This is a genomic window from Pseudoalteromonas sp. 1CM17D, from assembly GCF_023161805.1.
GTDB lineage: Bacteria > Pseudomonadota > Gammaproteobacteria > Enterobacterales > Alteromonadaceae > Pseudoalteromonas > Pseudoalteromonas atlantica.
In genome coordinates this window covers 1-115,343 of the sequence record NZ_JALNTP010000006.1, presented here as the reverse complement: position 1 = coordinate 115,343, position 115,343 = coordinate 1, and the positions used below count along the sequence as shown (strand labels likewise).

General features: G+C 39.8%; 107 protein-coding genes and 2 pseudogenes (1 of these 109 running past the window's edge). 34 read left to right on the top strand and 75 right to left on the bottom strand.

The features are described 5' to 3' along the window. The 5 genes from ppnN to MSC25_RS12115 form a co-directional block, all read left to right on the top strand. Window positions 1-858, top strand: partial view of a nucleotide 5'-monophosphate nucleosidase PpnN gene (gene ppnN, locus MSC25_RS12135; RefSeq protein ID WP_004586396.1) — the 3' portion only. The gene continues 486 nt to the left of window position 1, outside the view; 858 of the gene's 1,344 nt are visible here — the last part of the coding sequence; its start codon lies off the left edge, out of view; it ends in the stop codon at window positions 856-858. A 10-nt stretch (window positions 859-868) separates the two neighbouring features. Continuing rightward, a complete protein-coding gene (xni, locus tag MSC25_RS12130; protein WP_138577205.1) occupies window positions 869-1,642 on the top strand; it encodes a flap endonuclease Xni in 774 nt (257 codons plus the stop codon). A gap of 69 nt (window positions 1,643-1,711) precedes the next feature. Then, window positions 1,712-2,098 carry a DUF3192 domain-containing protein gene (locus MSC25_RS12125; RefSeq protein ID WP_004586398.1) on the top strand — a complete coding sequence of 129 codons (387 nt, stop codon included), beginning with the start codon at window positions 1,712-1,714 and terminating at the stop codon, window positions 2,096-2,098. 6 nt (window positions 2,099-2,104) lie between these two features. Further along, the gene (locus tag MSC25_RS12120; protein WP_248443555.1) at window positions 2,105-3,793 is read left to right on the top strand and encodes a hypothetical protein; all 1,689 of its coding nucleotides are present in this window, start codon (window positions 2,105-2,107) and stop codon (window positions 3,791-3,793) included. Between the two features lie 189 nt (window positions 3,794-3,982). Continuing rightward, complete coding sequence (locus MSC25_RS12115; RefSeq protein ID WP_004586400.1) at window positions 3,983-4,990, top strand: isocitrate dehydrogenase; 1,008 nt, start codon at window positions 3,983-3,985, stop codon at window positions 4,988-4,990. 203 nt (window positions 4,991-5,193) lie between these two features. On the opposite strand, the gene MSC25_RS20345 is transcribed toward MSC25_RS12115, so the two are convergent. From MSC25_RS20345 to MSC25_RS20335, 3 genes and pseudogenes are all read right to left on the bottom strand, one after another. Beyond that, on the bottom strand, window positions 5,194-6,465 hold the full coding sequence (locus tag MSC25_RS20345) for a PKD domain-containing protein (RefSeq protein ID WP_348983539.1): 1,272 nt from the start codon (window positions 6,463-6,465) through the stop codon (window positions 5,194-5,196). Window positions 6,466-6,474: 9 nt separating this feature from the next. Continuing rightward, window positions 6,475-7,005 (bottom strand): annotated as a pseudogene (locus MSC25_RS20340) (phage tail protein); the annotation flags it as partial. Window positions 7,006-7,035: 30 nt separating this feature from the next. Then, entirely contained in the window at window positions 7,036-8,193 is a 1,158-nt protein-coding gene (locus tag MSC25_RS20335; RefSeq protein WP_348983538.1) for an immune inhibitor A domain-containing protein, read from the bottom strand. A gap of 444 nt (window positions 8,194-8,637) precedes the next feature. Between MSC25_RS20335 and MSC25_RS12100 the strand changes: the two genes are divergently transcribed. Both MSC25_RS12100 and ilvN read left to right on the top strand, forming a co-directional pair. Next, window positions 8,638-10,362 (top strand): acetolactate synthase 3 large subunit, encoded by a 1,725-nt coding sequence (locus MSC25_RS12100; RefSeq protein ID WP_248443554.1) that lies wholly within the window; start codon window positions 8,638-8,640, stop codon window positions 10,360-10,362. After that, window positions 10,362-10,859 (top strand): acetolactate synthase small subunit, encoded by a 498-nt coding sequence (gene ilvN, locus MSC25_RS12095; RefSeq protein WP_004586403.1) that lies wholly within the window; start codon window positions 10,362-10,364, stop codon window positions 10,857-10,859. The genes MSC25_RS12100 and ilvN overlap by 1 nt, the downstream gene beginning before the upstream one ends. Before the next feature lie 206 nt (window positions 10,860-11,065). Here ilvN and MSC25_RS12090 read toward each other — a convergent pair whose 3' ends face one another. From MSC25_RS12090 to MSC25_RS12015, 16 genes are all read right to left on the bottom strand, one after another. Continuing rightward, the gene (locus MSC25_RS12090) at window positions 11,066-11,341 is read right to left on the bottom strand and encodes an HU family DNA-binding protein (protein WP_004586404.1); all 276 of its coding nucleotides are present in this window, start codon (window positions 11,339-11,341) and stop codon (window positions 11,066-11,068) included. 206 nt (window positions 11,342-11,547) lie between these two features. Beyond that, a complete protein-coding gene (locus tag MSC25_RS12085) occupies window positions 11,548-12,087 on the bottom strand; it encodes a DUF3833 domain-containing protein (RefSeq protein WP_248443553.1) in 540 nt (179 codons plus the stop codon). Window position 12,088: 1 nt separating this feature from the next. After that, window positions 12,089-12,562 (bottom strand): chalcone isomerase family protein, encoded by a 474-nt coding sequence (locus MSC25_RS12080; protein WP_248443649.1) that lies wholly within the window; start codon window positions 12,560-12,562, stop codon window positions 12,089-12,091. Between the two features lie 50 nt (window positions 12,563-12,612). Further along, window positions 12,613-13,125: a DUF2878 domain-containing protein gene (locus MSC25_RS12075; protein WP_029774497.1), complete on the bottom strand. Its 513-nt coding sequence runs from the start codon at window positions 13,123-13,125 to the stop codon at window positions 12,613-12,615. After that, window positions 13,100-14,362, bottom strand: coding sequence for a cyclopropane-fatty-acyl-phospholipid synthase family protein (locus MSC25_RS12070; protein WP_248443552.1), 1,263 nt, complete (start codon window positions 14,360-14,362; stop codon window positions 13,100-13,102). The genes MSC25_RS12075 and MSC25_RS12070 overlap by 26 nt, the downstream gene beginning before the upstream one ends. Before the next feature lie 53 nt (window positions 14,363-14,415). Beyond that, window positions 14,416-15,153 carry a DUF1365 domain-containing protein gene (locus MSC25_RS12065; protein ID WP_248443550.1) on the bottom strand — a complete coding sequence of 246 codons (738 nt, stop codon included), beginning with the start codon at window positions 15,151-15,153 and terminating at the stop codon, window positions 14,416-14,418. Beyond that, on the bottom strand, window positions 15,146-16,402 hold the full coding sequence (locus tag MSC25_RS12060; protein ID WP_248443548.1) for an FAD-dependent oxidoreductase: 1,257 nt from the start codon (window positions 16,400-16,402) through the stop codon (window positions 15,146-15,148). Before MSC25_RS12060 ends, MSC25_RS12065 begins: the two co-directional genes overlap by 8 nt. Continuing rightward, the gene (locus MSC25_RS12055) at window positions 16,399-17,109 is read right to left on the bottom strand and encodes an SDR family NAD(P)-dependent oxidoreductase (protein ID WP_004586411.1); all 711 of its coding nucleotides are present in this window, start codon (window positions 17,107-17,109) and stop codon (window positions 16,399-16,401) included. Before MSC25_RS12055 ends, MSC25_RS12060 begins: the two co-directional genes overlap by 4 nt. 2 nt (window positions 17,110-17,111) lie before the next feature. Further along, window positions 17,112-17,540, bottom strand: a complete 429-nt coding sequence (locus MSC25_RS12050; protein ID WP_121638505.1) for a nuclear transport factor 2 family protein — start codon at window positions 17,538-17,540, stop codon at window positions 17,112-17,114. 1 nt (window position 17,541) lies between these two features. Further along, window positions 17,542-18,933, bottom strand: coding sequence for a deoxyribodipyrimidine photo-lyase (phrB, locus tag MSC25_RS12045; protein WP_248443547.1), 1,392 nt, complete (start codon window positions 18,931-18,933; stop codon window positions 17,542-17,544). Beyond that, window positions 18,933-19,886 carry a DUF523 and DUF1722 domain-containing protein gene (locus MSC25_RS12040; RefSeq protein WP_248443546.1) on the bottom strand — a complete coding sequence of 318 codons (954 nt, stop codon included), beginning with the start codon at window positions 19,884-19,886 and terminating at the stop codon, window positions 18,933-18,935. Before MSC25_RS12040 ends, phrB begins: the two co-directional genes overlap by 1 nt. Window positions 19,887-19,894: 8 nt before the next feature. Continuing rightward, entirely contained in the window at window positions 19,895-20,575 is a 681-nt protein-coding gene (locus MSC25_RS12035) for a ChrR family anti-sigma-E factor (RefSeq protein WP_248443544.1), read from the bottom strand. Next, entirely contained in the window at window positions 20,568-21,191 is a 624-nt protein-coding gene (locus MSC25_RS12030) for a sigma-70 family RNA polymerase sigma factor (RefSeq protein WP_004586416.1), read from the bottom strand. Before MSC25_RS12030 ends, MSC25_RS12035 begins: the two co-directional genes overlap by 8 nt. Before the next feature lie 69 nt (window positions 21,192-21,260). Then, the gene (locus MSC25_RS12025) at window positions 21,261-21,842 is read right to left on the bottom strand and encodes an LON peptidase substrate-binding domain-containing protein (protein ID WP_248443543.1); all 582 of its coding nucleotides are present in this window, start codon (window positions 21,840-21,842) and stop codon (window positions 21,261-21,263) included. A gap of 223 nt (window positions 21,843-22,065) precedes the next feature. Then, window positions 22,066-22,344 carry a hypothetical protein gene (locus tag MSC25_RS12020; protein WP_024031759.1) on the bottom strand — a complete coding sequence of 93 codons (279 nt, stop codon included), beginning with the start codon at window positions 22,342-22,344 and terminating at the stop codon, window positions 22,066-22,068. Window positions 22,345-22,569: 225 nt separating this feature from the next. Then, complete coding sequence (locus MSC25_RS12015) at window positions 22,570-22,929, bottom strand: hypothetical protein (protein WP_024031760.1); 360 nt, start codon at window positions 22,927-22,929, stop codon at window positions 22,570-22,572. A 167-nt stretch (window positions 22,930-23,096) separates the two neighbouring features. Here MSC25_RS12015 and MSC25_RS12010 point away from each other — a divergent pair, with 167 nt between their 5' ends. Both MSC25_RS12010 and MSC25_RS12005 read left to right on the top strand, forming a co-directional pair. After that, on the top strand, window positions 23,097-23,726 hold the full coding sequence (locus MSC25_RS12010; protein WP_004586420.1) for a hemolysin III family protein: 630 nt from the start codon (window positions 23,097-23,099) through the stop codon (window positions 23,724-23,726). 609 nt (window positions 23,727-24,335) lie between these two features. Continuing rightward, on the top strand, window positions 24,336-25,235 hold the full coding sequence (locus MSC25_RS12005; RefSeq protein WP_248443541.1) for an SDR family oxidoreductase: 900 nt from the start codon (window positions 24,336-24,338) through the stop codon (window positions 25,233-25,235). A 285-nt stretch (window positions 25,236-25,520) separates the two neighbouring features. Here the strand turns inward: MSC25_RS12005 and MSC25_RS12000 are convergent, their stop codons facing one another. From MSC25_RS12000 to MSC25_RS11990, 3 genes are all read right to left on the bottom strand, one after another. Continuing rightward, complete coding sequence (locus MSC25_RS12000) at window positions 25,521-26,072, bottom strand: diguanylate cyclase (RefSeq protein WP_248443540.1); 552 nt, start codon at window positions 26,070-26,072, stop codon at window positions 25,521-25,523. 554 nt (window positions 26,073-26,626) lie between these two features. After that, window positions 26,627-26,938 (bottom strand): MGMT family protein, encoded by a 312-nt coding sequence (locus MSC25_RS11995; protein ID WP_248443539.1) that lies wholly within the window; start codon window positions 26,936-26,938, stop codon window positions 26,627-26,629. After that, a complete protein-coding gene (locus MSC25_RS11990; RefSeq protein WP_248443538.1) occupies window positions 26,928-27,824 on the bottom strand; it encodes a LysR family transcriptional regulator in 897 nt (298 codons plus the stop codon). Before MSC25_RS11990 ends, MSC25_RS11995 begins: the two co-directional genes overlap by 11 nt. A 123-nt stretch (window positions 27,825-27,947) precedes the next feature. On the opposite strand from MSC25_RS11990, the gene MSC25_RS11985 reads away from it, so the two are divergent. The 4 genes from MSC25_RS11985 to MSC25_RS11970 all read left to right on the top strand — a co-directional run bounded on the left by MSC25_RS11985 (window position 27,948) and on the right by MSC25_RS11970 (window position 33,295). Continuing rightward, on the top strand, window positions 27,948-29,030 hold the full coding sequence (locus tag MSC25_RS11985; RefSeq protein ID WP_024031767.1) for an efflux RND transporter periplasmic adaptor subunit: 1,083 nt from the start codon (window positions 27,948-27,950) through the stop codon (window positions 29,028-29,030). A 2-nt stretch (window positions 29,031-29,032) separates the two neighbouring features. Further along, a complete protein-coding gene (locus MSC25_RS11980; RefSeq protein ID WP_055019066.1) occupies window positions 29,033-32,113 on the top strand; it encodes an efflux RND transporter permease subunit in 3,081 nt (1,026 codons plus the stop codon). Window positions 32,114-32,446: 333 nt separating this feature from the next. Then, the gene (locus MSC25_RS11975) at window positions 32,447-32,758 is read left to right on the top strand and encodes a hypothetical protein (protein ID WP_174694622.1); all 312 of its coding nucleotides are present in this window, start codon (window positions 32,447-32,449) and stop codon (window positions 32,756-32,758) included. 228 nt (window positions 32,759-32,986) lie between these two features. After that, a complete protein-coding gene (locus MSC25_RS11970) occupies window positions 32,987-33,295 on the top strand; it encodes a hypothetical protein (protein WP_174694625.1) in 309 nt (102 codons plus the stop codon). A 9-nt stretch (window positions 33,296-33,304) separates the two neighbouring features. Here MSC25_RS11970 and rluF read toward each other — a convergent pair whose 3' ends face one another. From rluF to MSC25_RS11920, 10 genes are all read right to left on the bottom strand, one after another. Further along, window positions 33,305-34,291 (bottom strand): 23S rRNA pseudouridine(2604) synthase RluF, encoded by a 987-nt coding sequence (gene rluF, locus MSC25_RS11965; protein WP_248443536.1) that lies wholly within the window; start codon window positions 34,289-34,291, stop codon window positions 33,305-33,307. Window positions 34,292-34,367: 76 nt separating this feature from the next. After that, the gene (locus tag MSC25_RS11960; protein ID WP_248443647.1) at window positions 34,368-35,447 is read right to left on the bottom strand and encodes a DUF418 domain-containing protein; all 1,080 of its coding nucleotides are present in this window, start codon (window positions 35,445-35,447) and stop codon (window positions 34,368-34,370) included. 34 nt (window positions 35,448-35,481) lie between these two features. After that, window positions 35,482-36,696 (bottom strand): HDOD domain-containing protein, encoded by a 1,215-nt coding sequence (locus tag MSC25_RS11955; protein WP_248443535.1) that lies wholly within the window; start codon window positions 36,694-36,696, stop codon window positions 35,482-35,484. A gap of 91 nt (window positions 36,697-36,787) precedes the next feature. Beyond that, window positions 36,788-38,323, bottom strand: a complete 1,536-nt coding sequence (locus MSC25_RS11950) for a glycogen/starch synthase (RefSeq protein WP_248443533.1) — start codon at window positions 38,321-38,323, stop codon at window positions 36,788-36,790. Window positions 38,324-38,364: 41 nt separating this feature from the next. Then, window positions 38,365-39,666, bottom strand: a complete 1,302-nt coding sequence (glgC, locus tag MSC25_RS11945) for a glucose-1-phosphate adenylyltransferase (protein WP_004586432.1) — start codon at window positions 39,664-39,666, stop codon at window positions 38,365-38,367. A gap of 14 nt (window positions 39,667-39,680) precedes the next feature. Then, window positions 39,681-42,218: a glycogen/starch/alpha-glucan phosphorylase gene (locus MSC25_RS11940; RefSeq protein ID WP_004586433.1), complete on the bottom strand. Its 2,538-nt coding sequence runs from the start codon at window positions 42,216-42,218 to the stop codon at window positions 39,681-39,683. Further along, entirely contained in the window at window positions 42,211-44,274 is a 2,064-nt protein-coding gene (gene glgX / locus MSC25_RS11935; RefSeq protein WP_138577249.1) for a glycogen debranching protein GlgX, read from the bottom strand. The genes MSC25_RS11940 and glgX overlap by 8 nt, the downstream gene beginning before the upstream one ends. Beyond that, a complete protein-coding gene (glgB, locus tag MSC25_RS11930; protein WP_248443532.1) occupies window positions 44,267-46,486 on the bottom strand; it encodes a 1,4-alpha-glucan branching protein GlgB in 2,220 nt (739 codons plus the stop codon). Before glgB ends, glgX begins: the two co-directional genes overlap by 8 nt. Further along, window positions 46,479-48,476, bottom strand: a complete 1,998-nt coding sequence (malQ, locus tag MSC25_RS11925; RefSeq protein ID WP_248443531.1) for a 4-alpha-glucanotransferase — start codon at window positions 48,474-48,476, stop codon at window positions 46,479-46,481. Before malQ ends, glgB begins: the two co-directional genes overlap by 8 nt. A 9-nt stretch (window positions 48,477-48,485) precedes the next feature. Then, a complete protein-coding gene (locus tag MSC25_RS11920) occupies window positions 48,486-48,788 on the bottom strand; it encodes an isoamylase early set domain-containing protein (RefSeq protein WP_004586437.1) in 303 nt (100 codons plus the stop codon). A 373-nt stretch (window positions 48,789-49,161) separates the two neighbouring features. Between MSC25_RS11920 and MSC25_RS11915 the strand changes: the two genes are divergently transcribed. Then, entirely contained in the window at window positions 49,162-50,094 is a 933-nt protein-coding gene (locus MSC25_RS11915) for a hypothetical protein (RefSeq protein WP_248443530.1), read from the top strand. Window positions 50,095-50,158: 64 nt separating this feature from the next. Here the strand turns inward: MSC25_RS11915 and MSC25_RS11910 are convergent, their stop codons facing one another. Together MSC25_RS11910 and MSC25_RS11905 are read right to left on the bottom strand one after the other, a co-directional pair. Beyond that, window positions 50,159-51,331 carry a cellulose-binding family II protein gene (locus MSC25_RS11910; RefSeq protein WP_248443529.1) on the bottom strand — a complete coding sequence of 391 codons (1,173 nt, stop codon included), beginning with the start codon at window positions 51,329-51,331 and terminating at the stop codon, window positions 50,159-50,161. A gap of 128 nt (window positions 51,332-51,459) precedes the next feature. Then, complete coding sequence (locus MSC25_RS11905) at window positions 51,460-51,888, bottom strand: Lrp/AsnC family transcriptional regulator (protein WP_004586440.1); 429 nt, start codon at window positions 51,886-51,888, stop codon at window positions 51,460-51,462. Window positions 51,889-52,070: 182 nt separating this feature from the next. Between MSC25_RS11905 and MSC25_RS11900 the strand changes: the two genes are divergently transcribed. The 6 genes from MSC25_RS11900 (at window position 52,071) to MSC25_RS11875 (ending at window position 59,089) form a co-directional block, all read left to right on the top strand. Further along, window positions 52,071-53,276, top strand: a complete 1,206-nt coding sequence (locus MSC25_RS11900; protein ID WP_029774471.1) for an aspartate aminotransferase family protein — start codon at window positions 52,071-52,073, stop codon at window positions 53,274-53,276. Between the two features lie 45 nt (window positions 53,277-53,321). Beyond that, entirely contained in the window at window positions 53,322-54,356 is a 1,035-nt protein-coding gene (gene astA, locus MSC25_RS11895; RefSeq protein ID WP_248443527.1) for an arginine N-succinyltransferase, read from the top strand. 7 nt (window positions 54,357-54,363) lie between these two features. After that, window positions 54,364-55,830 carry a succinylglutamate-semialdehyde dehydrogenase gene (gene astD, locus MSC25_RS11890; RefSeq protein WP_248443525.1) on the top strand — a complete coding sequence of 489 codons (1,467 nt, stop codon included), beginning with the start codon at window positions 54,364-54,366 and terminating at the stop codon, window positions 55,828-55,830. 27 nt (window positions 55,831-55,857) lie between these two features. Continuing rightward, window positions 55,858-56,661 carry a DUF1338 domain-containing protein gene (locus tag MSC25_RS11885; protein ID WP_248443524.1) on the top strand — a complete coding sequence of 268 codons (804 nt, stop codon included), beginning with the start codon at window positions 55,858-55,860 and terminating at the stop codon, window positions 56,659-56,661. A 56-nt stretch (window positions 56,662-56,717) separates the two neighbouring features. Next, on the top strand, window positions 56,718-57,572 hold the full coding sequence (locus MSC25_RS11880; RefSeq protein ID WP_085065560.1) for a transporter substrate-binding domain-containing protein: 855 nt from the start codon (window positions 56,718-56,720) through the stop codon (window positions 57,570-57,572). A 293-nt stretch (window positions 57,573-57,865) separates the two neighbouring features. Continuing rightward, window positions 57,866-59,089, top strand: a complete 1,224-nt coding sequence (locus tag MSC25_RS11875) for a type III PLP-dependent enzyme (RefSeq protein WP_248443523.1) — start codon at window positions 57,866-57,868, stop codon at window positions 59,087-59,089. 159 nt (window positions 59,090-59,248) lie between these two features. Here the strand turns inward: MSC25_RS11875 and MSC25_RS11870 are convergent, their stop codons facing one another. Next, window positions 59,249-60,529 carry a flavohemoglobin expression-modulating QEGLA motif protein gene (locus MSC25_RS11870; RefSeq protein WP_248443522.1) on the bottom strand — a complete coding sequence of 427 codons (1,281 nt, stop codon included), beginning with the start codon at window positions 60,527-60,529 and terminating at the stop codon, window positions 59,249-59,251. A gap of 146 nt (window positions 60,530-60,675) precedes the next feature. Between MSC25_RS11870 and MSC25_RS11865 the strand changes: the two genes are divergently transcribed. The 7 genes from MSC25_RS11865 to MSC25_RS11835 all read left to right on the top strand — a co-directional run bounded on the left by MSC25_RS11865 (window position 60,676) and on the right by MSC25_RS11835 (window position 67,445). Further along, complete coding sequence (locus MSC25_RS11865; RefSeq protein ID WP_024031788.1) at window positions 60,676-60,933, top strand: DUF3081 domain-containing protein; 258 nt, start codon at window positions 60,676-60,678, stop codon at window positions 60,931-60,933. Further along, window positions 60,933-61,238, top strand: coding sequence for a hypothetical protein (locus MSC25_RS11860; protein ID WP_154944719.1), 306 nt, complete (start codon window positions 60,933-60,935; stop codon window positions 61,236-61,238). Before MSC25_RS11865 ends, MSC25_RS11860 begins: the two co-directional genes overlap by 1 nt. Window positions 61,239-61,651: 413 nt before the next feature. Beyond that, on the top strand, window positions 61,652-62,227 hold the full coding sequence (betI, locus tag MSC25_RS11855; RefSeq protein WP_024031790.1) for a transcriptional regulator BetI: 576 nt from the start codon (window positions 61,652-61,654) through the stop codon (window positions 62,225-62,227). Between the two features lies 1 nt (window position 62,228). Then, the gene (gene betB / locus MSC25_RS11850; RefSeq protein WP_248443520.1) at window positions 62,229-63,692 is read left to right on the top strand and encodes a betaine-aldehyde dehydrogenase; all 1,464 of its coding nucleotides are present in this window, start codon (window positions 62,229-62,231) and stop codon (window positions 63,690-63,692) included. A gap of 10 nt (window positions 63,693-63,702) precedes the next feature. Then, window positions 63,703-65,370: a choline dehydrogenase gene (gene betA, locus MSC25_RS11845; protein ID WP_096042949.1), complete on the top strand. Its 1,668-nt coding sequence runs from the start codon at window positions 63,703-63,705 to the stop codon at window positions 65,368-65,370. A gap of 146 nt (window positions 65,371-65,516) precedes the next feature. After that, window positions 65,517-66,734: a BCCT family transporter gene (locus MSC25_RS11840; protein ID WP_004586453.1), complete on the top strand. Its 1,218-nt coding sequence runs from the start codon at window positions 65,517-65,519 to the stop codon at window positions 66,732-66,734. A gap of 9 nt (window positions 66,735-66,743) precedes the next feature. After that, window positions 66,744-67,445 carry a TorF family putative porin gene (locus MSC25_RS11835; RefSeq protein WP_248443519.1) on the top strand — a complete coding sequence of 234 codons (702 nt, stop codon included), beginning with the start codon at window positions 66,744-66,746 and terminating at the stop codon, window positions 67,443-67,445. A 260-nt stretch (window positions 67,446-67,705) separates the two neighbouring features. Here MSC25_RS11835 and MSC25_RS11830 read toward each other — a convergent pair whose 3' ends face one another. From MSC25_RS11830 to fdxA, 3 genes are all read right to left on the bottom strand, one after another. Next, a complete protein-coding gene (locus MSC25_RS11830; RefSeq protein WP_248443518.1) occupies window positions 67,706-69,613 on the bottom strand; it encodes a GGDEF domain-containing phosphodiesterase in 1,908 nt (635 codons plus the stop codon). 223 nt (window positions 69,614-69,836) lie between these two features. Next, window positions 69,837-72,083 carry a DUF5916 domain-containing protein gene (locus tag MSC25_RS11825; protein ID WP_248443517.1) on the bottom strand — a complete coding sequence of 749 codons (2,247 nt, stop codon included), beginning with the start codon at window positions 72,081-72,083 and terminating at the stop codon, window positions 69,837-69,839. A gap of 140 nt (window positions 72,084-72,223) precedes the next feature. Continuing rightward, window positions 72,224-72,547 (bottom strand): ferredoxin FdxA, encoded by a 324-nt coding sequence (gene fdxA, locus MSC25_RS11820; RefSeq protein WP_055254052.1) that lies wholly within the window; start codon window positions 72,545-72,547, stop codon window positions 72,224-72,226. A gap of 192 nt (window positions 72,548-72,739) precedes the next feature. On the opposite strand from fdxA, the gene MSC25_RS11815 reads away from it, so the two are divergent. Then, window positions 72,740-74,347: an NAD(P)/FAD-dependent oxidoreductase gene (locus MSC25_RS11815; protein ID WP_248443516.1), complete on the top strand. Its 1,608-nt coding sequence runs from the start codon at window positions 72,740-72,742 to the stop codon at window positions 74,345-74,347. Between the two features lie 125 nt (window positions 74,348-74,472). Here the strand turns inward: MSC25_RS11815 and MSC25_RS11810 are convergent, their stop codons facing one another. From MSC25_RS11810 to dapA, 23 genes are all read right to left on the bottom strand, one after another. Further along, the gene (locus MSC25_RS11810; RefSeq protein ID WP_248443514.1) at window positions 74,473-75,774 is read right to left on the bottom strand and encodes a DEAD/DEAH box helicase; all 1,302 of its coding nucleotides are present in this window, start codon (window positions 75,772-75,774) and stop codon (window positions 74,473-74,475) included. A 68-nt stretch (window positions 75,775-75,842) separates the two neighbouring features. Continuing rightward, window positions 75,843-76,274 (bottom strand): excinuclease ABC subunit A, encoded by a 432-nt coding sequence (locus tag MSC25_RS11805; RefSeq protein ID WP_096042945.1) that lies wholly within the window; start codon window positions 76,272-76,274, stop codon window positions 75,843-75,845. A 1-nt stretch (window position 76,275) separates the two neighbouring features. Beyond that, window positions 76,276-77,079, bottom strand: a complete 804-nt coding sequence (locus MSC25_RS11800) for a MipA/OmpV family protein (protein ID WP_082430525.1) — start codon at window positions 77,077-77,079, stop codon at window positions 76,276-76,278. A 1-nt stretch (window position 77,080) separates the two neighbouring features. Continuing rightward, window positions 77,081-78,310: a beta-ketoacyl-ACP synthase gene (locus MSC25_RS11795; protein WP_096042944.1), complete on the bottom strand. Its 1,230-nt coding sequence runs from the start codon at window positions 78,308-78,310 to the stop codon at window positions 77,081-77,083. Further along, window positions 78,310-79,035: a 3-oxoacyl-ACP reductase FabG gene (fabG, locus tag MSC25_RS11790; protein WP_029772005.1), complete on the bottom strand. Its 726-nt coding sequence runs from the start codon at window positions 79,033-79,035 to the stop codon at window positions 78,310-78,312. Before fabG ends, MSC25_RS11795 begins: the two co-directional genes overlap by 1 nt. Beyond that, window positions 79,032-79,487 (bottom strand): hotdog family protein, encoded by a 456-nt coding sequence (locus MSC25_RS11785; protein WP_004586464.1) that lies wholly within the window; start codon window positions 79,485-79,487, stop codon window positions 79,032-79,034. Before MSC25_RS11785 ends, fabG begins: the two co-directional genes overlap by 4 nt. Next, window positions 79,480-80,649 (bottom strand): beta-ketoacyl-ACP synthase, encoded by a 1,170-nt coding sequence (locus MSC25_RS11780; RefSeq protein WP_096042942.1) that lies wholly within the window; start codon window positions 80,647-80,649, stop codon window positions 79,480-79,482. Before MSC25_RS11780 ends, MSC25_RS11785 begins: the two co-directional genes overlap by 8 nt. Continuing rightward, window positions 80,649-81,236 carry a DUF3261 domain-containing protein gene (locus MSC25_RS11775; protein WP_064387204.1) on the bottom strand — a complete coding sequence of 196 codons (588 nt, stop codon included), beginning with the start codon at window positions 81,234-81,236 and terminating at the stop codon, window positions 80,649-80,651. The genes MSC25_RS11780 and MSC25_RS11775 overlap by 1 nt, the downstream gene beginning before the upstream one ends. Continuing rightward, on the bottom strand, window positions 81,224-82,462 hold the full coding sequence (locus tag MSC25_RS11770) for an NAD(P)/FAD-dependent oxidoreductase (RefSeq protein WP_248443513.1): 1,239 nt from the start codon (window positions 82,460-82,462) through the stop codon (window positions 81,224-81,226). Before MSC25_RS11770 ends, MSC25_RS11775 begins: the two co-directional genes overlap by 13 nt. Before the next feature lie 4 nt (window positions 82,463-82,466). After that, window positions 82,467-84,713 carry a transporter gene (locus tag MSC25_RS11765; protein WP_248443511.1) on the bottom strand — a complete coding sequence of 749 codons (2,247 nt, stop codon included), beginning with the start codon at window positions 84,711-84,713 and terminating at the stop codon, window positions 82,467-82,469. Between the two features lie 29 nt (window positions 84,714-84,742). Continuing rightward, complete coding sequence (locus MSC25_RS11760; RefSeq protein WP_029771999.1) at window positions 84,743-85,264, bottom strand: outer membrane lipoprotein carrier protein LolA; 522 nt, start codon at window positions 85,262-85,264, stop codon at window positions 84,743-84,745. A 14-nt stretch (window positions 85,265-85,278) separates the two neighbouring features. After that, window positions 85,279-85,707, bottom strand: coding sequence for an acyl-CoA thioesterase (locus MSC25_RS11755; RefSeq protein ID WP_096042938.1), 429 nt, complete (start codon window positions 85,705-85,707; stop codon window positions 85,279-85,281). Continuing rightward, on the bottom strand, window positions 85,700-87,244 hold the full coding sequence (locus MSC25_RS11750) for an aromatic amino acid ammonia-lyase (RefSeq protein ID WP_039037438.1): 1,545 nt from the start codon (window positions 87,242-87,244) through the stop codon (window positions 85,700-85,702). The genes MSC25_RS11755 and MSC25_RS11750 overlap by 8 nt, the downstream gene beginning before the upstream one ends. Window position 87,245: 1 nt before the next feature. After that, on the bottom strand, window positions 87,246-88,205 hold the full coding sequence (locus MSC25_RS11745; protein WP_029771996.1) for an acyltransferase: 960 nt from the start codon (window positions 88,203-88,205) through the stop codon (window positions 87,246-87,248). Then, entirely contained in the window at window positions 88,195-88,944 is a 750-nt protein-coding gene (locus MSC25_RS11740) for a glycosyltransferase family 2 protein (protein ID WP_248443510.1), read from the bottom strand. Before MSC25_RS11740 ends, MSC25_RS11745 begins: the two co-directional genes overlap by 11 nt. Beyond that, window positions 88,937-89,302, bottom strand: coding sequence for a hypothetical protein (locus MSC25_RS11735; RefSeq protein ID WP_029771994.1), 366 nt, complete (start codon window positions 89,300-89,302; stop codon window positions 88,937-88,939). Before MSC25_RS11735 ends, MSC25_RS11740 begins: the two co-directional genes overlap by 8 nt. Then, window positions 89,286-90,656 (bottom strand): AMP-binding protein, encoded by a 1,371-nt coding sequence (locus MSC25_RS11730; protein ID WP_248443509.1) that lies wholly within the window; start codon window positions 90,654-90,656, stop codon window positions 89,286-89,288. The genes MSC25_RS11735 and MSC25_RS11730 overlap by 17 nt, the downstream gene beginning before the upstream one ends. After that, window positions 90,643-91,179, bottom strand: a complete 537-nt coding sequence (locus tag MSC25_RS11725; RefSeq protein WP_248443507.1) for a hypothetical protein — start codon at window positions 91,177-91,179, stop codon at window positions 90,643-90,645. Before MSC25_RS11725 ends, MSC25_RS11730 begins: the two co-directional genes overlap by 14 nt. A 32-nt stretch (window positions 91,180-91,211) precedes the next feature. After that, entirely contained in the window at window positions 91,212-91,457 is a 246-nt protein-coding gene (locus MSC25_RS11720) for an acyl carrier protein (RefSeq protein ID WP_004586477.1), read from the bottom strand. 22 nt (window positions 91,458-91,479) lie between these two features. Continuing rightward, window positions 91,480-91,737, bottom strand: a complete 258-nt coding sequence (locus MSC25_RS11715) for a phosphopantetheine-binding protein (RefSeq protein ID WP_004586478.1) — start codon at window positions 91,735-91,737, stop codon at window positions 91,480-91,482. Then, complete coding sequence (locus tag MSC25_RS11710; RefSeq protein ID WP_248443506.1) at window positions 91,734-92,519, bottom strand: lysophospholipid acyltransferase family protein; 786 nt, start codon at window positions 92,517-92,519, stop codon at window positions 91,734-91,736. Before MSC25_RS11710 ends, MSC25_RS11715 begins: the two co-directional genes overlap by 4 nt. Beyond that, window positions 92,512-93,207: a beta-ketoacyl synthase chain length factor gene (locus tag MSC25_RS11705; RefSeq protein WP_095206597.1), complete on the bottom strand. Its 696-nt coding sequence runs from the start codon at window positions 93,205-93,207 to the stop codon at window positions 92,512-92,514. The genes MSC25_RS11710 and MSC25_RS11705 overlap by 8 nt, the downstream gene beginning before the upstream one ends. 119 nt (window positions 93,208-93,326) lie before the next feature. After that, entirely contained in the window at window positions 93,327-94,244 is a 918-nt protein-coding gene (gene dapA / locus MSC25_RS11700) for a 4-hydroxy-tetrahydrodipicolinate synthase (protein ID WP_029771987.1), read from the bottom strand. Window positions 94,245-94,416: 172 nt separating this feature from the next. On the opposite strand from dapA, the gene MSC25_RS11695 reads away from it, so the two are divergent. Next, window positions 94,417-95,070 carry a DUF6058 family natural product biosynthesis protein gene (locus MSC25_RS11695; RefSeq protein WP_024031799.1) on the top strand — a complete coding sequence of 218 codons (654 nt, stop codon included), beginning with the start codon at window positions 94,417-94,419 and terminating at the stop codon, window positions 95,068-95,070. Window positions 95,071-95,186: 116 nt separating this feature from the next. On the opposite strand, the gene MSC25_RS11690 is transcribed toward MSC25_RS11695, so the two are convergent. The 3 genes from MSC25_RS11690 to MSC25_RS11680 all read right to left on the bottom strand — a co-directional run bounded on the left by MSC25_RS11690 (window position 95,187) and on the right by MSC25_RS11680 (window position 97,683). After that, the gene (locus MSC25_RS11690; protein ID WP_248443503.1) at window positions 95,187-95,474 is read right to left on the bottom strand and encodes a putative quinol monooxygenase; all 288 of its coding nucleotides are present in this window, start codon (window positions 95,472-95,474) and stop codon (window positions 95,187-95,189) included. 65 nt (window positions 95,475-95,539) lie between these two features. Beyond that, window positions 95,540-96,355, bottom strand: coding sequence for a 2,5-didehydrogluconate reductase DkgB (gene dkgB / locus MSC25_RS11685; protein ID WP_004586484.1), 816 nt, complete (start codon window positions 96,353-96,355; stop codon window positions 95,540-95,542). A gap of 155 nt (window positions 96,356-96,510) precedes the next feature. After that, window positions 96,511-97,683, bottom strand: a complete 1,173-nt coding sequence (locus MSC25_RS11680) for an MFS transporter (protein WP_248443501.1) — start codon at window positions 97,681-97,683, stop codon at window positions 96,511-96,513. A 114-nt stretch (window positions 97,684-97,797) separates the two neighbouring features. On the opposite strand from MSC25_RS11680, the gene MSC25_RS11675 reads away from it, so the two are divergent. Beyond that, window positions 97,798-98,685, top strand: a complete 888-nt coding sequence (locus MSC25_RS11675) for a LysR family transcriptional regulator (protein WP_248443500.1) — start codon at window positions 97,798-97,800, stop codon at window positions 98,683-98,685. A gap of 249 nt (window positions 98,686-98,934) precedes the next feature. Then, window positions 98,935-99,978 (top strand): metal-dependent hydrolase, encoded by a 1,044-nt coding sequence (locus MSC25_RS11670; RefSeq protein WP_248443499.1) that lies wholly within the window; start codon window positions 98,935-98,937, stop codon window positions 99,976-99,978. 189 nt (window positions 99,979-100,167) lie between these two features. Here MSC25_RS11670 and MSC25_RS11665 read toward each other — a convergent pair whose 3' ends face one another. Further along, window positions 100,168-100,434 carry a hypothetical protein gene (locus tag MSC25_RS11665; RefSeq protein WP_024031803.1) on the bottom strand — a complete coding sequence of 89 codons (267 nt, stop codon included), beginning with the start codon at window positions 100,432-100,434 and terminating at the stop codon, window positions 100,168-100,170. A 224-nt stretch (window positions 100,435-100,658) separates the two neighbouring features. Between MSC25_RS11665 and MSC25_RS11660 the strand changes: the two genes are divergently transcribed. Continuing rightward, the gene (locus MSC25_RS11660; RefSeq protein WP_004586488.1) at window positions 100,659-100,922 is read left to right on the top strand and encodes a type B 50S ribosomal protein L31; all 264 of its coding nucleotides are present in this window, start codon (window positions 100,659-100,661) and stop codon (window positions 100,920-100,922) included. Further along, window positions 100,922-101,056: a type B 50S ribosomal protein L36 gene (gene ykgO, locus MSC25_RS11655; RefSeq protein ID WP_004586489.1), complete on the top strand. Its 135-nt coding sequence runs from the start codon at window positions 100,922-100,924 to the stop codon at window positions 101,054-101,056. The genes MSC25_RS11660 and ykgO overlap by 1 nt, the downstream gene beginning before the upstream one ends. Before the next feature lie 51 nt (window positions 101,057-101,107). Here ykgO and MSC25_RS11650 read toward each other — a convergent pair whose 3' ends face one another. Together MSC25_RS11650 and MSC25_RS11645 are read right to left on the bottom strand one after the other, a co-directional pair. Beyond that, window positions 101,108-101,494: an OsmC family protein gene (locus MSC25_RS11650; protein WP_004586490.1), complete on the bottom strand. Its 387-nt coding sequence runs from the start codon at window positions 101,492-101,494 to the stop codon at window positions 101,108-101,110. A 200-nt stretch (window positions 101,495-101,694) separates the two neighbouring features. Then, on the bottom strand, window positions 101,695-102,084 hold the full coding sequence (locus tag MSC25_RS11645) for a cytochrome b562 (RefSeq protein WP_024031804.1): 390 nt from the start codon (window positions 102,082-102,084) through the stop codon (window positions 101,695-101,697). A gap of 614 nt (window positions 102,085-102,698) precedes the next feature. On the opposite strand from MSC25_RS11645, the gene MSC25_RS11640 reads away from it, so the two are divergent. Next, window positions 102,699-105,545, top strand: coding sequence for a TonB-dependent receptor (locus tag MSC25_RS11640; protein ID WP_248443498.1), 2,847 nt, complete (start codon window positions 102,699-102,701; stop codon window positions 105,543-105,545). 105 nt (window positions 105,546-105,650) lie between these two features. Here the strand turns inward: MSC25_RS11640 and MSC25_RS11635 are convergent, their stop codons facing one another. From MSC25_RS11635 to MSC25_RS11600, 8 genes and pseudogenes are all read right to left on the bottom strand, one after another. After that, on the bottom strand, window positions 105,651-107,429 hold the full coding sequence (locus MSC25_RS11635) for a sugar phosphorylase (protein WP_248443497.1): 1,779 nt from the start codon (window positions 107,427-107,429) through the stop codon (window positions 105,651-105,653). 24 nt (window positions 107,430-107,453) lie between these two features. Continuing rightward, window positions 107,454-108,677, bottom strand: a complete 1,224-nt coding sequence (locus MSC25_RS11630) for a hypothetical protein (protein ID WP_029771978.1) — start codon at window positions 108,675-108,677, stop codon at window positions 107,454-107,456. After that, complete coding sequence (locus tag MSC25_RS11625) at window positions 108,670-110,415, bottom strand: HAD-IIB family hydrolase (RefSeq protein ID WP_248443496.1); 1,746 nt, start codon at window positions 110,413-110,415, stop codon at window positions 108,670-108,672. The genes MSC25_RS11630 and MSC25_RS11625 overlap by 8 nt, the downstream gene beginning before the upstream one ends. A 136-nt stretch (window positions 110,416-110,551) precedes the next feature. Then, window positions 110,552-111,790 carry a uracil-xanthine permease family protein gene (locus MSC25_RS11620; RefSeq protein WP_054981874.1) on the bottom strand — a complete coding sequence of 413 codons (1,239 nt, stop codon included), beginning with the start codon at window positions 111,788-111,790 and terminating at the stop codon, window positions 110,552-110,554. Window positions 111,791-111,799: 9 nt separating this feature from the next. Then, the gene (upp, locus tag MSC25_RS11615; RefSeq protein ID WP_004586497.1) at window positions 111,800-112,432 is read right to left on the bottom strand and encodes a uracil phosphoribosyltransferase; all 633 of its coding nucleotides are present in this window, start codon (window positions 112,430-112,432) and stop codon (window positions 111,800-111,802) included. 144 nt (window positions 112,433-112,576) lie between these two features. Beyond that, complete coding sequence (locus tag MSC25_RS11610; protein ID WP_248443495.1) at window positions 112,577-113,536, bottom strand: ecdysteroid 22-kinase family protein; 960 nt, start codon at window positions 113,534-113,536, stop codon at window positions 112,577-112,579. Window positions 113,537-113,812: 276 nt separating this feature from the next. Beyond that, on the bottom strand, window positions 113,813-114,787 hold the full coding sequence (locus MSC25_RS11605; RefSeq protein WP_248443494.1) for a transposase: 975 nt from the start codon (window positions 114,785-114,787) through the stop codon (window positions 113,813-113,815). 90 nt (window positions 114,788-114,877) lie between these two features. Beyond that, window positions 114,878-115,042 (bottom strand): annotated as a pseudogene (locus MSC25_RS11600) (transposase); the annotation flags it as partial. Window positions 115,043-115,343 lie beyond the last annotated feature (301 nt).

Genomic DNA, 115,343 nt, shown 5'->3' with positions numbered 1-115,343 from the left:
GTCGGTTACGAGCTTGGCTTACGTGGTTTAAATATATGTACTGGCTGCGGCCCAGGGGCAATGAAAGGCCCGATGAAAGGTGCCACTATTGGCCATGCTAAACAACGTATTAGCGAAAACCGTTATCTTGGTTTAACCGAGCCTAGTATAATTGCCGCAGAGCCGCCAAACCCTATTGTAAATGAGCTGGTGATTTTACCCGACATTGAAAAGCGCCTCGAAGCATTTATTAGAACGGCGCATGCAATTATTATATTCCCAGGTGGTGCAGGTACTGCAGAAGAATTACTTTATTTATTAGGTATTTTGCTGCACCCAGATAACGAAAAACAGTGTTTGCCTGTTATTTTAACCGGCCCTAAAGAAAGCGAAGCGTACTTTAGCGAGTTATGTAAATTTGTAGAGCTGACATTAGGCAAAGAAGCTCTTGATAAGTTTGAAGTAATCATTGATGATCCTGCGCTAGTAGGGCAAAAATTAAAATCAGCTATGGCAAATGTACGTAATTATCGTAAAAGCCAAGGCGATGCCTACTACTTTAACTGGACACTTAAAATCGATAACGATTTTCAGCAACCTTTTGCACCTACGCACGAAAACATGGCAAGTTTAGATTTGCACCTAGAACAGCCCAAGCAGCAATTAGCGGCTAACCTACGTAGAGCGTTTTCGGGGATTGTTGCTGGCAATGTTAAAGATGAAGGCTTACGCGCTATAAAAGCACATGGACCCTATGTGTTAAGTGGTGAGCCTGATTTAATGAAAGATATGGATAAACTATTACAAGCATTTGTAGACCAAGGTCGTATGAAGTTACCCGGTAGTAAGTATATCCCTTGTTATGAAATAAAAGCATGAGTTTGACTATTTGAAACCCCATTTACTTTTAATTGATGCGCTTAATTTAATTAGGCGCATTTACGCAGTTGACGCTAACCAAACACACCATAGTGAAGAGCAGATGCTAAAGGCCAGTTGCGCGCGCGTAGCACATGCTTGCAAAAAGCTTTTACAGTCAACAAATGCCACTCACGCTATAGCTGTTTTTGATGGCGACAAAAGCTGGCGCTACCACTTTTATAAGCAATATAAACACTCTAGGGCCCCCATGCCCGACACGCTTAAAAATGCGCTGCACAACTTTAAAGAAGCTATAGAGCAAACGGGCATCGTTGTATTTGAACCGCTCAACGATGAAGCCGACGATATCATAGCCACCTTAGCCGACAAAGCTGCAAAAAATAAGATAAACAGTACCATTGTTTCTACCGATAAGGGTTTTTTACCTTTTTTGAACGACTATATTTGTGTGTACGATTACTTTAAAAAGACCTACCTAGATTGCGACAGCATTGAGCAGCGTTTTGGTATTGAGCAAAGTAAACTTATTGATTTTTGGGCCTTAGCGGGTGATAAAACTAACGATGTACCCGGCGTTAAAGGCATAGGGACTAAATCGGCTCAGCTTATTGTAAATACCTACGAAAGCATAGATAGCGCCATAGAAGATGATGCCCTATCAAGCAGTATTCAAAAAAAGCTAGTTGAGCAAAAAGACATGTATGTTATTTCTAAACAATTAGTCACTTTGCGAACAGATATACAGCTAGGCTTTAGTTTAAAGCAGTTAAGGTTGCATTAGTCGCATGTTGATAGCACTGTTTAAGCGCACAACATATACTCACTTTATTGTTGCGAGTGTGAGTTAAAAATGATTAAAAAGTTTATAAGATACTTAATATTAGGGTTAGGCTTGTATGCACTCATTGCGACTTTAGTGATCACCTTTTATAAAGATGACCCGCAAGCAATGATTTGGCAAGACCGTGAGGCCTTTAACGAGCGCTACATAAGAAAGCTGTCAATTGATGAGGCGGTTACTTTAAACAGTGTACTCGATTATTTAGGAAGCCCCGATTTAACCTATGCCAAACGTAATAAAGACCAAGTATGGCAGATTGTTTTTTACCGTACTCAGCACCAAACTTCAGATGGCATAACCACGATGGATGAATGCACCGGCTTATTATTTAAAAATGGTGAGTTATTTTTATGGGGCCCCAGCGCCTATACAACTTATCAGGAAAAGATCAGGTGATGGCCAATGGATGAGCCTATTTCAAAACAGTTAGTGCGGTTACTGCATAACACACATCAAATACTAACAATTTATAGTGACAAAACGCAGTGGCAACATCTTTATCCGCTTGTTGTACAAACAGCCCAGCATTATCGCGTTTTGTATCAGCAACACCCACACGCTTTACAAGCGCGTTTAAGCTTGTACACCAGCCACTACGACTTTGCTACAAACCTCGTTATTAACCAATGTGTTATTAGCACCGCACTGTGCGCTAGCCAGCAATTTGATGACGAACTAACCGAGCTTTATATTGGTGTTGCATTGGTAGAGCATTGCTGCGTTGTAGCGCAGCATAATAAAATTGCGCAGCAGCAAATGCTTACACTCAGCGATAAAAAAATATGGCGTTTTCGCCATCAGCTAGCAGCAAAAGTGTTGCTCAGTGCACAGCACCCTACTCAAAATAGCGTGCGTATGTTGGCTAAATTAAATAAGTATAAGCAAGCGTTACTAAGTACTAGCGACATAATGCTATATGACAATGCCATAACCTTGTGTGCATTAAGTAATATTATCGCGATGAACATCACCTATACATCGAAAAAGAACCCATTGAATTTTTACAAAGCTTTGGGTGAATTGTATGTCAAAACAGCTAACCCATTTGCGCAAAGGTTAATCAAGGATTTAATAGCGCATATAGGCCCACACCTGCCAGGCAGTAAAATTGTTTACAGCGACCAAGCAATGGTTTATCTAGCAAGTGATGAGACTAATAAGCATATACTTATTAATGCCAATAATGAGAAAAAACTGGCGTGGTACAAGGTTAAAACCTCACTTAAAGATCAACCACTGCAATGGCTATGTACTGATAAACGGGTATTATTTTTAGCCTGGAACAATGAGCACCTGGTACGTAAAGCCTCTGTGCAGATAAGTTCAAAGGCCGAATTAATAGCGTTAGTAAGTCATATAAAAGTAGCGCATGAATATAGTTTTAAAGGATTAGATAAGTTACTGGCCCCTTTTAGTGAAATAACACAGAAGCTCTGCCAAGCAGTCAGGCCCTATAACAATCAGCACCAAGCCGCCAAAGACTTACGCCATAGCTTGTCGATGGTCGGCTACGATAATGCACCGGCAATTATTCAGCGGGTTATATTTGAGCAATTAGTGGATACATCACATCATCCGCACAAACACATCGTACTGAATAAACTTAATAGCTTTATTAGTATTTTAGCTTTAATGGTAAGTAATAACCCAAAACAGCAATTTGAACATATAGCCTTGCCCATCTATGGTTACGTGCATTATTTATTAACCCATTGCAGTGCACAGCTCTGTGCAAAAGTAACCATAAGTAGCGTGCCTAACCAAACCTATAGTGCCCCATTAGCAGCCTTTTTTGGGGTGGAAACGATTAATAATGAACATTTAAATACAGAATTAACCCAACTACTGAGTGATAATCCATGGACCAAGCCCCTACTCGATGCTGAACAACAACCTAAAAAAGCGCTAAACGAGCAGCACAAATTATGGATTAGTTTAAAGGTCGTGGCGCAAACTATTTTTAAACCCGCTCTGCCTTTAACTTCTTGGCAAAAACAAACTTTAAATGCGCAGCTAAAAGTACAAGGCTTTAAATCTGAGGATGATTTTTTTGCGCAACTGCAAGGCTTATCGCTATATAACAGCATTTAAGTCACTTATGCTGACTATAAACACAGGTTATACCCTGTATTTATAGTATAAACTGGCAAAATGGGCGATAAGTTGGTATAAATGCGCCCTCAAAATATATCCACATACGTCACATAAATGACCTAACAAGCAGTTACTATTATTAGTAATAATTTATGTGCGTTTTTTATTCTTTTAAAGGAAAAGTCAATGGCCAAACAAACCATCACAGTGATCAAAGGCGACGGCATCGGTCCGAGCATTATCGACTCAGCACTTGAAATATTAAAAGCCGCAGGTTGCGATTTTGATTATGAATTTGTTGATGCAGGCCTTGCTGCACTAGAAAAAACTGGCGAGCTACTTCCTCAAGAAACAATTGATACAATCGCTAAAAATAAAATCACTCTTAAAGGTCCTTTAACGACGCCGGTAGGTGAAGGTTTTACGTCTATTAACGTAACATTACGTAAGCAGTTTGGTTTATACGCAAACGTACGCCCTGTTAAATCATTTGTTGGTACTAAAGCACGTTACGATGATATCGATATCATTACTATTCGTGAAAATACCCAAGGTATGTACTCAGGTTTAGGCCAAGTAGTAAGCGAAGACGGTAACGAAGCAGAAGCTAAATCTGTAATTACTCGCGAAGGCGCTGAGAAAATCATCACTTTTGCCTACGAGTTAGCAGTACGTGAAGGCCGTAAAAAAGTAACCGCAGTACACAAAGCAAATATCTTAAAATCTACCTCTGGCTTATTTTTAAAAGTTGCACGTGAAGTTGCTGAGCGTTACCCGCAAATTGAATCAACTGAAATGATTGTTGACGCAACATGTATGAAGCTAGTTATGACACCAGAAGAGTTTGACGTTGTAGTAACAACTAACTTATTTGGCGACATTTTATCTGATCTTTGTGCTGGTTTAGTTGGCGGTTTAGGTATGGCACCAGGTGCAAACATTGGTGAAGATGCTGCTATTTTTGAAGCCGTTCACGGAAGTGCACCAGATATTGCTGGCAAAAACCTAGCAAACCCTACTTCAGTAATTTTAGCGTCTATCCAAATGCTTGAGCACTTAGATATGGGCGACACGGCTGAGCGTATTCGCAGCGCAGTAGCTGATGTAATTAAATCAGGCGATCGCACAACACGTGACTTAGGCGGCAGCCACGGTACAACTGATTTCACTCAATCAGTAATCGACCGTTTATAATTTAACAAGGTTAATCTTGTTTTAAGCCTAAAAGCCAGCATATTGCTGGCTTTTTTGTATTTTAACCTTTGCTGATAACATCACTTGGCATAACTACGCTATTTATTTTAAATAGAGTTTTTAATGCAGCGAGCATCACCTTTTATACCACGGGTGTTAAGTTATTAGACATTTAAGTCGATTGGTATTACTTCACAAAATCATTAAACTTTATTGCTGGTACGCCGATAAAACCCACTTATCACTAATAGCGCAATAAAATAACCTATTGCCCCACCACTTGATGACGATTCACTTTGCGCTTCTTGTACCGAGACTGTTAGCTCACTACTTATAACTTCATTGGTTTGACTGTCTGTGAGCACAAGTTTTACTGAATAACTACCTGCATCTTGGTAATTATGACTTGGGTTTTGCGTTGTACCTAGTGGGCTGCTATCGCCATAATCCCAGCTATACGTATAATTACCAGTTCCCCCTAATGGTGAGCTATTAAATTGTACCGCTAAGTTATTTGCCGTATGGCGTGTACTTAATTGCAGCGGTGCATTAACACTCAAAGCATGTTGTTGGCTAACACTTATTCCTTGCGTATCAGTTACTATTAACGCGAGGGTGTAATCTCCAGAGTAGCTAAATTGGTAATCTAGGTTTTCAGTTTGCGATACGGGTACACCATCTATAAGCCAACTCATGTTGTAAGGTGCTTCACCGCCAGTTACGATTGCTTGAGCAGATAAAGTCGCACCGCTTAACTGATACGTTAAATTTTCAATTTCTAGCGGCTTTGTGATGGTAATTTGTTTAGTTTGTGTTTGCGTAGACGTCTCACCCATTGCCGAAAAGGTAACGCTATAGGTGCCGTAATCGGCATAGGTATGTGTAGGACGTAGCTCAGTACTCGATTGCCCATCACCAAAGTCCCATAAAAATGTATCTGTGGGGGTTAACTTTAAACCGGCTACATTAAAGCTAACGGTTGCCTCGTTTACTGTTGTGGTTATTTGTTGTAGCGCATCATAGCTAAGCAAAAGCTCTGCTGTTTCACTTTCAGGGTGTTGGCTGACTATTTCAAAATTAAACCCTTGGGGAGTAAGCACTACACCTGATTCAGCCTGCTGCGTAAAGCTGTAATCAAAATGATCATTAAACTCACTAATGGCAGCCAAGTCTTGATCGCCTAAACCTGCACTTTGCTGATATAAACTAAATGCAGCATCGCGTACTTGTATAGGTGTATCTGCAAGTGTGGTGCTACTTGTACCGCGATAAATTGGCTTTTCATCCGCATCAACCACTAAATTAAAACCACCCCCTGGGTGATCAGTTGTGTTGTTGTTATCAAATGCACTATTGCTATACCACAATAAAACTCCCGGTGAATATTGCTCTGCTTGTAAGCCGGCATCCACACCTCTGTGCGCACGTAGCTGTATATAGTAGTGGGCTGGTTTAGCATAAATATAACTACTCACGCGGCTAAAACCATTTAACGCTAAGTTAATACTTGGCTGCTCTGCGTTATTTTGCCAAATCACAGTATTGTTGTGTGTTATTTTTAAATCATCGGCTACAAAACCATAATACTGTGTGTTTGTATCGGTAATATACTCAATACTTAATGTAATGGTTTGTCCTGCATATTGTGTTAAATCAAACTCATGCATTAAAAAACCATTAGGTTGCTGCGCATCTGCATGTAAAAACGAATCACCAGTTATATACGGGCCTATATCGCCATAATAAGGATTTGTCTCGATTGTATAATTACCAGCTAAAGGAGTTTGATTTACCTTTACTTGTACAAGGTCATAATCGCGCTCAATACTGTAGTAAGCTAAAAAGCTAAGAGTCAGTGGTGTAGCCGCCTCAGGTAAGGTCACGGTTTGTGAGAGCGTGTGTGTTAGGTTGTTACCTGTACCAGAGTAAAATTGAAAATCACCTTCAACCGGGGTTTTAAATTTTTCTAGCTGCTGCGCAAGTGTCACTTTAATTTGGCTTTGCTGCTGAGAAAGTGAGCTAGTATAAACTAGCGACTGCTGAGGCTAGCTGTTCACTTCCTCCATGGTTAAATTAAGCTGGTTCACCCAATTGCCTTGGTATCTGTTTTGTAAATACTCAAGCGCCTGTGCACTAAACATAACGGGCTGTGAACCTCTAGGGCCACCAGCCCAGCTACCAGTAGACATTATTGACCAAGACGATACAGGCTCACCCACAGTATTTGACTGTAAATCGTACTCATCTGCTAAACCTAAGTCGTGACCAAATTCATGCGCAACGACACCTATGCTGGCATCTATTGGGTTTATCGTATAACCCGATAACTTAACGCTACTACCCGCAATACTGACAGGTTCACTGTTTTCATCAAATACGTAGTAGCGGTGAGACCAAATTGCATCAACGCCTAAATAGCCTCCACCGGATTCTTCACCAATACTGGAATGAAAAACCATAACATGGTCGATAATGCCGTTTGGCTCGTTGATAATGCCATCGCCGTCAATATCATCTAAATCTGTTAAATCATATTGTGTTAAATCAATATCAAATTGTGCAGTGGCTTTTTCGACTGCTTCTTTTATCAGTGCGGGGGCATTTATATCGCGTGTGTTACCTACGCGCTCACCATAGGTTTTTGCATTACTATCTGCCCTAACCCACCCATATACTTGCCCGCTAAAAGTTAAGCTAGCGCCTGATGCGTCGTAATAATAATCGTATACGCTGCTAAGCGTTTCATTATTAGGACCAACAAAGCCACCTTCATTAAAAAGCAATTGTTGGTAATGCTCTTTTGTATAATTTTCGTAATACATGTCGGTATCATCATCAACTAGCTGATTGTCATCGTGCTTTAAATCAGGAAAATCAATTAAAATAGCCAGTACTTTAACCTCATTTAGCGCGTTGCTAGGGCTAGCCGCACTTGCATATTGCAGCTGCTTATTGGCTTGCTTAGCGGTTAAGCGGGCTTTCATGGTAGAAACAGGTTTTAACTGCAGAGGGTTAAGCCGTGCAGTATTCGCTAAGTAGCTTTCAACCGTTGGCTTGTTAGTGGTTTGTTGGGTATCAGCGCGTTTATTTAACCAATACTCTATTCTTTGTTTGTTAATAATACCTGGGTCATGCGCGCTGGTATTTGCTGCGTTAAGATGTAGGCTGCAAAGAAATAAGCCAAGCCATATTATTTTTTTCACTGTATCTTCCCCAGATAAATTATTGCTCTATCATACCTAATATATGCATTAAGCACAGCGCTCAAATCACCTATTTACCCATTATGGATACTCGGTAAAATTAGCATAATTTCTTCATATTTTTTATATAACTACAAATAGCGTGCAACTTTTTAGTATAAAAACAAATTAATTTGAAATTTTAATCCAAAACAGCCCTTTCAAGGTTGACATAAGCACGTAAAACCCTTAAAAATAACCCCATATAGAATTTTTAATCTAAAGCAGCATTTTGCTTTTTATAAAGTGACAATTATGAAAAAACAACTTCACCTTTTAATCTTACTCGTAGTGGTCTTAGTGATAAGCCCAGCGGGGATGTATTAAAAAGTGAAATTGCTTTTTAAAAACCCTCGCACTACGCGGGGGTTTTTTTATGCATAAACAGCGCACAGAGGAATGAGGATGAGCAAACAAGAATATAATGGTTCTGAACTAGTTGTTCAGGCATTAAAAGAGTTGAAGGTTAAGTATATTTTTGGCTACCCAGGTGGGTCGGTTTTAGATTTATACGATGCACTTTTTCAACAAGAAGACATTGAACATATTTTAGTGCGTCACGAACAAGCCGCAACCCATATGGCAGACGGTTATGCCCGTGCTACTGGCGAAGTTGGTGTTGTACTTGCTACCTCAGGCCCTGGCGCAACTAACTGTATTACAGGTATTGCCACCGCTTATATGGACTCAATCCCGATGGTGGTATTATCGGGGCAAGTACCTACTAGCTTAATTGGTGACGATGCATTCCAAGAAACTGACATTGTTGGCTGTTCTCGCCCAGTTGTAAAACATAGTTTTAACTGCAGAAGCGCTGAAGAAATTCCGGCTATTTTGGCAAAAGCGTTTTATATCGCAAGTACTGGCCGCCCTGGGCCCGTTGTTGTTGAGCTACCAAAAGATATGCTTAACCCTGCTATTAAGTTTGAGTACAACTTCCCTAAAACAACAGAGCATAGAACCTACAGCCCAAATACAAAGGGCCACTCTAAACAAATTCGCAAAGCGGTTACCGCAATTTTAGAAGCTAAAAAACTGGTTATATACTCAGGTGGCGGTATTATTTTATCTAACACCTCTGAGCAATTAACCCGCTTAGTTGAATCGCTAAATGCACCCATCACTAATACATTAATGGGCTTAGGCGGTATTTCGGGTATTCACCCAAATTACGTGGGTATGCTGGGTATGCACGGCACGCTTGAAGCCAATAAAGCCATGGCAAATGCCGATGTAATTTTAGCACTGGGAGCGCGTTTTGATGATCGTGTAACCAATAATGTTAAAAAGTTTTGCCCTAATGCAACCATCGTTCACGTTGATGTAGACCCGACCTCTATTTCTAAAACGATTAAAGCACACATTCCGGTTGTGGGCTGTTTAGCCACTGTGATGGAGCAACTGCAAACCGGCATAGATAAAAGTAGCATTCAAATTGATCGCAGTGCACAAGAGGATTGGTGGCGACAAATTATTAGCTGGCGCGAGCAAAAGTGCCTAAGCTACAACACCGATGGCGACAAAATAAAGCCTCAAGCTGTTATAGAAGCAGTGTATAAAGCCACTAATGGTGACGCATATGTAAGCTCTGATGTGGGTCAGCACCAAATGTTTGCAGCGCAATATTATCCATTTAAAAACCCTCGCCAATGGATCAATTCAGGGGGCTTAGGCACCATGGGCTTTGGCTTACCAGCAGCTATGGGTGTTAAGCTTGCCTTTCCTGATAAAGAGTCAGTGTGTGTAACCGGCGATGGCTCTATTCAAATGAATATTCAAGAGCTATCAACATGTTTACAGTACAACTTGGCTGTAAAAGTGGTTTCGCTAAATAACCGCTCATTAGGCATGGTACGCCAATGGCAAGATATGATTTACGGCGGTCGCCATTCATCTTCATATATGGACTCATTACCTGACTTTGTAAAACTTGTTGAAAGCTATGGCCATGTAGGCATAAAGGTAGATACTTTAGATGAACTACAACCTGCTATAGATAAAGCCATGAGCATTAACGACCGTTTAGTATTTTTAGATATTAACGTTGATGAAAAAGAACATGTATACCCAATGCAAATTAAACTAGGTGGCATTGATGAGATGTGGTTACGTAAAGGAGTAAAAGCATAATGCGTCGTATATTATCTATTTTATTAGAAAATGAACCGGGAGCCTTATCTCGCATTGTTGGGCTTTTTTCACAGCGCGCCTACAACATAGATAGCTTAACAGTGGGTACAACTGATGATGAATCACTGTCACGTATCACCATTACCACTATGGGTGATGATAGAATCGTTGAGCAAATTACCAAACAAGTTAATAAATTAGTTGATGTACTTAAAATTATTGATTTAACCGAAATGAGTCACATCGAACGTGAATTATTACTTGTTAAAGTATTTGCCCAAGACGAAACCACCCGTGCAGCGGTTACACGCGTTGTAGATGTGTTCCAAGGTGCTATTTTAGATATGGGACGCCAAAGCTACAGCTTACAACTGGTAAGCAGCACAGACAAAATAGAATCGTTTTTAGACACCCTACGCCATGAAACCGACATTATTGAAGTGGTGCGCTCTGGTGCTGTAGGGATCGGCCGTGGTGACAAAGCGTTAAAAGCGTAATTAATTAAAGCTTAAGCGTTTAATATTAAATCCCTGCTAAGCAATTAGCAGGGATTTTTTATGCTAAGCCTTGCCTTACAACGCTCTGCATTAATACCTAATTAGGCATGTGGAAATAAGCTTAACTTAGGTAAGCTCACTGCTTTAATACAGGCAAAAAAAAAGAGCTAAATAGCTCTTTTTTAAAAAATTCTGTAAAACGCCAATTAAGGGTTTACTTGGTCTTTAAGACCTTTACCTGCTTTAAAGCTTGGGATAGTTGCCGCTGCGATTTGGATCTCAGCACCCGTTTGTGGGTTACGGCCAGTACGTGCTGCACGTTCTTTAACTGAGAAAGTACCAAAACCTACTAATGCAACTGAATTACCTTCTTTTAAAGAAGAAGTTACAGCGCCAGTAAACGCGTCAAGTGCACGTGTAGCAGCAGCTTTAGAGATTTCTGCATCAGTAGCGATTTTTTCAACTAATTGAGCTTTATTCATTGTTAGATTCCTATTCGTTATTATTTTGCCTTCGCAAAACCTATCTTTATGCATTTTTAAGGAGTTAGCAACAGCAAATTGCATTTTTTGCTTAAATACTTCGAAAATGCGTAAAATTTTAATAATTCTCGGTAAAATACAGCGTGTTGGGTTAACTAAAACTTAATTTAAGTACACAAAAGGCACACTTTAAATAACACACTGCTCTATATTTTTTCGATAACTAAGGTCACTTCCCCAACCTCGACACCAAACTTAACAATAGACGTTCGGTTTATCAAGCGCGATTGTGTAACCAGGTACATCCAATCATCAAAATTCACCTCAAGCGTACTACCGTCATAGGGTAAGGCCACATTGTAGTTCCAATGAAACACACTGCCTGCGCTTTTACCGGTTGCAATGCCAAGTACATCATCAGCACGTCCCACTAAGCTATTATCGTCATTAAGGGTGACATACCAAATACGCTTTTGTGTTTCACCATCGTCATACACAAAGTCTTCCTCTATAACGCCCTCGTTACCTTCCCAGCGCGCATTCATAGTGACAACAAGTTTACGTGTGAGTTCGCCTTTATAATCTTGCACAACGCCGTATGCTTTCAAATCGCCACTAAAAAACGCTTTAAAATCAAATTCTGGGTTGCTGCTATTGTAGTGCTCTACTTTTGGCGCGGAGCAGCTTACTAAAAATAATGCGGCCATTAAAATACATAGCTGTTTAAATTTATTTATATTGCACATGTTAAATCCCTAATAATTGTTTTCTAAGTGCTGGCTCTGAGGTGTTTGGGCTTAGCCAAATGGCTAAAAACTGATTGGCAAATTGTGAGTCACTAATTTCACCTAACTTTTTATCATTATGATAAAAAGTAGCCTCACCGCTTGGTGATGTTTGTAGGCTTAACGACTCGCCTTTTTTAATGTCTGGCCAAAGAGTGAGCAATTTATCAGCATACTTAGCAGATAAGTCACTTTTACCTAAATGCTGCCATTGCTCTTTAGTGGCTTTAACAATGTCTTTTGCTGCAAAGTCTCGGAAATAGGTGAGCGTAAATTTAACTGGGTGCGCCCCCTGTTTGTAACTCCCTGAGCGGGTATATAACGTTGCATCGTAAACATCCCAAAATAAATATTCCATGCGCGCCTCGCCCACTTTTTTAAAGTCAGTTTGCTCTTCGCTAAAGCTCAATGGGGTAAAAAAAGTAGCCATAATCATTGCGGCCGTTATTGCACATATTTTTGCGTTGATATTCATACAAGCTCCTGTTATTGCTTGCTAAAATTTATAATCGCTTTAATTTTTTGGTTAATAATAAGAATTAATGTAAAGGCAGCAGCCCAAAGTGCGCCGTACAGAAGCCAAAACATCCACACAGGTGAATAAATACTAAGCACGCCAAATTGAGCGCCTGAATAATAACTAATTGGTGCAAAGGCTAAGCACACTAAATAGGCTTGCCAAAGTTTTAGGTTAGTAATAAACGCCATTGATGTGTTTAAGCAAAGCAATAATGCTGCCCATAGCAAGGCTAACCAAAGCGGAAAAGGGGATACTTTAAATTCCAAAAGGTTTAGCTGCACAGCAAGGTATTCACATAACAGCGCAATTGGTAAAGCTTTTACTAAAAGCAACGCGTCGAGCTTATGCTGCTTTGATAAAACAAACATAAGCACAACAATACCAGAGGTGTATAAAACAGATTGAGCTTCTAAAAACAGTGATAAAAACCACACTGTTTGAAAAAGCACAAAATTAATAATTAAGGGCAATTTCGTCATTTTGACTGGTAAAACGTGGTTTACGCGCCGTTAAATGAACGGTACTGGTTGCTCGCGTTCTAAAAGCGCCTTCGCAGTAAGCAAAGTAAAATAACCATAATCTGTAAAAACGCTCATCAAACTTGTCACTGTCTAGGGTGTGCCAGTTATCAATAAAGCGTGTGCGCCAATCGGCTAGTGTTCTAGCATAATGCGCGCCTATATCGCTTACAGTATGAATAACCATATCGGTATTGTTCTTAATTTGCTCGCTCATCTCATTAATTGAAGGCAAACAACCACCGGGGAAAATATACTGCTGAATAAAGTCAGAGTTTTTTAAATAATGTTGATAACGTTGATCGCCAATAGTGATCGCTTGGATAAGCATTGCACCGTCTTCTTTAAGCAAGCTATTACATTGCTTAAAAAAGCTTGGTAGGTATTCATGCCCTACTGCTTCTATCATCTCTATTGATACAAGCTTGTCGTATTGACCTTCTAATAAACGGTAATCAAGCTTGAGCAAAGTTATATTATTTTCAAGTCCTAACTGTTTAACCTTGTTTTCAACATAGGCATATTGCTCATCAGAAATCGTTGTTGTGGTAACATGGCAGTTGTAATGTGTGGCCGCATAAATAGCAAACGCCCCCCAGCCTGTGCCAATTTCAATAACTGAATCGCCTTCGTTTATCTCTACCTGCTCACAAATTTGTTTCAGCTTGTTTTGTTGAGCATCCTCAAGAGAGGCGTCTTTTGATGGATAAACAGCGCAGGAGTAAAGCATTTCCTCGCTTAAAAATGACTCGTATAAATCGTTACCTAAATCGTAATGTGCAACGATATTCTTTTTCGACCCAGATTCTGAGTTGCTGTTTTTAAGATGGTTAAAACGGTGGGTTAGGCCACTAAAAAACGAGAATTTTTTTTCAAAAGCATCTAGTTGTTTTTGGTTTATGGCAAAAATTTCGATGAGTTTGGTCAAGTTATCACACGACCATTGCCCAAGAATGTAAGACTCACCAGCACCTACACTGCCAGATAGCGCAAATGCTTTATACATGGCAGTGTCGTTAACGGTAATCGTGGTTTTTAAGTCTGAATGTTGTTGACCAAATACTGTTGAGCGACTGTTTTCAACTAACACTATTTGGCCTGTTTCAATACTTGCAAAGGCTTTGGTGACTAGCTTTTTATATAAGTTTGTAAACCAACCTGTTTGCTCTTGGCAGTTTATACTCGAGACTTTTTCCATCTTAAACCCTTTATAATTGTATCGCTACCCGCAACTAAGCTTGTTTAACTATACTAAGGTTTTCCTGAATGACCTAAAAAAGGAACCCTTTTAATAAACAACTTAAGTGCTTGCACATAAATACCTTTGAAAATAGACAAAGTCATCGCAGGAAATTTTTTTAATAATTTATTAACTTCTTGCTTCGTTAACTGACTTCGCTTTAATCGTAAAGACGCGTCGAATAACAACTCATCCCCACGTTTATTTTCTATATGAATTAATGTGTTATCGGCTGTATGTTGTACTTGCCAATGGTAGTCCATATCTAAATTCATAAAGGGTGATACGGAGAAAGCCTTCTTAAAGTTCACTTTTTTTTGTAAGGGCACCAAATAATAATGGCGCTCATCCCACGGCGTATTGCTTACCTCAGCCACCATATATTTAAAGTTATCGGTGCTATTACCGTAAAAGTAAAAATTTACAGGGCTGAAATAAATGCCCATACACCTAAGTTGACCAAGCATATAAATATGCGAAAACGTCTCTTTAACGCCTAGTTTTTCTATTTGGCACTGTGCACGTTCGATAATACTTAATGGCTCTGAGTTTGGCAGTGTGTTTAAATAATCGGCTTGATTAAAACGCAGTGCTTTAAACCCAAAAGTACCTAGCATAGGGTGAATGTTATTAAGCAATAACGGATTTTTTAAATCTACCCACATCATATAAAGTGGGTATTTAAACTGATGGTTTTTTACCGCAAAGCGCCTGTGCCTTACATCGCCTAAGTATACAGCGCTATTCAAATTCAACACCTAATTGCTTAGCCACATCTACTCCACTGCGAACACCATCTTCATGGAAACCGTTATACCAATAAGCACCACAAAAATAGCTATTATTTTGGCCATCAACAGTGTGCTTGAGTTTTTGTGCGGCAATGGATGCTTCGTTAAAAACAGGGTGATGATAAGTAAACTCACGTAATATATTTGCTTTGTTAATCCCTTCTAAGTGATTAAGGGTTACACAAAATTGTGTATCTGAGTCTATACCTTGCAGTATATTCATTTGGTATGTAACAACCGCTGCTTTGTCGGTGTTTTCGTTTAGTAAGTAATTCCAGCTAGCCCAGGCGGCTTTTCTATCTGGCAGTAAACTGGTATCTGTATGCAGTACTACCGAGTTTTCGGTATAAGGGATTGCACCTAATACAGCCTGTTCTTGCTCAGTCGCATCACCAAGTAATGCAAGGGCTTGATCTGAGTGACACGCAAATACCACTTTATCAAATTCAGCTTGTTCGCCATTTTCAAGAGTAATAATTACTTTATTATCTACACGTGTAACCGTCTTAATGTCGGTATTTAGTTTTATCCGCTCTGCAAAACCTTTAATAAGCGGCTTAATATATTGCTTAGACCCACCAGGGATTACATACCACTGCGGCCTGTTTGTAACATCAAGTAAGCCATGGTTGTAAAAAAAGTTTACAAAAAACTCAACCCCTACATTTTGCATCTCTTTGATGCTGGTTGACCAAATTGCCGCCCCCATAGGTAAAATGTAATGGTATTTAAAAAAGTCATTAAAGCCGTGCGTATCTAATAACTGACCCAGCGTTTGATCTTTAGGGTAGTTTTGCTCACTGTGCATTGCTTTACATAATTTATTAAACTTAACTATATCGCTTAACAAGCGCCAAAATTTAGGCCTAAATATATTTCTTTTTTGAGCGAATAAGCTGGCAAAGGTGTGTCCGTTGTACTCAAAACCACTTGCTTGATTATGAACACTAAAGCTCATTTGTGTTTCTTGTCTGTCTACGCCAATGCGCGCGAGTAGTTTTTCAAAGTACGGGTAAGTGCGGTCATTAAATACGATAAAGCCCGTGTCTATTGCGCGTTTAACCCCTGCATCAGATATCTCTACTGTCGCGGTATGACCACCAATGTAATCGTTTTTTTCAAAAACAGTAATATCGTAATGCTTATGCAGTAAATGAGCACAGGTTAAACCCGATACGCCAGAACCTATTATTGCTATTTTTTTCAACGGGCTAATCCTTTTGCTAAACGTAACCAAAGTGGTAACGGTAAAATACGTAATGCTTTTAAAATAAGCGTAAACCGATAAGGAAAATGAACTTCTTTACGGCGTTTATTGATCCCCTTAATCATATAATCGGCGGCCTCTGTAGCAGTAACAGCCATAGGCATTGGGAAATCGTTTTTATCAGTAAGGGGGGTTTTAACAAAACCAGGGTGCACCAACGTAACATCAACATCGTTTAAGTCGATTGCTAAGCTTTTCGCTAAATAGCTTACCCCAGCTTTAGATGCGCCATAAGCCTCAGAGCGTGGCAGAGGTAAATACGTAACGCTTGAGCTAACAAGCACAAGTTGTCCGCCAGCACTAATTTTTGGTAATAGTGCCTCTAGGCAGTAGCCCATTGCCAGCAGGTTTACTGAAATAACTCGCTCAAACAAAGCGCTGTCAAAGTTACGGGCATCATCTACATACTCACAGTTACCAGCGTTAAGAATAACCTTATCAAAAGCACTAAACCCCAGGGTTGCTTGCTTTATGTCTTTAAGGTCTGTGGCATCAAACTGACACGCTTTAATGTTGGTGTGTTTTTCAAGCTCAGCTAACTTTTCAAGGTTTCTACCGCAAGCAATTACCGTGTTGCCTTGCTGTGCGTACTTTATTGCAAGCTGCTCGCCAATACCTGAGGTTGCACCTGTAATTAAAATATTCATCGCTACCCTGCTCGTTTATCTATGTAATTTATAACGCCACCTAAAATAGGAATATGCTTGTATAGCATTTCAGCTACATTAAAATAGTCGCGGTGGTTAATAATTTTACCTTCTTTAAAAACCAGCTTACTGTGCCCTTCTACCGATATAGTTTTGCCAGAAGCCAGTTTTGGGTGGGCGTAATGCATAGTCCAATACAAAAATGCTTTATCATCACGCTCGTAGGTATCGCTAATATCAAACTGACAATGCTTAACATTACTATATAGATTAGAAAAATATCGGGTAAGCTCGCTTAGCCCGTGTATTTCGTGCATTGGGTCTTTAAATTTAATTTGCTCGCTGTAAATATCATTAAGCAAATGCAGGTTTGATTTATCGAGTTGTTGATATATTTCTACAAATTTTGCTACCGGTAATGCTGTTTCCATATCACCCCTTAAATGCAGCTATTGCACGCTCGCGAGCTGCTTTATGATCTACGATTGCCGGCCAGTAACATTGCTTATCAGCCCCTATTGACGCTAAATATGCATGAGGAAAATGAATATGTTTATCTGGCACTTTTTCAAGCTCTGGCAAATATTTACGTATAAATTTACCATTAGGATCAAAGCGCTCACTTTGAGTGATAGGATTAAATACGCGAAAATAAGGCTGCGCGTCACAGCCAGTGCTTGCAGCCCACTGCCAGCCGCCATTATTAGAGGCTAAATCGCCATCAATAAGGTGCTGCATAAAAAACTGCTCGCCTTCACGCCAATCAATTAATAAATGTTTGGTCAAAAAGCTGGCGACCACCATTCTTAAACGGTTATGCATCCAGCCGGTTTGAACTAACTGTCTCATCGCTGCATCAACGAGTGGGTAACCTGTTTTCCCCTCGCACCAGGCTTTAAACTCAGCCTCGTTTTTACGCCATTTAACGCCATTGTACTTTTCGTTAAAGTTATCACCACGAGAAAGCTTAGGAAATTGCGCAATTAAATGACGATAAAATTCGCGCCAAATAAGCTCGTTTACCCAAGTAAACGTTTTACTTTTAGATGTTGTTAAAATATCTGGGTAGCGGTTTTGAATATTAACCAGTAACTGCTTAGGGCTTATAATACCCAGAGCTAGATAAGGGCTTAAACCAGATGTGCCTTTAATGCTGGGTATATCACGATGATCGTCGTAGCTACTTAATTTGTCGCAAATAAAATTATCAACAATGGTTGCTAAGCTTTCATCATCAACTGGCCATTTTTCTGAGCTGCCATCACTTTTAATTGCCTGTGCGTTGTTATTTATCGGCTGTTTTTTTAAAGGCCACGGTAATAAGCTAAAGTGAGTATCTTGGTGTTGTTTAAGCCACTGTTTTTTAAATGGCGTAAACACTTTGTACATTTCGTTACTTTGGTTTTTAACACTGCCTACAGGCGCTATTACATCTCCCTCATAGAGGGTAAACGTAATATTTTTATCATCACACTTTGCAAGTATTTCCGCATCACGATTTACTTCATTTAACTCATACTCTTTATTGGCAATTATATGTTCTACCTTATGTTTATCACAAAATGATAAAAGGGCACTTTCACAATCGTCAAAGTAAGGGGCGTCAAAAATATGCAGCTCTATTGCGTACTGCGCTAGCTGCTCGCGTATATAATTGAGGCGTCTTTTTAGTAAATCTATTTGAATGGGAGCGGCGTTGTGTTGTTGCCATTGCTTTTCGCAGATAAAAAAAATGGCCTGTTTAGCGCCATTATTTAGCGCTTCAGTAAGCGCTTCGTTAGAAAAAAGGCGCAAATCGCGCCTAAACCAAAAAAGTGTATTCATTATATGCCGTAACGTAATTTTAGTTCATTAGGGTAAGGATTAAAAAACACCTGCTTTTCTAGGTATTCATTAGGATGTACTTTTAAGTGATGTTTTAACAAAGTAAGCGGTACGTACAAAGGCACTAAACCTTGACGGTATTCATCGATGGCATCGCGTAGCTCTTGCTTTTCAACCTTAGATAAGTCTTTTTTAAAGTAGCCCTGCAAGTGCATTAACGTGTTGCAATTATTCCTGCGTGATGCAGGCTTTTTAAGGCCGTTCATTAACCCAAGAATGTACTCATCTGCTAAAGCGTTAATATCATCACCATTATAAGTACCAAGTAAATTACCTAAGTCGCGGTAAGCTTGATAATTATGAGCCATTAATAAGTACTTATATTGCGAATGAAACTGGGTAAGCTTATGCACTGTTAGCGGCTCAGATGCTAGTAACTGCCACTGTTTATAGGCGTACACGCGCATTACAAAATTTTCGCGTAAGTGCATGTCGTTTAAGCGGCCGTTTTCTTCACATGGCAATAATGGATTATGCTTCATTATTTGCTCAGCAAAAAAACCAACGCCTTCAGAGGTATTGCCGGTGCCCGCTTCGTTATAAATTTTAATTCTTTCCATACCGCAGCTTGGGCTTTTCGCACAAAAAACAAAACCACTTAGGTTTTTAGCTTGCTCTGTGGCTACTTTTTTACCGTATTCAGTTAACTTAGGCCCAACATCGCCAGTGCCATCTGGGCGACACACTTTTATTGTATCGCCCACACGTACTTGGCGTATGGTTGGCCGAGGAATAGGTAACCCTACGGCTACCTCTGGGCAAAAACGCGTGTACTCTACATGTTTTCCAAGCTCATCCATACAAAAGTTAGACTTTTTATGGCCTGTATCAAAACGTACTTTTTCGCCTGCTAAGCAGGCGCTAATACCTAATTTTATTGTGTCTGTTTGCATAAATTCTCTTAATAAATCAAGTTACCTATAGGATTAAGTAACTTACTGAGCCCTTTATTAAAATGTAGCGCACTACTGACTACTGTAAAGCATAAACAGCCATCTTTTGTAAGTGGGGTGTGCTGATGAGAGCCATCTTGCCAAATAAAGTCTCCTGGCACGTAACTACCCTCTTCATCACTAAACTCACCATCAAGTAGCAAGGTTACTTCAAAACCAGTATGAGTATGCTCGGGGATTTCGCCCCCTGCGCCAATATGTAAAAGGCTTGAGCGCAATGGGCCATCATCAATAGCAACGCGAGAGCGAGCAAGCTTACCCACTTGCGTAAAACGCCCATGCGAAATGCGTGTTAAGGCGCGTGGTAATTCGTAGTTATGCTCATTAACTTGTACGGTTACCGGCTCAACTTCGTAAACTTCATCAATGCTAGCATCGGCGGTTATCAAATCTAGCAGGTCAGCGTCAAAATCTGGCGCTTGTAAATCGTTACTTAAATTTAATGTATCAGGGGCGTATGGCGGCTCGCTAAATACATCCTTTGCATTAGCGGCTTCAAATTTTGCCACTTTTGCTTGGCAAACTGGGCACATATCAACGTGTATAGATACCGCAACGCTTAACGATGCAGGTAACTGCGCCGAACAATATTGTGCTAGTAAAGATTCACTAGGGTGATGTTTAATCATGCTGATCTCCCATTTCATTACGTAATTTTTGCAAGGCTAAACGCAATCGTGATTTTACCGTGCCTACAGGAATATTTAATTGTTGAGCAAGTTGCTCTTGCGACATATCTTGGAAATAAACACCTCGGACGACCTCTCGCTGTGCGGTTGGTAGTTTGTCTAGGTAACGTTTAATTTGTTGATCTTCCAAGTGGTCGCTAAATTCAAGTGTTGTATCTTGAGATTCGTTAATAAGTGGCCAAATATCTTCGCTTATATTTTCTTCTTTATTACTTTTCATTTTACGAAGCATATCAAATGAGGCATTACGCATTACGGTATATACCCAGGTCGTCGCAGCCCCTTTATCGCTGTGATACAAATGCGCTTTACGCCACACTGAGGTTAATGTTTCTTGTACAAGCTCCATTGCTTGTGCCTCAGAGCCAAATTGCTTAATTCCAAAGCGTTTAATTTTTGGCGAAAAGTATTCAAATAAGTAAGCAAACGCTCTTTTGTCTCGCGAAGTAGCTACATCAAGCAGAGCTTGCATAAGCTCTGCACTTGGCGTTTCTGGCATGGCAGTATATTTACCTGTATTAGGTTCACAACGTGGTGAGGGTTGTTGACTTACCATAATAATTAATCCCGTGTATGCTTTTGTATATATCTATACGCCAAGCAGTTAAACGCAGATCACATTATTTTAGGCAAATTCATTGTTAATCACAGTATGGAGGAAGTTTAGTAAGTTAGCAAAGTTACTTTCGAACGCAAGTTGCTGTTTTTTATCGATAGATATAGGTAATAGTTCAAGCCAGCGGGCAGCTACCCAGGCTAAATTATCAAACTTGGTTTGCCTATATAAACTAGAAAGCTCTTTATTGTTTAAAAATATGTCCTGCAAAGAATCAGACAAACGTTGATTATCAGCCGAAATTTCACTGTGGGAGTCATTGTACCAATACGGCGTATTGCAATCGCTTAATAAGCCATGACGCAATTCACTTTCATCTTGGTATACGTCATTTATTTGCACGCTTTTAGCAGCGTAAACATCAATAAGTAGCATATTGCTAGGGTCTTGATCAAAGTCGATAATATCGACCAAACAGCCCTGAGCGCTAATATTAAATGGCGTGTCGTGCTGGTAGGTGCACAGTACAAAACCGACATTATCTTGTAGTGCGGTTTTTACCATGTTTAAATACCTAGCCTCAAATATACGCAAACGCGTATAGCCTTCTGGTAACACAAATATTGGTAATGGGAAAATCGCACGTTTCATAAAGTCTACTTCTTTAAATTACACTGCCTTTATTTACGTGCGCTTTTACTAAGTCGATCAGCTTACTCAAATCGAATTATTTACCTATAAATTAAAAGTTGATCCAACTTCCCATACTTTTTATTACTTGAACCATATAGTAAACACTAATCATGCTTACAACAGGCGCCAACATAAGTGCAAATAATCCTAATTCGTTACTCATCGTCTAATCCTTTTACACTTATTTAGCTTTAACTTGCGTAGTTACCGGCATTGTAGACTGCGTGGTAACGTCAGCTTGTTCTTGCGCTTGATTTACAAATTGCTCAAGTACTGCCTGGGCATCAAAACTAAGGCTCTGCGAAATTGATTGTTCAAGTTCTGCCGTTGCTTGATTAATATAGCTTGTTACGTTTTGCGTTATAATATCAGTTACATCTAGGTCCACTTCACTCGCATGTACTTGCGAAGAACCTAATACTAATAAACTTGCCATAGCGATTTTAATTGAATGTTTCATAATGGTATTCCTTGTTGTGTATATTGTTTAGACGCAATAACATAATCAAGGGTTGTGCCAACAGAAAAATAAAAATTAAATCATTGATATATAAAGACTATATTAAAAACTATATAGCAACGCAGTATTCAGGCTTGGTTAATTTAGCTAACCTTTTTAATTTTTTGACTAACTATTAGTAAATTTTTTCAGCTCACTATTTTCAGTTTAAAACAACGACTACCATTACTTTTTATTTTGCGTATCGGGTTTAACTTTTTTACCTAACCGATAAGCATCAACCATACTTAGTAACCAAATCACCACCATTAAAGGAAGATATTTATATTCCCCAAGCTGTGCACATTCACCTGATGGATTACGGGCGGCTTGTAAAATGCCTGAAGCCGTCATCGGAATTTTACCCGCTAAAATTTCATTTGCGCTACATTGCGCTATAGCCAAAATATCACCTAATGTCATAAACAAAAGTAGCGTGAATACACCTGCAAAAATACAGCCTATTAAATGCTTTTTAAGCGAAAAATGCCCTGCACCTGGATAAACAATGGCAGTAAGTAAAACGGCTTTGAGCTCTTTTTTCATGATAAACGTGCCTTAATTAATTGAGACTATACGACCACACTATACCCGATTAATTCCTTTTAAAATCAATAAAAGTACGGTGACAAATTTACAGTAATAATGCTGACATTGAAACATTGAGCGTACACCTGTACACTCAAGTTTAATTAATAAGTGGTAGGACTAGTATGACTATAGAGGCACCCTATTCTCGCAAAGAAGAAAAACTCAATGTATTAAGCCATGCATTGGGTATCTTTTTTGCTGTGTTTGTAATGTGGGATTTATTTAAACAAGCCACCAGCGTAAAAGCTTATATTAGCACCGCTGTATATGGGGCTAGTTTATTTGTATTGTTTTTATCATCCACACTTTATCACGCCAGTGTACAGCCCAAATTACGCGCTTTTTATAAAAAGTGCGATCACTGCGCTATTTACGTATTAATAGCGGGTACGTACACCCCATTTTTATTGCTATCTCTTAATGGATGGTGGTCTTGGGGCACACTGAGTTTTATTTGGGCAGTCGCGCTTGGTGGCGTTGCTTATAAAGTGCTGGTTAAAAATGGTAATAAAAAAGTCTCGCTGGCTACCTACTTACTTATGGGCTGGTTTGCCCTTGCGATTGTATACCCACTTTATTTAAATATTGATGTAAAAGCACTGTACTGGTTACTGGCCGGTGGCATTTTTTATAGCTTAGGAACATTATTTTATAGCGCTAAAAGCACTCAATTTAGCCACGCAATTTGGCACCTCTTTGTAATAGCTGGGTGCGTGTGCCACTACATTTCAATTACTAATTACGTGTATTAATACATGTAATTAGTAATTTTATGCCACGCACATAAACCTCAATAATTTGGCTACCCTTCTATATAAAAGCGCGATAAAAGCGCGTTGTAGCTTAGGCGTTATCACCTAAGCCTTAATTAAAAACGCTGTAATTTACCGCTTTGACTATAAGCCTAATATTGTCTCTTACTCGCCTAATTAAATAGCTCGATAAACAGCGTGTAACATTTTCGGTACTCTTATCCATTTTTTACCCATTTTATTTACTTACTCTTTTCCTAGTTTAAAATAAATGCATTAAAATAAGTGACATAGCTTCATATTTTAAATGTAACGCTATGGCATATCTATTGCTCCTTCAATATACATGGTCAGTAAAACCTTGGCCAAGCAAATACGTTAAAGGAGATACAAAGTGGGCGCATTTCAAGCTGACTCTATAAGTGAAGCAAGTGCTAGATTAGTAAGTTGCTACTTATACTCAATATTTTACAACCACACTCACTTTTACGTCTATTCCCGCCAAGCAAAGACATAGGTAACACGCATTGCTGCGTTATCTACCATTAGGCTCTTTGCGATTACATGCAGTTAATCCAACTTAAACTTTACGTTAAAGGAGACGTTGATATGCCAACTAACCAATTTACGATGCAAGACCCTAGAAGCCAATATCAAATGGGACGGACCGAAAAAGACAGTGAACAACCAGACCCAGGCCTAGATGAAATTTTAAAACCCAAAGCAGATCACGGCGAAGATACCTATGTAGGTAGCGACAGATTAAAGGGTCGCAAGGCGTTGATCACCGGGGGCGACTCGGGCATTGGCAGAGCGGTTGCCATTGCATTTGCCAGAGAAGGTGCCGATGTGGTTATTAATTACTTAGCCAGCGAAGAAGCCGATGCGAAAGAAACACTCGATATATTAAAAGCCAGCGGTAGCAAAGCTTGGGGAATTGCAGGCGATATCTCTGATGAGAGTTTTTGTAACGACCTTGTGGCGCAAAGCGTTGAAAGCTTAGGCTCAATCGACATATTAGTGAATAATGCAGGTAAACAACAGTTTGTTGCCGAGTTAGACGATTTATCTACCGAGCAATTTTGCCAAACATATGCAACAAATGTATTTGCTATGTTTTGGATAACAAAGGCGGCGGTAAAACATATGCCACCGGGCGCTAGTATTATTAATACAACCTCTATCCAATGCTATCAACCCTCTGCTGGGCTTCTTGATTACGCATCGACTAAGGGCGCAATTACAAGCTTTACTAAAAGTTTAGCAAAAATGGTGATTGATAAAGGCATTCGGGTTAATGGGGTTGCTCCTGGGCCAATTTGGACTCCGCTTCAACAAAGTGGTGGCCAACCGGCTAAAAAATTGCCTGAATTTGGTGATAACGTACCATTAGGTAGACCAGGCCAGCCTGCTGAACTAGCACCCACCTATGTATACTTAGCATCGCAAGAGTCAAGTTACATTACCGCTGAAATAATGGGGGTGACAGGTGGGCAGCATCTACCTTAATCATGCTGGCTCACTCATATTAGTTAATCTTAGCTTATTGATTTTATAAAATAATAGCGGCGTATATACGCCGCTATTTTTACCTTGCCTTTTTTCAATTATACCTAAATAAGCCCCACTAAGTATTGGTGAGGCTCTGGTTAACAATACCTTAGACAGCACCTTAGACAACATCTTAGCTTGGTACTAAAAACCTGTGTTCATACAGCACTATTTAGCTCAGTGTGAGCAAGAGTGCGCCGAGTTAGACACGCATAAATTAACTGCATAAATAACTTAAGCCGATTAAGTGTTACCTTTTTTAGCACGTATACCGCGAATGAACTCTTCTAAATAAGGCGTAAATTCTAACGCAAGTGCTATAAATAGCACCGTTGCCAAGTAAGTTATTGGTAAAGGAGAGGCTTTTAATTGCAGCGTAAAGTCAGGAGGAAAGCCGCCTGGAGTAAATAAAGCGGTAAATTGCTCCCAATGGCGCGCAATAATTAATACCAAAGCTAACAGGGGTATCATTTCTAAAAAACTGTGTATATGTTGCTCTAGCGGCCCTACCCTTCGCTTACTTACCGCATAACTTACATCCCACATTGCTGTAAGCTCATGCAGAAAAAACAACACAATACAAAGGGCAATAATCAAACTATTAACTTCAAAAATTAAAACGAGGATTAACGGAATGCCCACTTCGGCAAACATTAATAAATGAATAAATGACTCTTTAGCACCGCTGGTTGTAGAAATATTACTACGTCGATGACAAAACCAATCAGCAATACCAGCAGCAAGCCAAACAGGGATCACAAAATACATTAAAATCAATAAAGTTGGGTCAGTCATAGTTTGTTAGTCCTTAATATTTGGTTTTAATAACCCTCATGCTTAAAACTAAACATTTACACTTCATCAGCTTCTTCATTCATCACTAGCGATGTGAAAAAAACTTACTTTCAAATAATTTATCATTCACTTTTAAGATGGCTTGAGGATTACTTACGTTTTTACACTTTTACCTTTTTGCAAATGAGATACCATTTTAAACGCGCCCTTGAGCCAACATTTGGTATGCTCAATATCTATTTACAACAAATAAGTAGTTCAAGTGTTATGCCAAATCTCGACGCTAAATTGATTTAATGCCATTTTAGCTATAGGTAGGTGTGGAGGTGTTTTTACTTTGCCGTATATATTTTTATTGTGTAAAAAATAGAAAATATATCGCTTTTCATTGTAAGTTTTTCATTCACAAAGCTAGATAAGGAGGTTGTGGAAAAGGTAAACTACAAGCTGAATAACCCTATTTTTTGTAGATTTACGATAGCTAAAAACAAAAAAGTAAGCCGCACACTTGTAATAAATTAGCCTTTAAAAGCTCTTTTACGACAATACGTTCACTACTGCCATCTACACTCGCGCATATTTACTTTGCCGTTTTTAAAGCTAACCCCTTCTAATAATAGCTTTTGGCGCTGCTCTTGGTATTTATCACTGCCTGCAGGGAATGATATTTTACCTTGGCTGTTTACTACTCTGTGCCACGGTATAACAGAATCATCTGGCATTTGCTTTAAAAGGCGCCCTACTAAGCGTGAATTTTGCGGATAACCGGCAAGCGTTGCTACTTGCCCGTAACTTGCTACAAAACCTGCAGGTATATTTGCAATAATGGTGTAGATTAGGGTTTCTTTATCAATATCAGCGGTCATTAACGTACGCCTCACTGAGTACTTTAAATTGCTCCCAAATAGAGCGCGCAACAGGGCCATGGTGTATTGCATCACGCCTAAATGCACGTACTTCTATACCAAACTCATCTTCTCTGTCGTTTATCTGTATTTGCTGCAACAGCCCAGCTTCTATTTCAGGGGCGCAATAGTCTATGTTCATCATTGCCCAGCCGGCACCAGCAAGCAGAAACGACTTTAAATTGGTTACATCGTCAATCTTCATTAAGGCAGAGCCTTTTGAGTAAGAAAGCTTGTCGCTGTCTATGCTTAAGTCACTTTCAAACATGGCCAAACACGGGTAATTTTGTAGCTCGTTAAAGGTCATGTACTTAGGAAACGCATTAGTAGAAGCAATAATTCCAATGTTTAATTTACCAATTGGTAGGCTTTCTAAGTGCCCTGTTGCATGAAATAAGTCAAACCAGGGGCCTATGCCTAACTCCACTTGCCCACTATTTACTTGCTCTAAAGAGACAAAGCGTTTGCCACTGGTTAAATTAAACTCTGTACGCTTAAATAGTCTAAAAGTATTACTTATGATCTCGTTATAATTGTCTTTTTGACAAATTTGCTCGTAGCAAATTCGATATTGTGGCTCGTTACCCAGTGCAAGCTCTTTAGCAAGCTGTGCTAGCTCATCATTTGCATGCAATAATTGTTGTGCTTCGCGATGAAAAACACGCCCTTTTTCAGTTAACTGTAATCGGTACTTGCTTCTATCGAGTAGTTCAAAGCCAATTTTTGCCTCTAAGTTTTTAATTGCTAAGGTAAGTGCAGGTTGAGTTTTATGTAATTTAAGCGCCGCGCCACTTAAACTTGCACTTTGTACAATGGCATCTAAAATTTGTAATTGATTCAGCTTCATACTGCGCTCAACATGATCATAAATAAAACTTATTATGTTTCTAAAATTTAATGAATTTTATTTTATATGGTTGCGGCGTATCCTGCACTTAATTATTTTGCCCATCATTGCCACGGAGAAGACATGAAACTCTTTCGTCTATGTATACTTACTACGACTTTACTTACCTTAATGGCCTGTTCAGAGCCAGAAAAGCAAGTAAAAGAAGAGCCCATTAGGCCTGTAAAGTTATTCAATATAGGACATGATTCGCAAACAAATGTGCGCAGCTTTCCTGCTGAGGTGGTTGCTAACCAAGGCTCGTACTTAGCATTTAGAGTCAATGGTGAACTGGTAGAGTTTCCGGTATTAGCAGGTGAAGAAGTTGAAAAAGGACAACTTTTAGCAAAGCTTGACCCAGAAGACTTTCAATTACAGTACGATGATAGAAAAGCCCGTTATGAGCTTGCTAAATCACAACTTAGCCGCATTGAACAATTACTTGAAAAAAGAATCGCGAGTCAATCAGAGTACGATGAAGCATTGGCCAATATGCAAGTGGCAGAGTCTGCCTTTAAAATTGCCGAAACCAACCTAGAATACAGCGAACTGCGCGCCCCATTTGCAGGGACTGTAGCCAAAGTATTTGTTAAAAACTTTGAAAACATTCAAGCCAAGCAAAACATTTTACGCCTAGAGACCCGCGATTTAATGGATGTAGAAATCCAAGTTCCTGAAAAAATAATAGCGCGCATTAAAAAAGGCAGCGACTACCACCCTACCGTTGTGTTTGACGGTTATGATAATAAAGAGTACACCCTTGATTTAAAAGAGTGGGATACGCAGGCAGATCCTACTACGCTCACCTACAAAGTTGTTTTTTCGCTGCCAGTACCTAAAGACTTTAACCTACTTGCAGGGATGACGGGCCGTGTATTTATCGATTTATCAAAAGTAACCAGCTCGCAAGTGGCTTACACTATTTTACCGGTAGAGTCGGTTTTTTCTGAAGCTAAAGAAAGCGTGTCGGATAACGCCTATGTGTGGATATATAACCCAGAAACCGGTGTTGTTAATAAACAAGCCGTTAAAGTGGGCCAAGTACACCGCGACGGTATTGAAGTGCTAAGCGGTATTAAAGAAGGCCAAATTGTCGTCTCTGCTGGCGTGCACTCATTAGATGAAGGCATGAAAGTACGTCCATGGAATAAAGAGCGAGGCTTATAATTATGAGCTTTGCGCAACTCTCCATAGAGAAAAAAGTAATTAGCTGGATGTTTGCACTACTGCTGTTAATTGGCGGGAGTGTGTCGTACTTTGATTTAGGCCAACTAGAAGACCCAGAGTTTACGCTTAAAACCGCCATGGTTATAACTATGTATCCGGGTGCATCGCCACAACAAGTAGAGGAAGAAGTCACCTTTCCTATCGAAAATGCGATTCAGCAACTCCCCTACGTAGATTATGTGACCTCTATTTCATCAAATGGTAAGTCGCAAATATCGGTAGAAATGAAAAGTACCTACCGAAAAGAGCAGCTGCGCCAAATTTGGGATGAAATGCGCCGTAAAATTAACGATTTAGCGCCTTCACTCCCGAGTGGCGTTTACCCAAGCACCATTTTAGATGACTTTGGTGATGTATACGGCGTTATGTATGCGGTTACCGGCGATGGCTACTCTTATGATGAACTTAAAGATTACACCGATTACTTAAAGCGTGAACTCGTACTCGTTAAAGGTGTGAGTAAAGTGACCATTGCTGGTGAGCAACAGCCTCAAGTAATGGTTGAAGTGTCTACCCGTAAATTAGCACAACTGGGTATTGCCCCAAGCCATATTTTTGGTTTACTGCAATCGCAAAATACAGTCTCTAACGCAGGTAAAATTAGAGTGGGTGATGAGTCTATACGCTTTCACCCAACCGGCGAATTTAAAGATGTTAAAGAGCTCGAAACCCTGCTTATATCTAAACCCGGTGCTAGCGAGCTTATTTACTTAGGTGATGTAGCCAAAGTATTTAGAGAATACGCAGAAGTACCCAGCAATGTTATTCGCTACAACTCAGAACAAGCGCTTTTAATTGGCGTTTCGTTTATGAATAGCGTGAACGTAGTAGATGTAGGTAAACGTATTGACGAGCACTTAGCAGAGCTTGAGTACCAGCGCCCACATGGCATACATGTAGAATCGGTGTATAACCAACCTAAAGAAGTAGAAAAATCGGTAGATGGCTTTATTGTCAGCCTAGTAGAGGCGATTGCCATTGTAATCGTGGTACTGCTTATATTTATGGGGTTAAAAAGTGGTATTTTAATTGGCGGTATTTTATTACTCACCGTTTTAGGCACCTTTATATTTATGAAGTTGTTCGCCATAGACCTGCAACGTATTTCTCTGGGTGCGCTTATTATTGCCCTTGGTATGCTGGTAGATAACGCCATAGTAGTAACCGAAGGCATATTAATAAATTTAAAGCGTGGCCAAACCAAGTTAAAAGCTGCAGTTAATATTGTAGAACAAACTAAATGGCCGCTACTAGGCGCTACAGTTATTGGTATTACTGCGTTTGCCCCTATTGGCTTAAGCTCTGATGCGACCGGTGAATTTGCGGGTAGCTTATTTTGGGTATTGTTTATATCGCTTTTACTAAGCTGGATCACCGCCATTACGCTTACGCCATTTTTTGCAAATTTAATGTTTAAACAAGATGAGTTTAAAAAAGCTAAAAATGCTGAGGGCGAAGAGGAAGATGACGACCCATATCAAGGCTTTATTTTTACCGGCTATAAAGCACTTTTAGATGTATCTATGCATTATCGTAAAACCACGCTTGTGCTTATGGTCGTGCTTCTTTGCTCGGCTGTGGTTGGTTTTGGTGCGGTTAAACAATCGTTTTTCCCAGCCTCTAACACCCCTATGTTTTATGTAGATTACTGGCAGCAACAAGGCTCCGACATAAGAGCAACGCTAGAGGGAATCAAAAAGCTTGAAAACTACCTTCAAAAAGAAGAGCTAGTTGAAGAAATAACCAGTACTACAGGCCAAGGTGCTCCACGCTTTATGCTTACTTATGCACCGCAAAAGTCGTACTCGTCATACGGGCAGCTCATTATTAGAGTAAAAAACCGCGAGGCGGTGGCTGTAGTAATGCAGAAAGTGCGTGAATACTCGCAAAATACACCGCTTTCAGCTGAGCTTAAAATTAAGCCCATGGAAATTGGCCCCTCAACCGATGCTAAAATTGAAGCACGCTTTACAGGCCCCGATCCGGTAATACTTAGACGATTAGCCGCCCAGGCTGAAGAAGTTATCGCACAGGACGACGGCGCTTATAATATTCGTGATGATTGGCGCGCACGCACTAAAATGATTCGTCCACAATTTAACGAACAAAAAGCGCGCCGTTTAGGTATTAGTAAGTCAGACCTTGATGATGTACTGCTTACTAGCCTTTCTGGCAAGCAAGTGGGTGTATATCGTGATGGTACGCAACTTTTGCCAATTATTGCTCGCTCACCGGCAAATGAGCGCCTAAATGTAGAAAGCGTTCACGATTTACAAATATACAGCCCAGTACTGGGTGTATTTGTGCCAGTAACACAAGTGGTTGACGAATTTGTGGTTGAATGGGAAGACAGCCTAATTATGCGCCGCGACCGAAAGCGCACAATAACGGTAATGGCCGATCACAACGTATTAGGCGATGAAACTGCCGCTAAGTTATTTGCACGCGTGCGCGGACCCGTAGAAGCAATAGAGCTACCGCGTGGCTACAAATTAGAATGGGGCGGCGAGTATGAGTCGTCATCGGATGCGCAAGCTGCTATATTTGGCTCATTACCGCTGGGTTATTTAGCGATGTTTGCGGTAACCGTACTGCTGTTCAATTCACTTAAACAGCCTTTAGTTATTTGGGCTACAGTGCCACTTGCCATTATTGGTGTGAGTGCGGGCATGTTAATAATGAATGCGCCATTTAGCTTTATGGCACTACTTGGATTACTAAGTTTAAGCGGGATGCTGATTAAAAACGGCATTGTGTTGGTCGATCAAATAAATCTTGAGCTTCGCGATGGTAAATCGCCTTATCAAGCTGTGTTTGAATCTGGCGTTAGCCGTGTACGCCCTGTAGCCATGGCGGCTATTACCACTATTTTAGGTATGATCCCGCTGTTGTTTGACGTGTTCTTCCAGTCAATGGCGGTAACTATTATGTTTGGTTTAGGTTTTGCAACCATACTTACGCTTATTGTAGTACCTGTGCTTTATACTGTTGTATTTAGAATAGACTACGAGCCTAGAAAGTAATTTAAAAGCCTTACAGCACGTTTAAAACGCAGCTTACCTCACAGTAGCTGCGTTTTTTATTATTTAAACCGAGGTTAAAGATGGACATAATAAACTAGGTTGTATTTGTATTCTCTTTGGCTATTTTAGCTTTATAACCGACGAAAATGGCAATGTAGATTTAAACAACTACCGTTTCACGGACGGTATTGCACTGGTAATAACAGGCATGTTTGACGGTACTTACGATTTAATTAAACGACTGCGCTCTAAAAACAGCGTATCTGCATTAGCCATTTATTTAGGGCTTTTTTTACTTTATATTGGCGTTGTGTTTTATAAATAACCCCTCAAATGACAGCAAAACAACTTTTTAGAATAATAATTACCGCTAGTTTACTATTCCCACCCCTATTTTTTATTGCTTGGGATGAAAATCTCGATCCCCCCTTTATTGCCAATACCGCTTATGATTTTTTAACACATAAGCTGCTTCCTGTTTTGTCAGTAATAATTAGTATTGCAGGGGGGATGTACGGATACAAAAAGTACAACGCATGCATAACATTTAAATCAAATTTTAAAGACTATGTAGGGCCTGTTTATCTTTCGAGGTTAAATTTGCAGCAGTGTGTTTGGCATTTAGGCAAGGCAGAGCCTATGTAGTGTGGTTATTCCCCATAAATAGGCGATAACGTGGAATAAATGCCAAACATGCGCTGCCCGGAGGGTTCTGCCTAGGGGCATTTTACTCTTTGTTGCTCAGTTTTTACTTAGTCCACTAGGTTACAAACCTCGCGCCACGATTAAACCGCCCCTAGTTTGAACAAATTTTAATCCTGAAAGGTCAACAGGCCCTAGCACGATGGGAAGCTTAGGGGCTGGCTGGGTATTTTGTTTATACCTGTTTTAGTTTATTTATGGCTGTGGGCTAGTTTTTGTATTTCAGTAAAGTTATGGACGTATTATTATAGCGACAATAGCTGGCAGCAAGAGTACCAGCTACTGGCTGTAGAGGCGTGTCCGAGTGATTACGAATACAGCTGCGCAAAACTGGTTGTGCTTGATTTACAAACTTACAGAAAGCGCTCTTTTAGGTGGTATTTAGATAAACCAGCATTAAAGCGGCTAAAAAATGAGAAAATAAACATCGTAGGCGTTAAAAGCCCACTCGGTAACGTTGTACATCAAATACAATGGTAAGTGCGCACGCTATTTTTTTAAACTTAACGTGCCAGATGAACGCGCTTTACCGTTTGCTGGCTTTTTGTTGTTTGCGCTTTTGCTATCGCCTTGCGTATTTTTACTAGCTCCACCTTTACCTACATAGGTGGTTGAGCGCTTTTGAAAGGGCGTGTTACTTCTTTGAGTGCGAGTGCCTCGTTCATTATTAAAGGCGCGTGGGTTTTCCCCCTGAAAATCACGCTTTTTAGGCTCGCCTTTGTTATTGGCATTTTGCTTATTGGTATCAACCGAGTGCTCTTGCGTTTTACCCGAATCAGCAATGGAGTCATTAATTTGCGCCATTTCTACGTCGGTTAAATGTCGCCACTGGCCTACTTTTAAGCCCTTTAACGTTACATTCATAATGCGGGTACGTTTAAGGGTCACAACTTCATAACCTAGGTATTCACACATACGACGAATTTGGCGGTTTAACCCCTGCGTAAGCACTATTTTGAATTCTTGCGGAGCTGTTTGTGTCACTTTACATTTTTTTGTAACGGTATCTAAAATAGGAATACCGTTGGCCATTTTGCTCACAAATTGGCGATTGAGTGGTTTATCAACTGTCACTACGTATTCTTTTTCGTGGTTATTACCCGCTCGCAAAATTTTATTAACGATATCGCCTTCGTTAGTTAAAAAAATCAATCCTTCTGAAGGTCTATCTAAACGGCCGATAGGAAATATACGGGTGGGATAATTAACGGCTTTGACAATATTACTTTGAACTTTACTCTCGGTGGTACAGGTAATACCCACAGGCTTATTATACGCAATGTACACGCGTTTTGGTTTTTCGCGCAGCGGTTTTCCATCTACTAAAACAGTATCGGTATCAGCCACTTTTACGCCCATTTCAGGCGTATTACCATTAACCGTTACACGACCTTGCTCAATATATTTATCGGCTTCACGGCGTGAACAAAAACCTGTTTCACTAATAAATTTATTTAAACGTTTTAATTCGGTCATGGCACTTAATGGTCCTAATTTTAAAGGCGACTAGTGTAAACCACACGCCATTATTTTTCGCCCCTAATTTAAACCTTTACGCATTAATTTTTGCAATTTTTGCTTGAGTTAACCTGCGCCAAACATATTCCAGCGGCCCTTGCTCATAATAGCGACAATATAAAGCTGTAAACAATAGCTGCACGCTAACCAGGCCAGTCGCGACTATCCAATAGTCTATTCGGTTAAAACTTAATACCCACTGCGGATACAACACTTTATAAAGCAACAGCTGCATAAGTGTTTGGCATATATATAAGGTAAAGGCTAAACGCCCAGCTTGCTGAATAAGCCGACCCACATGAGCACGGTTATTACAAAATTTAACGATGAGATGAATATAAAATACAGCCATGAACAATGCGGCAAAGGTATTTATAAACTCTTGTATGGCGAACCCTGCTCCCCCTGTGAACTTTGACGCATAAAGCCTCATGCCTGAAAAAATAAAGGCGCCAGCTATACAAACAATAAGGTGCGGCTTAGTTAAACCTTTACTAAAAACCTCATTTTTATATAAATATATGCCAATCAGCATTAGCCCTACGCACAGCCACATGATCATGATAGGAACAGCTACCAGCATTAATATATTCATACCTAGATTACTCAAAAAGTAATCGCTGTAATGCGGGCTATATAAATCGATATACTGTGCTGAATCACGATAAACGACCTCATCTGGCGCACTAAAAAGCACCAACCCCGTGGCTACACAACCAATTAAAAGAAACTCCCCTGCCCTTTTTATAAGCAGTTGGTTATTACTTTGTAAATATTTTAGGGCAAACCAGCCAGATACACCGTACAAAAATAAAATGTCGCCAGCCCAAAGTAAAAAACCATGTACCAAACCAAAAATGATAAGCCAATGCAATCGCGCTTTTAAAGGCGCTGTTGATTTAACTTTTTGCCATTGAATATAAAGCCCTGCCCCAAACAGTAAGCTAAACAGCGTTCTAAATCGGCCATCAACAAAAAAAGTACTCACAGCATGGATAAGGGTGTCGCTAAAAGGCGGGGTAGATAAAGGAATATAGCTATAATCCATTAAGCCAAACGCATAGCCATTCATATACACTAAGCAAAGCACAGCAATGCCGCGAATAAAGTCCATATTATAATTTCGCATAATGAGCGGTTACTGTCCTTTAACTATTATTTTTATAATTATCTGCCCAATCTACGGCTTGATTATATAACCCTGGCAGCACATCACTTTTAACATTAAGTAATATAACGGCTTTTTCTAATGTCCACCAGCTACCTGTTTCGTACGCTTGTACTACATTTAAAATATAATATAGGGTGTTTTTTTCGTTTAATAATGCCGCTTTAATATCATCAGGAAAAGGTAACTTTTCGACTAATAAACTCATAGGTTGATCGAGTATGGCATCTAGTAACGAAAACAAGCCGGTTAAAAACGCCTCACCCGCCAACGATTTAGACACTTGCTTTGCTATTAGCTCACAAAAGCGTGCTCTAACTACACACACTTGCATTAGTTCTGCTGGCTTTTTTCCCGCGGTGTGCGCGGTAACAATTAAACTAACAAACTTTTTTAAATGCTCATGCCCTAAATACACTAACGCCTGCTTAATAGATGATATTTTACTCTGAATAGGAAAAACACCGCTGTTAATTAGCCGCATAAGCTTATAAGCCAAGGCCGCATCGGCTTCAAATAACGCACTAATTTGCTTTATATCTGGGCTTGGTTTCATTACTTGCGCGTAAATAGCCACAACTAACGCATAGTTATAATCAATGTCTTGCTGTTCGTGCATTGTGGGCTTGGCAAAAAAGTAGCCTTGAAAGTAATCAAACCCCATTTTATGTGCTTGGTGATAATCGGCTTGGGTTTCTATTTTTTCTGCTAATATTTTTATTTTTTTATGCTGTTTTAGTTTTTCTATAATCTCAGCAATATCTGATAAAGGCGTTTGCGCAATATCAAACTTTACTAGCTTAATAAACTTTAAAAATCGCTCCCATTGCTCGTTATAAACAAAGTCGTCTAATGCGAGTTTATAGTTTTTATGAAAAAGCTCTCTGCAAAGCTGATAGTTATCGTCGGTGGGTTCAATGGTTTCTAACAGCTCAATGACCACATCTTTACAGGGTAAAAAGTCACATAAATTGTGCTTTAAAGAGTCAGGGCCTATATTTATCAGTGCCGTTTTACCGGAGGTGATGTGGCGTGTGCCTAAATTAAGCTGGTTTTCCATTATTAGGCGAGCAGTTGCTTGACCTTCTTCTATATCGGGAAAAAAGTTTTCAGCACTATTACGAAATAAAAGCTCGTAAGCAACTACATTTTGCTTACGATTGAATATTGCTTGCCTTGCAACAAATACAGACACATTACCTACTTCTTATTTTTATACTCAAACTAAGTAATTAATAGCGTAAATAGGTATAAATGTCACTTCTACTGCGTTTAATTTTAATGATTTAGCAATACATGCTTGAAATATAATCAGCAGCGACCGTTTCCCACGAAAAACGTGCTCCTTTAGCATTAGCTGTAATGTTACTCCATTGCTTAGGGTTTTGCTGTTTTAGCGTAAGGGTTTCAGTTAAGCATGTCATTAATCCATCAACTTGTTCATTCAACGAGCCGCCAGAAAATGCAAAGCCATTGTTGTTATGGCTTACGGTGTCTTTTAAACCGCCAACACTGTGGACTAAACAAGGTTGCCCTGCGCGCATAGCAAGCATTTGACTAATTCCGCATGGCTCGAACGAGCTTGGCATTAAAAATAAATCCCCAAGCTCATATAGGCTATCGCCAATACCTTGCCCATAACCTTTTAAAAACAATAAGTTTGCATTACGTGCCATGGCCTTGGTGAAAATGCTTTCAAGGGCTTTGTCACCAGAGCCTAAAATAATAAGACGACCATTAAAACGGTTAATTATTTCACACACTTTATCAAGCGCTAATGCATTACCGTATTGTTGGCAAAGTAATAACACCTTTTGCTCGGTCAGCCTGCCAATACTTGTTACGAGGGGCCCATCTATTGGCGTGTTTTTAAACTGCAGCATGCGCTGATGCGCCACATAGTAGCTCGTTTCAAGCTGCTCATGTTTTGCCATCCAGTTAAATAAAGTATGTTCAATACGCTCATACAAGGCCGATAAAGTAACCTGCTCAGGGTTTTTCTCAGGGTATTCACAGCCATTTAATATTCCCACCACCTTGCCTTGAGCCGATTGATTTTGTAAATCAAGCTCTAAGCCTTCTCCACCAAAAAAACCTTGCTGATAATTACTCGGCTTTAGTACCTCGGTACTGTAAGTAGGTGAGACTAAATGAACTTTATCTGCCAAATTTATAGCACTGCGCATAGGGTTAAAACAGTGTGGGTAACGAGGATCGCACAAATGTTGCCCGTTATAACCTAACGAAGGAAACCAAGCCTCTAAACTCGAGTCGTCGTGTTTAAAAGGCCTGATCCCTTGCAGTGCTAAATTATGAACTGTATAGGCAATATGTAAATTAGCGAGGGTATCGTAGCGTTTATCAAATTTTAATAATACGGCGACACACGCGCTATGCCAATCGTGTAAATGCAGTGCTTGAGGGCGCGTTATTAAACCCTGTAGCAGCGCTTCACATAGAGCGGCACTAAATAATGCATATTTTGTTGCATCAGTGGCAAAAGGTCGCCCGGGTTCGTCATTACAATACACCGAACCCGATTGACTAAACAGTGGGTGCGAAATAACAAATTGATTAATGTGTGTGTTGTCATCACTTATTTTAAATAAAGATAATACCTGTGGCTGCGCTCTAAATATAACAGTGACATCACCTATATATTCACGTTGCAGTTGCTCAAACCCATAATCAGGAATAACAACATCTACGCTCACGCCTTGTGCTGCTAGTGCTTTTGGGGCATCTCTGACTACATCTGCTACCCCGCCCACTTTAGCGTTTGGTAAAGCATCGTTTTCTGCGGCAACCATTAATACATGCATTTATTTACTACTTCCTTAACCTTTGTTATTCGCATCCGATTTTAAGCGAACTTTTTATTTTCGTGTGCTTGACGTTCAAGCTTTTTAGCAAGTTCCGTGAGCATATCACGGGTGACTAACACGATGCCTTTTTTAGATACCCTAAAGCCATTTTCTTCATCGGCTTTTCTATCGTAACCAATTTCAAGCCCTGCGGGTATTTCACAGCTTCGATCAATTATGGCTCGCTTAATTTTACAATGACGATTAATGAGAGCTCCGGGTAAAATAACCGATTGCTCTATTTCGCAAAATGAACGCACGTGCACGTTTGAAAACAGCAGTGATTTTCTAACCACGGAGCCCGATACAATACACCCTCCTGATACCGTTGAGTCTACCGCCATACCTCGTCTATCTTCATCATCAAAAATAAACTTAGCCGGTGGCAACTGCTCTTGATAGGTCCAAATAGGCCAGGTTGGATCGTATAAATCTAGCTGTGGCTCGGGCATTACCAATTCCATATTGGCTTCCCAAAACGAGTCTAACGTTCCTACATCGCGCCAATAAGGTTGCCCTTCTTGCATGGGATCTCTAAACGGAAACGCATACACACTGTGCTCTTCTATAATTGCCGGAATAATATCGTGCCCAAAGTCGCGGCCAGAACCTTCATTTTCAGCATCTTTTTTTAGCTGCTCAAATAAAAACTCAGTATTAAACACATAGTTGCCCATAGAGGCTAAGCAGGTACCTGGCTTACCAGGGACAGAGCTGGGGATCGAAGGCTTTTCATCGAAGCGACATACCCGATTTTTTTCATCAACGGTCATTACCCCAAAGGTATCTGCAGCCTCTTCAACAGGTACTTCAAGGCAACATACTGTCATGTCGGCGCCTTTTTGCACATGCTCGGCTAATAGAGCGCCGTAATCCATTCGATAAACGTGATCGCCTGACAAAATCATCACATATTTTGGCAGTTCGTGGCGAATAATATCCATGTTTTGAAAAACCGCATCGGCAGTTCCACAATACCACTCATCACCATTACGCTGAGATGCGGGTAAAATTTCAACCGACTCCCCCAGCTCTTTTTTAAAATGGCCCCAGGCGCGATTAACATGGCGAATCAAAGAGTGCGATTTATACTGTGTGGCTATGCCTACACGCCTCACACCCGAATTGATACAATTTGATAATGGAAAATCGATAATACGGTGCTTACCGCCAAAATAAACAGCGGGCTTTGCGCGCCAATCTGTCAATTCGTGTAAGCGTGAGCCGCGTCCACCAGCCAGTATTAACGCGTACGTATCTCGGGTTAAGCTACTTATGTAACGATTTGCATAACTAGGCATAATACTCTCTCCGTTTAGTCTGTGCTCTTAGTGGCATGGCTCGTAGTTGCATGTAAGTCTGTTTCACTAATAGTTAGGGGGGTTAGGTGCCAAATATCTTCACTGTATTGGCTTATGGTTCTATCGCTTGAAAATATGCCGCTTGCGGCCGTATTTAAAATACTCATTTGCGTCCAATGCGTTTGGTCTTGATACGCAGCCTCTACCTGCTTTTGCGCTGCCACATAGCTTTCAAAGTCATGTGCAACCAACCACGGATCGTGAGGGCTTTTAATAGCATTAATAATGTCGTCAAATAAATTAGGCTCAAACAGGTTAAATTGCCCGCTTTCGAGTAACTGCATTACATGGCTTAGGTCGCTGTTTTGCTCTATTAAATGAGAAGGGTTATATCGCGATTTAATATCATCAATTTGATGAGCCTGGGCACCAAACAAAAAGAAATTATCAGCGCCAACAGCGTCTCTAATTTCAATATTCGCCCCATCTAACGTACCAATAGTAAGCGCACCATTCATCATAAACTTCATGTTACCAGTGCCTGATGCTTCTTTACCTGCGGTCGATACTTGCTCTGATAAATCGGTTGCAGGGCAAATAGTTTCCATTGCGGTTACATTATAATTTGGCAAAAACGCAACTCGTAAATAAGGCGCTGCAAGTGGGTCTTTATTAATAACCTCAGCTACATTATTAATTAGCTTAATTATTTTTTTAGCCATGTAATAACCAGGGGCAGCTTTACCCCCTAAAAGCACACAACGTGGTACTAAGTTTGTAGTATCGCCTCGGCGTATACGGTCATATAAATGAATAACATGAAGTACATTTAATAACTGGCGTTTGTATTCGTGAATACGTTTAACTTGTACGTCAAACATCATCTCTACATCAAAATCAACACCACAGCGCTCTTTCACCAAATCGACGAGACGTTGTTTGTTTTCGCGTTTAACATTTTGCCATTGCTGATGAAACGCGGTGTCGTCGAAGTAGCGGCGTAATTGGCTTATATCTGCAAAATCGCTAACCCATTTTGAGCCAATTTTTTCTGTAATTAAATGACTCAAGGCCGGGTTGCAGTGTGCTAACCAACGCCTTGGGGTAACCCCGTTGGTTTTATTATTAAACTTGTTAGGCCAAAGCTCATAAAAGGTTTTAAATAGTCCTTCTTTTAAAAGTTGGGTATGTAGTGCGGCCACACCATTTACCGAATAGCTGCCCACAATCGCTAAATAAGCCATGCGTATTTGCGGCACGTCGCCTTCTTCAATTAACGAAAGCGCGCGCTGTTTACTTGCATCGCCTGGCCAATGCTGTGCCACTTGCGCTAAAAAGCGGGCGTTTATTTCATAAATAATTTCTAAAATTCGCGGCAATAGTTTCGCAAAAAGCGGCACTGACCATTTTTCTAATGCCTCTGGCAATAGCGTGTGGTTAGTGTAAGCCATTGTGCTGGTTGTAATTTCCCACGCGTTATCCCAATCAAGCTCGTAGTCATCAACTAAAATGCGCATTAACTCTGCCACGGCAATACTTGGGTGCGTATCGTTTAATTGAAATACATGATGTGCAGCAAAGTCACTAAAGTCTTCGCCGTATTGTTCAACCCATTGCGATACGATATCTTGAATACTCGCTGATGATAAAAAGTACTGTTGACGTAATCTAAGCTCTTTACCATTTTCACTGCTGTCATTTGGGTAAAGCACCATTGTGATTTGTTCTGCTAGGTTTTTTTGCGCTACCGCTTCTGAATAACTCCCCGCATTAAACTCGGTTAAGTTAAATTCGTCGGTCGCTTCTGATTTCCATAGCCTTAGCGTATTAACAATATCGTTTTTATAACCAGGAATAGGCACATCATATGGCACAGCTAATACGTCGTGACAACCAACCCATTGACGGTGTTCGCGCCCATGTTTGTCGGTATAACTTTGTACGTGCCCAAAAAACTTCACTCGTTGTGATTGCTCAGGCGCGGCAAGCTCCCACGGGTGCCCCTCACGAAGCCAGTTATCGGGTTGCTCAACTTGGTGGCCATTTTTTAATGATTGGTTAAACATACCGTATTCGTAGCGAATACCGTAACCAACCACGGGAAGCGCAAGGCTTGCACAACTATCTAAAAAGCAGGCAGCTAAACGCCCAAGGCCACCATTACCTAGCCCTGCATCGTGCTCTGCCTGGGCTACGGTTTCAATTGTGGTGCAATACTCTTGCAGTGCACTGGAGACTTGTTCGTCTAAGTCGAGATTTAAAATTGCATTACCAAGTGCTCTACCCATTAAAAATTCTAGCGATAGGTAAGCTGTTTTACGGCGTTTTTCTTGCTTGATTTGTTGTTTGGTTTCTCTGCAACGAGCAACAAGCCGATCTCTTATTGTCAGCGCAAGCGCATGATATAAATACAGTTGCGACTCACCCACTTTGTCACGCCCTAAACTGTAATAAAAGTGCCGAGTTAAATCATCTTTTAAAGTGCTTTCATCAATTACAGGGCCTTCTTGCCACCCTTTTACCACACACACATTTTCGTCTTGCTTAGACATGACCATCGTCCTCTAAATTTGCACTAAAAACCCAGCTGCTTTGTGCTGAAATTTCGACTATTGCATCCTCTTTACTGCTTAGCGATGCGTTATGTACACTTGATAAAACCATGTCCCATTGCGCCGCGATAGGCGATGGGGGTAACTTACAAAAAACTGTTTTTTTACTCGCATTTAAAATGATTAATAAGGCGTATTTATTTTGCTTATCTAACAAGCTATACATTAAAAACTGGCGCTGCGGCTCGTGCCAATGCTCGTTAGTCATTTTTACGCCTTGCTCGGTAAACCATTTAACCGTAAAGCGCTCGTCAATATCTTCTGAAAACACACTGTGTTTAAACGCACTGTGACCACGCCTTATTTTTAGTGCATCGTCAATAAATCGGGTTAGTGAATGATTTAGCTGTGAGTCTTTCCATGCCAACCAGCTGGTGCGGTTATTTTGACAATACGCATTATTATTGCCCCCTTGCGAGTGACCCATTTCACTGCCTGAGGCAATCATAGGCACCCCTTTTGAGAGTATTAGCGTAAGTAAAAAGTTCTTTTGTTGCTGCAGTCTTAGGGCAATAATTTTGGCATCATTAGTAAATCCTTCAACACCACAATTGGTGGAATGATTAGCGCTGTGGCCATCGCGATTTTGCTCGCCATTCGCTTCATTATGTTTATGCTCATAACTCACCAAATCGGCAAGCGTAAAACCATCATGGCTGGTAATAAAATTAATACTGTTTAGCGGCCCGCGCTGGCTGTGCTCAAAAATATCAAATGAGCCATGAATACGTTTTGCTACATTTGCAATAACGCCTTCTTCGCTTTGCCAAAATCGGCGTATGACATCTCTGTATTGGTCATTCCACTCTCGCCAAGGTGCAGCAAAAGCCCCTAGCTGATAGCCACCTGGCCCTATATCCCAGGGCTCACTAATAAGCTTTACACGACTCAATACAGGGTCTTGTTCAATGGCTTGAAAAAACGCATGGGCGCTATTAAAACCATGGGCATTTCGGCCTAAAATGGTGGCTAAATCAAACCTAAATCCGTCTACTCCCATTACTTGCACCCAATAACGTAAGCTATCAAGTACCAGCTTTAAGGTTTTAGGATGATCAATATTAATGGTGTTACCGCAGCCGGTATCGTTTATATACACCTGAGGCTTATCAGCCACCGTTCGGTAATAAGCTAGGTTATCTAGCCCTCTGAGAGATAAAATCGGCCCATCGGCGCCCGCTTCTGCGGTGTGGTTATAAACCACATCTAAAATAACCTCTATATCCGCTTTATGAAGCTCGCTAACCATGCGCTTAAATTCGTTAATGTCATCATCAACTAAATAATCTTTATGCGGAGTAAAAAAGTTGAGTGTGTTGTAGCCCCAATAATTTTGCAGCCCTTTTGCCGTTAAAAACTGCTCACTTATAAAAGCATGTACAGGGAGCAGCTCTAGTGCGGTGACCCCTAAATTATGCAAATGCTCAATAAAGCTAGGGTGGCTTAAGCCTAAAAACTTACCTTGTAAATTTTTAGGGATATTAGGGTGTCGGCACGTGGCGCCTTTTACATGGCACTCATAAACAACGGTATTAGACCAGCTATGGTTTGGCTTTTTGTGTTTATAAGGCTGGCTATTAACAACCCGTGATTTAGGTATATCAATGGCATTATTAACGGTGCTTTTCGTGCCAATAGGCATTTGCCCATAGTGGCGCTCACTCCATGTGAATTCGCCAAATAAGTCTTTTGCATAAGGGTCAATCAGCAACTTGTGCTCGTTAAACAGCAGGCCTTTTTCAGGACTGTACTCCCCTTCTACGCGATACCCATATAATGCGCCTTCGGCTAATGGCGCTACATGGGCTGTCCATATACCGCCTTCGTTGATATGCATGGTTACTTTTAATATTTCAGAGTGCCCACTTTTATCAAATAAGCACACATAAGCTTGTGTTGCTTTAGGTGCGTACAAGCTAAAGTTAACGCCGCCACTGCTAATAGTTGCGCCAAGTGGATGTGGTTGCCCATGTGAAACCTCAAATCGATTACTCATCTTCAACCTTTTGTAAATAAATACTCGTTAACCCGCCCATTGCAATTTTAATGCTATGCGAAAAGCCATGAGCGCTTGCCTTAACGCTACTAACCGTGGCGTTTTTGTTTGCTGTTACTTTAATACCTGAGCCAAAAAAAGCGTCATCATCGGTGTTTAAAATAACCTTATATTTACCCGCTGCGGGTACCCCAATTTCATACTCTTGATAAGAAACAGGCGTAAAGTTTGCCACTACTACAATAAAGTCGTGGGCATTTTTAGCATAACGTACAAAACTAAATATACTTTGCTCGTTATTGTTGTTATCTATCCATTCAAAACCCGCAGGGCTTGAGTCGAGTTCATACAGTGCAGGCGACTTTTTATAAACAGTATTAAGCGCTTGTACAGTGTTTTGTATACCGCGGTGGCTTTTATGCTCTAGCAAATGCCAATCAATAGAATGGTTGTGATCCCACTCTTTTCGCTGTGCTATTTCGCCTCCCATAAACAACAGCTTTTTACCGGGGTGCGCCCACATAAATGCGTAATACGCACGTAAATTGGCAAATTTTTGCCAATCATCACCAGGCATTTTTTCAATTAATGAGCCTTTACCATGTACAACTTCGTCATGACTTAGCGGTAAAATGTAATTTTCGCTAAATGCGTACACCATAGAAAACGTCATTTCGTGATGATGATGCTGCCTATAAAGCGGGTCATGTTGCATGTAATGAAGGCTGTCGTTCATCCACCCCATATTCCATTTGTAGCCAAAACCTAAGCCATTGTGATCAACACTTTGAGTGACTCCCGGCCACGCGGTCGACTCTTCAGCCACCATCATAATGCCCTGATTATTTTTATAACTACGCAAATTTACCTGCTTTAAGCACTCAATAGCGCCTAGGTTTTCTCGTCCACCATAACAATTGGCAACCCATTCACCTTCTTTGCGGCTGTAATCTAGATAAAGCATTGAAGCAACCGCATCTACGCGCAGTCCATCAAGGCCAAATTGCTCTAGCCAATACATCGCATTAGAGATTAAAAAGCTTTTAACCTCCGGGCGGTCGTAATTATAAATATAGGTATTCCAATCAGGATGAAAGCCCTGTCGAATATCGGCATGTTCAAATAAATGCGTGCCGTCAAAGTGGTGTAAACCATGCGGATCACTAGGAAAATGCCCAGGCACCCAATCAAGTAGCACGCCTAAGTTTGCTTTGTGGCACTGCTGAACAAAGTATTTAAAACTGCTGTAATCACCAAAGCGACTAGTTGGTGCAAACAACCCCACTGGCTGGTAACCCCAAGAGCCATCAAACGGGTATTCACTTATTGGCATTAATTGAATATGCGTAAAGCCCATTTCAACCGTGTAATTAACCAGTTTGTCGGCAAGTTCGCTATAGCTTAAATAGCGGTTTTCTTCAGCCCTTTGCCATGACCCTAAGTGCACTTCGTAAATACTTATGGGCGCGTCTATATGGTTACGCTTTTGACGATTTTTAAGCTCGCTATCACTGAGCGAAATAGGCGTTGCTTGCTGTTGTAACACACTGGCCGTACCCGGAGCTTGCTGCATTTTAAAGGCAAACGGATCTGCTTTTTCAAGCACATCGCCTTGCTGTGTCACAATAGAAAATTTATAACAGGTATCGGGCTGAAGCCCTGCGATAAAAAGCTCCCACACACCACACGCAGGATGAAAGCGCATATAATGACGATTAGCTTGCCAAAGGTTAAACTCGCCAATAACAGATACACTGGCTGCATTAGGCGCCCACACACAAAAGCGCACTCCATCAACCCCTTGTTGGTTAATAAAGTGTGCGCCTAAATGTTTATATGCATGCTCTAAACTGCCTTCGTTAAATAAATACATTGCATCCGTATCTAGGCTGCTTGCAAAGCTATATTCATCGTAAAAACATAATGCTGAGTTTGCATATTCAACGTTGCACTTATAAGGTTGCGTGGGCATTTCGTTGCTTGTTGCAATGAATAAATCACTACTGTTATAACGCTTAGCAATAACTTTTTTATCATTAATAATAATATTTACATTTTTAGCCTCGGGTAAATACACGCGTATTTCGTAGCCATTTTTATAAGCATGTGCCCCTAAAAAACTAAAAGGGTCTTTAAATCTGCCGCCTTGTAGTGCAGTTACCTGTGCATCGTAATGGGGCTGTAATGAATCCTTTGGTGCGGTACTACTCATATCCTTTCCTTATTGAATTAACTGCAGCCAAGGTACTGGCATTATTTTTAAAAATAGCGTTGCTTGAATGAGTTAAAACACGGCGCCAATTTGGGTATTCGGTATTAGTACCGGGTATATTCACCGGATACGTTTGTTTATCTAAATCATCAAGCTGAAGTGCAAATAAACGGGTCTCACTGTGTGCAAGTGCTTTGGCAAGTTCACCGTAAATGCACATAGCATCGCTAGTTTCGCTAAGTTGCTCTGCGCTATGTAACTGTATAAAACGTAGTAATCGTTGTTTTTCTTGTTGTCGTTCGTGCAATTGCTGTTGGTACTGCTGATCATCAATAAGCTGATACTGGCGTTTAATATCTAAATCATCTGTTTGCCACCAGCCGCAAAATGGCGGTACGTCATGATTCGCTATCATAATTAAACAATGCTTAGGTAATTCTTGTAACGGTAAAAACTCACCATCATCTTGTTTTTCAAAATAAAATAAGCTATTTGAATAAATACCACTTACAGCAAGTGCGTGTTTTACCTCGGGCGGGACTATGCCTAAGTCTTCACCTATTACTATGCACTGATTAAGGTGAGACTCTATTTTTAAAATAGCCAATAAGTGCTCGAAAGGGTAATAAACATAACAGCCATCTTGTGTGTGATTATTTTCAAAGCACCACCATAAGCGCCTAAGCGCCATAACATGATCAATGCGCAAACCGCCAACACCTTGCATGTTTGCGCTAATAAGTGAGCGATAAAAGGCAAAGTGATCATTTTTTAATTGTTGCGGGTTAAGTGCAGGCAGCCCCCAATTTTGCCCCGCTTGTGCCCAAGGGTCTGGCGGCGCGCCAACATTGGCATTATCACTAAAAAGTGATCGCTGAGATTGATACTCAACGCCATCACCTGCACAACCAACAGCAAGGTCATTAATTAAACCTATTGCCATGCCTTTATTTAAACAGTGCTGCTGACAATGGCTTAATTGTAATTTAGCCTGCCATTGTAAGTAGTAATCAAAGGTAGGATTGGCTGAATTTAGCGTAGTTAGGGTCTGGGCGTTTTGTTTGCAAAACTGTGCAAACTCATCGCGTCGTGAAGCGCTGGCATGTGCTTCAAAATGACTAAATAGCGCTTTAAATAATGCATATTTAACGGCGCTTACTTTTTCATAATTTATAAACTGTTCATTGCTGTTATAAAGCGCTTTTACCTCATCACTGTGTAACAAAGCATCTAATTGTGGATTGTTTTTAGCATCAGCTGATAGTTCAACACAAATGTACAAAGGATTTAATAACGCACGGCTATTAGGGCTATAGGGACTGGCTCGCTCACTTTGCTGTGCAAACAGCAAATGTAATGGGTTGAGTAATATGTAGTCCATGTGTTGCTGTGCACATAAGTCACATAGCTCTAGTAAATCATTAAAATCCCCTACACCTAGGCCTGCTTTGTTTTTAACTGTGTACAACTGCAGCGAAAGCCCAGTGCGCTTAGTATCATCTACTTGAAAAACTTTTTCTGGGGTGGCCCACAATTGAATCTCTTTGCTTTGCTCCCCTACACTAACCAGCGCCTGATGATAACCTACCGGAATAGCCCCTAACGGCACTGCTACTTCAATATAACGCACGCCATGTACATAGTAATCGCCAGTGATGGCCAAATTATGTAAGTTAGCACGCTCATAGGTAACGTTTAACTTTGGCAACGTTATCGCCACAGGTAAATCACGTTGACGCTCATCTATGCGAATATAAAAAAGGTTATCAGTTAAATTCACTAAGCTGGTATCGGGTGCTAACTCTAACCAAGGCGCAACATCTAATTGATAATTAAGCTGTGCTATTTGGTGTTCATCTTCGGTATTTACACCACAACATTGTAAGGCACGTTTGCGCGTGTCTTCGCTAAATATAACCTGCTCGCCCGTGTATTTAGTAAACTCATAACCGATACCGTGCAGATAAAACAACTGCGAAAGTGCGTCCATTTACTCGCCTTAATTTATGCGTTGAGTGTTCACTATGCTATTTTCTGTGCCAAATGTATTAGGTAGGTAGTCATCTGCTTGGTGGTCGTTATCCCAAATATCACCATTAATTAAATAACGAAAATGAAACTGCTGATCAACTGGCAAGCGTTGCTTACATTTAAACACCCCTTCTTTTTTATTAAGCTTCATAGGCACCGGCTGCCAATCGGTAAATTCGCCAAGTAAACTTACTTGCTCTGCATCAGGGTGGGTAAACTCAAAGGTAACTTCAGCTTCATTTTTTGTTTTGAAAAAACGTTTATTCAACATAGTAGGCTCCAACTAAACCAAAATGGGTACTTAATCTTTGCCACAGGGCCGATACAACACTTTAAAGGGCGATGTGGGGTGCATTTAAACATCATTAAACGCAGGTAATTTAAACAAATTTTTATTTACGCATTATTACAGTGCAAAAAAGTTTTGAGCTGCACATATAAGGTGCGATTACGATAAAAATTTTCGCTTATTAATGACAAACTAATGTACAGCAAGTATTAAACCAACTTAATCATTTTTCATTATTAATATATTGAGTAAAAAATCGTATAAAGGTTCACACTAACCTATAAAATTCTTTCGTTATCAGTGTGCTTAAGTAATAATACACAGCATCTTACGTCTCTGAAATACCAAAAATTTCATGTTGAAAAAAAGCATTTTATTTACTACGGTAATTGTATTTATTGCACTTGCCTCCTTTGTAAGCCTTTCTATATATACCCTTTATAGTAAAAAGCAATTATCAGTAGACCCTAAATTAAAAGAAATTTCAGGCATTGAGTTTGATAAAAAAAAGCGTTTGTGGGCGATTAATGATGGCGGTGACGACCCAAAACTTTATCGCCTAGGCGAAGATGGCGCTATTGAAAAAGAAATCCTTGTTACGAATGCTAAAAATATAGACTGGGAAGACATGACGCAAAATAAATTTGGTCATTTTTTCTTAGGTGATTTTGGCAATAATAAAAACGACAGAAAGTGGTTAACTATCTATAAAATAGAAAACCCAATAGATATAAAAACAGAGACCACCGAAGCCGAAATTATTAAATTCACCTATCCTGAAATGGACGGCACTCCCATTACGCCTAACAAACGCAACTTTGATTTAGAAGCTTTTGTAGAGTACAAACGCCATTTATATTTATTTACCAAAAATAGAACTGAGCCTTTCGATGGCATAACCAATGTTTATAAAGTGGGCGATCATGCAGCCAATTTTGATGCACAGTTGATTGATTCATTTAAAACTTGCACAACTTTAGAAAAACTCTGTTGGATCACATCCGCTGCTCTTAGCCCTGACAGGACTAAACTTGTGTTACTTGATTCTACAAGTATTTGGCTGTTCGAAAACTTTAAAGGCGACAAGTTTTTTTCTGGTGATGTGTCTCGAATCGATTTAGGTATTGTTACGCAAAAAGAAGCGATCACCTTTTATGATGATAATACGCTTATTTTTACCGATGAAGAATTTAAAGGGCTGGTAGGAGGAAATGCTTACGTTATTAAATTAAACGAAGCACAAAAAACCGTTATCAGACAAGCGCCAAAGGCTGCTGTAAATAAATAGCTATACAATATTTACACAAAATTTTGCTATACACGTGGGCTTTAATGAAACGCTGCTCACGCTATTAATTTAATGCGTTGTTATTAAATGAGTGCAGCGCTTTTTCTACATCAACTCCCAAAATAATAACACCAATATGATCGCCCTTGGCATTTTTTATCGGTAAACTTAATTGCACCTGAAAATGATGTGTTGAGGCATCATATTCAACACTGTCAAAGCGATACGCTAAAGACTGCTGGTATACGAGGCTAAATTTATTCTCATCCCCTTGCCAATAATCGCTGGTGATTTTGCTTATAGCCACATTTTTACCTTGCTTATCAGTCACTATAGTTTCGGTAATTATGCCTTTGAACTGCCTTTGCCATTGTTTTAAATATAATGAAGCATCAGTAAATAGCATATTTTTAGCTAAATCATGTTGATGTGTTTTAACTTCTTTTATCCAATGATCGTCAGCGAGTTTAAGCGCTTTGTTAGTCAGCTTTATATGGTTACTTTGCGCTGCGGCATCGGTAATTATGGGCTGTGAAATTAACGCCTTTATTGGCTCTAACAATGTATTTAGTATTTGTACTTGTTCGCCCTGTGATAAATAAAACGGTGCAGGGGCACATTGAGGAATCGTTTCATCGAATTTTTCTAAAAAAGAAGGGTGCGAATTAATAAGCTTATTAGCAGCAAAAACCCCTAGAGGCACATAACGATAAAATGAGCGCGGATAGGCAGATGCGTCAATACCTAAGTGATCGGCAGCATTATTAAAATCATCTAAATCAAGTAATACTTTGTCTACTCTATGATGGTGAAGTACGTTTACTATTTCTTCTAGCGAGTTTACTTCAACTAACGAGGTAATATTTTGCGTTTTAAACCAATTAGCCTGATAACTGCCATGGACCACGCCATAACGTAGTTTTTTCGGGTCTTTATTAACGCTATCGGGATGAGTAAACCAGTACCAATTTTCTAGGTAAATAGGTGATGACAACTTACCATACTGGCTCATCTCAGAGGTTAAATGCGTTGTAAAATACCCATCCAACCTATCTTGTTTTACCTCGCGACGAGCCCTCAGCCAAGGTAACGATTGCAACTCAAATGGCATATCCATATTGTGTAAAATGCATTGCACTTGGTTAACCGCATTATCTGGTGTTGTAAGCGATACATTGGTACCAAATTTTAAGGGTTCAGTTAAAGTTAAAAGTGCAAAAAATAACGTTGTGGGCATAATCCATTGCTAAATAATTGTGTTAATTACAATTAGTATAGTAAGGCTTTGCCAAAATATCTAACTTCGATAAAATTAAATATTAAGTTAAATCAATAGGTAACCTTTCGCTTCAGTAACACTTAACTTTAACGCTTAAATTTTGTTTCTAAAATCACTGACGACGTTGTGCGCTCTACCCCATCTAAATTACCTATATCATCAAGTAAATGGCTTAGCTTTTCTAAGTTTTGCGCTTGCACTACAGCAATTAAATCAAACTCCCCACTTATGGCATAAAGCTGGGAAATAGCATCAATTTGTTTAAGTTCTAAATTGGTTTTAGTGGTGAGTTTTTGCATCACCTTTATAGATACATGAGCCGAAACCATACTGGTCAAATAGTCTTCACCGTAATCTACGCTATAGCCTTTTATAACTCCTGTTTCTTCAAGTTTTAACATACGGCTTTGCACGGTAGAGCGCGATAAATTAAGCATGCGTGCCAAGTCAGAAATACTGGCTCTTGCATTGGTTTTTAAAATTGAAAGTAGCTTTTCGTCTTGTGGAGTTATCATATTGCTTATTAATTTCGTTATTTTGACTTTTATTGTAATCACTTTTCACAAAATAGCACTGCAAATTTAACCTACAACCTTCGATAATAGTGCTTAATAACAAAAATTACCTAGCTGAGAAAACGCTAACGTTTTTATTTTGCTAATCTTTATTCAATATTCACAATTTTTAGGTGTACATAATGCAAGTAACAAGAGACTTATTTAACGATGTAATGGTGCCAAACTACAATCCGTCGGCAGTTATTCCAGTGCGCGGCGAAGGCTCACGTGTGTGGGATCAAAATAACAATGAGTTTATTGATTTTGCAGGCGGTATTGCCGTTAATTGTTTAGGCCACTGTCACCCAGCGCTTGTATCTGCTTTAAAAGAGCAAGGCGAAAAAATTTGGCACTTATCAAATGTAATGACTAATGAGCCAGCCCTGCGTTTAGCACAAAAAATGGTTGAAGCGACATTTGCTGATAAAGTGTATTTTGCAAACTCAGGCGCAGAAGCCAACGAAGCGGCTCTTAAGCTTGCTCGTCGTTTTGCACTTGACGAACACGGCGAAGAAAAATCACAAATCATTGCCTTTAACAAAGGATTTCACGGCCGTACATTTTTTACTGTAACGGTGGGCGGACAAGCTGCTTACTCTGATGGCTTTGGCCCTAAACCTGGCGACATTATGCATTGTGATTACAACGACATTGCAGCATTTGAAGCACTTATCAGTGATAAAACATGTGCCGTAATGATGGAGCCACTACAAGGTGAAGGCGGCATTATTTCACCAACAGATGAATTTGCTAAAAAAGTACGCGAGTTATGTACTAAGCACAATGCACTGCTAATTTTTGATGAAGTACAAACAGGCGTTGGCCGCACTGGCGATTTATACGCTTACGAAGGTTTAGGTGTAGTGCCCGATATTTTAACTACAGCTAAAGCTTTAGGCGGTGGTTTTCCTATTGGCGCTATGATCACTCGTACTCATATAGCAGAGCACTTAAAAGTTGGTACGCATGGCTCTACGTACGGTGGTAACCCACTTGCCTGTGCAGTAGCAGAAGCTGCATTTGACACCGTAAACACACCGGATGTACTCAACGGCGTTAAAGAGCGTGAACAACTATTTCGCGATGGCTTAAATGCAATTAACGAGAAATACAACGTATTTAGCGAAGTACGTGGTAAAGGTTTACTTATTGGTGCGGTATTAAACGATAAATTTGAAGGCCGCGCACGTGACTTTTTAGTTGCCAGTGCTAACAATGGTTTAATGAACCTTGTTGCAGGCATGAATGTTATTCGTTTTACCCCTTCTTTAGTTATTCCATTTGAAGATATTAAAGAGGGCCTAGCACGCTTTGAAAAAGCAGTAAGCGACGTAGTAAACGGCTAATTTAATTAAGCGCGCCTTAGGGCGCGCTGTTGGAGCAAGTAATAAATGCAAGTATTACGTCCTATTACCACTGAAGACTTTGCTGCACTTAAGCAAATTGCGATTGAATCGGGCCATGGGTTTACCTCACTTCCGGTGGACGACCAGCTATTAAAAGACAAAATAGACCGCGCCGAAAAAAGCTTTGCTAAAAATATCAATCAGCCGTTAGATGAAAGCTACCTATTTGTTTTAGAAGACAGTGAAACAGATGAGGTTATTGGCACAACCGCCATAGAAGCCGCTGTTGGCTTATCGGTGCCGCTTTATCATTACCATTTAGGTAAAACAGTACACCACTCGCCTACACTTAATGTTTATAACACCGTTGATATTTTAAGCATGTGTAACGATTACACCGGATGCTCTGAAATATGTACTTTGTTTTTGCGCGAAAACAGCCGTAAAGGCTTAACCGGGCGCTTTTTATCACGCTCACGCTTTTTATTTATGGCGCAGCACAGCGAACGCTTTGCCGATACTGTGATTGCTGAAATGCGCGGTGTAAGTGACGAAGATGGTCATTCACCGTTTTGGCAGTGGCTGCAAGAGCACTTTTTTAGTATTGAGTTTCCCAAGGCCGATCATTTAGTGGGGCTTGGCGATAAAGTGTTTATTAGTGAGTTAATGCCTAAATACCCTATTTACGTCAATCTACTCAGTAAAAAAGCCCAAGCAGTGATTGGCAACGTGCATGAAAAAACTAAACCCGCACTTAAACTGCTCGAAAAAGAAGGCTTTGAGCACCGTGGCTACGTTGATTTGTTTGATGCAGGCCCAACGGTAGAAGCCAAGCTTGGTAATATTCGCAGTATTCGTGAATCTCAAGTATGCCCTATTACTATTGGCGAGCTGGAACATATTAGCCAGCACAGCTCAGATACTTTAGCCGTTTGTAATCAAGGTGTAAGTGGGTTTAGAGCAACCTTTACCCAGCACGCCCACTATAACCACGCTAAGCACACATTAGTAATAAGCCAAGAAGTGGCTGATGCCCTTAATTTATCCCAAGGAGATGCAGCGCGTTTTTTCCGCCTGTAAAACAAATATGAACACACACCTTATAAATAACCAATGGCATTCAGGCCAAGGCCCCGCTTTTAGCTCTGTTAATCCGAGTAACGGCGAAGTTGTATGGCAAGGTAATGGCGCAAATGCCGAGCAAGTAGATGCTGCAATCAATGCAGCTAGAGCCGCACAAGTACAATGGGCAGATACGCCTATTGAGTCGCGTATAACCATACTTGAAAACTTTGTAGCACAATTAAAAGAGCACAGCGAAGAATTTGCAGCCATTATAGCGCGCGAAACCGGCAAGCCTCTTTGGGAGACACGCACAGAAGTAGGCGCTATGACAGGTAAAGTGGCCATTTCGATTAAAGCGTACAACGAGCGTACCGGCACCACTGAAAACCCAATGCCGGGTGCTAAAGCCTTTATACGCCATAAACCACACGGCGTTGTGGCTATATTTGGCCCATATAATTTTCCTGGGCATTTACCTAATGGCCATATTGTACCGGCTATTTTAGCGGGTAACACCGTGGTATTTAAACCGTCTGAGCTAACCCCTCACGTTGCTGAATTTACTTTATCACTTTGGTTAAAAGCAGGCTTACCAGCAGGTGTTATTAACCTAGTGCAAGGTGAAGTAGAAACAGGTAAAGCTCTTGCTTCGCATCAAAACATAGACGGCTTATTTTTTACCGGCAGCTCAAACACCGGCCATTTATTACATAAACAGTTTGCAGGCCACCCAGGTAAAATATTAGCGCTTGAAATGGGCGGTAATAACCCATTAATCGTTAAAAATGTAGCCGATGTAAGCGCTGCAGTGCACGATATTATTCAATCGGGCTTTATTACTTCTGGCCAGCGCTGTACCTGTGCACGCCGCGTGTTTATTGAAAAATCGCTCAATGGCGATGCTATTTTAGAAAAACTTGTTAGCGCAACTAAAAACATTGTTGTTGATGACAGCTTTGCAAGCGATCAACCATTTATGGGTGCCATGATCAGCGAAAAAGCCGCCTTAGGCATGGTTGCAGCGCAAAAAGAATTAGTTGCAAGTGGTGGCGAAATACTTGTTGAGCTTAAGCAGCTAAAAGCAGGCACTGGGTTTGTAAGCCCAGGTATTATTGATGTAACTAACATTACCAACATGGCCGATGAAGAACACTTTGGCCCGCTCATTAAAGTGTATCGCTACAACGACTTTGACAGCGCAATAGCAGAGGCTAATAACACCAGCTTTGGTTTATCTGCAGGCTTACTTGGCGATAACGAAGATGATTACAGCCACTTTTTAAAGCGCATTCGTGCCGGCATTGTCAACTGGAACCGCCCTATTACGGGTGCCTCTAGTGCAGCACCGTTTGGTGGCATAGGCGCAAGTGGTAACCACCGAGCCAGTGCGTATTATGCCGCTGATTATTGTGCCTACCCTGTAGCATCAGTTGAGGCCGATAAGGTAAACCTGCCACAAACTTTAGCGCCAGGCTTAGTAATTGAATAATTGAATAACCCAATTTAAGGATTTAACATGCACACTAACGTAAATACATTATTTGAAAACCTATGGGATAACTATTTAGCCGTTACCCCCTCGGCAGATAAAATTCATGATTTATTAGGCTCAACGCAAAAAGATGACATTATTAACGACCATATTGCGCTGCGGACCTTTAATATTGAAAAAGTAGGCCTAGAAAAACTAGCCGCGCACTTTTTAGCACTTGGTTATACAGAGTGTGGTGAATACCACTTTGAAGCTAAAAAGCTCTATGCTAAACACTACGAGCATAGCGACCCTAAGCAACCTAAAGTATTTATTTCTGAGTTATTAGTAGAAAAGTGCTCGCCAGAGTTACAAGCCATTGTGACAGATATGGTAGAGCAAATAGATGAAAACGCAGTAACTGCCGATAACTTTTTATACTCAGGTACCCATTGGCAAGTAAGTAGCGACACATACAAGCAGTTACTTGCTGAAAGTGAGTACGCAGCGTGGATGTCGGCATGGGGCTACCGTGCAAACCACTTTACTGTAAATATTAATATGCTTGCTAAGTTTGATAATATTCAGGATGTTAACCAAGCACTTAAAGACGCAGGCTTCGCCCTAAATACATCAGGCGGCGAAGTAAAAGGCTCACCAGAGGTATTATTAGAGCAATCATCAACCCTTGCAGATGAGTACGCTGTCACCTTTAGCGACGGCGAACTGCGCATCCCTAGCTGTTTTTATGAGTTTGCCATTAGATACCCTAAAGCCGATGGCGAGCTTTACACGGGGTTTGTTGCAGCCTCTGCTGATAAAATCTTTGAAAGCACTAACGTGCGTTAAAAATAAAACATGCCTTAATGTTTTAACTTAAAAAAAGCCCGTTTGGGCTTTTTTTTATGACAAAAATATTTAGAACATTTACACTAAGTTTTATGCCTGTATTTACTAAATTTTTGATTATCTTGCATGTACTGCTTATATCATCATTGAGCCATGCAAATGAACCACTTACATTACTCTCTAGAGCGAATGCGTCTACTGATGGCTTTTTAAACTCAGATAAAACGTTCGAAAGCCTGCTCAATCATACAATTAATACTAAATTGCAGTGGACCAACCAAGCACGTTTAATCAAGCGGCTTATGGGTAATGAAGCAGTTTGCAGCTACGATATAATAAAAACGCCCGAGCGTGAAAAACATATTTTGTTCTCAAATATACCAACTACTATTTACGAGCAACGAAAAATATACGCATTTAAACGCACCTTACAAAACTTTCCTGAACGAGTCTCTGTTGCTCAATTACTAGAAAAAGATTTTACCCTAGCTGTAGACTCAGGAACGAGTTACCAAAAACTTGAGCCTGTTTTAACAAAGTATAATGAGCAAATTGCAGCGATAAGCTCAGAAGATACCAGCTCTCAACTGCCTCAACTTCTCATCCATAATAGAATAGACATGATTGTCGATTACGAGGTTAACGTACTTGGTGCACTCACCAGTGAGCAACTAAAACAAATAGATAGTCGTGAAATAGCTGAATTTCCAGAATTTGTTAATGGCTACTTTGCATGTAGTAAGTCAGAGCTTGGCGAAAAAGTAATAAAAACCATCAATATTTTAATGAACACCCCCGAAATTTACGACCGCTTACAAAAAAGTTTACAACAAGCCTATAGTGCTGATACATCCAGCGCTATGATGCTTGCTTACTCTCAAGAGCACGTATACTTAACCTCTGATGAGTAAAATCAATCGTCAAGATAAACTCCACAAATCAACATAAGCCAATGATTTTAATAACAAATAAATTATTTTGAATTTATTTAAAATTTTTATTGCGCTGGATAAAAACCTACATTATTATCTCGCCGCTTCTTGATGATAGCCAATCCGAGTACATTACAAACCCCGTTTGTAGCAAGGCGATAGAGCAACTATCCAAGAGTGAATTTGACTGTGCGTTTGCACTATTGATCTCACTCAACTGACTCGTGGATACACCATACCCGAGCAGTTGCTTAATTAACTCGGAAAATAAAATGGCTTTATCAACACAACTACAAGACACCGTAACTAAAGTACCTGCAGCAGCGGTTGCTGCAAATCAAGCAATTGATTGCGCGCAACCGAGTATTGCCGACATTGAACAACTTGCTTCACAATATGGCGCACCTCTAATGGTGCTTGACTGCGACGCTATACGTCGTCAATACCGTGCACTTAAACATGCACTGCCTGGCGTTGTGTTACATTTTGCTTTAAAGCCTTTACCGCATGCTGCTGTTGTGCGCACTTTGTTAGATGAAAGCGCAAGCTTTGATTTAGCAACCAGTGGCGAAGTTGACTTAGTAGCAAGCCAAGGCGTACCAAGCGAGCGTACGATTCACACGCACCCAATAAAGCGCGACAGTGACATTCGCGACGCACTTGCCTACGGCTGTACAGTGTTTGTGGTGGATAACATTAACGAGCTTGAAAAATTTATTGCCTATAAAGATCAAGCCGAAATTTTAGTGCGTTTAAGCTTTCGTAATAAAGATGCATTTGCTGATTTATCTAAAAAGTTTGGCTGCAGCCCAGAGGCGGCAATCGACATTATTAGCCTTGCCCAGCAACTTGGTATTCGTATTAAAGGGTTATCGTTTCATGTTGGCTCGCAATCACCTAACCCAACTAAATACGTTGAAGCGATAAATGCATCTGCAAAAGTGGTTAAACAGGTGGCTGAGTTAGGCTTACCAGCTCTTAGTACACTCGATATTGGTGGTGGGTTTCCTGTGCCGTACAGCGCAGATGTGCTACCAATTGATGTATTTTGTGCGCCTATTAATATCGCGTTGGCACAATTACCAGAAACAATGCAAATTATTGCTGAACCTGGCCGTTTTATTGTAGCAAGTAGTGTAACCAGTGTTGCCTCTGTAATGGGACAAGCCACGCGCGAAGGTAAAACATGGTACTACTTAGATGATGGCGTTTATGGCTCTTTTAGCGGTTTAATGTTTGATGAAGCAGCCTACCCTATCGATAGTGCAAAACAAGATGGCGAGCGTTTTGAGTCGGTACTTGCGGGCCCAACATGCGACAGTATAGATGTAATAAGTGATTCAATTATGCTGCCAAAACTAAACAATGGCGATTTAATTATTAGCCGTATGATGGGTGCCTACACACTTGCTACAGCAACCGACTTTAACTTTTTTAAACGTGCTGAGGTCGTTGTATTAAACGAGCAAATGCACAGCCAAGTATTAACAGGTTAAGAAAATAAGTTCCTCGCTATAGGTACGCTGGCTTGTACCTATACATTTCAACGCAGTTGCTCATTCCAACTGCGTTTTTTTATTGCGTTAAATAACTGGGGCTTGTTTACCTTTTTGCTCAACAGAGCAGGCTCTAATAAAAGCAACCTGCGCTACTTATTACAAAAATAATGGTTTATAGTCGTTTTCTAACTGTTCAAACGATAAGTCCCCTATAAATTTGCCAAAGCTTAGCCACGTTGCTAAACCTCGTAAATCTTTAAAATGTGGTGGTACAAATTTTGGGCTTTCTATTACACCTAAACTATGTAATTGCGATATAAGTCTAAAATCATCAATCGATATTTTTCCGACCAACAATAATGGCAGCTGATCAATGCGCCCAAGCTGTATAGCAACACGAATTAAGTTATATACCAGCACAAATCCTTTAATGTAAGCAATATCCTTAGTAAAAGGTAAGCCTGTTGCCGTGCTGCCTCTAAATACACGTTGTGCTAACGTATAGCTTTCATCTTTTGAAAGCCCTTGCGCTAAGTAGTCACGGTATATATCAACAAACTCTGCGCCATCAATCACTTTAGTAACTGCTTGAATACGATTTACTAACTTTGATAAACGCCTAGGCGTTGATTTAAGGGTAATTATTTCTGTTAAAACAGCTAAGCCTTCTTGAGTCACTGTTGAGCTTGGCGTCCCTTTACTTAAACAGGTTAAATAAGGCTGAGCTAGCCCGTTTTGCGTTGTACCTACGTGTATCCACCCTTCGTGCACTTCTAAAATATCGAGCTCACGCTGTGAGAATTTAACATCTTGATTTAGCTTAATGTTATTTGCACCTGCAGCAGCATCACTGACAATCCCATCGCTGAGCATAACCTCTACATTAATACCCGCCATACTGCTATTTACTTGCTCAGACAGAATACGCACGGCATCACTTGCATTAATATTTTTAGGATCATCAGGCAAAATATCGGCTATTAATAAGTTTTGCAGTGGTTTTTCTAACATATTGGCAAGTTCGAACAGTGAAGGTTCACCTGCATGAAATAAATCTTTTGGATGACCAAAAAGCTCTACCGACAAATCATGAAACTCAGGCGTTCCTCTATACTCAAGCATACTGAGCACCGTTTTATACTCACTACACATTTTACCCATGTATTGAGAAATAGGATTTAGCTGACCTAACTGGTTAATAATATTGCGATGCAAGTTAGAAAACGCTTGGCGTAATTCGCTGGGGACAAATCCTAAATCTCGTTGCTGGTAATAGGCGCTATCGATTAGCGGATTTTTTTGGCACTTTTGCCTAAAAAACGTCTCTTTGATTTGTTTATCCCAGTTAATGGCATCGAGTATTCTAATGGGTGTTTGTAAAGCAATTAATTGCTCTGACAGTTCGCGAGTTTTAAGGAGTAAAGCCTTGTCTATCATGGTGTAAGCTCAACAAAAAATGAGGCTTGAGCATAAGGTAAAACCAGTTAATAGCAAGATTATTTTAGCGCTTATTAGGCATTGTTTTTACGGTGATCGACCCTCATATATAAAACGTAATAGCTTTAAACAATAAAGGGTTAATGATGAAAAACGAACTCGATAACAAGCAGATCCTCTCTGTATACGAACGTATTCAGCAGCGCGGTAAACAAAATGATATTGGTAAACATTATCAAGGTGTTACGGCTTACTCTGACATTGACGGCTACACTATTTACTTAGAAGGTAGCGGCGTATTATTGCGCTTTGGGTTTCATAATGCTTATCACCTAGATTATGAGCATGACAAACATAAAGACGACTTTTTAAAAAAACTATACAACATTGCTAATGAGGAATAATGCAGCCAAGACGCATTCGTAAACGCACCACAAACACGCAAACCACCTCGTTTATAAACCAGGTAATTACTGAGCTGCAAGCGCACCCAGAAAAGCTGGAGATAATCCGTCGAAACCTAAATGAATACCGCGAACAGACTCACCTTAAACGCGGTTTTTTGCTGGCTATTGAACGCTTTGACTGGGTGTTTGAGGCCAGTAATGATGTTAATTTTATATGCCAACAAATCTTAGCCGATGATTACATAGGTAATCGCCTTAGACGCTACCCGCTATTATTTAAAGGCGTTATTAATAGCGCCTAATTTACACGCCTTTTTTAACCTTAACCCTCCTCTTATAGCCATTACACACTGCTACTTTATTAATTAGTACACTAATTAAACATGTGAAATGGTTTCGTTTGCTTATTTAAAATACCCTTCGTACTCTAACTATTACCATTCTAACGAATATTTATCTTTTTTATTACTCATACCCCGTAAACAAATCCTTACTATTTTTAGCGTTTAAAAATTTAAATATAACTCACTGAATATAAACAATTTTATCAATCAAGACCTGCATATAGCACTACTACAATTTAACCCGTTTTTATTAATAATCCATCTACATCTTGGTATCTGCTTGTTTACTTGCGCCTTGAATTGTTAGAGCTATTACATTAAGCTTATCTTTATTGAACGTTCAATTAATAAAAATTATGCCTAAAGTCGGAATGGAACCTGTCAGGCGTCAGCAGCTAATTGACGCGACCATTGAGTCAGTTGCACAGCGCGGTTTGCAAGGAACAACCATTAACACCATCAGTAAAAATGCGGGTTTATCATCTGGCATTATTAGCCATTACTTTGGTGGCAAGCAGGGGTTAATAGAGGCAACCGTTAGGTATTTGTTATCGAATTTAAAAAATGAATTAATTGAAAAAGTTGAGCCAACCACCAGCGCAATTGAGCGTTTGATGTTTATTGTTGAGGCCAACTTTGCACTTGTTCAACAGCGCAATGACACCACGCGAACGTGGTTAAGTTTTTGGGCGCAGTCAATGCACGATCAAGAGCTGCACAGGCTGCAAAATGTAAACAGTAATCGCTTGCAAAGTAATTTAGCATTTTCTTTTAAGCAACTAATGCCCGTAAAGCAAGCAAAACAAGCTGCAGAACTTAGCGCCGCCATGATTGATGGCCTATGGTTAAGAGCAGTATTAAGTCAATCTGACGAAAACCAATTTAAACACAGTGAAACATTAGCAAAAAGCTATGTACATTCACTCATCAAGCAATATGGAGCCTAGCGTGACTACACCTGTCTATCAAAACTTTATAAACGGCCACTTCCTTGCAAACCAAAGTGGTGAAACTTTTGATGTAAAAAACCCAGCCACAGATGAAGTTATTTACTCGGTAGAAGTTGCCGACGAATTTATTCAAAACGCGGCTATCGAAAGTGCAAAACAAGGCTTTGCTCAATGGTCAAAAATGAGCCCAATAGAACGTAGCCGTATTTTATTAAAAGCGGTTGCTTTATTACGTGAGCGTAATGACGAGCTTGCCTTAGTTGAAGTGCTTGATACAGGTAAACCAATGCAAGAAGCTAACTGCGTTGATATAGAAACAGGCGCAGATGTAATTGAATACTTTGCAGGCCTAGCACCAGCGCAAGTTGGCCAGCAGCAAATGGTTGGCGAAGACTTTTACTATACCCGCAAAGAGCCACTAGGCATTTGTGCTGGTATTGGTGCATGGAACTACCCGCTGCAAATTGCATGTTGGAAATCGGGCCCTGCCCTTGCTGCAGGTAATGCGTTTATTTTTAAACCTTCTGAAGAAACCCCTTTAGGTGCTATTAAACTAGCTGAAGTTTTTGTTGAAGCAGGCGTACCTGCCGGCGTATTTAACGTTGTGCAAGGTGCGGGTGATGTAGGTCAGTGGTTAACCTCTCACAGTGAAATAGACAAAGTGTCGTTCACTGGTGAAGTAGGCACAGGTAAAAAAGTAGTGGCAAGCGCTGCCGGTACATTAAAAGACGTAACAATGGAATTAGGTGGTAAATCACCTTTATTAGTGTTTGAAGATGCCAATATTGAGCAAGCAGTCAGTGCAGCCATGCTAGGTAACTTTTATACGCAAGGCGAAATTTGTACTAACTGTACCCGTATTTATGTTCATAAAAATGTATATCAACAATTTATTGATGAGCTTAAAACACGTACTGAGCAGAATATTATTGCCGGCGACCCACAAGATTTAAATACTAACTTTGGGGCATTAATTTCTAAAAAGCATCAAGAATTGGTAATGAGCTACATAGAAAGTGGCTTAGCCGAAGGTGCAACACTACTTACTGGCGGTACAACTCTTTCTCCTGAATCAGCGCCTAATGGCTACTTTGTTGCACCTACGGTATTTACCGATTGCAACGATGACATGACTATTGTTAAAGAAGAAATTTTTGGCCCAGTTATGAGCGTGCTTGTTTTTGAAGACGAAGACGATGTTATCGCCCGTGCAAATGGTACACACCTTGGCTTAGCCGCAGGCGTATTTACTAGCGATATTAAACGTGCGCACCGTGTTATTCACCAATTAGAAGCCGGTATTTGTTGGATTAATGCTTACGGTAATTCACCTGCTGAAATGCCTGTTGGTGGTTACAAGCAATCAGGTATTGGCCGTGAAAATGGCATAGAAACGCTTGATCATTACACGCAAACTAAGTCTATTTATGTGGGCATGGCCGACATAGAAAGCCCGTTTTAAGGTGGCAACTATGAGTAACACTTACGACTATATTATTGTTGGCGCCGGTTCTGCAGGTTGTGTACTTGCAAATCGCTTATCTGAAGATACAAACAATAAAGTGCTATTGCTAGAAACCGGTGGTAGCGATAAAAGTATATTTATAAAAATGCCAACTGCGCTCTCTATTCCTATGAATACAGATAAATACGCATGGCAATTTCACACTCAGCCAGAGCCGTATTTAGATAACCGAGAAATGCACTGCCCACGCGGTAAAGTGTTAGGCGGTTCGTCATCAATTAATGGCATGGTATATGTTCGCGGCCACGCGAAAGATTTTGACGAGTGGCAGCAACACGGTGCTAACGGCTGGGATTATCAGTCGTGCTTACCTTACTTTAAAAAAGCAGAAAGCTTTTATTTAGGTGAAAATGCGCACCGTGGTGGCACAGGCCCGCTTGGCGTTAATAACGGTAACGAAATGCAAAACCCGCTTTACACCACCTTTATAAAAGCAGGTGTAGAAGCAGGGTATGCACACACAGACGACTACAACGCAGCTCAGCAAGAAGGCTTTGGCCCAATGCACATGACTGTTAAAGACGGTGTGCGCAGTTCGGCCTCGCGCGAGTATTTAGACCCAGTAAAATCACGCAGTAACCTAACAGTTATTACAGGTGCTTTAGCACAAAAAGTGATTTTAGAAGGCAAAAAAGCCACAGGCATTGAGTACACAGTAAATGGCACTCTTAAAACGGCGCATGCGACTAAAGACGTTGTATTAAGTGCAGGTCCAATTGGCTCACCTCATATTTTACAGCTTTCGGGTATTGGCGATAAAGCCATACTTGAAGAAGCCGGTGTTGAGGTAAAGCATCATTTACCAGGCGTAGGTCAAAACTTACAAGATCATCTTGAGTTTTACTTTCAGTACAAGTGTAAACAACCTATTACCTTAAACGGTAAATTAGGTCTTATTTCAAAAGGCTTAATTGGCGCTAAATGGCTGCTGACCCGAAAAGGCTTAGGTGCAACCAATCACTTTGAGTCGTGTGCGTTTATTCGCTCAAAACCAGACGTTGAATGGCCAGATATTCAGTACCACTTTTTACCAGCGGCGATGCGCTACGACGGGCGCAGTGCATTTGCGGGTCATGGTTTTCAGGTGCATGTAGGTCATAACAAACCTAAAAGCCGTGGTAGTGTCACTATTCAATCAGCTAATCCTGAGCAACCGCCGAAAATTTTATTTAACTACTTGCAGCATAAAGACGATATTGAAGGCTTTAGAGCGTGTGTGCGCTTAACTCGCGACATTATTGAGCAAAGCGCATTTGATGACTACCGCGATGAAGAAATTCAACCAGGTAAGCACATTCAAACCGACGAAGAAATAGATGCCTTTGTACGCCAAGCAGTAGAAAGTGCCTATCACCCGTCTTGTTCTTGCAAAATGGGCGAAGATGACATGGCCGTGGTTAATTCTAATACCCAAGTTCATGGTATTGAAGGGCTGCGTGTTGTTGACTCGTCAATCTTCCCTACGGTGCCAAATGGCAACTTAAATGCCCCTACAATTATGGTTGCAGAAAAAGCAGCTGATCTAATTTTAGGTAAAACCCCACTTACACAGGCATCGGTAAACGTTGCCATGAGCAGTAACTGGCAAACAACGCAACGTAATAGCGAGATTTAATTAAGCCATAACGTGCCTAACACTATGTAGGGCACGTTCAACTTGCAGTGGCTCACGGCGTAAATTGGTTACGCGGTGTTTGTGCAAGTAATAAAACAAAAACGGAGAACTTATGAGTTACTTTTATTCATTTTGGGAGGGCGATAATGACTATATGGCTTAGTGCTGGCATTATATTTACGCTACTTGCTGTTATTACTATTTTATTTAAATGGGGTAACGTACGCGTAGTAGGCGTAACACCAGTGAGAACTTTTACCTTTATCGCAATCTTATTTACCTCAGGCCTAGACGTTGGCCTAATCATGTTTCCATTAACCGAATTTGCAGGTTATGCAGACATAAAAGCAAGCCCAGAATACGCGTTTGCAAACCCACTGGCTATTGAGTTTGGCTATTGGGGATTCTTGATCTGGGGATTTTACTTTCTTACGTGCTTTTATTTCTGTGTAATAGAGCCCAAAGTTAAATTTTTCGAAATTTCATGGGTTAAGTTCATTAATAACGTAGTTATTATTGGCACTTGTGCCTTTACAGCTTACCTACTGCTTTCTAACTTGCCGTGGTACTTACCAGAGCTAGGCGATGGTTCGAGCGTTATACCTACCTTCTACTTTATTGTATTTGCAGCTATTTGCTTTGCTGTGTACTCAAGTACAGATATTAAATACGTGCGCTTTTTAAGTATTTCTACAACGTGGTTATTTATCGCATTAATTGCCTTTATGTGGGCAGGTGCCTTTGTCGTTGGTGATAGCGAAATGTCGGCATTTACCAATAACCTTGCTGAAATTGGTACTTACTTTGCCAATATAAATCAGTTTGTTTTACCGCTTAATGACTACCATGAATTTTATCTATTTTGGTGGTTTGCGTGGAGCATTATGATTGGCCAATTTACGTCTCGTTTTGTAGGCGGCCTTAAAACATACCAAGTATTAGGTGCAATGTTGATATTTCCATCTATTCCGATTGCGATTTGGTTTAGCGTACTTTATCACTACCACGAAATGGGTATTTCAACAGCGGGTATTAAAAACTTTGCCATGGTATTTGTTGGGATAGTGTTTGTTATTAATTCGCTTGATTCATTAATACGCTTATACACAGATAACCTTAACTTAACGGTTAAACGTTTAGGTAAAATGAACTATATGATACTCAATATTGTTGCCCTTTCGTTACTAACCCTATTGTTTAAGCTTGAGTTTTTACAAATTCAATGGGTTGGCGCGTTAGTAATTGCACTGTTTTTTGGTTGTGCTGCGTTTATTGGCTACAGCAAATTTAAAACGGTTAACAATATAGACAGTTCGCCAAAAGCAAACAAAATAGATTACACAAAAATAGAAACTGTACATTAGGGATCAACAATGAATAACAAACTAAAACAACTAGCAGTAGCGCTACCTTTCGCACTTATATCAACTACGGTGTCAGCTAACTGGTCAACAACCATTACAGCAGCATCTGACTATACTTTTAACGGTGTAACTCAAACTGATAGCGACCCTGCAATTCAAGCAAGTCTTGATTACGCTTTCGACAGCGGTGTGTATGCGGGTGCATGGGCATCTAATGTAGATTTTGGTGATGACACTGATTTTGAACTTGATGCCTACCTAGGTAAATACGTGCAATTAACTGACACGGTTAGCGCTGATTATGGTATTGCTTATTACACATACCAAGGTAATAACAGCGATGGTAACTACGCCGAAGCCTACACAAAATTTGGCTATGCAAGTGAGTATGGTCAAACAGAGCTAAACTTTTGGTATAGCTGGGATTACTTTGGTACAGGTGCTGGCCATGTTATTTCTATGATTGCCCACACCTTTGAAATTGCCCCAAATCATGCCATTCGTGCAAGCTTTGATATTTCTAATTCGCTTGATGGCGAAAAATGGGCATGGGATGTAAACCAAAAGAAATCATACAAACATTACCGCCTAGCGTACCAAACTAGCTACGAAGGCTTTGGTATTGAGATTGCTGCTGAAGACACAAGCCTAGATTACGATTACGCTGATGAGCGTATAGTACTTGCTATATCGCGCACATTCGATTTATAAATTTGTAGTTGTTAGATTCTACAAACAAAAATGCCACTTTTAAAAGTGGCATTTTTTTTACTAAATTTTAAGGCTGTAGCCCTAAAGAACTTAGTTTTATTTAGGGGCAATTAAGCACAATACAGGGTTTAACGTTTTGTGGGCTAAATAGCTGGGCCAGTGAATGCTTAAGTTAATCGCTATCGGTAGGGGCAATTTCATAAAATAGCCTGAGCCTAAAACCCTACATAAGCTATTAAATTACCTATAATAAACAGGCTCTAACTTTCTATTTCCCACGCGCTGGTACCCGCTGCAGATAAGTTAGCCGTATTTTTACGCAAAACTTTGTTACCCACATTGATAGAGGATTCTGGGCGACTAACCAAATAACCTTGCACAGAGCTTACTCCCATGCGTTTTACAAGTTCAAACTGCTCGATTTCTTCTACGCCCTCTGCCACTATTTTAAGTCCTAACTTTTGACCTAATTCGCTAATCGTATTAAGGATGTCATTGTACTTTGGACTTTTATCGGCTTGAGAGATAAACGAGCGATCTATTTTTATTACATCAATGGGCAAATCAGCCAATGTACTTAATGAACTAAAGCCGGTACCAAAATCGTCAATAGCAATTGTCACACCTTCTGCACGAAGCCGCTCAAGCTCTTCAATCATACTTTTACTGGCTTTAATAAACGTAGACTCTGTTATTTCTAGCATTAAAGAATGCGATGGCAGCCCTGTGTTTTTTAGGTTTTTCATTATCCAATCGTACACTGAGCGGTGTTTTAGTTGCACACCCGATACATTAACCGAAATTTTTACTTTGCGCATACCGGCATTATGCCATGCCGCCATTTGCCTACACGACTCATGCATAATCCAATCGCCAAGCTCTAAAATAAGGTTAGACTCTTCGGCAATCGGTATAAACTCCGCCGGTGATATCATCCCTTCTATAGGGTGATCCCAGCGTGTAAGCGCTTCAAAATAATCTATCATGCAATCTTCTACATGCACGATAGGTTGAAACGATAAGTAAAAGTCTTTACACGCAACCGCTAAACGCAACTCTTCTAATAAATAGTGATAGCGGCGCATTTTATTACCCATCTCTGGGGAGTACACTTTAAAAATGCCTTTACCATCGCTTTTTGCACGGTACATTGCCACATCGGCCAATTGCAATAATGCTTGTGGTGTTGATGCGCTCTCTGGGTAGGCCGCTATACCAATACTGGCGCTAATTTTTATTATTTTATTACCTAGTACAAAGTCTTTTTCAAGTTCACTGAGTACGTGCTTAGCAATATCGACTACTTTATTATCGGTATCTACTGACTCAATAAAAATTGAAAATTCGTCACCGCCTAAACGAGATAAATTTTGCTCTAACTGATTCGCCTCGTTAATATTACTTAATTTATGATGGCGCAAAACGTTGGCTAGGCGTGTAGCAACCTGCACCAAAATTTCATCACCAAAGCTGTGGCCAAACGAGTCATTTACCTGTTTAAAGCCATCTAGGTCAATAAACAATAAGGCGCATTTAAGCTGCTCTTCGTCAGTAAAATTTATTTGCCTATCTATATGCTCAATATAAGCATGGCGGTCAATGAGCAAGGTTAGTTTATCTTGGCAGATACTTGTTTGTGTTTGCTTTAAATAATTAGCAACATGGGTATTTAAATTGTTTATTGACTGGCTTAAATTGCCCAGCCCTGACGGGTTGTCGTGTTGGGGTTGTAGGTTAAAGGCAACAAGCAATTGATTAGCGTTGTTATTCAGTTGTGCAATTTGATGCTGATAAGAGATTTTTTTACGCTCTTTACGAATAATTGTAAAGCCAACAAACAATACCATACACACCAATATAAAGTTTATTGGCGACGTTAGCGTCATTAAAATAAGCTTTGTTGCGTTTGCAGCGATAAATTCCGTGTCGGTAGTTTTAACTAACAAAAAATCGGCAGAAGGCTGGTGTATTAAATAGTGCCCATTGAGCATAGGGTTATACCAAGGCGCCATTTCGAGCGTGGTATCTACAATATCAAAGTGGCGTAAATCTATATCAGGGTTGAATAAATTAATGCGGTTAATCTGGTTTGTTAGTTCGATGTTTAAACAAAAGCAAAACAAGATAAATACAAAAAAAATGCTGCCTAAGGGTTTAAATTTATTCATCAACAAAATCCATCTAAATTACTTATCCTATAAACCCGTCACTAAAAGACGATTATATCGCCTGTTTTTAGTACTAAGCAAGCCATAGCACAGTCCTTATTCATTAAAATTTTTAGAACTGTACTCAAAAAGAATAAATTAATGCTTAATAATTAACTAATTATAGAGTGTGATGAATAAAAATAAACCACTTTGTTAAAGTTACATATTTTGGCCTAACAACTTATAGCTGCCATGCATAACTCACTTTTGTAAAAAATGTGCGTTGATCTCTTTCAACGTGTTTCAGAGAATCGTCTTGATAGCTTTTATCTGAGTAGCCTAAATAAAATAATGTTTGAGCATTAATTTTGTACGAGTAAACTAATTGGCTGCCGTAGTCTTTATTAATGTGGCTAACTTGGTAGTAGTAGGCGTCTTTATTTCTATCAATGTCTTCAAATTGCAATATAAGCTTGAGCATAGCGCGCATGCTAAATTTATAATAAAGCCTAAAATCTAATAAGTTCGCAGTATAAACTCGCTCCCCTTGAGGGTTATCTAAAACGCTGTAGTTATGTGTAGCGTCTACTTGCCAATGATCGTTTATATCCCACGTAACTTGTATTTGCGTTGCATACGAATCGCCAATTTGCTCATTGGCGTAATCAATGCGGCTGCCATACTCGCCATAAAACGAAAGCCATATATTATTTTTAGGTTTAAAGCCCGTATAAACAAAGCCAATATTTTGGTTATAAAAAGCATCATTATAGTTTTCATAACGATGCAGTAAGCCAATTTCAAAAATAGACTGCTTTTGCCCTTTTAATGTTATAAACCCTTGGTATTCTTCTTCAAGTAGGTCGCCATTTTGCGCCCATGTTTTATCCCAATCAGCCTCATAAGACCATGACGTTAATAAGCCAGACTCATCTGCATACCAGGTTTGCCCGCCCCCAAAGCCTATGTTCTCATAATCTACTTTTTCTTGATAACCTAAGTCAGTGCGATAGTCTTTACCTATATTTTCGTAGCTGGCAAACAAATTGTAGTCACGTTTATCACGGGTAAACTCTATAGCGTACGCTTCATCAGATTGAGTTTTAGATAAGTTATAGTTACTTGTTAAAAAATCAGAGTTTTTAGAATCTGTTGTAGCTACCTGGTAGGTCAGTAGATCTGATTGATTAAACCAATAGCTGCCATCGACAGAAAGCACTGTATTGGAGTAATCATCGCTTTCGCGGTGAGTCGTACTTAGCCCTATAGTGCCTTGTTGGCCAATATCGTATTGATAACGCGCTGCTGCTGCATGGGTTTTATCCTCTAAAATTGCAAAACCAGAGCCTTGATTTGTAGGCAATAAAATATTGCTATTATTGTCATCGGCATACATAAATGCATAGCTATGTTGCCCTGTTTTACCTGTTAATTTCGCCCCTACTTCAGGCTCTGCAATAGTGCGGGTATACAATAGTTCAAATAAACTGCTTTTAAAGTAGGATGCGCCATCTAAAAAAAATGGTCGCTTTTCTGCATAATAAATTGAGTACGTGGTATTTACATCAAGGGCTAACGCATCACTTTCTATTTGCGAAAAATCTGGGTTTATAGTGGCATTAATTACCGCATCTTGTGTAACCCCCCAGCGTAAATCAAGGCCAGCTTCGGTGTCTATATCGCCATTATTCCACTGCCCTGGCAAGGTAGGTTTTGAATCATTTCTGAGCGCAGTAAGCGTTGGCGTTAGTTGCAGATTTTTGCTGGCTTTTATATTTTTAAAGCCATTTAATTTATCAAACTGACATAAACTGCATTTTATATCTCGGTCAAACCCCATATTTGAAAGCTGATACAGTACATCACGTTGGTAATTTCGCATAAGGGCAAAGCCCCATGTTAAATCTGTTTTATTTTCAGGAAATCTTAGCGCTTTAAAAGGTATACGCATTTCAACCACAAACCCTTGGTCGGTAATTTGCCCTGCGCTATCCCATATTGCATCCCAAGACGGGTCTGATTGCCAGCCATCGGTGTCACTCATCCGCGTATCACCTTGCGCACCCAATGGATTTACATAAAATTCGTAAGCTGAACGTTCGTCGTTAAAAGTGTCAATAATTAAAATAACCGTATCATCTTGCCAAAGCGTATCTCTGTCGCGAAGAGAAGCTGTTATTTCGCTCGGCTGTGGATCTTCGGCTACAAATGCAACATATAAGTTGCTGCCATCTTCATACATGTAAGCATCGGTTTTAACCGGTGGGGTGCCCTTTTCGTTAGGCTCATCTTGAAATGCTATAGGAACTAAAGTGGCATTTTGCCAGTGGGGCTCATCAAGTACTCCATCTACAGTAATATCTGCATTTATATGTACAAGAGAATGCTGCTGTTTTTCACTGGCGTAAAGGTGGTTAGAAAATAAAAGTGCTAATAAGAAGGGGAATAAAGCACTGCATTGTTTTTTTATAATTATTAAGTACTGCATAAACATCCATTTAGACGTGTTTACCCTTAAAAGGTAAACTTATTTATGCAGTGTAATTTAAGTCAGTACATTTGTTAATAGTTTGATACTAAAAACAATAGCTTTTTTAACTAATTAATATTAAAGGCTTAATTTAAAAGCTAGGTTTCAATTAATTTAAGCTTATTAGCCACGCCATTCCAACTATCGGCATCAGCAGGCGCTGGTTTTACCTCAACAATGCGTGGCCACACCAATGCAAGCTCAGCATTAAGCTCGGTAAACTCTTTTTGCTCTTCTGGCAGCTCGTCTTCTTGGTAAATTGCTTCAGCTGGGCACTCTGGTACGCATAATCCACAATCTATGCAATCAATAGGGCTTATTGCTAAAAAGTTAGGGCCTTCGTAAAAGGCATCTGCAGGGCACACTGCCACACAATCTGTGTATTTACACTTAATACAGTTTTCGGTGACCACAAACGCCATAATAGTTTAAACCTAGTAATTAATTATTCAAAGCGAGGATCATACCCAACCCCATTAAAAACACAATAAATATGTGCCATCTGCGGTCAATTTAACGTAATATATGCGCCCTTAATGTATAGCCATTACGTGCCCTACACTTCTTATTGTGAGCGGATAATATTACCGCTAAGACACCTAAAAGAGATAACAATGATACGTTTAACCGAAATAAAGCTGCCGCTTGATCATAATGAAGACGCTATAGGCCAAGCCATAGTTGATAAACTAAAAATACAGCCAGCGCAGCTACACAGCTACAATGTGTTTAAACGTGGGTACGATGCACGTAAAAAAACGGCTATTTTACTTATTTATACCCTCGATATTGAAGTAGATAACGAAGAAGCGCTGTTAAACGCATTTGCAAAAGATCAGCACGTAAAACCTGCCCCTGATACCTCATACAAATTTGTTGCCCACGCCCCCGCTAACCTTACTGAGAGACCTGTAGTAATTGGCTTTGGCCCGTGTGGATTATTTGCGGGCTTAGTGCTGGCTCAAATGGGTTTTAACCCTATTATTTTAGAGCGCGGTAAAGAAGTACGCGAACGCACCAAAGACACCTTTGGCTTTTGGCGTAAACGTACCCTTAATACAGAGTCTAATGTGCAGTTTGGCGAGGGTGGCGCAGGTACATTTTCAGACGGTAAACTATACAGCCAAGTAAAAGATCCAAAACATTACGGGCGTAAAGTTATCACCGAATTTGTAGAAGCCGGCGCACCAGATGAAATTTTATATGTAAGTAAGCCACACATTGGTACGTTTAAACTTGTTACCATGATTGAAAAAATGCGCGCACGTATTATTGAACTTGGTGGTGAAATCCGCTTTAGTACCCGCGTAGACGATATTCATATAGATGATGGACAAGTAACAGGCTTAACGCTTTCAAACGGTGAAAAGCTAAATACCCGCCATGTAGTACTTGCTGTGGGACATAGCGCCCGTGATACCTTTAAAATGATTCACGATAAAGGCATTTATGTAGAAGCTAAACCGTTTTCTGTGGGCTTTAGAATCGAGCATAAGCAATCGATGATTGATGAGTGTCGTTTTGGGCCTAACGCGGGTAATCCCATTTTAGGCTCTGCTGATTATAAACTCGTTCACCATTGTGATAATGGCCGCACAGTTTACAGCTTTTGTATGTGCCCAGGAGGGACTGTTGTAGCCGCCACCTCTGAAGAAGGCCGCGTAGTAACAAACGGTATGAGCCAGTACTCTCGTAGTGAGCGCAATGCAAATAGTGCCATTGTAGTAGGTATTTCACCTGAAAAAGACTTCCCTGGTCACCCGCTTGCCGGCATTGATTTGCAACGTAAACTAGAAGAGCAAGCCTATGCATTAGGCGGTAGCAACTACGATGCACCAGCACAGTTAATTGGCGACTTTTTAAAAGGAAAAGCATCGGGCGATTTAGGTGATGTACAACCATCGTTTACACCAGGAATAAAACTCACCGATTTAGCAAATGTACTCCCGCAGTTTGCTATCGATGCAATACGCGAAGCCATACCTGCATTTAATAAGCAGATTCGTGGTTTTTCTACAAACGACGGTTTATTAACAGGGGTAGAAACCCGTACATCATCACCTATTAGTATCAAGCGCGATAAAAGCTTCCAAAGCATAAATACTAAAGGTTTATACCCAGCGGGTGAAGGCGCAGGTTACGCAGGTGGTATTTTATCTGCAGGTATTGATGGTATTAAAGCGGCTGAAGCCGTTGCACTCTCAATGTTAGAAAACGCTTAACCCTTTTAAATTATTAATCAAAAACCTCACTTAGTGAGGTTTTTTTGTTTATACCTTGAGCTAAATTGAGGCACAAAAAAACCTGAGTAAACCTCAGGTTTTTAAAAGCGCTACACTTTGTAAGCTTACTTTTTAAGGGTAAGCTTGGCGCCTTTTAAGCTTTTACGCACATTTGAAATACGTGAGCGATTTACCGCACGTGCTTCGCCTGTTGCTTGGCCTGTTGGCTTATTCGTACGGCTACGACGTAAATGCGCTGGTTTTTTACCTATTTTATCAATAAGTACTTCACGGCTACTTACTTCATAACCCTCTAAGTAAACACGCTTGATTTTTTGGCCAATTAACGACTCTATCTCAAACAAGGTGTTTTCTTCTTCGCGGCTTACAAACGAAATAGCTTGGCCTTGATTACCAGCACGACCTGTACGGCCAATGCGGTGTACGTAATCTTCTGCAAGCCATGGTAAATCAATATTAATTACTCGTGGTAGGCCTTCAATATCAATACCACGCGCTGCAACTTCGGTAGCCACTAAAACACGTACTTTGCCTTCTTTAAATTCACGAAGTGCACGTCGGCGGTTACCTTGCGATTTATCACCATGACATACAGTGGCAGGAATACCATCAAGGTTAAGTTCTTTAACCAGCTCATCCGCCGTTTCTTTCATGTTTACAAACACAAGTACCTGTTGCCAGTTCTTTTTACCAATCAGCTCAGAAAGCAGCTCTTGCTTACGACGCTCTTCAACTGGGTACACAACATGCTGTACTGTACTTGCAGTACTATTAGTTTGATCTACGCGAACAATTTCAGGCTGTTTTAATACTTTTGCTGCAAACTGCTTAATAGCCGCTGGAAAAGTGGCTGAGAAAAGTAAAATTTGGCGCTGCTCGTCACAACTTTTAATAACACTTTGCATATCTTCAATAAAGCCCATATCAAGCATACGGTCAGCTTCATCAAGTACTAAGTGTTTAACGCTTGCTAGGCTTAAATTACCTAAACGAATATGATCTAGTAAACGCCCTGGGGTTGCAACTACAACATCTACGCCGTCTTTAAGTGCATTTGCTTGGCCTGCGGTATTAACACCGCCAAATAGGCTCACTACTTTTAAAGTGGTATGTTTTGCATAGGCTTTAAAGTTATTTGCTATTTGCTCTGCCAGCTCACGAGTAGGCGCAAGCACTAACGCGTGCGGAGCATTGCTTGTGCTTAGCTCAGATTCAGTTAATTTTTGGATGATAGGTAAAGCAAACGCAGCCGTTTTACCCGTGCCTGTTTGGGCACTTGCTAAAACGTCTTTACCTTTACGAACAGCCGGAATAGCTGAACGCTGAATGGGCGTAAGGGTGTGGTAATTAAGTTCGTCTAACGCCTGAATAAGTTCAGGGGAAAAACTAAAAGATTTAAAATTCATGCTGTATAACCTGCGGCCACATTTATCAAGGGTCGCAAATTATACAGCAAAAACGAGTCAACAGTTAGTTATAACTTAACTAAAGTGCCTTTTAATGCAACGCCAGCGATAATTGTACCAGCACCGCATTCATATTCCGTGCTACTTACAAACTTACGCTTTTTATAATATGATTGTATATTTACAACTGCGTTCATGCCTTCTTTTATGGCACGCTCTTGTAGTGCTTTTAAAGCACTAAGCATGACCCACTCGCACGCTTCACGATCACTTTTATTAAATGCGTTAGTTTTTTTATTAGTGATCACTTCACCGTATTTACTGCTCTCACTACCGTAGCTTTGATCAGCAAAGTAAAGAGGTACATCTAATAGCGCACTTTTGGCTTTACTGGTTTCTAGCAGTGATTGAATAGGATATTTACCTATATCATCACGTGCTTCAACCGCACTCACTGTTAACAAAGATGTAGCTAATAATAAGCTTGTCATTAATTTCATTTTATATTCCTTCTTTTGTATAGAACTTCCATGCAACTCCAAAACCAAACGAGATATTACTATCGTGTTTCACTAAGGGACTACGTTGCTGTTTGCTTTGGGCTAAGTGGTGATATTTAATAAAGCCACCTAGCCAATATTTTTTACTATCTAAATTAAGCCCCAGCGAAATATCGGCGCCCGAATACCCCGACTGAGTATTAAACTTTGAACGTGAATCATGCGTATCTGATGCTGATATACTATAATAATAATTTAAGTAACGACCGTCGGCAAAATTGGCATTTGCTCTTACGCTAGTGGTAATTTCATAAGTTGGGGCAATAAACACCGGGCTTTCATAGTAGATGCTCGGCCCATAACGCCAACCGACGTTAGTCACTGAGCTAAAATCAGTTGCCATAGCTTTACGGGTGAATAAGCCAATATAAAATTGTTCTGCCGCTTGGGGATCACCTTTAAAGTAATAATTTAGCGAAGGTCCAAGTTCAAACACCCAATCTAAATCATCCATGCCTTCTCGAGCTTGGTTATCTGCGCTGTCAACGGCTATACTAACTCCAGCAGATATATCTAGGTGTACATTATCAAAATGCCATAAGTAACCAGTAAAGCTATTGCGGTCCACATCTAACTCATCACTTTGATAACGAACATAAGGCACAGGCATTATGTATTGCTCACTTTGATCTGATCCTAGATAGTGGGGGATATCAGCCACAAACACACCACCGCCTATTTCTAATTTAGATGTAGCAAAACTCAATGGGCTAAATAAACACAAAAATAACACTAACCAAGGCATATTACTCACCTTTAAAGCGTTTAAAAATCAATGAGGTATTAATGCCACCAAATGCAAAGTTATTACTCATTATATAATCGGTATCTATTTCACGGCCATGTTCTGTAATATAATCTAAAGGCGCACACTCATTGTCTACTTCTGTCAAATTAATTGTTGGGGCAAACCAATTATCAGTCATCATATTAATAGTAGCCCATGCTTCTATTGCACCACACGCCCCTAAAGTATGCCCTAAATAGCTTTTTAAAGAACTAATAGGTTTAACTCCCAGCGCATTAAAAGTAGCATGAGACTCAGCAATATCACCTCTATCGGTTGAGGTACCATGCGCATTGACATAACCTACTTTATCAGGTGATAAATTGGCATCTTGCAATGCCATTTCAATGGCTATTTGCATTGTATCTGAAGATGGTTGAGTAACATGTTGTCCATCAGAGTTACAGCCAAAACCGACAACCTCAGCCAATATATTTGCCCCTCTAGCTTTAGCATGCTCATACTCTTCAAGTATTAAAGTACCGGCTCCTTCTCCTATAACCAAGCCATCACGGTTTTTATCAAATGGGCGAGGCGTATTTTTAGGGGTGTCATTTTTAATACTTGTAGCATACAGCGTATCAAATACAGCTGCTTCGGTAATACAAAGCTCTTCTGCCCCCCCTGCTACCATTACTTTTTGACGACCAAACTTAATTGCCTCATAGGCGTAGCCAATACCCTGCGAGCCAGACGTACATGCCGAACTTGTGGTGATCACTCGTCCTTTTAAGCCAAAAAATACGCCTACATTTACTGGTGCTGTATGTGCCATCATTTGAATATAGCTTGTAGCTGTGACTCCAGACATTGAGCCACTTTCCAACATATTTGCAAATGCGAGAAGTGGCGGTGTTGAGCCGGTGGATGAGCCATATGCTACACCGGTAGAGCCGTCTGTAAGACTTTTATGTTCAAGTAAATCAGCTTGCTCAAGCGCACGCTCAGTTGCACGTGTGGACATAAGTGCCACTCGCCCCATTGAGCGTATTTGCTTACGTTTATAATGGTTAGGTTTTTCAAAATGGGTGACAGGGGCAGCTAAGCGCGTATTAAGCCCATCAGCTTTATCCCATTCACGCATTGTTACAACTGCATTTTCACCTTTAATCAAGGCGCTTTTAAATTCATCCCAATCATCGCCCAATGCGGTTATAACCGACATCCCTGTAACAACAACACGTTTCATTAAACCATCCCGCCGTTAACCGAAATAACTTGGCGAGTGATGTAAGCAGCATCATCAGACATTAAAAATGCAACTGTACCAGCCACTTCGTTCACTGTTCCCATACGTTTAAGTGGAATCATTTTCATCATTTCAGCAACCGGAAGCTCATCCGTCATTGCTGTTTCAATTAAACCAGGCGCTACACAATTTACAGTAATTTTTCGCTTAGCTAGTTCCAGCGATAGGGCTTTGGTAGCGCCAATAATACCTGCTTTCGCTGCGCTGTAATTTACTTGCCCTCTGTTGCCCGCAATACCCGACACTGAAGCCATAGTAATAATGCGCCCACCTTTACGAGTTTGTACCATGGGCATAACTGTTGGGTGCACAACATTATAAAAGCCATCTAACCCAGTTCTAATTACGCTATCCCAATCATCGCCCTGCATTGCCGGAAAAGCCATATCGTTGGTAATGCCCGCATTACACACCACACCATAGTAAGCACCATTGTTTGTAATATCTTGCTCAATTTGTTGCTTTGCCGCTGCTCTATCGCATACGTCAAATTGTAGTAGTGTAGTGCTTTGTCCAAGTGCGTGTATTTCTGCACATGTTTGCTGAGCTTGCTCTAAACCAGTTCTGCAATGAACAGTAATGTCATAACCTTGAGCTGCAAGTTTAAGTGCAATAGCCTTACCTATACCCCGGCTAGAGCCGGTCACTAAAATTCTTTTATTCATTGGTTTTCTCTTATAAATTCCAGCGGATCTTCTGGCTGAAATACATTTATTTTTGCATCACACAGTATTTTTTTATTTTCGCTTATTTGGCATTCAAACACACTTAAACCAGATTCTTCTTGGTAAAGCTTGTGAACATAAATAGTTAAGGTGCTGTTTTTACAAAACATGGCCTGATGTGTTTTATATTTTCGCGTGCCGATCAAAAAGCCAATTTTAACCGCTTCATTAATATCGTTAGCTAATGCTCCAGCATAGGCAGCTATAGACTGGGCCATATATTCAACACCTATATAACTTGGCACTCCCTCAATTTGCTCATTATAAAAAGGGCTTTGGGGTGTAATAGTCACAGAGCAGGTTGCACTTTCATCGCTGTATTCAACTAACTGATCTATTAAAATCATAGGAGCATCGTGGGGTACAACCTGCTCTATAGAATAATTATTCATTATGAGTACCTAAAATCAAACTAGCATTATTACCACCAAACGCAAATGAGTTAGATAGACAGTAATTTAATTTAACCGTGCTAGCTTGCTCAATAACGTTAACATCTGCCAGCTTATTTCTGTGTGTGCATTTATTAAAAGGCAAAGTAATATTTCCTCTCCCTCTGAGCAACAGCCAACAAATACCTGCTTCAATTGCACCAGCTGCACCTAAAGTGTGCCCAGTTAAGTACTTACTGGAGCTCAGCGGTGTATTGTTGCCAAACACACTATTAATTGCAAGGGCTTCCATTTCGTCATTTTTAATTGTTGCTGTGCCGTGTGCATTTATATAGTCAATATCACTAGGTAATAAGTCAGCAACGGTCAGAGCTGCTTTCATTGCCGATTTTGCACCATTACCGCTAGGGTCTGGCGCCGAAATGTGATGAGCATCAGAGCTTTCCCCACCACCTAAAAACATGACGCCATTTTCTAACGGTGCTTCTTTACTCATGACAAATAACGCAGCACCCTCACCAATATTAATACCATCTCTGTCATCGCAAAAAGGCTTACACATTCCAGTGCTCATTGATGCCAAGGCATTAAATCCATTAATGGTAAGTTTGCAAAGGCTGTCTACGCCACCACAAATTACAACGTCTGCTAAATCAGCAGTTATTAAAGCTTTTGCGCTAATGAGAGCTTTAGCACTTGAGGTACATGCCGTTGAAATACTATAACAAGGACCTAACGCCCCTACTTTTTCGGCTATGTAATGCGAAGGAGTAGCAAGTTCTTGATCAGCATATAAAAAGTCACTTGGCCACACACCTGAACTGTCGTGTTCAGCTCGAGCTTGTTCGCCATCATGCACCCCAGATGTACTTGTACCTACCACAACAGCAATTCGTGATTTATCAATATGTGAAAAACGCTTAAGTGTTGGGGATATTTGCTCAAGGGCTATATCAATTAGCGTATCAATACGGTGCTTTTGATTTAGAGGAACGCAGTCCACGTGCCCAACATAAAATGGCAAACCCTCTGTGCTTAAATCTTTTGTCTTTAAAAGCTGTGGGGCTTCATTATTTTGTAAGTTATTTAGGCTAATAATTGTATCTTCAACGCCTTTGCCCATTGCACTTACAATGCCTAAATCATTTAACCAAAAAGTCACTAGTTTACCTTCTCAAATGTAATTTGATAATGTCGCTCACTATTATTTAGTACTGTTTTATTATCGCTATAATTTATTGTAATAATCGAGCGGTTATTTTTTACTACACGCCTTTGTGTGGCTATCTGCTTTATAATCGCCCCAGATATTTTCTCATTAAGAAATAATACAGGCCAATGCACTAAGGCAATATCTGCCAATATATAAGCTGGGTCTAAATCAACACCGACTATCATTTTAGTAACATTAGGTGGTTGGTTATTTAGTTTTTCAAGCTTTAAAATAGGTAAGCCTTGTGTAGTCATTAACAATAAGTTGATAGTACCCTGCTTGTTTATTTCTAATTGTGCTAATAATGTATGCTCTTTCTCATTGTTTTGAATATATAAAACATGCTGCCAATTTTGATCAAACATTTGTACAGGCACATGCGAAATATCAAGTGTAGTGGCTGCAGAAATATCAACACGCTCACTGCTTTTATATGTGCTACTACATGCTGTTATGCAAACACACACTAAAGCTATAAAAGTACATTTTAAAAAGTGTCTGATATGAGCCTCAATAACTGGGATTAATTTTGACATAGCTGCGCTAATACATTTAAACGTCGCTCACTTTGAGCAACAAATGGATTATTTTTATCCCATGCGTAACCCGCTAAAATAGCACTGATCATTTCACGAACCTGCGAGTTTTGTTCTGAATAAAAAATAACGTCTTGAAATCGGGTATCGTACCAACCTTTAACAAAGGTTTTAAAACAATCAACTCCTGCCTGCAATGGCTCGGCGTAACATTCCTCAAAATCAATCACTTCTCCATTTAAATAATCATCAATAAGGGGGGCAATTAAGTGTGCAGACTTTAAAGCAATAGTCACCCCAGATGAAAACACCGGATCTAAAAATTCACCCGCATTGCCTAGTAAAGCAAAATGCTTTCCATGTAGCGTACATACATTAGCAGAGTAACCACTAATGCTACGCGCTTGTGTTATAGGTACGCGATTAGCTAAAAGTTTTTTTAAGTAAGGGTCTTGCTCTATAAACTGTTTTAAGGTGTCAGCTTCACTACTCTCATTAAAGCGTGTTTGCTTTGCAACAACCCCAATGCTGGACGTGCCATCACTAAAGGGGATGAGCCAATACCAAACATCATTAAATTTAGGGTGAACGGTTATTAAAATTTTATTTCTATCAAACAGCTCGTCAGTAATGCCATCATTAAAGTGACTGAAATAAGCACTACGCACAGGAAAAGTAGAAGGTTTTTCTAAACTTAAAAGTTTTGGTAAAACTCGGCCGAAACCACTCGCATCAAGTACAAACTTAGCCCTTACATCATACGTTTGATTTTTATTATTTTGCACTTGCAGCGTCGCACTAGCAGCTTCATCAGTAAAACCAATAACACTATGCTGATAGCGAATTTCAACGCCTTGATGCTGCGCTCTATCAGCAATCAGCTTATCAAAATCAGCCCGTTTAACTTGAAAAGTAGTACCCGGGCCTAGGCTAAATTTTTCAGTAAAATTTATAGCTGTATTTTGGCCATTACGATGAAACGCAGCACCATCTTTAAATTGAAAGCCAAGCTCATCTGCATGTTCATGTATTGTGTTAACTAGCCCAGCATCAGCTAAATACTCCATACATTGAGGTAATAAGCTTTCGCCAATTGAAAAACGAGGAAATACTTGTTGCTCTAGCACCAGCACTTTCCAGCCTTTTTGTACTAATAAGCTACTTACAAGTGCACCTGAAGGCCCTGCTCCTATAACCACAACATCATACTGCTCAAGGTTGTTCAAATTATTATTCCTTTTGAGACTTTAATACACTTAATGGAGATAAAATATATACGGCTAAAATCCCTACCATAACAGTAAGGCCAAAACTAAAAATGGCGGGGGTACCTGAAAAGGCGAGCATACCAAACACACACATCGAAGAGGCGGCCGACAAGCTAATGGCCAATACATTTACCGCCGTTAAGTTGTTAATTTGGTAAAACACTAAATAATCTATGGCTAGGCCAATAATGAGTAAGCCACCTAGCAGATTAAAAATTGAGATACTTCCTTGCGCTGCATTACATACCCAAAGCATAGTCAATAGGCTGGCACTTAATGTTATCACCTGCACAGTGCCAATCCGAAGGCCAAATTTATAGCTAAATAAAACAAAGCAAATAACAATGGCCACGCCCAATGTAAGCAATAAATACTGGCTGTAGTTTTCAAGTAGGCTACTGATTTGCTCAGGCTTGTTATATATAATCGCATCTTCATAAGCATTAACGCTAGAAGTTAACGCGTGCGTGGATATTCCCGATACAGAAAACCAAGTAACAGCCTTATTAGGCTCAACAAACATTTGTGCATTTAAAAGTGCTGAAAAATGACTATTTGCTAAAGCGTCGTAACTCAAAAGTTCTGTGTTAGCTGACTCAACTTTTATCCCTGTATATTTTTCAGTGATAATTAACACATCGTTTTTAACAGCTCCGTTAAAGAGCGCTAAATTATTTTTTTGCGTGCGCTTACTAGGTAACCAACGCTTAATAGCATTGTGTTTAAGATGTGGGTTAATACGCTTTAAATCATCTATTAGTTGCTCTTGCTTTTGCAGTAGTTGTTCAGCATTTGATGCAAATAAAAATACAATGTGGGCATCTAACTGTCCCAATAAAGTTAAATGCTTTTGCTCATTAAGTATTAGTTGCTGTGGGCTTGCATTTAGTAAACGTACATCGTTGTTAAATGAAACCGGTTTAAGGTAAAACAAAAACATTAACACCAGCCCCAATACGAGTAAAACCGATTGCTTACAACGGTTAAAGCGCACCATTAAACCTAATAACTGCTGACTTTTAATCAAACTTCGCTCAGAGAGTACAAGCTTAGATTGCCAGATAGGTAATATAATTAATGTGAATAACCAGGCGCTCGCAAGCCCAGCAATTACAAACACTGCTACTTGCGATAAAAGTGAAATTGGCGCACCTAATAAACAGCTATAGCCGAGGCCTGTTGTAATAAAAGATAAAAGCAAAGCTGTTTTTGTGCCTTTACTTAACCCACTACTTTGGTAAAAACTGTTGCCATACGCTAAATCAGTCATCGCATGAAATGCATAATCAATAGCTATACCAATTAGGGTTACAGCAAAAACCAGTGTTAATAAATGAATCGAATTAAACACAAATACCATGGCCGTAGCACCACCAGCCAGTGCACTAAGTACGGTTAAGCTTGCAAGTAAAATGCTACTGACTTGCCTAAATACCCAAAACACCATTAAAAGTAATGCGATTACACTAAGGCCACCAAATAAGCTCATTTCATACTTAGCTTGCTGAGCGTTTTCAGCTGTATGAAAAAGAGCACCTGAATAGCGAATAGTGGTCTGTGGGTACGTATCATTTAAACTTTCAAGCTTATTTTTAATGCTGTTCGCAAGCTTAATAGACTCATCAATTGGGAGGCTATTGTTAGGAATGGTAGCCAATATAACAGCATAATCAGTATGCTTTAAACGGCGCGTTAACCGCTCATTTCTTAAAGAGAATAACTGACTTTGTTTTAAATTATCACCTATAAATGCAGCAAGACTTAAACTAATATCGGCTTTTAGTGTGGCACTTACAAAAGGGTTTCCTAATTGATTTAATTGAGTAAGGTAAAATGACTCAAACTGTGCTTTATCAACCATACTATTTTTATAATTGTCGCTGAGCAGCGCATGTTGATACGCAGAGAACACTGAAGATAACTGCTCAATGCTTGGCAGTTCAAAGCTATTTTTTATATCACGTTTTAACAGCCATGATTTAAGCTCGTCATGTGCTAAGTTTTTACCATCACCAGTAAATGAAAACATAATACGGTTTGCATTTTTTTTAAAAAAGACCTCTTCGCCGTACGCCAATTGAGAATGTGATTTTGGTAATAAACTAAACATATCAGCATTTAATACAGGCTTAGTGATATACAAAGCAGCACAAAGTAAAACAGCTAAAAAACCAAACCATGTAATAAGTACACTAATACGTTTAATCACATCACTTTTCCGAAGGTTACTTACACTTATTAATTATTAGGTGTATTTGCATAAGAAAACTCTATTACTGTGTTGCTACCCGAGTGCTCATTTAAGGTTATACTTTGTACACGCTGGTTATTTTCACAAAGAATAAAATGGCTAAACAGCTGTTTTAATAGCGTATCTTTTGGCTTTAATAATAAACAGCCTGTTTGATTTGTTACATCAAAACGCGCATATAAGGCTTTCATATCTAATGCGAGTAAGTCAGTTAATAAGCCTACAAACTGCTCGCTGCCAGGCTGAGGAGTAAGCTCACCCTCTTTATTTTTCACAAATACTTGGCCATTCTCGATTAGTAATGTACTTTGCACTGGTGTTTTTACATACCAAAGCAGCTTTTCCCCTTCAAGTGTAAATTCCCCTTTAGAGATGAATGGTTTAGAGAAGCCGGCAAAATGCTTTAATTGCTTAAATTCACCCGAAACTGTCGTAGCAGCTAATAAACTGGCACTAAAAAAAACAAAATAAAGACAACTAACAAACACACAATTTTTTAAATAATTCATAGCATCATCCAATATTAGCTAAGTATTTTTGCAAGCTTATCAACTATCACCGCTGGTGAGGCAAACTGCATTTCTTTAGTCGATATCTCAACAGCAACTTGAGTGGTAGTCGCTTTAGTAATACGCTTATTCGTTATGGCATCTGTAATTACATAATCAATTTTTAATCGGTTTTCGAACTCTTTTAAATGCGCGGTCACTTTAATTTTTTGGGTAAATATGGCGGATGCCACGTACTTAATTTGCATATCCACTATTGGCCACGCATAACCCGACTCCATCATTTGAGGATAGTCGTAATCAAATAATCGCAGTAACTCACAGCGAGCCACCTCTAAGTAGCGAGGGTAATTACCATGCCATACAACATTCATCGGATCGCAGTCATGAAATGGAATTTCAATTTCCACTTCATGAGTTAGCAAAGCGCCTTTACTATTCATATAAAGCCCAACGTTTTTCTTGAATATAACTAATGGTTTGTCTAAGTACCGCTTCCATTGGCCTATCTTCAGTTAGGTTTTCGAAATAATGAGTTATGTCAGTATACATCGCTTGCATATCTGCAGTTAAACTTGAAAATTCGAGTTCGCCTTGTTTAATACGCAGCCTCACCCCTTGAATACTTGCTAGTAACGTACTTGCAATAACCTGCTCTGTAAGCTGTAAAATACGCAAACAATCACGTGAGGCAATAGTCCCCATACTTACTTTATCTTGATTATGGCACTCAGTAGAGCGAGAAAATACACTTGCAGGCATCGTTAACTTAAGCGCTTCAGCAGTATAGGCACTGGCGCCTATTTGCACGGCTTTAAAGCCATGATTTATGTAACGACGTTCAGCCTCACTGTCTGATAAATTTGATGGTAATCCATTATTAAATTTAGTATCGACCAATGAAGCGATTTGCCTGTCAGCTAAATCTGCCAGATTTGCAATCGCCGTTTTCATACTATCCATTGCCATTGCAATGTGGCCGCCATAAAAATGGCCACCATGAAGTACATGTTCACCCTCGCCATCAATAATGGGGTTATCGTTTGCAGAGTTAAGCTCGTTTTCTATCATCTGCCTGAAAAATGGCAAACTATCTTGCAATACACCAATAACATGCGGTGCACAGCGAATAGAGTACCTATCTTGCAGTCTATCAGCGTTACGAGGATGGTCATGATGGTTTAAATCATCTCGTATCCATTTAGCAACTTGTTGCTGCCCAGGATGAGGCTTAACAGAGAATAAAATTTCATCAAAATGATGACTATTACCTTTAAGAGCAAGGCTAGACAATGCAGTAATCCTACTTGCAAGTTTTGCTAAATAATTGGCTCTATCAAACGCTAAACAAGCCAGTGCGGTCATCACAGCTGTACCATTCATAACTGCAAGCCCCTCTTTTGGGCGAAGCGTTAAAGGCTTTAAACCAGCCGCTTGCATTACCTGCGCGCTGTTAAGTATTTTATCTTTGTAAAAAACATCACGTTCACCAACCATAGCACCTGCTACATACGACAGTGGGGTTAAATCACCGCTAGCGCCTACCGAACCTTCTTGAGGAATAACAGGTACTATATCAAGGTTTAAATAGTCTTTGAGAAGATTAAGCATTTCCCAGCTTACGCCAGAATAGCCTTGTGAAAGTGATGCTAAGCGCGTAGCTAAAATTGCACGCCCTTGTACTTTATTAAACACATCGCCTAGTCCACAACCATGAAAGCGCGTTAAATGTAATGGTAGCTCATCAACTAAGTTAAGTGGTACAGGAACCGTGACTGAGTCACCATAGCCTGTAGTTACCCCATAAATCACACCATCTTCTTTGAGTAGAGAGTCTAAAAAGCTAAGCGCGCTATCAATTTTTGCGCTAAATTGCTCGCAGCCACTTAATTGCACCTGAGTATTTTGATGTGCAATATTAACAATATCTTCAATAGAAAGTTGTTGGTTTCCAAAAAGCTGTACTTCCTGAGCTGACACTCTACTTCTCCTTTGCATTGCTGCGTTCTACTTGCTGATCGTTTTGCCAAAAATCATAAAAATTAAACCACTGATAAGGATACCGCGCGGCATAAAAGCCTAAACGTGCAGAAAAATCTGTAATTACAGTGGTTAATAGACCTTGCCTTTGTGAGCGGGGTATTTTTAATGTTTGGCTATAATGTTCAAAAATCACATGATACTTTTTTGTTTTTTTATCTTTTAAGCAAAATAAAAAGTAAACGGGGCAATCTAATAATGCAGCTAATATAAAAGGCCCTTGAGAAAAAGATGCTGGCTTACCTAAAAACTCAACACGTGTTGATCGCTCACCCGTTGTAGCGCTTGTTCTATCACCAACAATAACGACTATTTCACCCTGCTCTACTTTATCTTTTAATAAAATAGCTAGATCAGGCCCCATATCGCTCACTTGAATTAAGTTAACCGACACCGCGGGGTTAATTTTTTTAAGCATTTTATTAAATTCAACAGCGTGATGAGTAAATACAAGCACATTAATTTTTTTACTGCTGCGATGCTGGCTCAGTGCTCTACATACCTCAAGGTTACCCAAGTGAGAGCCAATAAAAATGGCCCCTTGCTGTTGCTCATTTAAATCAATAAACAGCTGTTCATTAGTATATTGGATATCCTTTTTTGAAATTCGACCGAGCCAACCATCAATTTTATCAAGGGCGCTATCGGCAAAACTACAAAAATGCATAAGCTGTTGTTTAAAAGTTACTTTACGCTCAACATTATTGTAATTATTAACTTGGACTAAAAACTGCTTAGAAGCCGCGCGTGCAACTTTACCGGTAATAAACAAATAGCAAACAACCGGGAACAAAATAACCCACAGCCCTTTACGACCAAGTACTTTATGGGCAAATAGTAATATTTGTATACCTAAAAAGTTACCTCGCTCTTGCATTTTAGACCAATGTTTAACGGCCATAACGTCTCTTATATTTATGCCATAGTAAAACAGGTGAACGAAGCAGCATGCCAAAAAACAAACGCGTATGTAACCACGAAATACGCACATTATCTTGGAGTGGCTGGAAGTGTGACAAGCCATTTTCTGGGTAAATAACCTGGCTTGGTAAAAAAACAAATGGAACGTTGCGCCAATATAACCTAACCAGTATTTCTGGATCAAAGTCCATACGCTTACCGAGATTAACCTCACTTATAAGCTTATTAGTCACATTTAAAGGGTAGACTCTAAAACCACACATTGAGTCCACAATTTTAAAGCTGAGCGTTTCTATCCATACCCACACATGGGTTAAATAACGTGCTAAGTAACGGTGCTTGGGAACCGATTCATCATACATTGGGCAACAACTAATTAATGCCTGTGGGTGTGTGTTTGAAAGCTCAATCAACTTTTTGATATCTGATAAATTATGTTGCCCATCTGCATCTACTTGTATTGCATGGCTATAACCTTGCCCATACGCGCAGCGCAATCCTGTTTGTACCGCACCGCCTTTGCCTTCATTTTGCTCATGCGATATAAGAGTGAGGTGGGCATATTTTTTCTCAAGAGTAGCAAAAAGAGATTTAGCCTGCACACTACTGGCATCATCAACCATTATTATTGGCAGCGTATACTCAGTTAACGTTGCAAGTACTTCATCTATAACACTTACATGATTAAAATTAGGTATAACAATACAAAAATTATTCATCTGTATCACTTTTAAACACTATACGCCCTGAGGCGTGTTGGCCTTTATCTGATTGATACGAAAAGCCATACTTACCGCCAGGCTTTTCTTCTACAGTTAATTTAATTGTTAGACCAGGGGTAATAACAACCTGAAACTTAAGCACTTCAATATCTTTTACTTCACGTTTAACATTAAAGTATTTTCGCACGGCATCTACGGCCCAATCGAGCTGCACTACACCTGCTAAAATAGGGCCTTGACTAAAGTGACCTTTAAAATAATCTAAACTTGGCGGTATAAAAAGCGTTAGGCAATGACTCTGTGTTGACGATACACAGTTAACAAGTTCAGGCTTTGTGTTAATCAGCTTTGACAAAAAGAGACTCCAATACTTTTAAATTTATTTTAGCTTGCGTGTTGTAGGGTAAATGATTTAGAAAACGCCATTTTTTAGGCGTACAGATCCCTTCAAAACGATTCAATGTATGTGTTTTTAAAAGCGTATTAGTCGCTAACTTTCCATTGGCGTTTAAATATGCTTGTCCTTTATGTGTAAGCACTATAACAGCGCCTAATACTAAACGTTTCCCATTTAGCGTTATTACTTTAGCTTCCTGTACCCACTCACTTTTGCATAAATGTAGCTCTAGTTCGTCAAGGCTTAAGCGTTTTTCTTCAAGCTTTATAATACGGTCAAAACGACCTAGTAATTCAAATTGGCCATTATGAAATAATGTACCTCGGTCATCTAATAAATAGTTTGTTTGCTCAACTAAAGGCGAATTCAACACTAATCGTTGTTCAGAGGTACTGTGTAATGTGATCCCTAAAAATGGCTGCCAATGACTAACGTTCTCTAAAGACACAACCTGACGATATGCAATTCCGCCAGTTTCGGTGCTGCCAAATACTTGAGTAATGGGTTTATTTAGCTGTTTATTTAAAGTGACAGCGTCTTCATTTTGAAGCGGCCCACCGGATGAGAAAACCCACTGTAAATGTGACTTTTCTTCTATTAAAACGTTATCTTGATGCAGCCGCTTTAGCTGTGCCGGACTGGATATAAACACGGCCTGTGTAATTGTTTTAAGTTTAGTAGCAATATGCTCGGGGTAGTTAAGCAAGTCTGTATCAATTATGTGGTTATTGCTAAGCGGCCATAACACTCTAAATAACAAACCGTAAATATGCTGATGCGAAACACTGGCAATAAATACAGGGTTACGTTTTAAAGCAAACGTACTGTTGAGCGTTTTTATCTCTTTATTAAGCACTCGCCACGATTTAAAAATAGGCTTAGATTGACCTGAAGAGCCAGAAGTATAAAAAACAAGGTTACCTTCACTCGGCCAAGCAATTTTATTGAACGGTGTGTAGTTAGGTGTAGTTGTTAAATTACCAATATTTTCAAATGGCGTAGTCGCATGCTCGACCAAATCACTATCGCCCAAATAGTAAGGGGTTTGCTCTAAAAGCGCATTGAGTGTTTCGCTTTGACCATTAGGCGGTAAAATTATAGTCCAGCCTTTATGCGCCAATGCAAAAAGGTTTACAGCAAAATCATAGCTACTACTGTTGAAAAGCACTGCCGATGCTTTAGTAGGCGATTGCGGAATTTTAGCCAAAACTTGATTAATATCATTAACAAATTGACGCTCAGATAACGCTGAGCCATTATGATTAAATCGAATATTTATGCTTGCGTTATCTAAAGTATTAAACACCTGCATTCCTTTTTACTTTTTTCCTTACTAACCACTCTACTGCAAATAAAACACCCATAATAATGTATGCAATAAAACCGTTATAAAATGCCCACACATCAAGAGCTGTATACACACTAGTGTATAACGCTATACTGGCGTTAAAAACAAAAAAAACGCACCATATTTTAGTTACATTTTTAGTGTACGAAATGGCTCTTTTATCAAGCTTTGGCTCAGTGATACGCGCAAACGTTTCTATGATACTTGGACCTTTATAAAGCGAGTAAGCAAAAACAAAAAACATAACAGTATTTACAATAACCGGATAAAGCCGAATACCAAAATCACTGCCCATCGTTTTAGATAAGCCAATAGCTAAAATTCCAAGTAATGAGGCTGGCTTTATCCATGGCATTTTAGCTAATAAAGGCTTGCTTAGCCAAAGCCTTATTATTAACAGTGTTAATAAAATCACAGTGAGTAAATAACTGTTGAAACGTGTCAGCCCTATATAAACAATGAAAGGGTAACAGGTTAAAAAAATCATTATTAACGCTGTTAAAAATGCCTTAAACATGCTTATTTAACGAGCTTTTCTATTTCAGATACAACATCTTGCACAGTGCGAACTTGTTTAAATGCGTCAGGCTCAATTTTCTTACCTGTAATTTCACGTAACTTAACAACTAAATCTACAGCGTCAATACTGTCTAAGTCTAAATCTTCGTACAGGTTAGCTTCTAAAGAGATATCTTCAGCATCTATTTCAAATTCATTTTCTAAAATGCCGTGTAATACATCATAAATTTCAGCAGCGGTTTTCATTATTATTCCTAGTGTGTGTTAATTAAGTACGTGATTGTTCTATAAATTGCGCTAAAGAGTTAACACTCGCAAAATGCGCTTTAGTTTGTTCTGAATTTGCATCAATTTTTACGTCAAATTCTTTTTTGATAGCAAGCCCGAGCTCTAGCGCATCAATGCTATCTAGCCCTAAACCATCTACAAATAAAGGCTCGTCGTCTTTTATATCGGCAGTGGTCATATCTTCAAGATCTAGGCTCGAAATAATCAATTGTTTAATTTGTTGTTTTAATTCACTCATATATAGCTAAGCTCTTTTGTAAAGTATTGTTGTAAGCCTTTCGTAAGCTGGCGGGACTGTATTGCAGGTACGTCGCTTGTATAAATAATATCGCTTTTGAAAGTATGTGGTGCTAGTTGCATAGAAAAATGCGCTTGGTATGGGGCTACTTTGTACCAAGGCGTCCCTTTAGTTAACGTATTAGGTTTCATTTTAATCAATACGGTGGTTATAGGGGCATGACATCTAAGGGCTATATTTGCAGCCCCTCTTTTAAATTTAAGCGAATTATGAGGTACTGAACGTGTTCCCTCAGGAAAAACAATTAAGTTATTCCCTCTTTTTAGTGTTTGCTCGCATTCTTTTAATAATTCTTGCGGGTCTTCATTGCTTATATAACCTGTACTTTTTATCACACCACGCATAAAAGGGTTTTTAAAAAGGTGTGCTTTTACAACGCAATCAACATTTTTAATAACCGATATAAGTACCACAACATCAATAAGTGATGGGTGATTAGCCAAAACAAGCTCGCCTTTCAAATTAGCTAAATGGGCTTTATCTTTAATATGAAAACGGATAGCGCCAGTATAATGCATTAAAGCGACAAAAAATTTAAAGCTATAATGCACTACCGTACGCGCATCTTCTTTTTGCTTTACAGGACAGCGTTGAAATAAACGTTGAACGGGGAATAGTAGTAAGGCTAAAAATAGCCCACCCAAACCAAATACACTAAAACAAAGGCCAGTGGCTATAATGCGCCAAACAAGGCCTATTACTCTTATTATTGTATTAAGCATAGTGTGTTAACAACCAACCATTAGCACTGGCGCTTTGTTTGTTAAACATTGCTTTAGCAAGCTCTAAACTTAAAGGAGTAGTTGTTTGTTCGCTATTGTTAGTGGCTTGTTTAGTTAAACTAAAATGAGCTTCTTTTTCTGTAGCTAAACGTATAACTAACGCAATAGAATGTGTTATTTGTGCCTCATCAACAAATGTTGTGTACGGCTCTGGGAGTGACTCATCTGTATGCACAAGTAATATATGTGGTTGTTTATACTCAACCAACTTTATATATGCTTCAATCAAAGCGCAAGCAAAGCTATCCTTACCCGCTGCGATAGCGTTCATAGGTTGGGTGTTACCGCTAATAATGCTATACATACCAATCGCAGCGTTGTGCACACTTAAACCAAAGCCTGTCGGAGATAGAGGTTGTTTCTCACCAAGCTCTCCTAATAAATTAGCTGTTTTATGGAAATCGCCATGGCGTGATGAAAAAATAACAGGCATGTTTTCATACCCTTTATCATTTGTAACCTGGTGCGCAGTATGTAAAACCATTTTTACAAATGGTGTCATTCTTCTGCGCTGCATTGCAGGTACCCAACTTAATGTAATTGGTGATGAGTCGTACCAATTTTCAGAGGGGCTTTGTCGCTGTTCAGGCTTAATCCATGTAGCGAGTTGTTCAACAACAAATTTCACAAATAAACGTTATTTAGTAAGTAAGGGGGCGAGAATTTTACCGATATTAGCAATAAAAGTAAAATATTCATTAAATAAATGCCAGCACTTACTAACTGTTCAGCGCTGGCTCATATAACCTAAGAAAGCAAAGCAATATCACTTTGTTTTATACACTTAGCTTTATTGCCCACAATATCATCAACGTTAAGCGCGTTTATTAAGGCCTCGCCTTGTGCTTGTTGCTCATCGCTCAGTGGCACATACGGTAATCTAAATACGGGATTTACCGCGCCTGTCATCATCATTGCGGTGTTTATTGCAATCGGGTTTGGCTCGCAGAATAGCCAGTTCATTAAAGGTTGTAATGAGGTATTTAACGCATCATTTTTAGTATCCATTAACTGGCGGAACAACCCTGGTATAAGATTAGATGTGACCGATATAACACCGTGTGCATTGTGCGTGTGACGTGCATCGTGTGCTTCGTCATCGTTACCTGACCAACACGCAATGCCTTGCTGTTCGTAATGGGCAATACGCTCGTTACCACCACATTCTTTTACACCAATTAAATTAGGGTGTTTTGCTAATGGCTCAATAATATCAGGGGTTAAATCTTGCCCTGTGCGCCCTGCTACGTTGTAAATAAACGCAGGGCCAATATCCAGTACACGTTTAAAGTGCTCGTTAACACCAGCAATAGAAGTGCGGCCATAATATGGGTTAATTTGCAGCGCGGCATGCATACCACTTGCAAAGCCATATTTAGTGGCTTTAATAGCTTCGCGGGTATTATTGCTACCCGTATTCCCTACAATCACGAGCTTATCGCCATATTTATTTGCACTGTGCGCGATAAGCATTAAATGCTCTTCCCAGTTCATTAGCTGGCCTTCGCCGGTTGTACCACCAACCACAATGCCATCTACACCCGCTGCAATTTGTATTTCAACGAGTTCATCGTACTTTGCTAAATCTATTTCACCATTCGCTAAGTATGGGGTTTTAATGGCGGTAATTAAGCTTGCTTGTTTAATTTGTTCTAGGGTGCGCATAAAAATTCATTATTTATAAAACTTGCGCTATTTGTAACATACTTGCACGCATTTTTGCAGGCCTAAGCGAATAATAAACGTAAAATGGCTTGTGTTATTTAGTTTGATAATACAAAATACAAACACTGTACATTTAAACAGTATTTGTGTTTTTAACTTTAAGCGAGCCATTATGCGTTTATCTGACTACTTAGCCACTCATTTTTATAACACCGATGAGCTTTGCCATGCTTTAAATATTGATGCCGAGCAACTAGATACATGGCAGCAGCAAAGTATTTTTCCTAAACCAAGTTATTGTATAAAAAGCCAATTAAGTTGCAGCTCGTACTCTGGTTTGTATGAATGTGAAGAGTACGATGACTATTACCCGCGCGGCTGTGTAAATTGGGGGCAAGGGCTAATAAAACAAAAAATTGAATCCTCAAGCAATGCCTTTAATTACTTTGCGCAGCAGTACACGGCAAGCCTGAGTAAACTTGCCCAGCAAGGTTTTATTTTTAATGAAGAATTATTTGGCTGCGAAATAGACGAGCATTTACAGCAAGTGTGGCAACAGTTTTTATGCAGCAAATACGGCGTACTGACACAAAACGGTTTAATTGACGAAATAGTATGTGTGGATATAGGCCGCTTGCTGGTAGACGATATTACTGAATTGCGCACTAAAGGAAGTTTAAATCAACAAGAGCGTACGCAGCTTCACCCCGCGATGAAATTACTCAATAAAGCATTAGGCCACGGCGCCGATCACGAAAAACAACACACATTACGTGCCCGTTACATAGATGCACTTATTTTAAAGTACGATTTATCGATTAAATAAAAGGCGGAGGTTTTAATACGAGGTGGGTATTTAAAAGACTAAGTAACGCAAATGGCGATGTATGTTTACGCCGCCACTGAATTTTACTAATTAACTAATATTAAGAGTGCTTTTTACTAGCCGATGGTGCTGTACACATCAATATTACTGCTTGTTACAAGCCCGGTAACTTGGGTACCAAATGCTTTGTAGTGAGGCTCTTGTTTATGAGCTTCAAAGTGTTCTTGCGACGCCCATTGCTCACTTACAAGGTACTCGGTATTGTCTGAGTCACGTTTAACCGACAACTCATAACGCAAACAACCCACTTCTTGACGTGAATACTTTTGCAGATTTTCGAGCGCAGTTAAAACAACCTCTGCGTCGATATTTTTGCTCGCTATAGTGGCAATTACCGTTAACATACGGAGTCCTTTTAAAAAAATAAAGGTGCAGCTTTGCTACACCTAATGTTGTTTTGCGTATTTTATTACTGATCCCACTGCGGCGCAAAATCAGGCGTTGCTTGGCGGTCGCCACAATCAAGTCCGTCAATACGAGCAATGTCTTCAGCATCTAATTTAACATGGTCATTAAAGTTATCTTCTAAGTTTTTACGCTTAGTTGACGATGGAATAGTGGTCATGCCGTTGGCATTAATCCATGCAATAACTACTTGCGCTGGCGATGCCTCATGCTTATTAGCAATATCAATAATAGTTTGATCTTTAAGTACTTTACCAACTACAAATGGCATATACGCTGTAACGTGAATGTCGTGCTGGGCACAAAAAGCGCGTAGCTTAGTATTGGTTAAATACGGATGCACCTCAACTTGGTTAGTAAATATTTCACGCGAATCAAGTGTTTGCATTGCTTCGTTTAAGTTGGCAATAGTAAAATTAGATACGCCAATATGTTTTGTTAAACCAAGCTGCTTAGCTTTTAAAAGCTCCGTTAGGTACTCACTCATTGGTTCATCATTTGAAGGAGCAGGCCAATGAATAAGCAGTAGATCGACAGAGTCTACTTGTAATTTCTCAAGTGACTTTTCAACGCTGGCAATAAAGTCAGTTTTGTTAAGCTTGTTGTTCCACACTTTGGTGGTTAAAAATATTTCGCTGCGCGGAATGTTACTATCTTTTATGGCTTGGCCTACTTGCTCTTCGTTACCATAAATTTGCGCAGTATCAATGTGACGAAACCCCACTTCTAACGCCATTTTTACTGAATTGTAGGCGGTATCGCCTTCTAAACGGAATGTTCCCATGCCTAAATCTGGCATTTCTATTACACGTTGTGTCATGGCTCTATCCTTATAAAATAATCGGTTAAAAATACAAACTGTTTAAAGTTTTACGAAATACACCTTTTACTTCTTTTGTGTTGTCACCTAAAAATTTATGACCTCAATACAGGTAATGAGGTCATAAATTTAAGTTTCAACCTTAGCAGAATACTTTATGCTTGTTTGACTTCTCGCTTATCAAGCATGCCACTGTAACGAGTTACTACTAATGCTAGAGCACAAATTGCTGCGCCAATCCAAGCGGTATCTTGAAGTGTCATACCCTCTACTACACTGCCACCAATAATTGAGCCCAGTGCGATACCAATATTAAACGCTGCTATGTTTAAGCCCGATGCGACATCTACCGCGTTAGGAGTGTGCTTTTGCGCCTGCTTTACGACATAAAGCTGTAAGCCCGGTACGTTACCAAACGCAAATGCACCCCATACTAAAATAGTCAGTACGGCCGCTACTTTTGACTCCATCGTAAAAGTAAAAGCCAATAAAATAATTGTCAGCGCGCTAAATATAATACTCAGTGCGCTAATTGGGCCGCGTTTATCAGCCAGTTTTCCGCCCCAAATATTACCAATGGCTACCGATACACCGTAAACCAGCATAATTAAACCAATCGCTGAAGGAGCAAAACCTGTTTCTTGCTCTAAAATAGGTGCTAAGTAAGTAAACGCAGTGAACGTGCCGCCGTAACCTAAAATTGTCATTAAATATACGAGTAATAAGCGCGGCTTAACAATAACCTGAAGCTGCTCTTTAAACGTTGCCGGAATAGACTGTTTTAAGTTTTTTGGTACTAAAATAGCGCTGCCAATTAAAGCGATTAAACCCAGTACCGACACCACTAAAAACGTTGCTCGCCAGCCAAAGTGTTGGCCAATCCAAGTGCCTAGTGGCACACCCGTCACTAGCGCTACAGTAAGTCCGGTAAACATAATAGCAATAGCACTGGCTTCTTTATCTTTACTTACTAAGCTTGTGGCAATCATTGAGCCAATTGAGAAAAACACCCCGTGAGCCAAGCCTGTTAAAATACGCGCTAGTATTAGTGTTTCGTAACTAGGCGCTTGCCATGCAAGTAAGTTACCTAAAACAAATAAGCCCATTAAGCTTATTAGTACAATTTTACGGTTCCAACGCCCAGTTAGTGCGGTCAGTACTGGTGCACCAATGGCAACCCCTACTGCATATAAACTAACTAGCAAACCAGCTGAAGGTAGGCTTACGCCTAAATCGTTTGCAATAGTAGGCACTAATCCCACTATTACGAACTCGGTTGTTCCTATTGCAAATGCGCTTAAGGTGAGCGCCCACAAAGCCAATGGCATAATTAAATCCTCATTATTAGTTAAGACTTACAGTTTGACTAAAAATGTGTTTGCAAAAAATAGCATTAGTGACAAAATACTTTTGTAATTAATGCAAAAGTAAGGTGCTCACGTATGGCTCAGCATGCAAAAACCGAAGACTTAGAAATGTTTTTAACGGTAGTAGATAGCGGAAGTTTTTCAGCAGCAGCTAATTTGCTTGATCAGCAAGTAGCAAAAGTGTCGCGGGCCGTGTCTCGCCTTGAAAACACGTTACAATGTACATTACTAAATAGGACCACTCGCCGATTAGAACTAACCGAAGAGGGCCATACCTTTATTAAATATGCTCGCGATGGCTTAAACACTTTACAAACCGGCGAAGAAGCAATAAAGCTTTTAAAACAAGCCCCTAGTGGAAAATTACGTATTGATGCAGCCAGCCCCTTTGTACTACACCAATTAGTACCTTTAATTGCTGAATTTAATAAGCAATACCCCCACATTACGCTTGATATAACCTCCCACGACAGCATTATTGACTTGCTCGAACATAAAACCGACTTAGCAATTCGTATAGGCGAGTTAAAAGACTCCAACCTACATGCAAAAAAGCTCGGCGTAAGTAAATTGCATTTAGTTGCAAGCCCTAGTTACCTTAAACATACACCGACTATTTCGCACACCAGCGACTTAAACCAGCATAAACTCATTGGTTTTACCGACTCGCCCAAACTTAATAACTGGCCGCTAAAATCGCCCACAGCTTTAAATTTTGGCTTAACCGCCAGTAGCGGCGAGACTGTACGCCAGCTATGCTTGGCAAACCAAGGGGTGGCGCTGCTTTCGCACTTTATGATTGGTGGTGATTTAAAATCAGGCAAGCTAATAGAAATACTGCCAGGGAGTATTAGCACGCCAAACAACCGCGAAATTGTGCAAGCGGTGTATTACAAAAACAGTGCTGTATCGTCGCGTATAATGGCCTTTTTAGACTTTATAAAACCACTGCTGAAATTGTAAGTGACGTTTTTATACCAAACGCTTAATTAAGTAATCTATATTGAGGCTGGGAAAACGTGTTGATAGCTAGGCAAAAAATTGGCTATTTCGTTGTTCTCAGCAATTGCTCCTGCATCCTTATAATCGTAAATTAAAATTTTTTAACGCAGGTAGCGACACGTTTAGCCCCGCAATATGATTAAGTATTATTGTGGATTGGTTTTAAGCCCAAGGGCAGTATAACTAACTCCCTAAATAAAAAGGAATAAAATGGACTCGTTAACGCAGGTAGTTTTAGGTAGCGCAGTAGGTTACGCCGTATTAGGTAATAAAATTGGCCGAAAAGCCGCTTTATGGGGTGCTGCTTTAGGTACTTTACCCGACTTAGATGTTTTTATTCCTTATGGCGGGCCAGTGGAGGCATTTACTTATCATCGCGGTTTTAGCCATTCGTTTATTGTGCACTTATTAATTAGTCCCCTTATTGTTTGGCTTATTTTAAAAATACACTCCGGTATGCAAATACATAAAGCCCGCTGGTTTTGGCTGGTATTTTTATGTTTATCGACCCATGCATTACTCGATAGCTTTACAGTATATGGTACGCAATTAATCTGGCCGCTTAGCGAGCACCCTTTTGCTATTTCAAATATATTTATAATCGACCCCCTGTACACCTTGCCGTTATTGTTGGCCTTTCTGTGCACTTTAATACCTAAAATACATACACCGCGCATTTATAAAATTAACGCCGCTATGCTTGTGCTCAGTAGCCTTTATTTATGTAGCTCTCTTATTTTAAAAGTAATAATTAACAATAAAATAGACGCCGCGTTTGCACATAAACACATACACATTAATAACTATGTAAGCACCCCCGCCCCACTTACGACCTTGCTATGGCGAGTTGTAGCGATGTCTGATGGGCAATATTACATAAGTTATGCCTCGGTATTTGACTCCCCTGAAGAGGTTACAATAAACCGCTATAACACAAGCCCCGCTTTGCTAAACGATATTAAAAATGAATGGGGCATAAAACGTTTGCAGTGGTTTACTAAAGGTTTTTATAGCGTGAAAGAGCAGCAAAATAAAATTGTTTTATCTGACTTACGTATGGGCATGGAGTGTTATTACGTATTTAATTTTGCAGTTGGCGAAAAAACTAACAAAGGAGTGCAGGTAAGCAACTTTGAAAAACTAAATCAGCGCTCAAATTTAAGTAGCCTAAGTAAAGTGTGGGGTAGAATTTGGAACCCTGATGTCAGTTTAGCCCCGCCCTATGCAGACAAAAACTGTATGAAAACGCCTTAACACTCTGATTATAATTGCATTCATTAATCTGAGCTGGCGTTAAAATATTTAAGTTTGCTTTCGCTAGCTAAAAAATTTAAGTGAAAACAAAACAAATTAGCAGCTTGAGATAATTTTATTATCCAAAGCTCAGGTTGGTGGTTAATTAATAAGGCGCAGCTAAGTGAGCGTTTCACCTGCGCCTAAGTATTAATTTTGGTGCTCGTATTGTCCGCGGTATACCTCAAACACTTTTAAAACAGTGTGCTGTTCTTTATTTAGATTATCAAACCAATCGTCAAATAGTTCGTCGTTATCTTGCTCACTTAACGCCATATATTGTGCTAATAGCTCAATAATATCGTTGTGTGTACAGTCTATTGGATTAATTTGCTCAGATAAGACTGTGTGATCGCGCTCTCTAAGGGTTTCCATCACCCCTTGGTCTATTTGTTCTTGTTGTGCTGCGTCGCTCATAGCTTACCTCTAAACCGTAAAAATTTTCTTGTTAACACTTTTTATATAGTTATAACAGCCTAAAAACTAATAGCCAGTATTTTTGGTTTAAGTGGTTATTTTTTGAATTGTTTGCGCAATTAGCCAGCAAAAATACCAGTAAATGAGAGTAAAAATCATTTGCACAAATGCCGTAAACGCGATAACCTATAGTTATATTATCACATAACAACTTGAGGCGTATTATGAAACCTAATATCCATCCAGATTACAACGTGGTTGCTTTTCACGATACAGCTGCCGATAGCTACTTCATTATTGGCTCAACCATTAAAACAGACCGCACTATTGAGCTTGAAGGGAAAACGTATCCGTATGTGCCTATTGATGTGTCTAGCGACTCGCACCCATTTTATACTGGTAAGCAAAAAACAGTGGCTAGTGACGGCCGTGTCGCGCAGTTTAACCGTCGCTTTAAAAACTTATCTACTGCCAAAAAAGGTGAGTAATGAAAGTATTAAGCTCGCTTAAAAGCGCTAAGCAACGACCAGGATGTCAAATAGTGAAGCGAAAAGGACGTGTTTTTGTAATATGTAAAGACAATCCTCGTTTTAAAGCAGTACAAGGAATGAAGAAAAAATAACACTAATTCCGTGAAGTGTACGGGTAAACGAACCATGTTTACCCGTATTTTTTATTTAACAACTACAGAAAACTCAGGTTGGGCCTGAATCACTTTTTTAACAGTACACGTATTAACCGCAGCAATAAGTGCTTTTTTATATTTTTGAGGAAAGCCATCTGGTAAATTAATTTCGATAGAAAATAATTTTTTACCTTCTTCATCTACGTTTTCATTATTTTGTGTAAGCGTCATCCCTTGTGTAGAGATATCGCGTTGCTCACAAAATTTACGTGCATAAAACCCAGCACATAGCACCATGCTTACTAAAAAGTAGTCAAACGGTTCTGGGTGTTCGGCACCGCCACCAGCATTAATACTTTGATCGCTTATTACTTCAAGGTCTCCAAATTTTGCACTTTGTTTTTGACCCTCTAACAATGACACTGAAATTTCCATTACTATTCCTTAATTAATCTGCACCCTAGATAAGAGCTTTACTAAAATATTGAAAAATGAGCATTCAAACTTTTTAATCTGCAGCTATACATTTTATTAAAACATCACAAATCTGTGCATCAATAATGCGCTATAGCGAAAAAGTTAGCATATGTAGCGCTGAAATAACTGCTCGACATTAATTTACAAAAAAGCTGAGGTTAATTACCAAACAATAAGTCAAAAAAACCCGGAGGCTCGTGCAACTCATGATACTTCTTGCGTAAATCATCTATATTTTTAAGGGCTGGCTTTGCTGCATCAAGCCCGCGCTCATTCGCTAATTTTTTTGCCAACTTTGCTTGCGCAATAACTTTATCTAGCCCTTGTAGCGACATTTGTGCTTCTTTATGAAAGGTCGCTTTTTTACTGGTTTCAACCAAAGTAATAAACTTATCTATGGCGGTATTAAAGCCACCTATACCTACTGCTTGCACCGCATTTTTATAAGCAAGGCCTGTATTTTTCATATTAACTTCGAGATCAACTTCTTGCTCTGAAATGGCCGCAGTACTAAATACAAAAGTAAAAATTAAAACTAAAAACTTCATGGTAAAACCTATTTATAAAAAACAGTATAAGTGTATCAAGTTTACGTAATAAAGTAACTCAAGGTGCATAGGATGCTAGATAACTGTAAAGGGGCTTTACAAAAATTGTGATACGGCAAGTGTTATAGTGAAAAATTTTCAAATTTAATTTTTATTCTTACTATTTCTCAAAAGTTGACTCATTTAACAAGTTAAATTAAACACATAAACCTTACAAATCCGCCTATAATTAGAGCACCCCATTTAAAGGTTAAAATACACTCAATGGTTATATTTAAGCCATTACCAAATCAAGACGCTCAAAATAAACTCTTTAATATTATCAGTTCAATTCCAATGTAAATTAATTGACAGCAATTAATAAGCAAAGCGTAAACACCCATAAAACTTATACTCCTAACATCACCTCGCTTTATTGTTAATTTAACAACAACTCACCTGTAACTTATTTCATGTTAGTGCTTTAGGCTTATTTTAGTTGCTTTTAATAAAATAATACGCATGCAATAATCGCCGGCCCTATAACAAAAGTTATAGGGCTTAGGCTAAATGCACTGTGTATTTAGCTAAAAGTTAATGTATTTAATTATTATAAAATCTCCTTTGGGAAACACATGAAACGTCATAATTTACTTTCTACTAGCATTAAATGTGCATTGATTACTGCTGCTGCAACAGCGAGTAATTCTGTGCTTGCACAAGATGAGCAAGCGACAAAAATTGAACGCGTTGAAGTAACGGGTTCGCGTATTTTACGTGAAGGCGCTATTGCACCGGCACCAGTAACAGTTATAAGCGGCGAGCAGCTAATTAATACTGGCGCTGTAAACATTGGTGAAGCGCTAAACAACTTACCAGCACTTGGCAATACATATTCAATGGCTAACTCAGGCCGCTTTATTGGTACTGCTGGTTTAAACATTCTTGATTTACGTAACATGGGTACCGACCGTACCTTAGTACTTGTAAACGGTAAACGCCACGTATCTAGCTCAGCGGGCTCTCAAGCTGTTGATACAAATACTATTCCGAGCGTCTGGGTTGAGCGAGTAGAAATCATTACTGGTGGTGCATCAGCTGTATACGGTGCTGATGCGGTTACAGGTGTTGTCAACTTTATTTTAAAAGACAACATTGAAGGTATGGATTTTAGCGTTACCCGTGGTTTTGCCGATTTAAACAGCTACAACAACGAAAAAGCTACGTTCTCGTACGGCTCTAATTTTGATAACGACCGTGGTAATGCCGCTTTTGCTATTGAGTACTCAGGCCAAGATTCATTAAATGCACTTGACCACCCTTGGACTAGCACATCTTTTAGCAGCTTACCTAACCAAGCCCAAACGGATGAGAACAAAAATAGTGCTGACTTTCCAGATAAAATTTTAACACCTAATGCGGGTTATTTCGCCATCAATGATGCAGGTGTTTATGCACTTGAAGATCCAAGTAAATTTATTAATAGCTTTAACCCGGATAGCAGTGCTCGTGACTTATACATAGGCAATAACGCAGATCCATATTCATGTGCAGAATGTGACTTTTTTAACCTAGGCCAATTTGAGGAAATACAACCTGAGTTTGAGCGTTACAACGTAAACTTTAAAGTTAACTACGATGTTACCGACGATTTAAACGTCTACTTTGATGCAAAATACGTAAACAGCCAAGGCGAAAGCATAGGTCAACCTGCGTTTTTCTTTTTTGACAGCGACAACAGCATTAAAATTAATAACCCTTACCTAGACCCAGATATCAAAGCGCGTATGCAAGAGGAAGGCGTTGATTCAATCATGATTAACCGCATGATGAGTGACCTTGGCCGCCGCGTTGAAAATAATACCCGTGAAACAACCCGTTTTGTTACAGGCTTAAAAGGGACTGTGTTTGAAGATTGGGAATTAGATACATCAGTTGTGTATGGTCAAACTGACTTAGAGCGCGAAAATGGCGCTAATATGATTTTAGCCAACTACTTTAATGCCCTTGATGCCGTTGAAGATGCAGATGGCAACATCGTATGTCGCAGCGCTGCAGCACAAGCTGATGGCTGTGTACCGGTTAACATTATGGGTTTTGGCGCACCATCTCAACAAGCGATTGATTACATAAATACGGTATCTGTAGGTACGTCAACTATTAAGCAAACCGTGGTTTCTGGTTCACTTGCCAATGGCGCTATTTTTGAATTACCAGCAGGTTATGTAGGTGTTGCGTTTGGTGCTGAATACCGTAAAGAAGAAAGCGAAACAAAAGAGCCAGATAACGCAGAAGGTACATTTTTTAACGCTTTAGGCGAAGATAAAGGCTCGTTTAATGTGCGTGAAGTATTTTTTGAAGCAACTATGCCTATTTTAACTGACTTACCGCTTATTCAAGATTTAGTATTTGATACCGCAGTACGTCATGCTGATTACAGCACAATTGGCGAAGCAACTAGCTGGAAACTAGGCCTTGATTGGACTGTTAACGATGAACTACGTGTGCGTGTAACGCAATCTGCAGCACTTCGTGCGCCTAACATAAGTGAAGTATTTGGTGCAGCAAGCCAAACTTTCTACAACGTAGAAGACCCGTGCCGCGCTGAAAACATAGCTAATTTATCAAATGCAGCAACACGCACTGCAAACTGTGCTGCATTAGGTGTTGCAAGTGACTTTAACTCAGGTTACGACTCAGCCTCTTTAGATGGCTTAACAAGCGGTAACCGTGATGTTAAAGGTGAAGAGTCTACAAGTACAACGGTTGGTATTGTTTATCAACCAGAGTTTTTAGAAAACGCTGTGCTTACTATAGATTACTGGGAAATTGATCTAGAAAATGCAATTGACACAATCGACGCGCAAGAAATACTTGACCGCTGTGTTGATAGCACAACAGGTATAGACAATCAGTACTGTAATTTAATTACACGTAATGCCAGTGGTGAAATTTCGCTGATTCAAAACTCAGTGCTTAACGTAGCTGGTCAAAAGGCGTCTGGTGTTGATTTTGAACTAGGCTATGACTTTGATGCGCTAGAAGGTAGCTTTAAAACACGTTTAATTGGTACTTACTTAATTGAACGTAAAGATTACCCGTTCCAAGATGATCCTAGTTCATATATTGAGTACGCAGGTACAACCGGCGAAGCGAAATGGCAGACTAACCTGTCGGTTAGCTATGCAATGGATAACTTTTATTCAACGGTTGAAACACGCTTTATCAGCGAAGTTGATTTATACACAAATGTAGAGCTTGCGAGTAACTCGAACCCAAGTAACCAAATGTCTTACGGTAAATACTTTATTACCGATATGACAGTGGGTTACAACTTCGATAGCGGCTTAGGCGTTAAAGTAGGTGTTGATAACCTATTTAATCGTAAACTTCCGTACGGTACACGCGGGACAGGCGAAAACAGCGCAAGTTACGATAACATTGGCCGCTTTGGCTACATTAACTTAAGCTACAGCTTATAATTAGTAACAACGTTTATTAATTAAGTTAAAGGCTCGCACTGCGAGCCTTTTTATACCAATGCGCTTAATTAAGTGAGCTATTTTACAAATTGGTATTACTGCACTTTATTTAATATTACTTAACCATACACTTTGATATGGCTCTAGCTCTATAGTGAGTTGATCCTCGGTAATTGTTTGATTAGCCACTAAATCAAACCACTGCTGGGTGTTAATTAAATTTAAATCTGCAAGGGTAAGTACTTGTGGTTTATCACTTATGTTATAAACGCAAAATATACTTTGGCGCCTGTCTATACTTTGCCGCCAAAAACCAAATAACCCCCCCGCTAAGTGCAGCGTAAATTGCGTGGCATTAGGATGAAATGCACTTTGTTTTTTTCGAATACCTAATAAATGCTTAATACCATTAAACACTTTGTGATGATGGCTATATTTATCACCTAAAGCCGATAATAGTTTTGACTCTTGCCAACGATGACGGTTAATTGCACGGTTATGCTGTGAGTTTTCAAAGCGTTCGTAATCGTTCGTTGTGCCAAGCAAGCTATGAATATAAAGCCCTGGGATCCCTTCAAGCGCAAACATAATGGCGTGTGCACACATAAATCGCTCAAGGCCAAACTTATCTTGCCCATTGTGCGTGCCTTGTAATGCATCAAAAAGTGCAATATTTAGTTCATACGGTGTGTGCGTACCATCGTTACTGGTGCGCATTGATACACGCCCGCCAAACTGCATAGACGTACTCACCAATGACGCTACTTCGCTTGGTTGTAACAAGCCTTCTATTGGCCTAAGCCCAATGCCATCGTGCGAGGCAATAAAGTTAAAGTATGTGGTGCCGTTTTGCGCAGGCGGCATACTCATCATCCAATGCTTAATGGCTGTGCTATCTCCACTGAGTAATGTATGCAGTAATAAGGGCGGTAAGGCAAAGTTATAAATACTGTGGGCTTCGTTAGCGTTACCAAAGTAAGAGAGGTTTTCTTGGTTTGGTATGTTTGTTTCGGTAATTATGACAACGCTTGGCTCAGTATGCTCTATTAGGGTGCGAATAAGCCTAACTGCTTCATGCGTTTGCGGTAAATTAATGCAATTTGTATTGAGCTGCTTCCATAAAAATGCAACCGCATCTAGCCTAAACAAACGTACGCCGTTATCTAAATAATGGCGAATAATGCTTATAAATTCTTTTAAAACTTCCGGGTTACCAAAATCAAAATCAACTTGGTCGTGGCTAAACGTACACCATACATGTTTTTCGCCGCTTGGTGTGGTCACCGTATTTAATAGCGGTGACGTACGTGGGCGTACTACATTAGATAAATCATCGGTTAAACTTGCTGTTTTAAAGTAATCTTTGCCGGGGTCTAAATCGTTTAAAAAGTTTTCAAACCATACACTTCGGCTAGAGCAGTGATTAATCACTAAATCTGCCATTAGCTTTACATCTTTGGCAATATTTTTTATGTCTTGCCAATCCCCTAGCGATTCATTTACTTGCACGTAGTTCATTACCGCAAAGCCTTCATCAGAGCTATACGGGTAAAATGGCAATATATGCAAAGCATTAAGCTGCATATCGCACTGCTCTTTTATAAACCGGTGCAAGGTTTTAAGCGGTGCTTCTACAGGTTTTGCAACAGCTTGATCTCCCTCATCGTGCTTAATAATAGAGTCGCCATAGGCTATTAATATAATATCTTGCTCGTCCCAACGGTTAGTATGGGGTGTAGGGTCGCGCAGCGGGCTGTCGCCTAAAATTATAGTTATAAGCTGCTCAGCCAGCTCTGTAATACTTAAGGGCAGTTCAACATCTTTATAAATAATATGTAGATGTTGCTCTACCCGCTGTAAAAATAATTCACTTACTGTATTCACACGCGCCCCTTATTATTGTTTTATTTATTCACTAAATTCTTTATTATCAAGATCAACCGCTTCTCTTAAGCGCTCAAAAACATCTGGCATTGCTGATACAACACGGTTCCAACTTGGCACAAATGGCGCTTCCATTGGGTTATCTAAAAAGTGCTGACCTGCTTCCATGACATTTTTGGCAAACATTTCTACGGCTTTTTCTTCTTGGTGCACATCTAAGGTTAAACCATTCATCAGTGCATCGTTATGATACGTTTCTATAAAGTCTAAACCAATACGGTAGTAAGTTGCTTTTAAAGAACGAATTGTTTCGCTGGTAAAAGTAACCCCTTGTGTGGCTAATTTTCTAAATAGTGCCTTGGTTATATCTATCGACATTTTAGATAAACCGGCGTTTTGGTCATCAAGAGAAAGTTCCTGATGCTTATGATCGTAGTTATCAGCAATATCCACTTGGCATAAGCGATTATGCGAATAATTACGGTACATTTCACTGAGTACGCCAATTTCAAGACCCCAATCACTCGGAATACGAATATCGTTTAGCACATCACGTCTAAACGAAAACTCCCCTGCTAACGGGTATCTAAAGGTATCCATGTACTCAAGGTAGTCGGTATTGCCTAAAATAGTTTTGAACGAGCGTAATAACGGCGTTACTAATAAGCGCGATACTCGGCCATTAATTTTGCCGTTTGCAGTACGTGGGTAAAAGCCTTTACAGAATTCATAATTAAAACGCGGGTGCGCTACAGGGTAAATTAAGCGCGCTAACAAACCTCTGTCGTAAGTTAAAATATCGCAGTCGTGCAGTGCTATCGACTCTACCTCTGAGGTGGCCAATTTATAACCCATGCAATACCACACGTTTCTGCCTTTACCAAGCTCACGCGGTGCAACGCCTAGCTCTTGTAATTCTTTATCAAGCGCTTGCAAACGAGGACCATCGTTCCAAAGCACTTTGTGGTTTTGGTTAAGCTCTTTAAAAAAGCCTAAAGCATGGCGGTATTGTGACTCGTCTGCCCTGTCTAAACCTATGGTAATTTGCGATAAATAAGGAACCTCTCTGAGTTCTTTTACAATGTTTTGCAGCGCTGGGCCTTCAAGCTCACTAAACAACGAAGGGAGTATTAACCCCATTGGACGTTGCTTACTAAAACTAATTAGCTCTTCTTCAAGCGCTTCTACCGGTCTATCGGCGATGTTATGTAAGGTTGTGATGATGCCATTTTGATAAAAATCAGCCATGTGATTTTCGCTCCTCAATAGTATTTAAAATGCTGCTAATACAAGGCAATGTGGTTATTTCTTCAATCCAACCCAGTGGAGCGGGCGATTGCGAATAACGCGCCTTGTTATGTGTTAACTTAACCGGCTTTTTACTGCTTGGGTTATGTATGATAATGGCGATATCAGCTTGCTCTAGCATCTGCTTATCGTTGTCACTATCACCTAGTGCAATTACCGTGAGAGGCTTTCTAAAATGTTGTGAAATTTGTTTAACTAACCACTGCTGTGCAGCGCTTTTATCGGTGTTTTTAGCAATATGTATAAACCGCCCGCCTATTTTTATTTCGTAGCCGAGTGCTTTAACATCGTTTACAAACGCATTAAGTAATTCATCGCTTCCGTGCCAATAAAGTGGGTCTGAAAAATCGCGTGTTTGAGCGCGCCTTGCATGCGCTTCATCAAGCCCGGTGAGGGATGATATTTGCTCGCTCGACAAATCACTAAATAACTTATAATGCGATTTATATTCGCTGCTTAAGGAGTCTAAATCACTAAGTAAGTTAGATAAGGGTGATGCAAATGCATAACACCAATACGCCCCTACTTGCGTGCAGCCAATGGGTTTAAGCTCAAAATAATCTACGGGTAAATAAGCCGCCGCGCCATTTTCAACAATAAAAGGCTGTTGAATATTAAGCTCGTTTTTAAGTTCAACCACTTCGCAAAATGTTTTACTCGTATTAAACACCACAGGAATGTGGGCTGCTTGTAAGTCTTGCAGCAAGCTACTGATATTTTTAGTGTTGTAATCGGCGTGATCGAGTAACGTGCCATCTAAGTCGGTAAATATAATAGGTTGCAGCGTATTGTCGCTGGTTAAGTGCATAGCACTAATATCGCGATTACTATCAAGCTCTATAAGGGCGTTAGCTTTAGCGCTTAGGGTGTTTAAGTTTTCGCGAGTAATACGCTCAAAATGAGAAATAAAGTGCACCAGTTGCTCATCATTCATGGTGCCACCGCCCTCGCCTTTAGCGGCAATAAGCTTTTGTTCTTGCTCTTGTCGCCACTTGAATACATCTTCAAAGCTCGGCGCTTTGAGCATCACCGTGTAACCTATTTTACTAAACACACTTTTGTATTCATTTGCTAGGCAACTGTTTACACAACGACGCCACACGCATTCTTTATCGTGCTGTGTTTCTAACTCGTTTATAGGCTCACTTAAAGAAAATAACGGTTGTGGCTCACTGCCTACGCACCAGCCTTCTAAAATAATAATATCAATGGGTTTATTGTTACATTGCCATGTTTGCTCGGGGCTGCAATCGTCGTGATGCTTGTCAAATTTAGGCAAAGGTACGCCAACCTCTTTTGCAAGTAACCGGCTTATGGTGGTATTCATTAACCCTACATCGTGGGTGCCAGGCACACCGCGGGTGGCAAATAATGGGTGTACGTCTTTGGCAAGTCCTTGGCGGTGTGCTTTAGATAAGTAAAAATCGTCAATAGAAAGTGCGACACTGGTAAACGGCGTGTTGTTACTAAACCAAGTAACTAAAAAATCTGCGAGGGTGGTTTTTCCTGAACCTTGGCAACCATTTATGGCGACAAAAATGGGGGTGTTATTTTTTTTTGATTCTAGAATATCGTGTGCAAGCGGGATAAAAAATTGCTCACTAAGGTACTGATACTTTAAAGGCAATTGGTGCTTTGCTAAAAATGGGGTTATATCCACAATACTGGCCTCTGACATAGTAACTCCTTATATTATGAAGTAACAAATGCAGGTACTAGACCACTATTATTTTTATTTAATTATTAGTGACTTACAAAAATAGCGCAATTAGCATGCGCTATTTTGGTGCGTAAATTTTACATACAGTGCAAAATTAATCAGTTTCTGGTTCGGCTTTTGGCAATACTAAGTTAAGCACAATACCTAAAATGGCGCACAAGCTAACCCCTTCTAAGCTAAATTGGCTGCCCCCAATGTGCATACCGCCAATACCGCATACTAATATAAGTGCCACAATACTTAAATTACGGGGTGCAGTTAAGTCATCCCCAGATTTAACCAACGTATTTAAGCCCACTACCGCAATTGAGCCAAATAACAAAATCATTATGCCGCCCATCACAGGTACAGGAATAGTTTGTAAACCAGCGCCCATTTTTGCCACAAAGGCCAGTACCACAGCAATTATGGCAGTCCACATCATTACTTTAGGGTTAAAGTTTTTGGTAAGCATCACTGCGCCAGTTACTTCAGAGTAAGTAGTGTTTGGCGGACCACCAAATAAAGAGGCAGCGGCAGTGGCTAAGCCATCACCAAATAAGGTGCGATGTAAGCCTGGTTTTTTTAAAAAGTCTTTATTGGTTACTTGGCTAATAGCCATCATATCGCCAATATGCTCAATAGCAGGTGCAATGGCAACAGGCACCATAAAGAGAATTGCTTGCCACTTAAATTCGGGCCATGTGAAGTTTGGTACAGCCAACCAGCTCGCTTCGTTTACGCTACCAAATTCAACCACACCCATTACCAGTGATAAAACATAACCCGATATAACACCGGCTAATATAGGGATCAGCTTATATACACCTTTGCCCCACACAGCAAAAATAAGTGTTACAACAAGAGAAAACAGCGAAATAATAATGGCTTTATCGTAAGCAATAAGTTCAATACTGCCGTCGCCACTTTTACCCATTGCCATATTTACCGCAACCGGTGCAAGGGCTAAACCAATCACCATAATAACGGGGCCTACAACCACAGGCGGCAAAATTTTATGAAGTGTTGCCACCCCTTTAAATTTAACCAATAGCGCTAACAGCATATAAGCACAGCCCGCAGCCATTAAACCACCCATGGTGGCTGGTACGCCCCACATTTGTACTGAGGCAATAATAGGCGCAATAAACGCAAATGATGACGCTAAAAATATAGGCACCTTGCCTTTCGTAACCACCTGAAATAATAAAGTACCTATACCCGCTGTAAACAAAGCGACACTTGGGTCAAGCCCCGTTAATAAAGGCACTAACACTAACGCACCAAATGCTACAAACAACATTTGGGCGCCGGTTAAAATGGTTTTTATAGAAAATGTAGAATTATTTTGCACGGTTAAACCTTAGTAAACCGTACCGAAAATTTTGTCACCTGCATCACCAAGCCCTGGGATAATGTAACCCTTTTCATTTAAATGGCTATCAACTGAGGCAGTAAAAATCTCAATATCAGGGTGAGCGGCTAATGTTTTTTCAACACCCTCAGGTGCAGCAACCAGTACAATTACTTTAATGTCTTTACAGCCGGCTTTTTTAAGCATATCAATTGTAGCAATCATTGAGCCGCCAGTTGCAAGCATTGGGTCTATAACTAAGCTTAAGCGCTCATCAATATTGCCTACTAACTTTTCAAAGTAAGGTACTGGCTCAAGCGTTTCTTCGTTACGCTCAAGGCCCACTACACTTACCTTAGCCGCTGGGAGTAATGACATTACGCCATCCATCATGCCAAGGCCTGCGCGTAAAATAGGCACAACAGTAATTTTTTTGCCTTTAATGTGCTCTACTTTTAATTTGTTGCCGTCCCAGCCAGTAATTTCGTTATCTTCTAACTGTAGGTTTTTAGTTGCTTCGTAGGTTAATAAGGTACCTACCTCAGAGCATAATTCACGAAAGCTTTTAGTACTTATACCGTGAGCGCGCATTAAGCCTAATTTGTGTTGAACTAGAGGGTGTGAAATTACGTGAATTGACATGATAAAAACCTACTGATACTAGAATTGGCGGTATTTTATATTAAAAAAGGTCATTTGACCTGCAATTTTAAATAAGTTTTCATAGATCGTGCCAAAATGTATTGATTTGCTTGATATTTATGCAAGCGACACACTACTTTATGTTTATAAATTGTTATCCGATAACGTTATATTTACTTGCGCCATCATGTAGCTATTTATTTTAAAATGAGTTGGGCTCCAACCCGCTAAAAAACGATAAAAATCGGCCCAAGCTAATGGCCATAATACATGCCACTTTGCAATCACGTCATCAGCATTTATTTGCGGTTGATTCACTAAAAGCGCATTTTTTAATTGGCTAAAGTAGTAACGTAAATACTCATCGGCGCAGGTATGTAACTGCTCGTCGTTTAAGCAGCTGGTCATAAAATACATTACATCGCAAATCCCTACCCCAGCCCCAACATACTGAAAGTCATAAGCGAGAATTTCACTTTGCTCATTTGCAGCAAAATTGGCAAGTTTAGCATCGCCATGTATCAAGGTTTTGTAGGGTGATGCTTGCAGTGTTTTATCAATTTTATGAGCCGCATTTTTAATATCGGACTTTTCGTCAGCGCTTTGTTTTAACTTATTAAACTCATCTGGCCGTGTGCTCAAATGCCAATAGTTCCCTTCTTGCCATAAGCCCTTTGCAGGCTTATTTAAATTAAAGGCATGAAAAGATGCTAACCAGTTTAGTATTGCCTTTATATGCTGGGAGCTTGCTTGAGCAAAACCATATTGAGTAAAGTTTTTAAATACTAACGCATAATCATCACCATCATTAATTGCATTAATACAGGTAATACTTTTAGCGCTTGTCGGTAAGTACGCGCTGTATAACCTATAAAAATTATATTCAACTTTATAAGACTGCTGCTTTCTCTTTAATGCAAATTCGCTTTGCTTAATTTTTGGATGGTTTATGTAGCTTGGTATTTTAATCGCTTTAATAACACATGGCTCGGCATCAAGCATGCACTCGACAATACTGCCACACCCGCTCCAAAGCGATGTTAGCGTATCGCCCATTTCAATGTGTTTAAAATGAGGCTGTAAAAGAGGAAGATAAAATGCCATAGCTATATTAAGTCATTAAGTTTTTTATAGTTTAACATTAGAAGGTATTTTTAATAAAACGATAGCATCCATAGCCCCTTTCTTTTTAAAGTGACACCCACTTTAATTTCTACAAAGTGAATTACAAAAAGTTAAAGTTACCTAATGAATTTATGTTTTTTAACTGTCCAAAAATAATTTGAGTTTTAAAATAGAGGTATTACTAAATAAACCTCAAATGCCAGCCACAAAAAAACCTACATTATGTAGTTGGAGTGCTCAAAAAGTGATTTGGCTCTAAGCGAATAACTTTGCGCAGTTACTGATATTCGCTCGCCGCTTTCGGTTTAAGTTTTCGCAATACCCTTCTTGTGAGGCTGGCCTGCCCACTGCACCATGAAATATGCGCGTAAATTGTGTGGTGAGTTTTAACCAGTTTTCTGATGATATATTAAGCCTTTCTAACAAAGGAAGGGTCATATTATCTATATGCCCGTGCTTATCCTCTCGCATTACTCGCCCTGTTAGCTCAACGAGTTCAAGGTACGATTTAAGCTCAAACGGCAGCCCTTTAGGCATTACTTGACGTGGCATGCCTACAAAGCGAAGTAGTTGCTTTGGCTGCTTGCCTTCTTTTGCACATATTAAGCGTACTTGAGCGCTGGTATGGTCTGACTCTTCTGGCGTGTTAGCCATCTTGGCTCTAATGGGGTTTAAATCTACATAGGCCATACACGCTGCAAGTGCTGCTTCATCAAGGAGTGCTTGTGATTTGAATCTACCTTCCCAGAACCTCCCTGTGCAGTTATCTTCTTTATTTGCTCTACGCGCTATATTTTCATTTAATAGGCGCATAAACCAGCTGATACTTGCTAAACGTTCTCGGTATTGTTTTACCGTTTGATTGAAAAAGATGAGTTCAACTTTACTTAGCTTCTCGCCTTGTATGTATTTTTGCGTTAACAATGTGCCTTTACAGAGTTTATGCCAGCGAATAACAATCGCTTTATCATTCAGCCTATTTGCTTTTTTATCATCTACATACAGTACTAAATGGGTGTGATTGCTCATTACGGCATAAGCGCACACATCAATACAAAATACCCTAGCTAATTCACCCAGCTTATCTTCAACCCATCCTCGTCGATGCTCGTAACATTGACCAGTGAAACGGTCTTCGCCACATAAAAATGCACGACGAACACACCGTGAAACACAATGATAGTATTTTGTATCAACCAAACTTACTTGTCGCTTTCTTGCAATTGCCATAAGACACTCTGCTTATTTTTCGCACTAAATAAAAGCTAGCCTTTAATTGCGTTAAGTGCAAAATTTAAGATGGGTGTCTAGTTTATTACTAGCTAATTCACCCAGCTTATCTTCAACCCATCCTCGTCGATGCTCGTAACATTGACCAGTGAAACGGTCTTCGCCACATAAAAATGCACGACGAACACACCGTGAAACACAATGATAGTATTTTGTATCAACCAAACTTACTTGTCGCTTTCTTGCAATTGCCATAAGACACTCTGCTTATTTTTCGCACTAAATAAAAGCTAGCCTTTAATTGCGTTAAGTGCAAAATTTAAGATGGGTGTCTAGTTTATTATTCTCTAAATAAAAGCTAGCCTTTAATTGCGTTAAGTGCAAAATTTAAGATGGGTGTCTAGTTTATTATTCTTTCTTGCAATTGCCATATGACACTCTGCTTGTTTTTTACACTAAATAAAAGCTAGCCTCTAATTGCCAGATTCAAGGTCGAAGTGCACCACCTTTACTAAACTATAAGTTCAGGAGGTGTGCCATGGGTACCCAATATTCA

Bases quoted from the DNA above. Each gene is read 5' to 3' on its own strand.
- MSC25_RS11980 (WP_055019066.1), top strand. From the start codon at position 29,033: ATGAGCTTTGCGCAACTCTCCATAGAGAAAAAAGTAATTAGCTGGATG.
- MSC25_RS11715 (WP_004586478.1), bottom strand. From the start codon at position 91,737: ATGAGTGAATTAAAACAACAAATTAAACAATTGATTATTTCGAGCCTA.
- upp (WP_004586497.1), bottom strand. From the start codon at position 112,432: ATGTCAATTCACGTAATTTCACACCCTCTAGTTCAACACAAATTAGGC.
- MSC25_RS11880 (WP_085065560.1), top strand. From the start codon at position 56,718: ATGACAAAAATATTTAGAACATTTACACTAAGTTTTATGCCTGTATTT.
- MSC25_RS11795 (WP_096042944.1), bottom strand. From the start codon at position 78,310: ATGAAACGTGTTGTTGTTACAGGGATGTCGGTTATAACCGCATTGGGC.
- MSC25_RS11870 (WP_248443522.1), bottom strand. From the start codon at position 60,529: ATGATAGACAAGGCTTTACTCCTTAAAACTCGCGAACTGTCAGAGCAA.
- MSC25_RS11975 (WP_174694622.1), top strand. From the start codon at position 32,447: ATGACAGCAAAACAACTTTTTAGAATAATAATTACCGCTAGTTTACTA.
- astD (WP_248443525.1), top strand. From the start codon at position 54,364: ATGAACACACACCTTATAAATAACCAATGGCATTCAGGCCAAGGCCCC.
- MSC25_RS11915 (WP_248443530.1), top strand. From the start codon at position 49,162: ATGTTGAAAAAAAGCATTTTATTTACTACGGTAATTGTATTTATTGCA.
- MSC25_RS11815 (WP_248443516.1), top strand. From the start codon at position 72,740: ATGATACGTTTAACCGAAATAAAGCTGCCGCTTGATCATAATGAAGAC.
- MSC25_RS12085 (WP_248443553.1), bottom strand. From the start codon at position 12,087: ATGTGCAATATAAATAAATTTAAACAGCTATGTATTTTAATGGCCGCA.
- MSC25_RS11675 (WP_248443500.1), top strand. From the start codon at position 97,798: ATGGCTCAGCATGCAAAAACCGAAGACTTAGAAATGTTTTTAACGGTA.
- dkgB (WP_004586484.1), bottom strand. From the start codon at position 96,355: ATGACACAACGTGTAATAGAAATGCCAGATTTAGGCATGGGAACATTC.
- MSC25_RS11990 (WP_248443538.1), bottom strand. From the start codon at position 27,824: ATGAAGCTGAATCAATTACAAATTTTAGATGCCATTGTACAAAGTGCA.
- MSC25_RS11830 (WP_248443518.1), bottom strand. From the start codon at position 69,613: ATGAATAAATTTAAACCCTTAGGCAGCATTTTTTTTGTATTTATCTTG.
- MSC25_RS11665 (WP_024031803.1), bottom strand. From the start codon at position 100,434: ATGAGCGACGCAGCACAACAAGAACAAATAGACCAAGGGGTGATGGAA.
- MSC25_RS11645 (WP_024031804.1), bottom strand. From the start codon at position 102,084: ATGAAGTTTTTAGTTTTAATTTTTACTTTTGTATTTAGTACTGCGGCC.
- MSC25_RS11785 (WP_004586464.1), bottom strand. From the start codon at position 79,487: ATGAATAATTATTCTATAGAGCAGGTTGTACCCCACGATGCTCCTATG.
- fabG (WP_029772005.1), bottom strand. From the start codon at position 79,035: ATGAATAAAAGAATTTTAGTGACCGGCTCTAGCCGGGGTATAGGTAAG.
- MSC25_RS12070 (WP_248443552.1), bottom strand. From the start codon at position 14,362: ATGGAAAAAGTCTCGAGTATAAACTGCCAAGAGCAAACAGGTTGGTTT.
- MSC25_RS11670 (WP_248443499.1), top strand. From the start codon at position 98,935: ATGGACTCGTTAACGCAGGTAGTTTTAGGTAGCGCAGTAGGTTACGCC.
- malQ (WP_248443531.1), bottom strand. From the start codon at position 48,476: ATGGACGCACTTTCGCAGTTGTTTTATCTGCACGGTATCGGTTATGAG.
- ykgO (WP_004586489.1), top strand. From the start codon at position 100,922: ATGAAAGTATTAAGCTCGCTTAAAAGCGCTAAGCAACGACCAGGATGT.
- MSC25_RS11900 (WP_029774471.1), top strand. From the start codon at position 52,071: ATGCAAGTAACAAGAGACTTATTTAACGATGTAATGGTGCCAAACTAC.
- MSC25_RS12035 (WP_248443544.1), bottom strand. From the start codon at position 20,575: ATGATTAAACATCACCCTAGTGAATCTTTACTAGCACAATATTGTTCG.
- fdxA (WP_055254052.1), bottom strand. From the start codon at position 72,547: ATGGCGTTTGTGGTCACCGAAAACTGTATTAAGTGTAAATACACAGAT.
- MSC25_RS11610 (WP_248443495.1), bottom strand. From the start codon at position 113,536: ATGGCATTTTATCTTCCTCTTTTACAGCCTCATTTTAAACACATTGAA.
- MSC25_RS11950 (WP_248443533.1), bottom strand. From the start codon at position 38,323: ATGCATGTATTAATGGTTGCCGCAGAAAACGATGCTTTACCAAACGCT.
- MSC25_RS12075 (WP_029774497.1), bottom strand. From the start codon at position 13,125: ATGACGAAATTGCCCTTAATTATTAATTTTGTGCTTTTTCAAACAGTG.
- betA (WP_096042949.1), top strand. From the start codon at position 63,703: ATGAGTAACACTTACGACTATATTATTGTTGGCGCCGGTTCTGCAGGT.
- MSC25_RS11775 (WP_064387204.1), bottom strand. From the start codon at position 81,236: ATGTCAAAATTAATCCCAGTTATTGAGGCTCATATCAGACACTTTTTA.
- MSC25_RS12090 (WP_004586404.1), bottom strand. From the start codon at position 11,341: ATGAATAAAGCTCAATTAGTTGAAAAAATCGCTACTGATGCAGAAATC.
- glgB (WP_248443532.1), bottom strand. From the start codon at position 46,486: ATGAGTAGTACCGCACCAAAGGATTCATTACAGCCCCATTACGATGCA.
- MSC25_RS12025 (WP_248443543.1), bottom strand. From the start codon at position 21,842: ATGAAACGTGCGATTTTCCCATTACCAATATTTGTGTTACCAGAAGGC.
- dapA (WP_029771987.1), bottom strand. From the start codon at position 94,244: ATGCGCACCCTAGAACAAATTAAACAAGCAAGCTTAATTACCGCCATT.
- MSC25_RS11875 (WP_248443523.1), top strand. From the start codon at position 57,866: ATGGCTTTATCAACACAACTACAAGACACCGTAACTAAAGTACCTGCA.
- rluF (WP_248443536.1), bottom strand. From the start codon at position 34,291: ATGACCGAATTAAAACGTTTAAATAAATTTATTAGTGAAACAGGTTTT.
- MSC25_RS11940 (WP_004586433.1), bottom strand. From the start codon at position 42,218: ATGTCTAAGCAAGACGAAAATGTGTGTGTGGTAAAAGGGTGGCAAGAA.
- MSC25_RS12030 (WP_004586416.1), bottom strand. From the start codon at position 21,191: ATGGTAAGTCAACAACCCTCACCACGTTGTGAACCTAATACAGGTAAA.
- ilvN (WP_004586403.1), top strand. From the start codon at position 10,362: ATGCGTCGTATATTATCTATTTTATTAGAAAATGAACCGGGAGCCTTA.
- MSC25_RS11835 (WP_248443519.1), top strand. From the start codon at position 66,744: ATGAATAACAAACTAAAACAACTAGCAGTAGCGCTACCTTTCGCACTT.
- glgX (WP_138577249.1), bottom strand. From the start codon at position 44,274: ATGAGTAATCGATTTGAGGTTTCACATGGGCAACCACATCCACTTGGC.
- MSC25_RS11630 (WP_029771978.1), bottom strand. From the start codon at position 108,677: ATGGCTGATTTTTATCAAAATGGCATCATCACAACCTTACATAACATC.
- MSC25_RS12020 (WP_024031759.1), bottom strand. From the start codon at position 22,344: ATGAAACATTCAATTAAAATCGCTATGGCAAGTTTATTAGTATTAGGT.
- MSC25_RS12005 (WP_248443541.1), top strand. From the start codon at position 24,336: ATGCCAACTAACCAATTTACGATGCAAGACCCTAGAAGCCAATATCAA.
- MSC25_RS11865 (WP_024031788.1), top strand. From the start codon at position 60,676: ATGAAAAACGAACTCGATAACAAGCAGATCCTCTCTGTATACGAACGT.
- MSC25_RS12100 (WP_248443554.1), top strand. From the start codon at position 8,638: ATGAGCAAACAAGAATATAATGGTTCTGAACTAGTTGTTCAGGCATTA.
- MSC25_RS11805 (WP_096042945.1), bottom strand. From the start codon at position 76,274: ATGAAATTAATGACAAGCTTATTATTAGCTACATCTTTGTTAACAGTG.
- MSC25_RS11800 (WP_082430525.1), bottom strand. From the start codon at position 77,079: ATGCCTTGGTTAGTGTTATTTTTGTGTTTATTTAGCCCATTGAGTTTT.
- MSC25_RS11920 (WP_004586437.1), bottom strand. From the start codon at position 48,788: ATGTTGAATAAACGTTTTTTCAAAACAAAAAATGAAGCTGAAGTTACC.
- MSC25_RS11885 (WP_248443524.1), top strand. From the start codon at position 55,858: ATGCACACTAACGTAAATACATTATTTGAAAACCTATGGGATAACTAT.
- MSC25_RS11605 (WP_248443494.1), bottom strand. From the start codon at position 114,787: ATGGCAATTGCAAGAAAGCGACAAGTAAGTTTGGTTGATACAAAATAC.
- MSC25_RS11680 (WP_248443501.1), bottom strand. From the start codon at position 97,683: ATGCCATTGGCTTTGTGGGCGCTCACCTTAAGCGCATTTGCAATAGGA.
- MSC25_RS11985 (WP_024031767.1), top strand. From the start codon at position 27,948: ATGAAACTCTTTCGTCTATGTATACTTACTACGACTTTACTTACCTTA.
- MSC25_RS11640 (WP_248443498.1), top strand. From the start codon at position 102,699: ATGAAACGTCATAATTTACTTTCTACTAGCATTAAATGTGCATTGATT.
- phrB (WP_248443547.1), bottom strand. From the start codon at position 18,933: ATGAATACACTTTTTTGGTTTAGGCGCGATTTGCGCCTTTTTTCTAAC.
- MSC25_RS12055 (WP_004586411.1), bottom strand. From the start codon at position 17,109: ATGAATATTTTAATTACAGGTGCAACCTCAGGTATTGGCGAGCAGCTT.
- MSC25_RS11650 (WP_004586490.1), bottom strand. From the start codon at position 101,494: ATGGAAATTTCAGTGTCATTGTTAGAGGGTCAAAAACAAAGTGCAAAA.
- MSC25_RS12120 (WP_248443555.1), top strand. From the start codon at position 2,105: ATGGATGAGCCTATTTCAAAACAGTTAGTGCGGTTACTGCATAACACA.
- MSC25_RS11695 (WP_024031799.1), top strand. From the start codon at position 94,417: ATGCGTTTATCTGACTACTTAGCCACTCATTTTTATAACACCGATGAG.
- MSC25_RS11995 (WP_248443539.1), bottom strand. From the start codon at position 26,938: ATGACCGCTGATATTGATAAAGAAACCCTAATCTACACCATTATTGCA.
- MSC25_RS11725 (WP_248443507.1), bottom strand. From the start codon at position 91,179: ATGATTTTTTTAACCTGTTACCCTTTCATTGTTTATATAGGGCTGACA.
- MSC25_RS12040 (WP_248443546.1), bottom strand. From the start codon at position 19,886: ATGCAAACAGACACAATAAAATTAGGTATTAGCGCCTGCTTAGCAGGC.
- MSC25_RS12000 (WP_248443540.1), bottom strand. From the start codon at position 26,072: ATGACTGACCCAACTTTATTGATTTTAATGTATTTTGTGATCCCTGTT.
- MSC25_RS11840 (WP_004586453.1), top strand. From the start codon at position 65,517: ATGACTATATGGCTTAGTGCTGGCATTATATTTACGCTACTTGCTGTT.
- MSC25_RS12010 (WP_004586420.1), top strand. From the start codon at position 23,097: ATGACTATAGAGGCACCCTATTCTCGCAAAGAAGAAAAACTCAATGTA.
- MSC25_RS11760 (WP_029771999.1), bottom strand. From the start codon at position 85,264: ATGAATTATTTAAAAAATTGTGTGTTTGTTAGTTGTCTTTATTTTGTT.
- MSC25_RS12015 (WP_024031760.1), bottom strand. From the start codon at position 22,929: ATGAAAAAAGAGCTCAAAGCCGTTTTACTTACTGCCATTGTTTATCCA.
- MSC25_RS11745 (WP_029771996.1), bottom strand. From the start codon at position 88,205: ATGGCCGTTAAACATTGGTCTAAAATGCAAGAGCGAGGTAACTTTTTA.
- MSC25_RS11690 (WP_248443503.1), bottom strand. From the start codon at position 95,474: ATGTTAACGGTAATTGCCACTATAGCGAGCAAAAATATCGACGCAGAG.
- MSC25_RS11825 (WP_248443517.1), bottom strand. From the start codon at position 72,083: ATGCAGTACTTAATAATTATAAAAAAACAATGCAGTGCTTTATTCCCC.
- MSC25_RS12125 (WP_004586398.1), top strand. From the start codon at position 1,712: ATGATTAAAAAGTTTATAAGATACTTAATATTAGGGTTAGGCTTGTAT.
- glgC (WP_004586432.1), bottom strand. From the start codon at position 39,666: ATGCCTAGTTATGCAAATCGTTACATAAGTAGCTTAACCCGAGATACG.
- MSC25_RS11730 (WP_248443509.1), bottom strand. From the start codon at position 90,656: ATGCAGGTGTTTAATACTTTAGATAACGCAAGCATAAATATTCGATTT.
- MSC25_RS12115 (WP_004586400.1), top strand. From the start codon at position 3,983: ATGGCCAAACAAACCATCACAGTGATCAAAGGCGACGGCATCGGTCCG.
- MSC25_RS11905 (WP_004586440.1), bottom strand. From the start codon at position 51,888: ATGATAACTCCACAAGACGAAAAGCTACTTTCAATTTTAAAAACCAAT.
- betI (WP_024031790.1), top strand. From the start codon at position 61,652: ATGGAACCTGTCAGGCGTCAGCAGCTAATTGACGCGACCATTGAGTCA.
- MSC25_RS11625 (WP_248443496.1), bottom strand. From the start codon at position 110,415: ATGTCAGAGGCCAGTATTGTGGATATAACCCCATTTTTAGCAAAGCAC.
- MSC25_RS12050 (WP_121638505.1), bottom strand. From the start codon at position 17,540: ATGGAAACAGCATTACCGGTAGCAAAATTTGTAGAAATATATCAACAA.
- MSC25_RS11660 (WP_004586488.1), top strand. From the start codon at position 100,659: ATGAAACCTAATATCCATCCAGATTACAACGTGGTTGCTTTTCACGAT.
- MSC25_RS12080 (WP_248443649.1), bottom strand. From the start codon at position 12,562: ATGATTATGGCTACTTTTTTTACCCCATTGAGCTTTAGCGAAGAGCAA.
- MSC25_RS11710 (WP_248443506.1), bottom strand. From the start codon at position 92,519: ATGCTTAATACAATAATAAGAGTAATAGGCCTTGTTTGGCGCATTATA.
- MSC25_RS11720 (WP_004586477.1), bottom strand. From the start codon at position 91,457: ATGAAAACCGCTGCTGAAATTTATGATGTATTACACGGCATTTTAGAA.
- MSC25_RS11740 (WP_248443510.1), bottom strand. From the start codon at position 88,944: ATGAATAATTTTTGTATTGTTATACCTAATTTTAATCATGTAAGTGTT.
- MSC25_RS11860 (WP_154944719.1), top strand. From the start codon at position 60,933: ATGCAGCCAAGACGCATTCGTAAACGCACCACAAACACGCAAACCACC.
- MSC25_RS11810 (WP_248443514.1), bottom strand. From the start codon at position 75,774: ATGAATTTTAAATCTTTTAGTTTTTCCCCTGAACTTATTCAGGCGTTA.
- astA (WP_248443527.1), top strand. From the start codon at position 53,322: ATGCAAGTATTACGTCCTATTACCACTGAAGACTTTGCTGCACTTAAG.
- MSC25_RS11910 (WP_248443529.1), bottom strand. From the start codon at position 51,331: ATGCCCACAACGTTATTTTTTGCACTTTTAACTTTAACTGAACCCTTA.
- MSC25_RS11960 (WP_248443647.1), bottom strand. From the start codon at position 35,447: ATGGACTTTATTCGCGGCATTGCTGTGCTTTGCTTAGTGTATATGAAT.
- MSC25_RS11755 (WP_096042938.1), bottom strand. From the start codon at position 85,707: ATGAATAGTAAAGGCGCTTTGCTAACTCATGAAGTGGAAATTGAAATT.